Annotated in this window: 95 protein-coding genes, 2 tRNA genes and 3 pseudogenes (2 of these 100 cut by a window edge); 47 read left to right on the top strand and 53 right to left on the bottom strand. The window is 73.3% G+C overall.

The annotated features are described in order from the left end of the window. From ACGFT2_RS04855 to ACGFT2_RS04840, 4 genes are all read right to left on the bottom strand, one after another. Positions 1–623: the 5' portion of an endonuclease gene (locus ACGFT2_RS04855; protein WP_393273501.1), read on the bottom strand. Its footprint begins 25 nt before the window's first position; only the first 623 of its 648 coding nucleotides appear in the window; the start codon lies at positions 621–623; its stop codon lies off the left edge, out of view. A 3-nt stretch (positions 624–626) separates the two neighbouring features. Further along, on the bottom strand, positions 627–971 hold the full coding sequence (locus ACGFT2_RS04850; RefSeq protein WP_393273499.1) for a DUF3140 domain-containing protein: 345 nt from the start codon (positions 969–971) through the stop codon (positions 627–629). 31 nt (positions 972–1,002) lie between these two features. After that, complete coding sequence (locus ACGFT2_RS04845; RefSeq protein WP_393273497.1) at positions 1,003–1,488, bottom strand: DNA starvation/stationary phase protection protein; 486 nt, start codon at positions 1,486–1,488, stop codon at positions 1,003–1,005. Between the two features lie 85 nt (positions 1,489–1,573). Next, entirely contained in the window at positions 1,574–2,383 is an 810-nt protein-coding gene (locus ACGFT2_RS04840; RefSeq protein WP_393273495.1) for an alpha/beta hydrolase, read from the bottom strand. Positions 2,384–2,538: 155 nt separating this feature from the next. On the opposite strand from ACGFT2_RS04840, the gene ACGFT2_RS04835 reads away from it, so the two are divergent. The 3 genes from ACGFT2_RS04835 to ACGFT2_RS04825 all read left to right on the top strand — a co-directional run bounded on the left by ACGFT2_RS04835 (position 2,539) and on the right by ACGFT2_RS04825 (position 6,248). Further along, complete coding sequence (locus tag ACGFT2_RS04835) at positions 2,539–3,726, top strand: thiolase family protein (RefSeq protein ID WP_393273494.1); 1,188 nt, start codon at positions 2,539–2,541, stop codon at positions 3,724–3,726. A gap of 73 nt (positions 3,727–3,799) precedes the next feature. Beyond that, on the top strand, positions 3,800–5,311 hold the full coding sequence (locus ACGFT2_RS04830; protein WP_393273493.1) for a long-chain fatty acid--CoA ligase: 1,512 nt from the start codon (positions 3,800–3,802) through the stop codon (positions 5,309–5,311). A 160-nt stretch (positions 5,312–5,471) separates the two neighbouring features. Next, the gene (locus tag ACGFT2_RS04825; protein ID WP_393273491.1) at positions 5,472–6,248 is read left to right on the top strand and encodes a sulfite exporter TauE/SafE family protein; all 777 of its coding nucleotides are present in this window, start codon (positions 5,472–5,474) and stop codon (positions 6,246–6,248) included. Positions 6,249–6,314: 66 nt separating this feature from the next. On the opposite strand, the gene cobF is transcribed toward ACGFT2_RS04825, so the two are convergent. Both cobF and ACGFT2_RS04815 read right to left on the bottom strand, forming a co-directional pair. Next, the gene (cobF, locus tag ACGFT2_RS04820) at positions 6,315–7,088 is read right to left on the bottom strand and encodes a precorrin-6A synthase (deacetylating) (RefSeq protein WP_393273489.1); all 774 of its coding nucleotides are present in this window, start codon (positions 7,086–7,088) and stop codon (positions 6,315–6,317) included. A gap of 200 nt (positions 7,089–7,288) precedes the next feature. Continuing rightward, a complete protein-coding gene (locus tag ACGFT2_RS04815) occupies positions 7,289–7,936 on the bottom strand; it encodes a DUF309 domain-containing protein (RefSeq protein WP_393273488.1) in 648 nt (215 codons plus the stop codon). Between the two features lie 142 nt (positions 7,937–8,078). Here ACGFT2_RS04815 and ACGFT2_RS04810 point away from each other — a divergent pair. Continuing rightward, a tRNA-Pro gene (locus ACGFT2_RS04810) sits at positions 8,079–8,152 on the top strand. A 55-nt stretch (positions 8,153–8,207) separates the two neighbouring features. On the opposite strand, the pseudogene ACGFT2_RS04805 reads toward ACGFT2_RS04810, so the two are convergent. Then, positions 8,208–8,587 (bottom strand): annotated as a pseudogene (locus ACGFT2_RS04805) (tyrosine-type recombinase/integrase); the annotation flags it as partial. Between the two features lie 139 nt (positions 8,588–8,726). Here ACGFT2_RS04805 and ACGFT2_RS04800 point away from each other — a divergent pair. From ACGFT2_RS04800 to ACGFT2_RS04770, 7 genes and pseudogenes are all read left to right on the top strand, one after another. Then, a pseudogene (locus ACGFT2_RS04800) lies at positions 8,727–8,903 on the top strand (amino acid permease); the annotation flags it as partial. Between the two features lie 246 nt (positions 8,904–9,149). Beyond that, positions 9,150–9,239, top strand: coding sequence for a K(+)-transporting ATPase subunit F (kdpF, locus tag ACGFT2_RS04795; protein ID WP_016434100.1), 90 nt, complete (start codon positions 9,150–9,152; stop codon positions 9,237–9,239). A gap of 6 nt (positions 9,240–9,245) precedes the next feature. Continuing rightward, a complete protein-coding gene (gene kdpA / locus ACGFT2_RS04790; RefSeq protein WP_393273486.1) occupies positions 9,246–10,907 on the top strand; it encodes a potassium-transporting ATPase subunit KdpA in 1,662 nt (553 codons plus the stop codon). Between the two features lie 32 nt (positions 10,908–10,939). Next, on the top strand, positions 10,940–13,042 hold the full coding sequence (gene kdpB, locus ACGFT2_RS04785) for a potassium-transporting ATPase subunit KdpB (protein WP_393273484.1): 2,103 nt from the start codon (positions 10,940–10,942) through the stop codon (positions 13,040–13,042). Positions 13,043–13,047: 5 nt separating this feature from the next. Next, positions 13,048–13,716 (top strand): potassium-transporting ATPase subunit C, encoded by a 669-nt coding sequence (locus ACGFT2_RS04780; RefSeq protein ID WP_393273482.1) that lies wholly within the window; start codon positions 13,048–13,050, stop codon positions 13,714–13,716. 132 nt (positions 13,717–13,848) lie between these two features. Next, positions 13,849–14,532 (top strand): response regulator, encoded by a 684-nt coding sequence (locus ACGFT2_RS04775; RefSeq protein ID WP_393273481.1) that lies wholly within the window; start codon positions 13,849–13,851, stop codon positions 14,530–14,532. 1 nt (position 14,533) lies between these two features. Continuing rightward, complete coding sequence (locus ACGFT2_RS04770) at positions 14,534–17,086, top strand: ATP-binding protein (RefSeq protein WP_393273479.1); 2,553 nt, start codon at positions 14,534–14,536, stop codon at positions 17,084–17,086. A 350-nt stretch (positions 17,087–17,436) separates the two neighbouring features. Here the strand turns inward: ACGFT2_RS04770 and ACGFT2_RS04765 are convergent, their stop codons facing one another. From ACGFT2_RS04765 to ACGFT2_RS04685, 17 genes are all read right to left on the bottom strand, one after another. Further along, entirely contained in the window at positions 17,437–18,138 is a 702-nt protein-coding gene (locus ACGFT2_RS04765) for a zinc ribbon domain-containing protein (protein ID WP_393273477.1), read from the bottom strand. A 713-nt stretch (positions 18,139–18,851) separates the two neighbouring features. Beyond that, positions 18,852–19,415 carry a phage tail protein gene (locus tag ACGFT2_RS04760; protein ID WP_393273475.1) on the bottom strand — a complete coding sequence of 188 codons (564 nt, stop codon included), beginning with the start codon at positions 19,413–19,415 and terminating at the stop codon, positions 18,852–18,854. Further along, positions 19,412–21,370 carry a putative baseplate assembly protein gene (locus ACGFT2_RS04755; protein ID WP_393273473.1) on the bottom strand — a complete coding sequence of 653 codons (1,959 nt, stop codon included), beginning with the start codon at positions 21,368–21,370 and terminating at the stop codon, positions 19,412–19,414. The genes ACGFT2_RS04760 and ACGFT2_RS04755 overlap by 4 nt, the downstream gene beginning before the upstream one ends. Beyond that, a complete protein-coding gene (locus ACGFT2_RS04750) occupies positions 21,370–21,792 on the bottom strand; it encodes a GPW/gp25 family protein (RefSeq protein WP_393273471.1) in 423 nt (140 codons plus the stop codon). Before ACGFT2_RS04750 ends, ACGFT2_RS04755 begins: the two co-directional genes overlap by 1 nt. Next, positions 21,792–22,109 (bottom strand): PAAR domain-containing protein, encoded by a 318-nt coding sequence (locus ACGFT2_RS04745; protein ID WP_393273469.1) that lies wholly within the window; start codon positions 22,107–22,109, stop codon positions 21,792–21,794. Before ACGFT2_RS04745 ends, ACGFT2_RS04750 begins: the two co-directional genes overlap by 1 nt. A 99-nt stretch (positions 22,110–22,208) precedes the next feature. Then, entirely contained in the window at positions 22,209–24,038 is a 1,830-nt protein-coding gene (locus ACGFT2_RS04740; protein ID WP_393273467.1) for a VgrG-related protein, read from the bottom strand. Further along, positions 24,035–24,757, bottom strand: coding sequence for a LysM peptidoglycan-binding domain-containing protein (locus ACGFT2_RS04735; RefSeq protein WP_393273465.1), 723 nt, complete (start codon positions 24,755–24,757; stop codon positions 24,035–24,037). Before ACGFT2_RS04735 ends, ACGFT2_RS04740 begins: the two co-directional genes overlap by 4 nt. Before the next feature lie 77 nt (positions 24,758–24,834). After that, positions 24,835–25,260, bottom strand: coding sequence for a phage tail protein (locus ACGFT2_RS04730; RefSeq protein ID WP_393273464.1), 426 nt, complete (start codon positions 25,258–25,260; stop codon positions 24,835–24,837). A 24-nt stretch (positions 25,261–25,284) separates the two neighbouring features. Next, entirely contained in the window at positions 25,285–25,470 is a 186-nt protein-coding gene (locus tag ACGFT2_RS04725) for a hypothetical protein (RefSeq protein WP_393273463.1), read from the bottom strand. A 3,406-nt stretch (positions 25,471–28,876) separates the two neighbouring features. Beyond that, entirely contained in the window at positions 28,877–29,035 is a 159-nt protein-coding gene (locus ACGFT2_RS04720; protein ID WP_393273462.1) for a DUF6760 family protein, read from the bottom strand. Continuing rightward, on the bottom strand, positions 29,032–29,526 hold the full coding sequence (locus ACGFT2_RS04715; RefSeq protein WP_393273461.1) for a hypothetical protein: 495 nt from the start codon (positions 29,524–29,526) through the stop codon (positions 29,032–29,034). Before ACGFT2_RS04715 ends, ACGFT2_RS04720 begins: the two co-directional genes overlap by 4 nt. Beyond that, positions 29,523–29,963, bottom strand: a complete 441-nt coding sequence (locus tag ACGFT2_RS04710) for a phage tail protein (RefSeq protein ID WP_353602938.1) — start codon at positions 29,961–29,963, stop codon at positions 29,523–29,525. Before ACGFT2_RS04710 ends, ACGFT2_RS04715 begins: the two co-directional genes overlap by 4 nt. A gap of 34 nt (positions 29,964–29,997) precedes the next feature. Then, entirely contained in the window at positions 29,998–31,560 is a 1,563-nt protein-coding gene (locus ACGFT2_RS04705; protein WP_393273459.1) for a phage tail sheath family protein, read from the bottom strand. A 201-nt stretch (positions 31,561–31,761) separates the two neighbouring features. Further along, entirely contained in the window at positions 31,762–33,780 is a 2,019-nt protein-coding gene (locus ACGFT2_RS04700) for an ATP-binding protein (RefSeq protein WP_393273887.1), read from the bottom strand. 602 nt (positions 33,781–34,382) lie between these two features. Continuing rightward, complete coding sequence (locus ACGFT2_RS04695; RefSeq protein ID WP_393273457.1) at positions 34,383–35,087, bottom strand: DUF4255 domain-containing protein; 705 nt, start codon at positions 35,085–35,087, stop codon at positions 34,383–34,385. Next, positions 35,084–38,251, bottom strand: coding sequence for a TolB family protein (locus ACGFT2_RS04690; protein WP_393273455.1), 3,168 nt, complete (start codon positions 38,249–38,251; stop codon positions 35,084–35,086). Before ACGFT2_RS04690 ends, ACGFT2_RS04695 begins: the two co-directional genes overlap by 4 nt. A gap of 141 nt (positions 38,252–38,392) precedes the next feature. After that, positions 38,393–39,136, bottom strand: a complete 744-nt coding sequence (locus ACGFT2_RS04685) for a response regulator transcription factor (RefSeq protein ID WP_393273453.1) — start codon at positions 39,134–39,136, stop codon at positions 38,393–38,395. 178 nt (positions 39,137–39,314) lie between these two features. Between ACGFT2_RS04685 and ACGFT2_RS04680 the strand changes: the two genes are divergently transcribed. Beyond that, positions 39,315–40,664: a hydrolytic protein gene (locus tag ACGFT2_RS04680; protein ID WP_393273451.1), complete on the top strand. Its 1,350-nt coding sequence runs from the start codon at positions 39,315–39,317 to the stop codon at positions 40,662–40,664. Positions 40,665–40,918: 254 nt separating this feature from the next. On the opposite strand, the gene ACGFT2_RS04675 is transcribed toward ACGFT2_RS04680, so the two are convergent. The 5 genes from ACGFT2_RS04675 to ACGFT2_RS04655 all read right to left on the bottom strand — a co-directional run bounded on the left by ACGFT2_RS04675 (position 40,919) and on the right by ACGFT2_RS04655 (position 46,561). Beyond that, on the bottom strand, positions 40,919–42,286 hold the full coding sequence (locus ACGFT2_RS04675; protein WP_393273449.1) for a glycoside hydrolase family 5 protein: 1,368 nt from the start codon (positions 42,284–42,286) through the stop codon (positions 40,919–40,921). Positions 42,287–42,315: 29 nt separating this feature from the next. Then, positions 42,316–43,203, bottom strand: a complete 888-nt coding sequence (locus tag ACGFT2_RS04670; protein WP_393273447.1) for a carbohydrate ABC transporter permease — start codon at positions 43,201–43,203, stop codon at positions 42,316–42,318. Further along, positions 43,200–44,180, bottom strand: coding sequence for a carbohydrate ABC transporter permease (locus ACGFT2_RS04665; protein ID WP_393273445.1), 981 nt, complete (start codon positions 44,178–44,180; stop codon positions 43,200–43,202). The genes ACGFT2_RS04670 and ACGFT2_RS04665 overlap by 4 nt, the downstream gene beginning before the upstream one ends. An 8-nt stretch (positions 44,181–44,188) precedes the next feature. After that, a complete protein-coding gene (locus ACGFT2_RS04660) occupies positions 44,189–45,502 on the bottom strand; it encodes an ABC transporter substrate-binding protein (protein ID WP_393273443.1) in 1,314 nt (437 codons plus the stop codon). A gap of 273 nt (positions 45,503–45,775) precedes the next feature. Beyond that, positions 45,776–46,561, bottom strand: coding sequence for a GntR family transcriptional regulator (locus tag ACGFT2_RS04655; RefSeq protein WP_393273441.1), 786 nt, complete (start codon positions 46,559–46,561; stop codon positions 45,776–45,778). Between the two features lie 328 nt (positions 46,562–46,889). On the opposite strand from ACGFT2_RS04655, the gene ACGFT2_RS04650 reads away from it, so the two are divergent. The 5 genes from ACGFT2_RS04650 (at position 46,890) to ACGFT2_RS04630 (ending at position 51,150) form a co-directional block, all read left to right on the top strand. Beyond that, positions 46,890–47,909 (top strand): sugar ABC transporter substrate-binding protein, encoded by a 1,020-nt coding sequence (locus ACGFT2_RS04650; RefSeq protein WP_393273439.1) that lies wholly within the window; start codon positions 46,890–46,892, stop codon positions 47,907–47,909. Continuing rightward, positions 47,909–48,985, top strand: a complete 1,077-nt coding sequence (locus tag ACGFT2_RS04645) for an ABC transporter permease (protein WP_393273437.1) — start codon at positions 47,909–47,911, stop codon at positions 48,983–48,985. The genes ACGFT2_RS04650 and ACGFT2_RS04645 overlap by 1 nt, the downstream gene beginning before the upstream one ends. Positions 48,986–48,993: 8 nt before the next feature. After that, entirely contained in the window at positions 48,994–49,905 is a 912-nt protein-coding gene (locus tag ACGFT2_RS04640) for an ATP-binding cassette domain-containing protein (RefSeq protein WP_393273435.1), read from the top strand. 1 nt (position 49,906) lies between these two features. Continuing rightward, entirely contained in the window at positions 49,907–50,815 is a 909-nt protein-coding gene (locus tag ACGFT2_RS04635) for a sugar phosphate isomerase/epimerase family protein (protein WP_393273433.1), read from the top strand. Between the two features lie 122 nt (positions 50,816–50,937). Next, positions 50,938–51,150 (top strand): hypothetical protein, encoded by a 213-nt coding sequence (locus ACGFT2_RS04630; protein ID WP_393273909.1) that lies wholly within the window; start codon positions 50,938–50,940, stop codon positions 51,148–51,150. A 79-nt stretch (positions 51,151–51,229) separates the two neighbouring features. Here ACGFT2_RS04630 and ACGFT2_RS04625 read toward each other — a convergent pair whose 3' ends face one another. Both ACGFT2_RS04625 and ACGFT2_RS04620 read right to left on the bottom strand, forming a co-directional pair. Next, the gene (locus ACGFT2_RS04625) at positions 51,230–52,234 is read right to left on the bottom strand and encodes a Gfo/Idh/MocA family oxidoreductase (RefSeq protein WP_393273431.1); all 1,005 of its coding nucleotides are present in this window, start codon (positions 52,232–52,234) and stop codon (positions 51,230–51,232) included. Between the two features lie 138 nt (positions 52,235–52,372). Further along, positions 52,373–53,164: an SDR family oxidoreductase gene (locus ACGFT2_RS04620; protein WP_393273429.1), complete on the bottom strand. Its 792-nt coding sequence runs from the start codon at positions 53,162–53,164 to the stop codon at positions 52,373–52,375. 169 nt (positions 53,165–53,333) lie between these two features. Between ACGFT2_RS04620 and ACGFT2_RS04615 the strand changes: the two genes are divergently transcribed. Both ACGFT2_RS04615 and ACGFT2_RS04610 read left to right on the top strand, forming a co-directional pair. Further along, positions 53,334–54,365 (top strand): LacI family DNA-binding transcriptional regulator, encoded by a 1,032-nt coding sequence (locus ACGFT2_RS04615; protein WP_393273427.1) that lies wholly within the window; start codon positions 53,334–53,336, stop codon positions 54,363–54,365. Between the two features lie 9 nt (positions 54,366–54,374). Continuing rightward, entirely contained in the window at positions 54,375–54,983 is a 609-nt protein-coding gene (locus ACGFT2_RS04610; protein WP_393273425.1) for a poly-gamma-glutamate hydrolase family protein, read from the top strand. Here the strand turns inward: ACGFT2_RS04610 and ACGFT2_RS04605 are convergent. Beyond that, positions 54,947–56,107: a Gfo/Idh/MocA family protein gene (locus ACGFT2_RS04605; protein ID WP_393273423.1), complete on the bottom strand. Its 1,161-nt coding sequence runs from the start codon at positions 56,105–56,107 to the stop codon at positions 54,947–54,949. The genes ACGFT2_RS04610 and ACGFT2_RS04605 overlap by 37 nt on opposite strands. A gap of 144 nt (positions 56,108–56,251) precedes the next feature. Between ACGFT2_RS04605 and ACGFT2_RS04600 the strand changes: the two genes are divergently transcribed. Beyond that, positions 56,252–57,259 carry a LacI family DNA-binding transcriptional regulator gene (locus ACGFT2_RS04600; RefSeq protein ID WP_393273421.1) on the top strand — a complete coding sequence of 336 codons (1,008 nt, stop codon included), beginning with the start codon at positions 56,252–56,254 and terminating at the stop codon, positions 57,257–57,259. Here the strand turns inward: ACGFT2_RS04600 and ACGFT2_RS04595 are convergent. After that, the gene (locus ACGFT2_RS04595; RefSeq protein WP_393273420.1) at positions 57,249–57,593 is read right to left on the bottom strand and encodes a cupin domain-containing protein; all 345 of its coding nucleotides are present in this window, start codon (positions 57,591–57,593) and stop codon (positions 57,249–57,251) included. The two genes, ACGFT2_RS04600 and ACGFT2_RS04595, sit on opposite strands and share 11 nt — an antisense overlap. Positions 57,594–57,722: 129 nt before the next feature. Between ACGFT2_RS04595 and ACGFT2_RS04590 the strand changes: the two genes are divergently transcribed. Next, positions 57,723–58,238 (top strand): hypothetical protein, encoded by a 516-nt coding sequence (locus tag ACGFT2_RS04590; RefSeq protein WP_393273418.1) that lies wholly within the window; start codon positions 57,723–57,725, stop codon positions 58,236–58,238. 130 nt (positions 58,239–58,368) lie between these two features. Here the strand turns inward: ACGFT2_RS04590 and ACGFT2_RS04585 are convergent, their stop codons facing one another. Continuing rightward, positions 58,369–58,947, bottom strand: a complete 579-nt coding sequence (locus ACGFT2_RS04585; protein WP_393273416.1) for a TetR/AcrR family transcriptional regulator — start codon at positions 58,945–58,947, stop codon at positions 58,369–58,371. Positions 58,948–59,177: 230 nt separating this feature from the next. On the opposite strand from ACGFT2_RS04585, the gene ACGFT2_RS04580 reads away from it, so the two are divergent. Together ACGFT2_RS04580 and ACGFT2_RS04575 are read left to right on the top strand one after the other, a co-directional pair. After that, positions 59,178–60,605, top strand: coding sequence for an MFS transporter (locus ACGFT2_RS04580; RefSeq protein WP_393273414.1), 1,428 nt, complete (start codon positions 59,178–59,180; stop codon positions 60,603–60,605). Positions 60,606–60,650: 45 nt separating this feature from the next. Next, positions 60,651–60,724: transfer RNA gene (locus tag ACGFT2_RS04575), tRNA-Pro, on the top strand. Positions 60,725–60,988: 264 nt separating this feature from the next. Here the strand turns inward: ACGFT2_RS04575 and rfbB are convergent. The 8 genes from rfbB to ACGFT2_RS04535 form a co-directional block, all read right to left on the bottom strand. Next, positions 60,989–62,023 carry a dTDP-glucose 4,6-dehydratase gene (gene rfbB, locus ACGFT2_RS04570; RefSeq protein ID WP_393273412.1) on the bottom strand — a complete coding sequence of 345 codons (1,035 nt, stop codon included), beginning with the start codon at positions 62,021–62,023 and terminating at the stop codon, positions 60,989–60,991. A gap of 12 nt (positions 62,024–62,035) precedes the next feature. After that, complete coding sequence (locus ACGFT2_RS04565) at positions 62,036–63,448, bottom strand: amino acid permease (protein ID WP_393273410.1); 1,413 nt, start codon at positions 63,446–63,448, stop codon at positions 62,036–62,038. Between the two features lie 306 nt (positions 63,449–63,754). Then, entirely contained in the window at positions 63,755–64,450 is a 696-nt protein-coding gene (locus tag ACGFT2_RS04560) for a GntR family transcriptional regulator (RefSeq protein WP_393273409.1), read from the bottom strand. A 13-nt stretch (positions 64,451–64,463) separates the two neighbouring features. Beyond that, on the bottom strand, positions 64,464–65,465 hold the full coding sequence (locus ACGFT2_RS04555; protein ID WP_393273407.1) for a proline racemase family protein: 1,002 nt from the start codon (positions 65,463–65,465) through the stop codon (positions 64,464–64,466). 15 nt (positions 65,466–65,480) lie between these two features. Beyond that, a complete protein-coding gene (locus ACGFT2_RS04550) occupies positions 65,481–66,377 on the bottom strand; it encodes a dihydrodipicolinate synthase family protein (RefSeq protein WP_393273406.1) in 897 nt (298 codons plus the stop codon). Positions 66,378–66,447: 70 nt separating this feature from the next. Next, a complete protein-coding gene (locus tag ACGFT2_RS04545) occupies positions 66,448–67,845 on the bottom strand; it encodes an FAD-dependent oxidoreductase (RefSeq protein ID WP_393273404.1) in 1,398 nt (465 codons plus the stop codon). Further along, a complete protein-coding gene (locus ACGFT2_RS04540) occupies positions 67,838–68,140 on the bottom strand; it encodes a (2Fe-2S)-binding protein (protein WP_393273402.1) in 303 nt (100 codons plus the stop codon). Before ACGFT2_RS04540 ends, ACGFT2_RS04545 begins: the two co-directional genes overlap by 8 nt. Beyond that, positions 68,137–69,297, bottom strand: coding sequence for an NAD(P)/FAD-dependent oxidoreductase (locus tag ACGFT2_RS04535; protein WP_393273401.1), 1,161 nt, complete (start codon positions 69,295–69,297; stop codon positions 68,137–68,139). Before ACGFT2_RS04535 ends, ACGFT2_RS04540 begins: the two co-directional genes overlap by 4 nt. A 352-nt stretch (positions 69,298–69,649) precedes the next feature. Here ACGFT2_RS04535 and ACGFT2_RS04530 point away from each other — a divergent pair, with 352 nt between their 5' ends. The 5 genes from ACGFT2_RS04530 (at position 69,650) to ACGFT2_RS04510 (ending at position 74,078) form a co-directional block, all read left to right on the top strand. Next, positions 69,650–69,772, top strand: a complete 123-nt coding sequence (locus ACGFT2_RS04530) for a hypothetical protein (protein ID WP_393273399.1) — start codon at positions 69,650–69,652, stop codon at positions 69,770–69,772. A 192-nt stretch (positions 69,773–69,964) separates the two neighbouring features. Then, entirely contained in the window at positions 69,965–70,855 is an 891-nt protein-coding gene (locus ACGFT2_RS04525) for a glutathione S-transferase C-terminal domain-containing protein (protein ID WP_393273397.1), read from the top strand. A gap of 352 nt (positions 70,856–71,207) precedes the next feature. Further along, positions 71,208–71,327 (top strand): putative leader peptide, encoded by a 120-nt coding sequence (locus tag ACGFT2_RS04520; RefSeq protein WP_393273395.1) that lies wholly within the window; start codon positions 71,208–71,210, stop codon positions 71,325–71,327. Positions 71,328–71,452: 125 nt separating this feature from the next. Further along, the gene (locus ACGFT2_RS04515; protein WP_393273393.1) at positions 71,453–72,718 is read left to right on the top strand and encodes an LLM class flavin-dependent oxidoreductase; all 1,266 of its coding nucleotides are present in this window, start codon (positions 71,453–71,455) and stop codon (positions 72,716–72,718) included. Positions 72,719–72,737: 19 nt separating this feature from the next. Beyond that, positions 72,738–74,078, top strand: coding sequence for an NtaA/DmoA family FMN-dependent monooxygenase (locus ACGFT2_RS04510; protein ID WP_393273391.1), 1,341 nt, complete (start codon positions 72,738–72,740; stop codon positions 74,076–74,078). A 143-nt stretch (positions 74,079–74,221) separates the two neighbouring features. Here the strand turns inward: ACGFT2_RS04510 and ACGFT2_RS04505 are convergent, their stop codons facing one another. After that, a complete protein-coding gene (locus ACGFT2_RS04505) occupies positions 74,222–75,307 on the bottom strand; it encodes a M12 family metallopeptidase (protein ID WP_393273390.1) in 1,086 nt (361 codons plus the stop codon). Between the two features lie 94 nt (positions 75,308–75,401). On the opposite strand from ACGFT2_RS04505, the gene ACGFT2_RS04500 reads away from it, so the two are divergent. Then, complete coding sequence (locus ACGFT2_RS04500) at positions 75,402–77,153, top strand: LuxR C-terminal-related transcriptional regulator (RefSeq protein WP_393273388.1); 1,752 nt, start codon at positions 75,402–75,404, stop codon at positions 77,151–77,153. A gap of 456 nt (positions 77,154–77,609) precedes the next feature. Here the strand turns inward: ACGFT2_RS04500 and ACGFT2_RS04495 are convergent, their stop codons facing one another. Next, positions 77,610–80,222 carry a CHAT domain-containing protein gene (locus ACGFT2_RS04495; RefSeq protein WP_393273386.1) on the bottom strand — a complete coding sequence of 871 codons (2,613 nt, stop codon included), beginning with the start codon at positions 80,220–80,222 and terminating at the stop codon, positions 77,610–77,612. Positions 80,223–80,298: 76 nt separating this feature from the next. On the opposite strand from ACGFT2_RS04495, the gene ACGFT2_RS04490 reads away from it, so the two are divergent. From ACGFT2_RS04490 to ACGFT2_RS04480, 3 genes are all read left to right on the top strand, one after another. Beyond that, the gene (locus tag ACGFT2_RS04490; RefSeq protein ID WP_393273385.1) at positions 80,299–81,723 is read left to right on the top strand and encodes a S8/S53 family peptidase; all 1,425 of its coding nucleotides are present in this window, start codon (positions 80,299–80,301) and stop codon (positions 81,721–81,723) included. Continuing rightward, positions 81,720–82,358 carry an RNA polymerase sigma factor gene (locus ACGFT2_RS04485; RefSeq protein ID WP_393273383.1) on the top strand — a complete coding sequence of 213 codons (639 nt, stop codon included), beginning with the start codon at positions 81,720–81,722 and terminating at the stop codon, positions 82,356–82,358. The genes ACGFT2_RS04490 and ACGFT2_RS04485 overlap by 4 nt, the downstream gene beginning before the upstream one ends. A 242-nt stretch (positions 82,359–82,600) precedes the next feature. Then, positions 82,601–83,065, top strand: a complete 465-nt coding sequence (locus ACGFT2_RS04480) for a hypothetical protein (protein ID WP_393273885.1) — start codon at positions 82,601–82,603, stop codon at positions 83,063–83,065. Positions 83,066–83,343: 278 nt separating this feature from the next. On the opposite strand, the gene ACGFT2_RS04475 is transcribed toward ACGFT2_RS04480, so the two are convergent. The 4 genes from ACGFT2_RS04475 to ACGFT2_RS04460 form a co-directional block, all read right to left on the bottom strand. Next, positions 83,344–84,135 carry an N-formylglutamate amidohydrolase gene (locus tag ACGFT2_RS04475; protein WP_393273883.1) on the bottom strand — a complete coding sequence of 264 codons (792 nt, stop codon included), beginning with the start codon at positions 84,133–84,135 and terminating at the stop codon, positions 83,344–83,346. Positions 84,136–84,335: 200 nt separating this feature from the next. Further along, on the bottom strand, positions 84,336–86,555 hold the full coding sequence (locus ACGFT2_RS04470; protein WP_393273381.1) for an NADP-dependent isocitrate dehydrogenase: 2,220 nt from the start codon (positions 86,553–86,555) through the stop codon (positions 84,336–84,338). 228 nt (positions 86,556–86,783) lie between these two features. Further along, the gene (locus tag ACGFT2_RS04465; RefSeq protein ID WP_393273379.1) at positions 86,784–87,197 is read right to left on the bottom strand and encodes a DUF4186 domain-containing protein; all 414 of its coding nucleotides are present in this window, start codon (positions 87,195–87,197) and stop codon (positions 86,784–86,786) included. A gap of 17 nt (positions 87,198–87,214) precedes the next feature. Beyond that, complete coding sequence (locus ACGFT2_RS04460; RefSeq protein WP_393273377.1) at positions 87,215–87,415, bottom strand: SHOCT domain-containing protein; 201 nt, start codon at positions 87,413–87,415, stop codon at positions 87,215–87,217. Positions 87,416–87,752: 337 nt separating this feature from the next. On the opposite strand from ACGFT2_RS04460, the gene ACGFT2_RS04455 reads away from it, so the two are divergent. Beyond that, positions 87,753–88,685: a YhjD/YihY/BrkB family envelope integrity protein gene (locus tag ACGFT2_RS04455; RefSeq protein WP_393273375.1), complete on the top strand. Its 933-nt coding sequence runs from the start codon at positions 87,753–87,755 to the stop codon at positions 88,683–88,685. Positions 88,686–88,746: 61 nt separating this feature from the next. Here ACGFT2_RS04455 and ACGFT2_RS04450 read toward each other — a convergent pair whose 3' ends face one another. The 3 genes from ACGFT2_RS04450 to ACGFT2_RS04440 all read right to left on the bottom strand — a co-directional run bounded on the left by ACGFT2_RS04450 (position 88,747) and on the right by ACGFT2_RS04440 (position 92,744). Beyond that, positions 88,747–89,838 (bottom strand): mechanosensitive ion channel family protein, encoded by a 1,092-nt coding sequence (locus ACGFT2_RS04450; RefSeq protein WP_393273373.1) that lies wholly within the window; start codon positions 89,836–89,838, stop codon positions 88,747–88,749. A 186-nt stretch (positions 89,839–90,024) separates the two neighbouring features. Next, a complete protein-coding gene (locus ACGFT2_RS04445) occupies positions 90,025–91,557 on the bottom strand; it encodes an amino acid permease (RefSeq protein WP_393273371.1) in 1,533 nt (510 codons plus the stop codon). 194 nt (positions 91,558–91,751) lie between these two features. Further along, a complete protein-coding gene (locus tag ACGFT2_RS04440; protein WP_393273369.1) occupies positions 91,752–92,744 on the bottom strand; it encodes a hypothetical protein in 993 nt (330 codons plus the stop codon). A gap of 259 nt (positions 92,745–93,003) precedes the next feature. On the opposite strand from ACGFT2_RS04440, the gene ACGFT2_RS04435 reads away from it, so the two are divergent. From ACGFT2_RS04435 to ACGFT2_RS04425, 3 genes and pseudogenes are all read left to right on the top strand, one after another. Beyond that, positions 93,004–94,434: an FGGY family carbohydrate kinase gene (locus ACGFT2_RS04435; protein ID WP_393273367.1), complete on the top strand. Its 1,431-nt coding sequence runs from the start codon at positions 93,004–93,006 to the stop codon at positions 94,432–94,434. Next, the gene (locus ACGFT2_RS04430) at positions 94,431–95,849 is read left to right on the top strand and encodes an FAD-dependent oxidoreductase (protein WP_393273366.1); all 1,419 of its coding nucleotides are present in this window, start codon (positions 94,431–94,433) and stop codon (positions 95,847–95,849) included. The genes ACGFT2_RS04435 and ACGFT2_RS04430 overlap by 4 nt, the downstream gene beginning before the upstream one ends. Positions 95,850–95,991: 142 nt before the next feature. Then, positions 95,992–96,990 (top strand): annotated as a pseudogene (locus tag ACGFT2_RS04425) (FAD-dependent oxidoreductase); the annotation flags it as partial. Positions 96,991–97,350: 360 nt separating this feature from the next. Here the strand turns inward: ACGFT2_RS04425 and ACGFT2_RS04420 are convergent. Beyond that, entirely contained in the window at positions 97,351–98,115 is a 765-nt protein-coding gene (locus ACGFT2_RS04420; protein ID WP_393273364.1) for a crotonase/enoyl-CoA hydratase family protein, read from the bottom strand. A 46-nt stretch (positions 98,116–98,161) separates the two neighbouring features. After that, positions 98,162–99,136, bottom strand: a complete 975-nt coding sequence (locus ACGFT2_RS04415) for a YbhN family protein (RefSeq protein ID WP_393273362.1) — start codon at positions 99,134–99,136, stop codon at positions 98,162–98,164. Positions 99,137–99,298: 162 nt separating this feature from the next. Here ACGFT2_RS04415 and ACGFT2_RS04410 point away from each other — a divergent pair, with 162 nt between their 5' ends. The 11 genes from ACGFT2_RS04410 to ACGFT2_RS04360 form a co-directional block, all read left to right on the top strand. Continuing rightward, positions 99,299–101,224 carry an ABC transporter ATP-binding protein gene (locus ACGFT2_RS04410; RefSeq protein ID WP_393273360.1) on the top strand — a complete coding sequence of 642 codons (1,926 nt, stop codon included), beginning with the start codon at positions 99,299–99,301 and terminating at the stop codon, positions 101,222–101,224. A 240-nt stretch (positions 101,225–101,464) separates the two neighbouring features. After that, complete coding sequence (locus tag ACGFT2_RS04405; RefSeq protein ID WP_393273358.1) at positions 101,465–102,823, top strand: lectin; 1,359 nt, start codon at positions 101,465–101,467, stop codon at positions 102,821–102,823. 22 nt (positions 102,824–102,845) lie between these two features. Next, complete coding sequence (locus ACGFT2_RS04400) at positions 102,846–105,026, top strand: RICIN domain-containing protein (protein ID WP_393273356.1); 2,181 nt, start codon at positions 102,846–102,848, stop codon at positions 105,024–105,026. Positions 105,027–105,113: 87 nt separating this feature from the next. After that, the gene (locus tag ACGFT2_RS04395) at positions 105,114–105,974 is read left to right on the top strand and encodes a hypothetical protein (protein ID WP_393273354.1); all 861 of its coding nucleotides are present in this window, start codon (positions 105,114–105,116) and stop codon (positions 105,972–105,974) included. Positions 105,975–106,144: 170 nt separating this feature from the next. Continuing rightward, positions 106,145–106,684 (top strand): 2Fe-2S iron-sulfur cluster-binding protein, encoded by a 540-nt coding sequence (locus ACGFT2_RS04390; RefSeq protein ID WP_393273352.1) that lies wholly within the window; start codon positions 106,145–106,147, stop codon positions 106,682–106,684. Continuing rightward, positions 106,681–107,676, top strand: coding sequence for an FAD binding domain-containing protein (locus ACGFT2_RS04385; protein ID WP_393273350.1), 996 nt, complete (start codon positions 106,681–106,683; stop codon positions 107,674–107,676). The genes ACGFT2_RS04390 and ACGFT2_RS04385 overlap by 4 nt, the downstream gene beginning before the upstream one ends. 29 nt (positions 107,677–107,705) lie before the next feature. Beyond that, complete coding sequence (locus tag ACGFT2_RS04380; RefSeq protein ID WP_393273348.1) at positions 107,706–109,802, top strand: xanthine dehydrogenase family protein molybdopterin-binding subunit; 2,097 nt, start codon at positions 107,706–107,708, stop codon at positions 109,800–109,802. Continuing rightward, a complete protein-coding gene (locus ACGFT2_RS04375) occupies positions 109,799–112,174 on the top strand; it encodes a glycoside hydrolase family 65 protein (RefSeq protein WP_393273346.1) in 2,376 nt (791 codons plus the stop codon). The genes ACGFT2_RS04380 and ACGFT2_RS04375 overlap by 4 nt, the downstream gene beginning before the upstream one ends. A gap of 94 nt (positions 112,175–112,268) precedes the next feature. Then, a complete protein-coding gene (locus ACGFT2_RS04370; RefSeq protein WP_393273345.1) occupies positions 112,269–113,081 on the top strand; it encodes a LytR/AlgR family response regulator transcription factor in 813 nt (270 codons plus the stop codon). Positions 113,082–113,276: 195 nt separating this feature from the next. Next, complete coding sequence (locus tag ACGFT2_RS04365) at positions 113,277–113,663, top strand: hypothetical protein (RefSeq protein ID WP_393273343.1); 387 nt, start codon at positions 113,277–113,279, stop codon at positions 113,661–113,663. A 31-nt stretch (positions 113,664–113,694) separates the two neighbouring features. Beyond that, positions 113,695–114,088, top strand: partial view of a cation acetate symporter gene (locus tag ACGFT2_RS04360; RefSeq protein ID WP_393273341.1) — the 5' portion only. 1,352 nt of this gene lie beyond the right edge of the window; the window shows 394 of its 1,746 coding nt (coding positions 1–394); the start codon lies at positions 113,695–113,697; its stop codon lies off the right edge, out of view.

Here is a 114,088-nt window from a genome sequence, read left to right as displayed (position 1 = left end):
TCGGCCACCTCCTCGTCGAGTGCGGCCCGCACCAACGCGGCGGCCAGGACGGCCGGTTCGGTGTCCCCGGCGAGGCCGGCCAGCTTGTCCGGGTCCTTCGGCAGGCCCAGCCGCCCGGCCCCGGACAGTGCCTTGCCGTCCAGATAGGGCGCGACCTCCGGCCACACGCTCTGCGCCTCGCGCAGGAAGATGTCGGCGCCGGCCGGCCCCATGCCGGGTTCCTCCTGGAGCAGCCGCTTGAGTTCGCCGGTGTCACCGCCGGCCTCCTCGTGCAGCCGCCGCAGGTCCCCGTGCCAGCGCTCCAGCAGCAGCTCGGCGCCGTCGCCGAGCTGGGTGGCCGTGCGCTCGTCGTAGCGGCGGTAACCGCCCCGGCCGAGCGCGTCCACCCGCTGCTGCCAGTCGGCCCCGGCCATGCGGCGCGCACTGTCCAGGTGGTCCTCGTGCAGGGCCCGGGCGGCGGCCACCGCGACGGAGGCCCGGATGCGGGCGCTGAGCAGCAGGGACAGCACCAGCAGCCGGTACAGCGGCTGGGGGGTGTCCTTCAGGCGGATGCCCGCCTCGTCGGCGTACGTCCGCCCGTACTCGGACACCAGCTCCCGCACGACCCGTTCGTCGCGGTTCATGGTCTACGGCTTGAGCGGGTCGTGGCCGAGGGTCATCAGCCGGTGCCGGCGGCGGGTGTCCTCCGGCGTGATCTCGGGCTCGGGCTCGTTCTCCACGTCCACGAGATCGTCGACGGTGTCGACGACCCGGTACATCACCCGGATGTCGGCGTCGGTGAGGTCCGTCCGGCGCTTCTGGAGGATCGCGAGGACATGCCGGCCGGTCGGCGTGCCGGCCTCGTCGGGCAGCGGCTCCGCCTCGTCGTCGGCGTCCCGCACCCTGAGCCAGGCCGCCAGTTCGGCGGAGGTCATGTTCACCACGCGGTGGAAGTCCTCCCACAGCGTGTCGAGTTCGAGGGCGTCGGCCATGGGTTGCCCTTTCCGTGCGGGGGTGGGTGTGCTAACCGGCGTCGCGCGGGTGGTTCTCGGCCTCGAACATCCAGCGCTGCTTCTCCAGGTCGGCCGTGATGGAGATGAGCAGGTCCTGGGTGACCGGGTCGGCCTTCTCCGTCGCGCCGATCCGCTCGCGCAGCCGGCCGACGGCCGTCTCCAGCGCCGACACCATCAGCTCCACGACCTCCGTGTCGCGCAGCCAGCCGTCCTTGACGCCGGGGAGGGAGAAGGCGGCGGCGACGGTCTCCGGGCGTCCGTCCGGCGACACGCCGAGCGCGGCGGCGCGTTCGGCGACCGTGTCGGAGTGGGCACGCGCCGTGTCGACGACCTCGTCCAGCTGGAGGTGGATCGACCGGAACCGCGGGCCCACGATGTTCCAGTGCGCCTGCTTGCCCACCAGTGACAGTCCCAGCAGGTCGATCAGCGTCTCCTGCAGGGCGGTCCCGGTGACACCCAGCGCCTCCGCGGGCAGCGTGCTCTTGATCACGGGCATGGTGGGGATGTCCCCTTTCGCAAATGGAATGCGGTTGTGTCCGTGAGGGCGGGTGCCCCGCGTCCACCGGCGCAAACAGGCCTGATCAGCGGGGCAGTGACGCGTCCAGGAAGCGGATCACCTCGGCGTGGACCCGGTCCCGGTCCGTCTCGTGGAACACCTCGTGCCGGGCCCCGGGGAAGATCCGCTCGGTCAGCCGGTCCCCGCCGAGCCGCTCCACCCCGACCCGGCTGCCGGGCAGCGGCACCAGCCGGTCGTCGTCCCCGTGCAGCCACAGCAGCGGCAGCCGGCCCACGTCCCCGCCCCGGTCGACGGCCTCCAGGGTCCGCACGAACGCCTGGAGCGTCGGCCGCTTCATCGGGCCGTGCCAGACCAGCGGGTCGGCGGCGTAGGCGGCGCCCACGGCCGGGTCCCGGGACAGCGCGGACGGGCTGATCGGGGTGTCCGGGATCTCGTCCAGCGCCAGCAGCCGTCCCGGCAGCTCCCAGGCGCCGATCACCGGCCCGGACAGGATCAGCGCGCTCAGCTCCGCGCCGTACCGCTGGGCGTAGCGGGCCGCGATCAGACCGCCCATGGAGTGGCCCACGAGCACGAGCGGCAGGCCGGGGTGTGCGGCCCGGGCCAGGTCCGCCGCCGCGTGCACGTCGGTGACCACGTCCTCGAAGTCCTCGATCAGCACCCGCTCCCCGGCCGACCTGCCGTGGCCCATGTGGTCGGGGGCCCAGACGGCCGCCCCGTGCCCGGCGAGCACACCGGCGAGCTGCCGGTACCGGCCCGCGTGCTCGCCGTACCCGTGCACGAGGAGAGCCAGGTGGCGGGGGGACGGGTGCGGCCACTCGTGTACGGCGACCGCGCCGCGGGTGCCCTCGATGATGTGCTCGCGGACGTGGGGCATGTCTCCTCCGGCTGCCTCGGTGAAGGTCGGTGAGGATCTTCCCAGTGAGCCGGTCGGAGGTCTATAGTCCAAAACTAGCAGTGCTAATTAACGAGGGGCCGCGGCACACCGTGGCCCCGGCTGATCCACAGCGTCGTAGGTCAGGAGTCCCAGCCGTGCGTCCCGTCCACTTCGCGGCCGCCCGCCGCACCCCCATCGGCAAGCTGCGCGGAGCCCTGTCCGCCGTCCGGCCCGACGACCTGGCGGCGACCGTGATCCGCCGGCTGGTGGCCGGCGTGCCCGCGCTCGACCCCGCCCGGATCGACGACGTCTACTGGGGCGCGGCCAACCAGGCGGGTGAGGACAACCGCAACGTCGCCCGGATGGCCGCCCTGCTCGCGGGTCTCCCCGAGACCGTGCCCGGCGCCACCGTCAACCGGCTGTGCGCCTCCGGCCTGGAAGCGGTCACCACCGCCGCCCGGACGATCGCCGCGGGCGAGGCCGACGTCGTGATCGCGGGCGGCTCGGAGTCGATGAGCCGCGCCCCCTTCGTGCTGCCCCGCCCCGACGAGGCCCTGCCGCACCGGATCGAGACCCACGACACCCGGCTCGGCTGGCGGTTGGTCAACCCCGCCATGAAGGATCTGCACGGCCTGCTGTCCATGGGGGAGACCGCCGAGGAGGTCGCCGCCCGGCACGGCGTCTCCCGCGAACGCCAGGACGAGTTCGCCCTGCGCAGCCACCGGCTGGCCGCGGCCGCCCGCAAGGACGGCCACTTCGACGACGAACTCCTGCCCGTCGAGCGGCCGGACGGCATCGTGGTCGACCGGGACGAGTGCGTCCGCGAGGACACCTCGCTGGAGAAGCTGTCTCGCCTGAAGCCGGTCTTCCGCGCGGGCGGCACGGTCACCGCGGGCAACGCCTCGCCGATGAACGACGGGGCGGCAGGCCTGCTGCTGGTCAGCGAGGAGTCCCTGGAGGAGCTGGGTCTCGAGTCCCTGGGGCGCTATGTCGCCGGGGCCTCCGCCGGGGTCCACCCCGACGTGATGGGCATCGGCCCGGTCCCCGCCACCCGCAAGGCGCTCGCCCGGGCCGGCTGGCGGATCGAGGACCTCCAGGAGGCCGAGTTCAACGAGGCGTTCGCCGCACAGGCCCTCGCGTGCGTCGACCAGCTGGGCATCGACCCCGACCTGGTGAACCCCAGCGGAGGCGCCATCGCCCTCGGTCACCCGCTCGGCTGCTCCGGCGCCCGCATCCTGACCACCCTGCTGCACCGGATGCGGCGCACGAGCGCGGCACGCGGGCTGGCGACGATGTGCGTGGGCGTCGGCCAGGGCAGCGCGGTGCTGGTCGAAAGGCCCTAGCGATCCGCCGACGGGGGCTCCCCGCGAGGGGATTCGAGACACGAGCCGCAGCAAGGAAACGGAGCATCACTCCATGGCAACCCTCTCCGTCGCCGCCATCCTCGCCGAGAACGCCCGGCGCCGCCCCGACAGGACGGCTCTCGTGGAAGGCGATCTGCGCCTCACCTTCGCGGAGGTGTGGGACAAGGCGCTGGAGCAGGCGGGCGCGCTCGCCGGCCTCGGCGTGCGCCCGGGCGACCGGGTCGCGCTGATGGCCCCCAACACCGCCGAATTCCCGGTCGCCTACTACGCGATCGCCGCGGCCGGAGCCGTCGTCGTCCCCGTGCACCTGCTGCTGTCGGCGGGCGAGGTCGAGCACGTCCTGCGGGACAGCGCCGCCACGCTGCTGCTCGTCCACCCGGCCCAGGCGGAGACCGGCCGCACCGCGGCCGCCGCCACCGGGGTCCGCGCGGTGACCCTGGGCGAGGAGTTCGAGAAGCTCGCCGCCGCCGCCGAGCCGCTCCCGTCCTACCTCACCCGGTCCGCCGACGACCCCGCGGTGATCTTCTACACCAGCGGTACCACCGGTGTCCCCAAGGGCGCGGTGCTCAGCCACTTCAACCTGGTGATGAACGCGACCGTCAACGCCTTCGACGCCAACGACATCCGGGCCGACGACATCGCCCTCGGCGCGCTGCCCCTCTTCCACGCCTTCGGCCAGACCGTCTCCCTGAACTCCACCTGGCGGGCGGGGGCCACGCTCGTCCTGCTGCCCCGGTTCGACGCCGCCCGCGCCATCGAGCTGATGGCCGCCGAGGGCGTGAACACCTTCCACGGCGTGCCGACCATGTTCGTCGCCCTCGCGGCGGCGGCCGCGGACGCCACCGCGCTGCCGCGGCTGCGAGTGTGCATCTCGGGCGGCGCCTCGCTCCCGGTCGCCGTACTGGAGCGGTTCGAGGCCGCGTTCGGGGCGAAGATCTACGAGGGGTACGGGCTCTCGGAGACCTCGCCGACGGCCACCGTCAACCAGGCGGCCTTCGGTACCAGGCCCGGCACCATCGGTCACCCGCTGTGGGGCGTCGACGCGGAGATCGCCCGCGCCGAGGTCGAGGGCCGCATCGAACTCCTGCCGGCCGGCGAGCTGGGCGAGGTCGTCATCCGCGGCCACAACGTCTTCTCCGGCTACCTCGGCCGTCCCGAGGCCACCGCCGAGGCACTGGTGGACGGCTGGTTCCGCACCGGCGACCTCGGCACCAAGGACGAGGACGGCTTCCTGCGGATCGTCGACCGCAAGAAGGACGTCATCATCCGCGGCGGCTACAACGTGTACCCGAGGGAGGTCGAGGAGGTGCTGGTGCGCCACCCCGGCATCGCCCAGGCCGCCGTCATCGGCCTGCCCGACGAACTGCACGGCGAGGAGGTGTGCGCCGTCGTCGTGCCGGCGCCGGGCACCGCCCTCGACGCCACCGACCTCACCGAGTGGTCCAAGCAGCATCTGGGCAGGCACAAGTACCCGAGGCGCGTGGAGTTCGCGGAGGCGCTGCCGCTCGGGCCGAGCATGAAGGTGCTCAAGCGGGAACTGCGGGCCCGGTACACGGCCCGCTAGGGACCGGCCGGCGACACGGTCCTCACACGGGCCCGGTTACGGCCCGTCAGGGACCGGGCGAGACGGTCCTACGCGGGCCCGGTACACGGCCCGATAGGGGCCGGGCCGGCGAGACGGTGCTTACGCGGGCCGGGTACGTGCGCATAGCATCGGATCCCGCATGAACACGATGACCCTGTGGCACATCTCCGGCCTCCAGTTCGCCGCGCTCGCCTGCGCCGCCCTGCTCGTCGGCTTCTCCAAGACCGCCGTGAGCGGCGCCAACACGATCAGCCTCGCCGTCTTCGCGGCGGTCCTGCCCGCCCGCGCCTCCACCGGCGTCCTGCTGCCCGTCCTGATCGCCGGCGACGTGCTCGCCGTCCTCACCTACCGGCGGCACGCCCACTGGCCCACGCTGTGGCGGCTGTTTCCCGCCGTCGCGGCGGGCGTGGTGGCCGGCACGCTGTTCCTGGTGTGGGCCGACGACGGGATCGTACGGACCTCGATCGGGGCGATCCTGCTGCTGATGGCCGGCGTCACCCTGTGGCGCCGGCGACGCGAGGACGCGCAGGCGGACGCGCCGGACTCGGTCACCACCCGAGCGGGCCGGATGAAGGCGCGGTCGTACGGCGTGCTCGGCGGCTTCACCACGATGGTCGCCAACGCGGGCGGCCCCGTGATGTCGATGTACCTGCTGTCCGCCGGCTTCCGCAAGCTCGGCTTCCTCGGTACCTCGGCGTTCTTCTTCCTGATCGTCAACGTCTCGAAGGTGCCGTTCAGCGCGGGACTCGGCCTGATCGACGGCCGCTCGCTGCTGCTGGACGCCGCCCTCGTGGTGTTCGTCCTGCCCGGCGCGCTGTTCGGCAGGTGGGCCGTGGACAGGATCGACCAGCGGCTCTTCGAACGACTCGTGATCGCGGCGACGATCGTGGGCGGCGTGCAACTGCTGATCCGATAGCCCCCGCAGCCGCCCCGGGCCCCGCGCGCCACCGGGGTCCCGCCCCGGTGCCGCGCGCGGCGGGGCTCAGTCCTCGCCGGTGTTCCTGCGCAGCAGATACGTGTCCATGATCCAGCCCTTGCGCTCGCGTGCCTCGGCCCGCAGCCGCTCGATGCGCGGTCCGGCCTCGGCGATCGGCCCGGAGGCGAGGATCTCGTCCGGGGTGCCGAGGTAGGCCCCCCAGTAGATGTCCATGTCCTGGTCGGTGTACTGCCGGAAGGCCTGCTGGGCGTCCAGCATCACGACCACGTCGTCCACCCCCGCCGGGAAGCCCTCGGCCAGCCGCCGCCCGGTGGTGATCTGCACCGGGCGCGCCACCCGGTTCAGTCCCGTGCGATGCCTGGCCACCAGCGTGGAGACGCTGGTGATGCCGGGCACGACGTCGTACTCGAACGCCACCGCGCTACGCTCCAGCACCTCCTGGAGGATCCCCAGCGTGCTGTCGTACAGCGCCGGGTCCCCCCACACCAGGAAGGCCCCGGTGCCGTCCTCGGCCAGCTCCTCGACGATCAGCCGCTCGTAGATCGCGGCGCGGGCGCTGCGCCAGTCGTGGACGGCCGGCGAGTACGCCGCGCCGCCCGCCTCGCGGTCCCGTTCCGGGTCCCCGGCCGTCACCACCCGGTAGGACCCCGCCGCCAGATGCGCGTCCAGCATGTCCCGGCGCAACCGGGTCAGATCGCCCTTCACCTCGCCCTTGTCGAGCAGGAAGAACACGTCCGTGCTCCGCAGCGCCTTGACCGCCTGCAGGGTCAGCTGGTCGGGGTCGCCCGCGCCGATACCGATGACATGAATCTTTCGCACGCCCCGAGTCTGCCGCATACCGCCTCCGGCCCGTCCACGGCTCCGGGCTGTCCACGGCTTCCGGGCCGTCCACGGCCTCCGGGCCGTCCACCGCCGCCGCACCCCTCCCGGCCGACACGATGTCCGGCTCGGCGGGGACGGTCATGCGGCTCGGCGGGCGCTGTCGTCCGGACTCGGCCAGCCGGACCCGGCGACCACTTTCATCCCGGCTCACCCGGGCCGAGCCGGGGCGCCTCGGTGCGCGCGTCCACCGGACCCGGCCCGTGGTCCACCCGCCCGGCCAGCTCCCGCGCCCACCGGGCCAGGCCGGGCAGATCCATCCCGTACGGCCGGTCCTCGCCCCGCTGCGCCGCCCACTCCTCGACCGCGCCACCGCCCCGCCGCAGCAGGCGCGCCCCGCCGACCGCGTTCCCGCGGGCCGCGTGGGTGAGTCCCACCGCCAGCTGGGCCAGCCCCCGCCACAGCGCGCGCTCCTCCTGAGGGCCCGACTTCCAGGCGTCCTCGAACACCTCGTGCGCGTGGAACGGTCTCCCCGAGTCCAGCAGCGCCTGCGCCTCGGTGACCGTCTCCCGCGGCGCCCGTACGACGCCCTCGGGCTGCCGCGGGACGCCCTGCGTGCCGTAGGGCAGCGGCCGTCCCAGCCCGTCCCGCGGCCGCGCACTGCGCGCCCGCCCGTCCGCGTCCCGGTCCCGCCGGTCCGCGTCTCGGTCCCATGCGTCCGCGTCCCGCCCGTCCGCGTCTCGGTCCCATGTGTCCGCGTCCCGCCCGTCCGCGTTCCGGTCCCATGCGTCCGCGCCCTGGCCGCCTGCGTCCCGGTCCCGGCCGTCGAATGCGCTTGCCTTCGTCATACGGCCGATTGTCTCCCGCCGTCTCCCACCCGGCCTCGGCTCCCAGCCGGCCGCGCCCCGCACCCGCCCTTTTCGGCGCACCCGTCGACGTGGGGTAAAGTTCTGTCCGCGCGATCGCACGGGTCACCGTGAGTGAGCGCATCGGGACGTGGCGCAGCTTGGTAGCGCACTTGACTGGGGGTCAAGGGGTCGCAGGTTCAAATCCTGTCGTCCCGACTTGTGAAGACGCAGGTCGGAGGCCGTGTCGGAGTGATCCGACACGGCCTCCTGATCATTCTTGGGGACCATTTGGGGACCTGGGCTCGCTCTCAGCCGTCGCTGCTGGCTGCAGGGCCAACGTACGGGGCGCCCGGAGCGCGCTGAGATGCGCCGAGGGTGCTGTGCCTGCTTTGGTGATCTGGTCCATACCCGGGTGCAGGTACCGCTGTGTGGTGACCGGCGATCCGTGGCCGGCGATCTTGCGCAGCACGTGCACCGGTACGCCGGCGTCCGCGAACCAGGTGAGACCGGGGTGCGTAGGTCATGGCGGCGTAGATGCTCGAAGCCGAGTTCGGTGACGGCATCGCCCCAGTGGGTGGCATCACGAAGGACGGCGGTGCTGGTGCGGCCACCCCGGGGCCCGGTGAACAGGCGGGCATCAGGGTTGGGACCGGGTCGCTTTATGCTCGCTCCCGGCCCAAGTGCCGTACCCACGCTGCAAGCCCGGCTGGTCGCCGCCCCGGCGGACCGGACGGGGGCCGCACTGGACACATCGGGACCGGTGCGCGGGTGATGAAACCGGCCGGACGGCATCCGCGAGGTGGCCGCCGCCGAGCCTGTCACGCGGGTCACCGTGCTGATCCCGGAGACCGAGCCGGAGCGGCTGTGGCAGCGCCTCCCGCAGAACCAGCGGGGCGCGGTCGTCGCGCACGCCGTGCGACGGGAGACGGACGCGGTGATCTGCCGACTGCGATTCCGGCTGCTCTGATCCGGCGTCTCTTGTCACCGGCTGGTATGGGGCGTGGCCGTAAGAGTCTCGTCAAAGCCGCGCAGGCGGCCGTAAGAGGGTCGTCAACGAGCGACCGGATCCGGCCAGCCACGCGGTTTCCTCTAACCGTCCTTGTTCTACCCCCGAACCTCTTCAGGAGTTCACGATGGCCGATCTGGCCTTCGTCGTCACCGTCCTCGCGGGTTTCGCGCTGGTGGCCCTCGTCGCCAAGGGGGTGACGAAGCTGTGACCGCCGAGAACATCGTCGGCCTGGTCGTGGCCGTCGCCCTGCTGGGCTATCTCGTCCTCGCCCTGATCTTCCCGGAGAGGTTCTGAGAACAGATGGGTCCCGTACTCGCAGGCGTGCTCCAACTGCTGGCCCTCATAGGCGCGCTGGCGCTCGTCCACGTTCCCGTCGGCAACTACATGGCCCGGGCCTACTCCTCGCCCAAGCACCTCCGGGTGGAGAAGTGGATCTACAAGGCGATCGGTGCCAACCCCGACGCCGAGATGACCTGGCCCGCGTACCTGCGCGGCATCCTCGCCTTCTCGGCTGTGAGCGTCCTCTTCCTCTACCTGCTGCAGCGGCTCCAGGGCGTCCTGCCCGGCTCGCTGCACTTCTCCTCGGTCAACCCGGCGCAGTCGTTCAACACGGCCGTGTCCTTCGTCACCAACACCAACTGGCAGTCGTACTACGGCGAGCAGACCATGGGTCACGTCGTGCAGACCGCCGGTCTGGCCGTGCAGAACTTCGTCTCCGCCGCCGTCGGCATGGCCGTCGCCGTCGCCCTCGTGCGCGGCTTCGCCCGCTCGCGCACCGGTGAACTGGGCAACTTCTGGGCCGACCTGGTGCGCGGCACCCTGCGGATCCTGGTGCCGATGGCGGCCGTCGCCGCGGTGATCCTGGTCGCCTGCGGCGCCATCCAGAACTTCTCCGGCATCCACGAGGTCGGCCAGTTCATGGGCGGCTCGCAGCAGTGGAACGGCGGCGCGGTCGCCTCCCAGGAGGCCATCAAAGAGATCGGCACCAACGGCGGCGGCTACTTCAACGCCAACAGCACCCACCCCTTCGAGAACCCGACGCCGTTCACCAACCTCTTCGAGATCTTCCTGATCCTGGTGATCCCGTTCTCGCTGACCCGCACCTTCGGCGTGCTGGTCGGCAGCGTGAAGCAGGGCTACGCGATCCTCGCCACGATGTTCACCATCTGGCTCGGCTTCACCGCGCTGATGATGTGGACCGAGTTCGCCCACCACGGCCCGGCGCTGCAGGCGGCGGGTGGCGCGATGGAGGGCAAGGAGGTCCGCTTCGGCATCGGCGGCTCCTCGATCTTCGCCGTGTCCACGACCCTGACGTCGACCGGTGCGGTGGACTCCTTCCACTCCTCCTTCACCGGCCTCGGCGGCGGCATCACCCTGCTCAGCATGATGCTGGGCGAGATCACGCCCGGCGGCACCGGCTCCGGCCTGTACGGCATCCTGATCATGGCCGTGATCGCGGTGTTCATCGCCGGTCTGATGGTCGGCCGCACCCCCGAGTACCTGGGCAAGAAGACCGGCGGACGGGAGATGAAGCTCGCCGCCTGCTACATCCTGATCACTCCGGCGCTGGTGCTGGTCCTCACTGCGGCCTCGATGGCGCTGCCGACCCCGCCGCACTCGATGCTCAACTCGGGCGCGCACGGGTTCTCCGAGGTGCTGTACGCCTTCACCTCGGCGGCCAACAACAACGGCTCGGCCTTCGCCGGCCTGAACGCGAACACCGACTGGTTCAACACCATGACCGGACTCGCCATGCTGCTCGGCCGCTTCCTGCCGATGGTGTTCGTCCTGGCCCTGGCGGGCTCTCTGGCAGAGCAGAAGCCGGTGCCGGTCACCGCGGGCACCCTGCGCACCGAGAAGCCGCTGTTCACCGGCCTGCTGGTGGGCGCGATCCTGATCATCACCGGTCTCACGTACTTCCCGGCCCTCGCGCTGGGCCCGCTCGCGGAAGGGCTGGCGTGATGACCACCCGCACAGAGAACCCAGAGGACTCCATGTCCACTGTCACACCCACCCGGGCGCCGCACAGCGACGTCCCCACCGGCCACAAGCCCACCGAGGTCCGTGTCGGAGCCGGCTTCTTCGACCCCAAGGCACTGATCAAGTCGCTGCCGGACGCGTTCCGCAAGCTCGACCCGCGGGTGATGATCAAGTCCCCCGTGATGTTCGTGGTGTGGATCGGCTCCGTGCTCACCACGGTGTTCTCCGTCAAGGACCCGGGCGACTGGTTCGGTTGGGCGATCAGCGCCTGGCTGTGGCTGACGGTCATCTTCGCCAACCTGGCGGAGGCGGTCGCCGAGGGCCGTGGCAAGGCGCAGGCGGAGACCCTGCGCAAGGCCAAGACGGACACAGTGGCCCGTCGGCTGCTGAAGGACGGCTCCGAGGAGCAGGTTCCCGGCACCGCGCTGACCATCGGTGACCTGGTGGTCTGCGAGGCCGGTGACGTCATCCCCGGTGACGGTGACGTCGTCGAGGGTGTCGCCTCGGTCGACGAGTCGGCGATCACGGGTGAGTCCGCGCCGGTGATCCGTGAGTCCGGCGGTGACCGGTCCGCGGTCACGGGCGGTACGAAGGTGCTGTCCGACCGGATCGTCATCAAGATCACGACGAAGCCGGGCGAGACCTTCATCGACCGGATGATCAACCTGGTCGAGGGCGCGGCCCGGCAGAAGACGCCCAACGAGATCGCACTCAACATCCTGCTGGCGTCGCTGACCATCGTCTTCCTGCTGGCCTGCGCCACGCTGCCGCCGTTCGCCACCTACGCGGGCACCCACCTGACGATGGTGGTGCTGGTCGCCCTGCTGGTCTGCCTGATCCCGACGACCATCGGCGCCCTCCTCTCCGCGATCGGCATCGCGGGCATGGACCGGCTGGTCCAGCGCAACGTGCTGGCGATGTCGGGGCGGGCGGTGGAAGCCGCCGGTGACGTCTCCACGCTGCTGCTCGACAAGACCGGCACCATCACCCTCGGCAACCGTCAGGCCGCCGAGTTCCTGCCGGTGCGCGGCACCACCGACGCCGAGGTCGCGGACGCCGCCCAACTGTCGTCGCTGGCCGACGAGACGCCCGAGGGGCGGTCCATCGTCGTCCTGGCCATGGAGAAGTACGGGCTGCGCGAGCGTCACCAGGGCGAGCTGGCGCACGCGGCGTGGATCGAGTTCACCGCCCAGACCCGGATGTCGGGTGTGGACGTCGACGGGCGCAGGATCCGCAAGGGTGCCACCGCCTCGGTGGTCACCTGGGTCGAGGCGCAGGGCGGCGAAGTCGCTGCGGACGCCCAGGCGCTGACCGACCGTATCTCCGAGGCCGGCGGCACCCCGCTGCTCGTCGCGGTCGAGGACGCCGAGGGCGCCCGCGTCCTGGGTGTCATCCACCTGAAGGATGTCGTCAAGGACGGTATGCGGGAGCGGTTCGAGGAGCTGCGTCGCATGGGCATCAATACGGTCATGATCACGGGTGACAACCCGCTGACCGCGAAGGCGATCGCCGAGGAGGCGGGCGTCGACGACTTCCTGGCGGAGGCCACTCCCGAGGACAAGATGGCCCTCATCAAGCGGGAGCAGGCGGGCGGCAAGATGGTCGCGATGACCGGTGACGGCACCAACGACGCGCCCGCGCTCGCGCAGGCCGACGTGGGCGTGGCGATGAACACCGGTACGTCGGCCGCCAAGGAGGCCGGCAACATGGTCGACCTCGACTCCAACCCGACCAAGCTGATCGAGATCGTCGAGATCGGCAAGCAGCTGCTGATCACACGCGGTGCGCTGACCACGTTCTCCATCGCCAACGACGTCGCGAAGTACTTCGCGATCATCCCGGCGCTGTTCGCGGCGGTCTACCCGGGCCTGGACAAGCTGAACATCATGCACCTGTCCTCGCCGAACTCCGCGATCCTGTCCGCGGTCATCTTCAACGCGCTGATCATCATCGCCTTGGTGCCGCTGTCGCTGAAGGGCGTGCACTATCGGCCGATGAGCGCGGACAAGATGCTGCGGCGCAACCTCGGGATCTACGGCATCGGCGGCCTGATCGCGCCGTTCATCGGCATCAAGATCATCGACCTGCTCATCTCCCTCATCCCCGGAATCGGTTGATCGCCATGAACAACTCCGTAACGAACACCGCCCGGTTGCTCGGGGCGGGCCTCAGGGCCCTCCTCGTGCTGACCCTGGTGACCGGGGTCATCTACCCGCTGGTCGTCACCGGCATCGCCCAGGCCCTGTTCCACAACAAGGCGAACGGCTCCGAGATCAGGGCAGACGGCAAGGTCGTCGGCTCGTCACTGATCGGGCAGTCGTACAACCTGCCACTGAAGAAGGGCCAGGAGACGCCGGACGCGGACCTGAAGTGGTTCCAGGGCCGCCCGGCGAACGGGCTCGGTGCCAACAGCGTCAACACGCAGTACAAGCTGATCCTGTCGGGTGCCACCAACCTTTCCGCGGACAGCAAGGTGCTGATCAGGCAGGTCGAGGATGCCAAGGCCGCCGTCGTGAAGGACAACTCGGTGCCCGGGTACACGATCAAGCCCTCCCAGGTGCCCGCCGACGCGGTGACCTCCTCGGGCTCGGGCCTGGACCCGAACATCTCCCCGGACTACGCGGAACTCCAGGTCCACCGGATCGCCGCGAAGAACGGCCTGTCCGTCTCCACGGTGGAGACGCTGGTCAAGGACCACACCGAGGGCCGCACCCTCGGCTTCATGGGTGATCCCCGCGTGAACGTCCTGGAGCTCGACCTCGCGCTCAAGGACCTTGCGGCGAAGCACTGACGGGATTACGCGGCATGCGCGGGAGTTGGCGGCCGGGCGGCATCCTGGGGCCGTCAACTCCCGCAGTCATGAAATCGGTTGCCTCGCGTCAGGCGCTTCCCGGCCCGACGTACGAGAGGAAGGCACACACCCATGACCCGGGTGCTCGTGGTGGAGGACGACCCGCAGCTCGTACGGGCCCTCGTCATCAACCTGCAGGCACGTCACTACGGCGTGGACGCCGCCCCCGACGGTGCCACGGCTCTGCGGCTCGCCGCCGCGTTTCAGCCCGACGTCGTACTGCTGGACCTCGGCCTGCCCGACATGGACGGCGTCGACATCGTCAAGGCACTGCGCGGCTGGTCCCGGATGCCGATCCTGGTCCTCTCGGCCCGCCAGTCCTCCGATGAGAAGGTGGCCGCGCTCGACGCCGGCGCCGACGACTACATCACCAAGCCGTTCGGCATGGACGAGCTGCTCGCCCGGCTGCGCGCGGCGGTCCGCCGTACCGGGTACACCCCGCTCGTCCCCGAGACGACGTTCGTCGAGACGGACGAGTTCACCATCGACCTGCTCGCCAAGAAGGCCGTACGGGAGGGGCGGGACGTACGACTCACCCCGACCGAGTGGCACCTGCTGGAGATCCTGGCGACCAACCCGGGTCGCCTGATCACCCAGAGACAACTGCTCCAGGAGGTTTGGGGCGTCTCGCAGAGCAACAAGACCAACTACCTGCGCGTCTACATGGCCCAGCTCCGCCGCAAACTGGAGACGGACCCTTCCCACCCCCGCTATCTGATCACCGAGCCCGGCATGGGCTACCGCTTCGAAGGATGACATGGCACGCGGCAAGCTTCGGATCTATCTCGGCGCGGCACCCGGCGTCGGCAAGACCTATGCCATGCTGTCGGAGGCGCACCGCCGTATCGAGCGGGGCACCGACTGCGCGGTCGCCTTCGTGGAACACCATCATCGGCCGCGCACCGAGGTGATGTTGCACGGCCTGGAACAGATCCCGCGCAAGGAGATCGAGTACCGGGGCGGCGGCTTCACCGAGATGGACGTGGACGCAGTACTGCGGCGTTCTCCGGCCGTCGCGCTGGTCGACGAGCTCGCCCATACGAACGTGCCCGGCTCCCGCAACGCCAAGCGCTGGCAGGATGTGGAGGAGCTGCTGGCCGCCGGGATCGACGTGGTCTCGACCGTCAACATCCAGCACCTGGAGTCGCTGGGTGATGTGGTGGAGTCGATCACGGGGGTGCGGCAGCGGGAGACCGTCCCGGACGAGGTGGCCCGGCGTGCCGACCAGATCGAGCTGGTCGACATGTCACCGGAGGCGCTGCGCCGTCGTATGGCGCACGGAAACATCTACAAGCCGGACAAGGTCGACGCGGCCCTCTCCAACTACTTCCGGCCGGGCAACCTCACCGCCCTGCGCGAACTGGCGCTGCTGTGGGTGGCCGACCGCGCCGACGCGTATCTCACCGAGTACCGCAGCGAGCATCACGTCTCGACCATCTGGGGTTCGCGCGAGCGTATCGTCGTCGGCCTGACCGGCGGCCCCGAGGGGCGCACCCTGATACGGCGTGCCGCGCGGCTGGCGGAGAAGGGCGCCGGCGGCGGGGTGATGGCCGTCTACATCTCCCGCAGCGACGGCCTCACCGCCGCCTCCCCGAAGGAACTGGCCGACCAGCGCACGCTGGTCGAGGATCTAGGCGGCACGTTCCACCAGGTCGTCGGCGACGACATATCGGCCGCCCTGCTCGACTTCGCCCGGGGCGTGAACGCCACCCAGATCGTGCTGGGCGTCTCCCGGCGCAGAAGCTGGCAGTACATCTTCGGGCCGGGGGTCGGTGCGACGGTCGCCGTCGATTCCGGGCCCGACCTGGACGTCCACCTCATCACGCACGACGAGGCGGGCAAGGGCCGCGGACTGCCAGTGGCGCACGGAGCGCGCCTGGGACGTTCCCGGGTCATCTGGGGCTGGCTGGTCGGCGTGCTCGGTCCCGCCCTTCTGACGTCGCTGCTCACCAACGCCACTCCGGACGTCGGCCTCGCCAACGACATGCTGCTGTTTCTCACCCTGACGGTGGCGTCGGCCCTGCTGGGCGGACTCTTCCCGGCGCTGGCGGCGGCGGTGGTGGGCACTCTGCTGCTCAACTGGTACTTCACCCCACCCATCCATACCCTGACGATCGCCGACCCGAAGAACATCGTCGCCATCGCGATCTTCGTCGGGGTGGCCGTGTCCGTGGCATCGGTGGTGGACCTGGCTGCCAGGCGTACCCACCTTGCGGCGCGGCTGCGCGCCGAGTCGGAGATCCTCTCCTTCCTCTCGGGGAACGTCCTGCGCGGCGAGACCACACTCGAGGCGCTACTGGTACGGATCCGGGAGACCTTCGGCATGGAGTCGGTGGCCCTGCTGGAGCGGACCGGGGAGACGGCCCCCTGGACCTGCGCAGGCAGCGTGGGACCCCAGCCCGCAAAGGTCCCAGAGGACGCGGACGTCGACGTACCGGTGGGCGACCACATGGCTCTCTCCCTCCGGGGCCGGGTGCTGCCCGCCGCCGACCGCCGGGTGCTGGCCGCGTTCGCCGCGCAGGCAGCCGTGGTCCTGGACCGCCAGCGGCTGCAGAGCGAAGCCGACCGGGCCAAGGAACTCGCCGAGGGCAACCGCACAAGGACCGCGCTGCTGGCAGCCGTCAGCCACGACCTGCGCACCCCGCTCGCCGGCATCAAGGCCGCGGTCACGTCGCTGCGTTCGGACGACGTGGAATGGTCCGCGCGGGACCAGGCCGAACTGCTGCAAGCCATCGAAGAGGGCGCCGATCGCCTCGACCATCTCGTGGGCAACCTGCTGGACATGTCCCGCCTGCAGACCGGCACGGTCACACCGATCATCCGCGAGACCGACCTCGACGAGGTCGTGCCCATGGCGCTCGGCGGGGTCCCGAATCCGGAGGAGTGCGTGGACCTGGACATCCCCGAGACCCTGCCGATGGTGTACGTCGACCGAGGATTGCTGGAGCGGGCCGTAGCCAACGTCGTCGAAAACGCGGTCAAGTACAGCCCGCCGGGGGAGAAGGTCCTGGTGTCTGCGAGCGCCCTGGCCGACCGGGTCGAGCTGCGGGTTGTGGACCGCGGGCCCGGCGTACCGGACGAGGCCAAGGACCGTATCTTCGAGCCGTTCCAACGGTACGGTGACGCGCCCCGCGGCGTCGGTGTCGGCCTCGGCCTCGCGGTCGCCCGCGGCTTCGCCGAGGCCATCGGCGGCACGCTCCACGCCGAGGACACCCCGGGCGGCGGCTTCACCATGGTCCTTGCGGTGCCGACGGCGCCGGATCGCGGGTGGCCGGAGCAGCCAGACCTGTCGGCGGCTGCCACTTCCTGACCCCCTCAGGCATCGGGCGGCACGGTGTCGAACTCCCGCTCCGGGTAGCCCTGGACACGAGCGAAGAAGACAGCCACTTCGGCACAGTGGCACTACCGAACCGTGGGACAGCCGAACGCTCCCACCCGTCGAGCTTCCACCACGTCACGCAGCCGCCCGTCCGTCGACTCGCCTGGACCGCGGCGAATGCGCGGCGCTCCTGGTCGAGGACGGCGGCGCAGGTTCGAATCCTGTCGTCCCGACTTGCGAGAGGCGTGATCAGGGACCGTTTCGGAGGAATCCGAAACGGCCCTTCGGCATCGCGGCCGCGGCACCGGTGGCGGCGTCGCCCCCGGTACGTGCCACCGGCGTCAGCTCCGCTGGAAGAACTCCACCTCCGCGACCGCGACGTGACGGCCCGGGGTGAGGCCCGTGACCGACCGCAGTACCAGTCGCACGGTCACCACGTCGCTGATGCCCGTGGGGACGGTCTGCGGCCCCGGCTTGTCGCTCAGCGTCACGGTCTTGCGGTGCACGGAGCCGTCCGCCGCGGTGACCTCCAGCTCCATGCTCAGCGCCCGGGCCTGTGCGGCGTACCGCTCCGGCGACGCCGACGCGCCGTTCGTGACGATGAGGTCGACCAGCCGGAACGGCCTGCCGAAGGTGTACGTCAGCGAGGCACCGGACTTCGGGGCTGCCCAGTAGCGGTTGCTGAGGCCGTCCGTGGTGTTCGACGCCGGGTGCGAGGGCAACTCGGCGCTCGCCCTGACGTCCACCGGCGTGACGGCCTTCGTGCCGCCCAGTTTGTCGCGGGTGTCCTCGAACAGGGCCCGGCCCGCGGGCAGCAGCAGGAGCCCGGCCACGCACAGGGCCACGACCACGGTGAGGATCACCGCGAGGCGTACCCCGCGCCCGGAACCCGCCCGCACCCGGCGGCGGAACGGCCACACGGTCCGCCACCACGGCAGTGCGGCGGGCGCCGGCCCGGCGTCCAGCGGGGCGGCGCAGCGGCGGCAGAACCGGCGGCCCGGCGGATTGGGCGTGCCGCACACGGGGCAGGGCGGCCCGGACACCTCTTGCTCCGCCGCCACGGGACGTACGACGGGGCGCGGAGCGACCGGCTTCGCGGGCCGTACGGGCAGCACCGGCTCGGGCCGCGGCGCGGTCCCGGCCGAACGTGCCCCGGCCGAGCGCCCGGTGCCCGCCGGCGGGGCGTCCACGGGGGGCGGTGGCGTACCCGGCGCCGGGGCCGTCGCAGCCGACTCCGGTACCGACCGCGGTTCCGAATCCGGCGCCGGCTCCGGGGCCGGGTCCGGGGCCGGGTTCGTGCTGGGCCCGGTGCGGGCCGCGGTTCCTCGCACGATTCCCGGCCCGGTGCCTGTCCCGGATCCCGGCCCGGTGCCTGTCCCGGGTCCTGGCTCGGTGCCTGCCGTCCTGCCCCGTCCGGGCTCCCCGGGCAGCCCCGGGCCAAGGCGGACCGCCGGTCCCCGCTCGGGGTTCGCCGCGGTGCCGCGTGCGGGGTTCGCCGCCGCTTCCGGTCCGGGGCTCGCCTGCGCTTCCGCTCCGGGGCGAGCCGTCGGTTCCGGCTGCGGGGCCGCCCCGGGGGATGGTTCGGGGTTCGCCGCCGGCCCCGGTTCGGCGGCTGACGGGGGGTCCGGTTCCGGGGCCGGGGTGCGCGCGGACGTACCGCGGTCGCCGTCGGACCAGCCCAGGTAGGAACCGCAGTTTCCGCAGAAGTCGTCATCGGGGCGGACGGACGAACCACAGACGTGACAGGTGCGCATCCTCAACTCCCTTCGCCGGCCGGCGGTCCGGGCAGGATCTCCACCCGGCACGAGACGTGCACGGGGCACGTGTCCCGCACGATCTCCCTGACCCTGTCCTCGTCGACGTCCCGGTCGCGGCCCGGCCACACCCGGACCACCACCTCGCCGCCCGGCTCCGGCGGCAGGCCGGCGCCGGCGGTGCGGGACCACACGGCCCCGCCGTCCCCCACGACGTCGGCGTTCACCCCCAGCGTGAGCCGCAACCGCTCGACCAGACCGCGCCGGGTGCCACGCCGGCGATGCAGTTCGACCGCACGGACCACCGCCGCGCGACGCAGTTCCGCGGGCCACGCGGGATCGTCGGCGGCGCCCACCCAGGACGCCAGCCAGGCGACGAAGTCGAGCGGCGCCACCCGCGGGTCCAGATAGGCGGGCAGATTGTCGAGGGTCGAGAACACCGGGGCGAGGACCGTGTCGAGGCCGGCCGTGAACCGCTGGGCGAAGTCGTCGTCCGCGTACAGCGCGGGCAGTTGTGCCCCGATCGGGTGCCGGCTCGGCAGGCCCGGAACGGCGGCGCGGCTCACCCCCGCACCTCCGGATCGAGGGGCTGCACGACGACCTGGTGCTGGTAGGAGAACACCAGCGCGCCCGGGGCCACGTCGATCCGGTCCACCGGCGCACCGCGCCGCCCGGTGATGGGGTCGGCGGCGAACAGCCGGATGTCCTCCACCAGCGCGTCACCGGTGGCCCGTTGCAGCACGCCGAACACCTCCCCGTACTGAACGGGCCGCCCGAACGGCCACCCGGTGCCGTCCGGCCCGCCGTACAGCGGATTGAGGTACCGGAACAGCGCGGCGAGCGCCACCTCCCGCACCCGGTCGACGTCGCCGGGCGCCGCCGCGAGCCGGGCCACCGCGGTCACGCCCTGGTAGACCGGCGGCTCCACCACCAGCCGGGTGCCGATCAGCCGCCGCTCGTCCAGGCTCGCGGTGACCGCGGCGAGCACCTGGTCGGAAGGGATGAGCTGCTCGAACCGGAGCCGGTCGCCGTCGTCGGCCACCGCGTCCGGCACCACCAGCACCCGTACCGTGCCGGCCCCGTCCCCCGCGGGCAGGCAGCGCACCCGCCGCACCGAGGGCGCCGCCTGGCGGCTGATGATCTCGTAGTCCTCGGCGGTGACCGCACGCTCCTGCATCCGCAGCGCCTCCGGCGCCCGCAGCTTCGCGTTGGCGAGGGACTCACCCTCCACCCCGCCGCGCGCCGCCTCCCGGTTGGTGACGCGCGCGATGTACGGCACCGAACTGCGCAGCACCGAGATCGCGCCGCGGGCCACATTGCCGGCCGGGCCGCCGCCGGTACGGTAACGGCACACCCGGATCTGCGCGCCCTTCTCCGGTACCGCGCCGCACAGCCGCAGCGTTCCGTCCGGTTCGCGCAGGGCCGGGGCGAAGAGGAACTCTCCGGCGGTCGCGTCCACCCGGACGTGCCGGTCGCCGGGGCCCGAGCGGCCGAAGTGCTCCACCACCTCCCACCGTTGCCAGCCGTCGGCCGACGAGACCTCCACGACAGGCGGTTCGCCGTCCAGCAGCACGGGCGGGCGGCCGAGCCGGAACATCTGCCCGGCCACCCCCTCGGAGGTGCCCAGCGGCACGTCCGTGACGGTCTCGGCGTGCTCGGCGGCGACGGTGCCGCCGACCGTGAACACCGCCGCCTCCCGCACCGTCGGGGACTCCGCGTAGAACGGCTGGCCCGGCTCCGCCTCGGTGACCCGGCAGCGCAGCCAGCCCGCCCGGATCCCGCCGATCACGGACGCCGTGTGCCCGGCGGGCACGTACACGATCACCTCGCCGGGCCGGTTCAGCCCGCCGGTGCTGTCGTCGCCGGTCTCGCAGGCCAGCCAGCGGCCGCCGTCCCACGCCTCCCACACCAGCGGCGGCTGGCGCGGATCCACGCCGACGCCCTCCACCCGGCTGTCCAGGCGCACCGCGACCACACAGCGCGGCACCGCCGTGGGCAGTCCGAACAGCAGGGCGTCACCCGGTTCGGGGGCCGCCTGGAAGCACGGTACGTCGCGGCCCTCGGCGAGGTCCCCGGTCCGGTCGGTCTGGTCACCGGTACGGGGCGCGGTCACCAGCCGGATCAACTCGCTGGGCACGATCCGCAGTTCCTCCATGGTGGCGAACACCACGGGCTCCTCCGTCTCGCCGTCCGCGGTGGTCACCTCGGTGCCGGCGGGCAGCGTCACGGTGTCGGGCTGTGGCGCCGACAGCCACAGGTCGACCTCGGCGCAGGCCGCCGCCGGCGGGAACAGCCGGATGCCCAACAGGTCGAGGAAAGCGGTGTAGTTCTTGTCCGGCACCCGGTTCAGCCGGTACAGCAACTGGTCCACGAGGTAGGCGAACGTCTCGATCAGGGTGACGCCCGGGTCGGAGACGTTGTGGTCGGTCCACTCCGGGGCGCGCTGCTGCACGTACCGTTTCGCCTCGTCGACGAGTTGCTGGAACCGCCGGTCGTCCAGGTTGGGGGAGGGCAGGGCCATCAGTCCGCGACCGCTTCCTCGGCCCCCTCCTCGGAGGGGATCGTGTAGAAGGGAAACACCAGGTTGCGCCGGTCGTTGGTGGACCGCACCGTGTAGCGCACGTCGATGTAGAGGGTGCCGGCGTCGACCGCGTCGAAGGCCACCACCACGTCGTCCACGGCGATCCGCGGCTCCCACCGCTCCAGGGCCTCGCGCACCTGCTGCGCGATCCGGCCCGCGGTGGCGCCGTCCCCCGGCGCGAAGACGTAGTCGTGGATGCCGCAGCCGAACTCGGGCCGCATCGGGCGTTCACCGGGCGCGGTGCCCAGCACCAGCCGGATCGCCTCCTCGATCTCCCGCTCCCGCTCCACCAGGGCGATCCCCCCGGTCGGCCCGACCCGCAGCGGGAACCCCCAGCCGCGACCGATGAACCGCTCGCTCATCACACCCCCCCGATCAGGACGTTCGGGGCGCCCGTCACGATCATCGCGCCGCACGCGGTCTGGTCCCGTGCCCGCGCCGCCGGCAGCCCGCCGATCAGCACCTTGCCCGCGGCGAGCGCGGCGGGGTTCGGCATGATCACGTTGGCGGGTCCGGTGGCCGCGTGCGGCGGTATCGGGCAGGTGTGCAGGCTGCCCACGACGGCGGCGGGCCGGCCGCCGATCAGCACGCGCGCGACCGCCGCGGCGGCGCCGGGCGGCGGGGTGGCGATCACACCGCCGTGGTTGGTGGGGTCGCCGGTACGGGCTGCGGCGGGCATGCCGGGCTCCTCCAGACAAGGTCACGGCCGTCGGCGGCCGAGGGGCTAGGGGGTGATGGGCAGGGACGGGGACGGGGGCCGGCACGCCGGCGGCGCGCTTCAGTTGATGCGTACGAGGTTTGCCTTCAGCACCCCCAGCAGGCCGCCGTCGAGCGTGAGGTTCGCCTGCCCGGTGACCCCCACGGTCCGGCCCCGCACCTTGACGGCCGTGGTGCCGTCGACCTCCACGGCGCCGCCCTTCAGCAGGACCTTGCCCGTCCCCGCGTCGAGCGTGATGCCCCGCTGGTTCAGCACGATCGAGGACAGCGGGCTGCGGCCGCCGGCGGCGGCGAACACCGTCATCTCGATGGTGTTCGTACGGTCGTTGAGCACCACCTCGAGCCGTTCGTCCGCGGTGCGCAGCCGCACCCCCGACGGGCCCGGGGCGCGGGCGTCCAGCAGCTCCACCCGATGACCCGAACGCGACACCACCGAACGGCGGTTGACCTTGCCGCTGGTCGCGTCGACCAGCGGGACGTCGTGCCGCGACGGCTTGTCCACGCCGTTGTAGAGACCGCCGATGACGTACGGGCTGTCCAGCAGGCCCTGTTCGAAGCCGACCAGCACCTCGTCGTTGACCTCCGGGCTCACCACGCCTCCGCCGCCCTTGCCGCCCCACTGCACGGTCCGCACCCAGTCGGTCACATAGGTGTCGTCCAGCCAGGGGAACCTGAGCCTGACCCCACCGCTCTGGGCGCCGCCCGGCTCCCGCACGTCGGTCACCACACCGATCGCCAGGCCCGGGATGCGCGGACCGCGGCCCGGCGCGTTCGCACCGGTCACCAGGCCCGCCAGCGACCGGTCCGGGCTGGCGCTGACCCACACCGTCGTCCGGTAGCCGCCGTGCGGCTCCAGGCTGTGCTGCACCGCCGTAGCCGTGTACCGGCCGGAGAACGCCTGCCCCACGTTGCCGAGCGCGACCGGCAGGCCCGCCCGCAGCCGCGGATTGCCCTCGGCCACCGCCTCCAGCTCGCCGAACCCGGAACTCACCTGCGCCGCCGTGGCCTTCGCGACCGCCGTCGTCTCGGCCTGGGTGCGGTACGGCGTGTCCGTGACGGTCAGCTTGGCCGCCGCCCCGAACCGGGAGGCCAGCGCGGGACTCAGCCCCGGCAGCACCGTCTCGCTGGTCACCGACGGGGCGCGGGCCACCAGCGGCGTCTTGGTGGCGGTGTTCCATCCGCGTACCTCGACGGAGCCGGCGCCGTCCGCGCCCGACAGCGAGGCACGCAGGGCCAGCAGGTTCCGCCCGTACTCCAGCACCATGGGGTTCTGCGTGGCCGGCGTCGACGGTGCCGGCGCACCGGACGCCTTGTCGGGCCGGGTGAACTGCAGCACCCCCTTGTCGTCGACCCGCACCTGCGCACCGCTCTCGCCCGCGAGGTACTGCAGGAAGTCCCAGTCGGAGACGTTCGCCTGCGACAGCTGCCTGTAGGTGACCGGCGCCGCCTCCACCTTCCCGCAGGGCAGGCCCGCCCCGGCGGCCACCTTGCGGACGATGGCGGCGGCCGTCATGTTCCGGTACGCCACCACCTTCCGGCCCCGCTGGAGCCGGTGCGCCTTGGAATAGGCGCGTACGACCGTGAAGGACCCGGTGCCGTCCCGGTCGATCTCCACCCCGGTGACCTCGCCGGCGAACAGCCGCTCGCGCGTCTGCCCGGCGACCGTCACCACCGACACCCGCAGGGGCGTGCCGAGGGTGATTCCGGTCGACTTCAGGAACTCGTGGTCGGGATCGCGGTAGGTGAGCACCGCGGAATCCGGCAGGCCCACGTTCTCGTCCACCACGCAGCCCACCAGCTGCGCGGCCCAGATCTGCGACAGCTCGCCGGGCGCCTCCACGACGGGATCCGCCGCGAACGACCGTCCGCCGCGTGCCTCGGGTGTGGTCACCGCTCCTCCTCACCGCCCGTGTCCCCCAGGGCGGGCACCACCAGTTCGGTGCCCGGCACCAGGGACATCGGGTCGTCGATCCCGTTCGCCTCGGCGATGACCCGCCAGGCGGTCGCGTCGCCGTACTCACGCCAGGCCAGCAGTGCCAGGCTGTCCCCGGCCACCACCGTGTGCGTGCTGCGCGCCGTACGCGCGCCGGAGGTGGGGTTCTGGCCGGGCGGGTCGACGCTCGCCTCCTCCACCGACAGCGCGCAGGTCGCCCGCAGCGGTCTGCCGTCCACGTCGAACAGCGAGTACGTCACCGACAGACTCGACAGCACCCCGTCGAACGACGTGGTCCGGGCGGTGCCCCACTCGAACCGGACCCACGGACTGGCCGGCTTCTTCCGCGCGAGACTCGCAGGCGTCGGCACGCACGCCTTCATCAGCTTCTCGACCGCCTGCTCCACCGAGTTGTCGTGCGTCGAGGTCGCGTCGAGGAACACCTCCAGGCTCAGCTCGCGGGGCCCGCTGCCCACGAACTCGGGCAGCGCCGACTGCCCCGCCATGCGCGACGGACTGCGCCGCCACGCGGTGGTCTTGCGCAGTTCGAGCGTGGTCGGGTTGAACTGCAGGTTCAGCCGCGCGATGGTCCCGCCGGGCTTCGCACCCACCGTGGCCGGCGGTTCCTTCAGGGTCAGCTGGGCCCTGGCCCGGCTGGTGCGGGCGGCAGAGGACATACCGGGGGGCTCCTTCCGTACGGATCGGGTGGGGGGTCACCGGGGGCGGCCGTTCACCGGTGGCGGGCCGCCGGACGTCAGGAGGGGCGCAGCCCCTCGTGGGCGATCTCCAGCGTCTCCACCGCCGGTTCGGAGGAGGACGGGTCGAAGGACGGCCCCTGCCACCTCACCGGCACGATGCCGAGCACCTGCCAGCTGATGATCCGGCTCAGATCCGGTTTCAGCGCCACGATCTCCCCGTCCTTGGGCTCGACGCGGCGAAGCAGCTCGTCGAGCCAGCGGCCGATCTTCGCCGTGTCGGCGGTGACCGGCCGGGTGAGCGTGATGTTCGACCAGGTGACGCGGCCGGGCAGCTGCCAGGTGAAGCCGTTGTTGCCGCCCTCGGCGTAGCTCTCCATCTCCACCTCCGCTCCCATGCCGGAGCAGGTGTGGAAGGCCCCCAGGTCGTTGCCGCCGATCGCGAGCCGGAAGAACACGCTCGTGGCGAAGATGTTGTCCGTCATCCGTTGGTCATCCGTTCCCTGTTCTCAGCGGCGTCCGTCGTAGGGGCGGCCCGCGCGTTCCCTGCCGCGCCGCAGGTCGGCGCGGAGCAGCCGGGACACCGGCTCCAGCAGGCGGCGCGCCAGGTCGTCCAGGTCGATCCCGGGCTCCTGCGGCGCCCCCGGCCGGGCGGTCTCCCTCGCGGGGGCCCTCCCGGGCGGTTTCGCGGCCACGGGCGGTGCGGAGGCCGCCCGCCGCCGCCCGCCCGCTCCGGAGACCTCCCGCTGCACTGCCGGCCTCGGCGCACCGTCGGTACGCCCGGCCGGCGCCGCGGGGACGGCGCGGACCACGGGCACGGGTGGGCCGGATACCCCATGGCCGGGTGTCGCGTGGCCGGGCGTCGCCGGGAGACCCGGGCGGCCGGGGAGCGGAGAGGGCTGCGGATCGGTGACCGGCAGCACGGTCGTACCCGTCACCGCGTCCGCGCCGGCCGCCGTCCGCTGGACCGGCGCGTTCGGCCGTACCACGGGGACCGCCCGGGGCGACGCCGGGCGACGGGCGGCGACCGGCGGCGGGCTGTCCGCGCCCGCCGCCGGACCGGGGGCGGGCGGCCGCGCCCGGGCCGCCTCGGAGAATCCGGGCCCGACAGCGGCCGGTTGCACGGCCGCACCGCCCCCGGGGAACCCGGCGGCCGCGGCCCGCTGCAGGGCGGCACCCGCCGCCGGCGCGTGCCGCGCATCGGTCGTATGGTCCGGTTCACGACGCCAGGACGCGGCTACGACGGGTCGCCCGGCGGCATGGCCGGCCACAGGCGGCGTCATGCCCTCCGGAGCGCGCGTGCCGACGGTGAGCGGGCGCGCGGCGAGCAGCGCGAGCGTACGCGGTGACGCCGGCGCGGAGCGCACCGCGGACCGCTGGACGGTGTCCGGCCCCCGCCCGGCGGCATACGGCTGCGGGCCCGTGACCGCGGGCGGCCGCGGAACAGCGGTGTCCGGTCCACGGCCGGCGTCGGGGACGGCCCGGGCCGCGACGACGGGCCCCGGCGCGGTCGCCCCGCCTAAGACGGCGCCGGCCGCCTGCCCTCCGTACGGGCCGGCCGCCCCGCCAAGTGCCGTACGCCCGTCGGCCACGGGCGCCGGGGACCCCGGAACGAGTGTGCGCTGCACGGGACCGGCCGAGTGCTTCGATACGACCGCGCGCTGCACGGGACCGGCAGAGTCCGCGGGTGCGACCGGGCGTTGTGCGGAATGGGCCGACTGCTCCGGTGCGACCGGGCGTTGTGCGGCATGAGCCGACTGCTCTGGTGCGACCGGGCGTTGTGCGGCATGAGCCGGGTGCCCTGGTGTGACGGCGCGCTGAACGGGGCCGGGAGCGGCGGCGGCCGATGGCGCCTGCCAGGGGCCGCCCGGTGACACCAGTGGCGTGGCGGGAGCCTGGGCGGCGCCGGGGGACGAGGCCGCGATGGCCGCGGCCGAAGGGGAGACGCCGCCCCCGGCGGGAGAGGGACCGGCCGCCGTCGCCCGCTGGGCGGTGTTCGCCCCGCCCAGCAGGGGCGCGCCACCGGCAGGAGACACGGAACCGCCCGTGGACCCGTCCGCGGCGGCACCGGCCGGGCGCACCGGGGCGCGCTGGACGTCCGCCGCGGCGCCTTCCGGACGTGCCGGGGCGCGCTGGACGTCCGGCGCCGCCGGGCGCCCCGCGGCGGGGGAGCCGGCCGCCCCGGCGAGGGGGTGTGCCGTCGTGCCGGGACGGCCGGTCGACCGGCCGGGGGTACCGGAAGGGGCGGCCCGGCCGTCGGTGCTCGCCGGTGGCGGCGGACCGGCGGTCGGTGGCAGCGCACGCAACGGTTCTCCCAGACCGCCCCTGGCACGAGCACCGACGGGCGAATCGGATGCCGAACGGGACGGCGAACCGGATGCCGAGTCGGACGGCGTTCCCGGGCGTGCCGGTGCGCGTCGTGTCGAGGGAGAGGTAGTCGGAGAGGTAGCCGAGGGGGAGGTAGGGGTCGCAGGGGCGGCCGGTCCCGGCGCACCGCTCCGGACCGTCGGGCCAGCGGCACTCCGGCCCGTCTCGATTTCCCCGGCACGGGGGCCCGTCGCGGAGCCGGTGGTGTCCGCCCGGCGCTGCAGGGTCGGCAGCGCCGGGGCCGCCCCGGCCGTCGGCCGGGCGCCGGCAGGGGCGGCCGTGTCCGGTCCGCTCGGATACACCGGCCTTGCGGTGGACGGAAGTTCACTGATCGGCTCGCCCAGGGGCGGGCGAGCGCCGGGGCGCGCCGGAGAGGCGGACCGCTGTACCCGTGACGCGGGCCCCTCGCCGCCTTGAGTCCCGGTGCCGGTGCCGGTGCCGGTGCCGGTGGCGGTGGCGGCCTTCGGCGCCGAGCCGGTGTCCGGCGGCGAGGCCGGCTCAGGAGCCGGGCTCGGCCGGCCGGTGGGCCGCAGTGCCGTGATCCGGCGCAGCGGTCCGGGTGTCCGCCGGGCCGCGGTCAGCGCGGGGCCGAGCGCACGCGGGCGGACGGCGTCGGTGTGCCCGCGTCGGGCGGACTCGCCCGGTGCGGCGGTGCGCTGGACCGCCGCGTCCGACGCGGCCGGTCCCTTCCGCGCGGTGCCCGGCCGGTTGGCGGTTCCGTCCCCGGGCGCCGTACGACGGCCGGCCGTGCCTTCGCCCGTGGCCCCTGACATGCCCGGGGCCACGGGCGCACCGGCGACGGAGCCCGGCACCACGGCGATCCGTCGTACCAGCGGAATCCCGGAACCGGCCGCCGGGTGAGCGGGGCTGTCGGGGTGAACCACCTGGCCGGGCGGATCGGCGGCGTCCCGCCGGACGGCTGCCGCCGGTGCGGTGAGGGACCCGAGGGCGTCGGCGGCCGTGGTGAGCGCCCGGCTGGGCGGGGTCGCCGTGGAGCGCTGGAGCGAGGGGGCGACCGACGTGCGGGCGCGCCCGGCCGGTCCGGAGGGCGTCGCGGCGGCCGGACTCGTCGCATCGGCAACATGGTTGTCGGCAGTGTCGCCCGTACGCCGCGATCGGGTCCCGTGCGAGTCGGACGCCCCTCCCGCATCGGCGGCGGTACCGGTCCCGGCGGTGTCCTGGGCGTCCGGGCGGGGCACCCGCAGCAGCAAGGGTCCGCCGCCGTCGGCACGAGCGGCGCGCGGACCGGCCGGTCGGGTCACTCCATGGACCAGGCCGGGCGGGGCGGAGGGCAGCAGGGCATGGCCGAGGCCCGCGTCGAAGGAGGGGTCCTGCCAGGAGGCGAGGCCCGAGCGGAAGGCGAGTCCGTCGCTGACGCCGAGCGGTGCGCGGGCCACGGTCAGTACCGGTGGCGGGGCGTGGCGCCAGCCGCCGTCCCAGTCTCGCGGCACGGTCGCACGGGCGGCTCCCGGACCGGCCGCACCGGCGGCCCCGGAGCCGGCCCCGGTGCCGGCGAGACCGGAACGGGCCGCACGGGGCCCGGCCGCACCGGACCCGGCCGCGACCGCACCGGATCCGGCCGCACCGGATCCGGCCGCACCGGATCCGACCGCGGCCGCATCGGACCCGGCCGCACCGGTTCCGGCCGCACCGGACCCAGTCGCACGGCCCGCCCCGGACCCGGCCGTGCCCGGGGTGACCCGGCGGCGTCGTACGCCCCACCTTGCCATGAGGTCAACCACCCTCGTTCATACGGGTGTTGATGCGGGCGATCTCGGACACCCACTGCCGGCGTTCGGCGTGGGTGAGGTCGAGGATCTCCTCGCGCTGCCAGTGGAAGTGGTAGGCGACGTACGCGATTTCCTCCCGGAGCCGGGGGAGCGCGTACGTCACGATTCCCCCAGGCGCCCACCCGAGAGATCCACCTCGAAGGCGCCCTCGCAGTGCGGACAGGTCACCGCGGCGCGGGTGTGCCCCTCGCTGTTGACGCGGCGGTAGAAGTCCTGGAGGAACGCCACATCGGTGGCGTACATCCGTTCCACGACCCCGGCGTGCACATCGGTGACGCCGCCGATCCGGGTGATCACCTGGCTCAGCAGCACCACGCTCAGGTACGCGGGATTCTCCTTGACCCGAAGGTCGATCTGCGGCCGCAGTTCGTCCCGGGCGGTGGCGAGGCGCATCGTGCCGTGCCGGTGCACGGTGCCCTCCTCGTCCACGTACCCGCGGGGCAGTTCGAACTCGAACTCCGTGCGCAGCCCGTGCTCCTGACGGGACGCCGGGCGGCCGGCCGCTGCCTGCGCCTGCTGCTCGGGGGCGGGGGCGGGCGCCGTCACCTCGAGGATCTCCTCCAGGCTGCCCGCCGTGACCGTACGGCGCCTCATTCGACCACGATCTCCTCGAACACGATCGTGACGGACTCGGTGGCGGGGGAGGACTCGCCCGCCTTCAGCGACGGGCCCTCCCACTTGGACGCCCAGCCCTGCATCAGCTGGATACGGCGGACCGTGTTGCCCTCGGAGTCCTTGATCTCGATGGTGAGGTTCTGCCGAGCGGAGTTCACGGCGCCGTTGTTCAGCGTCTCCTTGATCCACTTGGTGAACTCGCTGCTCTGGTCGAGCCCCCTGGTGATCGTGATCTCACCGGCCTGCCGGGCGCCGGGCTGCTTGCGGATGATCTGCTTGCCCTCGGCGCTGACCTGCTTGACCTCGACGACCTCCTCCTCGACGGTCAGACCGCTGATCTCCTGGATCGACTCGACGAGGTATCCGCCGAGCTGCACGCCGAAGACGTGGGTGGAAAGCGCATCGCCCGTTGCCATGACTGTCTGTCACCTTTCCTTGCCGACCCGCGGGTCACTCGTCGATGAGGCTGGTGCTGTCGGAGAACTGGGCCAGCCGGAACACCACGAACTCGGCGGGCTTGACCGGCGAGACGCCGATCTCACAGACCACCCGGCCCTGGTCGATGGACGCCTGCGGGTTGTTGTCGCGGTCGCACTTCACGTAGAACGCCTCGTCGGCGGTGCGGCCGAAGAGCGCACCCCGCCGCCACTCCTCGCTGAGGAACGCGGTGACGTTGCGCCGGATGCTCGACCACAGCCGGTCGTCGTTCGGCTCGAAGACCACCCACTGGGTGCCCAGCAGGATGGACTCCTCGAGGTAGTTGAACAGGCGCCGGACGTTCAGATAGCGCCAGGCCGGGTCCGAGGACAGGGTGCGGGCGCCCCACACCCGGATGCCGCGGCCCGGGAAGGCCCGTACGCAGTTCACGCCGATCGGGTTGAGCAGGTCCTGCTCGCCCTTGCTGAGCCGGACCTCCAGGTCCACCGCGCCCCGGATCACCTCGTTGGCGGGTGCCTTGTGCACCCCGCGCTCGGCGTCGCTGCGCGCCCACACGCCCGCGATGTGACCGCTCGGCGGGATCGTGGTGTTGCGGCCGGCCGCGGGGTCGAAGACCCGCACCCACGGGTAGTAGACGGTGGCGTACCGCGAGTCGTAGCCCGCCTCGTCGTTGCGCCAGTTCCGCACCTGCTGCGCGGTGAGGCCGGGCGGAGTGTCCAGGACCGCCACCCGGTCGCCCATCTGCTCGCAGTGGGAGATCACCGCGAGCTGCACGGTGCGCACGCCTTCGGCGTCGATGTCGCCGCGCTGGTAGGCGCCCATCAGGTCCGGGACCGCGACCATGGTGATCTCGTCGATGGCCTCGAGTCCGGAGAACCCCGTGCGGGCCGAGGCGTCGCCGACGTACTCGGCCGGGTCGAGCCGGGCCACCTCGCCGGAGGCGGGCGCCGCGGGCGAAGCCGGTGCGTCGGGTACGGCGACGGTCTGGGCGGCGGGGCGGATCTGGGCGGCCTCGCGCTGCTCGGTGACCTCGATCAGTTTGGAGGCACGGACCTGGCCGACCACGTACCCCTTGACGTTCTTGCGGGTGGAGACGTCGTACGTCTCGGCCACCTGGTCGCCCTGGCGGACCAGCAGCTTGAAGCGGTCCTCCGGCGGGTTCTCGCCGTCGGGGTCGGCGATCTCCACGGACACTCCGGTGGCGCCGGGCCGGGCCGTGATCAGGAACCCGCCGAGCGCCACGGGCTCGACCGCCCGGGCCTCCGGGGAGGGCCGGCCGGTGCCGGCCGCCGGGGCGGCGGAGTCCTCGGCGGACCCGCCGATCCGCACCACGTAGGCCGCGCCACCGCCGTTGGAGAAGTAGCCGTACACGGCGTGCGCCAGATAGGTGCCCTCGGTGAAGCCACCGAACAGCTGGGTGTACTGGTCCCAGTTGGTCACCAGGGTCGGCTCGTGGAACGGCCCGGTCTGGGCGAACCCGACGAACGCGGCGACGGCGGTGCCGACCCCCTCGATCGGGCGGGCACCGGACTGCACCTCCTCCACGTACACGCCCGGGGTGAGGTACGTCGGCATGCTCGCTCCTTCGTGTTCCTTCGGGTCACCTGCGTCGATGCCGAGTCTCCGAGGCCCGTCCGGGGCGGCGACAGGGGCGGGCGGACCTTGCCGGGGGCAATCACGCTGCCTTTCCGGACGCCCGCGAGGACCCTACGGCCGCCCCGCCCGAGCGGGGATGCCGAGCGGGGGTGCCCGCGTGGTGGTGTGCGCGCGGGCTGTTCAGCCCGCGGCCAGTGCCTCCTGCGTCCACGGACCGAACTCGCTCTCCAGGACCAGCCGCCCGAGCTTGCGGTACTCCCGTGCCACCGCCGTCATCAACTGCCGCATGGTGAGCGGCTCGGCGGACTCCGCCGCGAGGTAGGCGGCGGTCACCGCGCAGGCCCGGATCGAGCCGCCGGCCAGTTCGAAGCGGTCCGCACAGAACCCGAGGTCCAGGTCGCCGGCCCGCGGCAGACGCTCACCCAGACACCGGTCCCACAGCGCCAGCCGCTGGGTGGCGTCCGGCACCGGGAAGTCGGCGACCACGTCCAGCCGCCGGGTGAACGCCTCGTCCAGGTTGGCCCGGAGATTGGTCGTCAGCACGGCGATCCCGTCGAAGGACTCCATGCGCTGCAGCAGATAGGCCGACTCGATGTTGGCGTGCCGGTCGTGCGCGTCCTTGACCTCGGAGCGCTTGCCGAAGATCGCGTCGGCCTCGTCGAACAGCAGCACCGCGTTGACCGCGGACGCCTCGGTGAAGATGCGTTCCAGGTTCTTCTCGGTCTCACCGACGTACTTGTCGACGACCGTGGACAGGTCGACCACGTACAGATCCATGCCGAGGTCCGCGGCGACCACCTCGGCGGACATGGTCTTGCCGGTGCCCGACTCGCCCGCGAACAGCGCGATCACCCCGCGCCCCCGGCCGCCGCCCGGGCGCATCCGCCACTGCCCGAGCACCTGCTCGCGATGGCGGGCGCGGACCGCGAGTTCGCGCAGTCTGCGGTGGGTCGGCGGGGACAGCACCAGGTCGTCCCAGCCGACACCCGGCTCCACCCTGCGGGCCAGCCGGGCGAGCCCCGCGCCGTTCTGCGCCCGCACGGCGGACCGCAGATCGTCGGCGGTGACCTGGCGGCCGGCCAGTTCGGCTCCGCGTGCCGCCGCCGTGGCGGCGCGGCGCAGCTGTCCGCCGTCGAGGCGGTGCGCGGCGACCGCCCGGGCGAGCCCGGCCACCGCATCGGGTGCGATGCCGTCGGCGCCGGCCCGGTCGAGGGCGTGCCGCCAGCGCGCGGCCTGCCGGGCGGGCGAGGGCGGGAGCACCGGGAGGACGACCGGGGTGTCGGCAGCCCACGCCGTGTCCCAGCTCTCCGTGCCGTGGACGAACAACGGCGTGCCGCGCAGAGCGGCGCACAACTCGCCGATCCGGTGGGCTCGTTCCGCCGGTTCCGGGGGCAGCGCCTCCAGCGGGCCGAGGATGACGCCGGCTCCGGTCAGCCGGGCCTCCAGCGCCGCCACCCGGGCGAGCGCGGGAACGTCGCCGGAGCGCCGGGCGAGTGCCGCGGCGTCCAGGACCAGCGGGCGCAGTCCGGCCGCGTGCAGGGCGGCGGCGGCGAGGCCCGGGGCGTCACCGCCGCGGGCGAGCAGGTGTACCAGGCCCGTTCCGGAGCGGGCCGCGCCGGCCGCCCGGTGGACGTCCGCGGTCTCGGCGGTGGGGTCCTCGCCGGCCTCGCCGATCACGTGGGCGAGCCGGGCGTCCGGCTCGGCAGCGCCCAGCAGATGCGCGGTGACCCGGTCCGGGACGGCCAGCACCCGCGAAAGAGGTGGCCGGTCCGGTTCGGTCACCTCCACCAGACCGCCCGCGATCAGTGGTGCTCCGGGGGAGAGGCGGAACCGGGCGGCCGACGCCGCCGCGAGCCCGCACAGTTCCAGGGCCAGAGCGACGGTCGGGCGACGGCGGGTCAGGTCGTCGTTCAGATAGCCGTAGAGCCGCTCGAACCGGGGATCCAGATCCGGTGCCAGGGCGACCAGCAGCAGATCCGTGTCCAGTGGCGTCAGGCCGAACCGCTCGGCGAGCGTGCCGAGGACGGAACCGGCGGGCGGCGGCAGCGGCTCGTACCCCGGTACGCCGAGGCCGCCGCGCTCCGCCATGATCCGCTCTGCCGCCTCCGGGGACAGGTACTGGCCCCGGTAGGGATCGTCGGGGTCCGGGTCGACCGCGCGCCGGCCCGCCACCGCGAACCGCACCCGCGCCTCGACCATCCGCAGCCGGGACCACAGGGCATCCACACCGCCCCCCGCGTACGCGCCACCGGCGGCCCCTGCGAGGCCTCCCGGGTCATCGAAGGCGTCGGCGGTGCGGACCCCGCTGCCGCCGCCGCCCTGGCTGTAGTGGGCCGTGCCGAGGGTGTCGGGGCCCCCTGACGCGCCGGAGGTGCCGGTGACGGCGCGGGTGTCGGCGGTTGGTGGCGTGCCGGGGGTGCCGGACGGCCCCGAGGCGTCGGTGGTGTGGACCGCGCTGCCGCTGCCGCCCTGGCTGTAGCGGGCCGTGCCGAGGGTGTCGGAGCCCCCTGACGCGCCGGAGGTGCCGGTGACGGCGCGGGTGTCGGCGGTTGGTGGCGTGCCGGGGGTGCCGGGCAGCCCCGAGGCGTCGGTGGTGCCGGACGGCGCCGAAGTGTCGGTGGTGCCGGACGGTGCCGAAGTGTCGGTGGTGCCGGACGGCGCCGAAGTGTCGGTGGTGCCTGACGGTGCCGAAGTGTCGGTGGTGCCTGACGGTGCCGAAGCGTCGGGGGTGCCGGTGGGTTTCGGCTCGGTGGAGGTGGTCGGGTGGGCGAGGTCCGGGGTGTCGGTTCCGGTGGGGTGGATCATGGTTGTCGGTCTCCTCGGCGACGGCGGGCGGGGGCGGGCCGGCGCTCACGCCGGCCGGCGAAGCCGTCGGGACCCGGGTCGCTCACCCCCTCGTACCGCAGCCGGCGCCCCGGCGCCGGGGCGCCGTCGGGCTGCCGGGCGGCGGAGCGGATCACGAGCCCCTCGGTCACCGGCGGTGCCGCGGCCCTGCTCACGCCGGCCAGCGGCGCGCGCACCCGCACGCCCAGCGACGCCTTCAGCTCGCCGCCGAGCGCCGACCACACATCGGCGGCGGCCGGTGCGTTCAGCGTGGCCCCGGCGGTGTCCAGGGCGACGGTCAGGCCGAGTTCGGCGAGCGTGCCCGTCAGCAGCCGCGCGGGCAGGGTGTCGGCGGCGACCAGCGTCGCCAGCACCTGCGACAGCAGCCGGTGTTCGTCCTGCGGGCGGCTCGCCCACGCCGTGACCAGGTACGTCAACTCGAACCAGCGGGGCGGGGCGCGTCGCGCCACGACATGCCCCTCCGCGTCGTGGACCTCTCCGGCGCCGCTGCCCCGCCGGGTGGCGTCCTCGCGGATGTCGTACAGGAACAGGCAGACCGTGGGGGCGTTGCGGCGCGCCGCCCAGTCGCGGGTGGGGGCATCGAAGGCGACCTCGACGCCGGACGCCTCCAGTCCGGACTCGCCGAGCAGGCCGCGCAGTGCTTCGTCGACCTCGTGGATCACCGGCGGGTCACCTCGTCCGGTGGCTGCACGCTTCCGTTCACCACCAGGAAGTCGGTCTTCACGGGCGAGAACCCCGGGCCGCGCGCGGTGATGGTGCGCGGTCCCGTCTGGTCCTTCGCCAGGATCAGCAACTGGCCGATGAACGTGCCGTCCGGCTTCGGCACGGTCGGTGCCGCCGCCGCGGTGATCCCCGGTTTCCACGCGAGCCGCACCGGCGCCCCCGGCGGGAAGTCCTCGCCGCGCACCGAGGTGACGAAGCCGGGCTTGCCGATCGGCGGTACGGCGACGATCCGCGGCTGGAGGATCCGCAGCCTCGCGCGTGCCGTGTTGTCGCTCCGGTCGGCGTCCGTCCCGGTGGTGGTCAGGACGCCGGTGACCCGTCCGGTCAGCGCCCGGTCGGGGGACAGCACCACCCGTACGACCGTGCCGGCGCCGGGCGCCAGGTCCTCCAGGGCGCACACCCACGAGGCGTCGCAGCCCGCCGGCGGGCCGGCGTTCGGTATGCCGGCGGGCAGTCCGATGCGCAGCCGCAGCCCGGTGGCCAGCGCGTTGCGGCCGTTGCGCACGGTGTAGGTCACCACGACCCGGCCGCCGACGTAGCCGGGTTCGGGCTGGGCGGTCACCCGCACTCCGGGGCCGGCCTTCGGCGCGGGCGGCACCGGCGGGACGGGCGGCGCGGGCACCGTCGGGGTGGGGCGGGGCGTCGGGGGCGACGGGGTGGGGGTCGGCGGGGCGGCCTCGCGCACCGGCACCACGGTGCGGCCGGCGTTGTCGCCGGGCCGCGGGTCGATGACGCTGCCGGAGACGGACCAGTCCACCGGCCGGTCGCCGGGGACGCGGCCGGTCACCGTCACGGTCACCGGCACGGTCGTGCCGGCCGGTACCACCCCGAGGTCGCACTGGAGGGAGGCGGCGTCGCAGGTGCCGCCGGGCCGGCGGATCCCGGTGACGTCCACACCGGCCGGCGGCGCGACGGTCAGCCGGGTGCCCGGCGAGGCGGCCGGTCCGTGGTTGACGACGTCGACGCGGATGTCGGTGGACCTGCCGACGGTGACCGCGGGAACCGTGCCCGGGGCCCGTACCGCGAGGTCGACCGACTGCTGGACGGTGGGCTCCTTCTGCCGCCCCGGCAGTTCGCCGGTGAGCGGCGACAGCCGGCCGCTCGCCACGTCCATGACGCTCAGTTTCTCGGGGGCGTTGGGGGGCAGGCCGTTGCGGGAGCTGAAGACGACGCCCCTGCCGTCCGCCGTCCAGGCCGCGTCCCGCGGCTGGTGCGGGCCGGTGACGGAGGTGTCGGGCAGTTCCCGCCGGCAGGCGTCGGCCGTGCCGCGGGCCGCCTCGGGCAGCAGGACCCGGCAGTCGTCGCCGGACACGGACGTGAGCAGGATGCCGTTGCGTTCGTCGACGCGGCCGGCGCCGTTCTTGCGGTTGAACGCGATGGAGCGGCCGTCCGGGGAGAACGCGGGGCTGTCGTCGATGACGGCGCACGCGCCGGGGCAGATCGCCGCGCTCAGGTCGCGCTGCCGGGCCAGGGCGTTCACGGGCACGGTCCAGATGTGCTTGTTGCCGCCCCCGCCGTCGATCACCGCGTTGCGGGTGAAGGCGAGGGTGGTGCCGTCGGACGACCAGGTGGGCTGGGCGTCACCACCCGCCGGCTGTCCGGCCGGCGGGACGATCTCGTGCAGGACGGCGCCCGTGGCGGCGTCGGCGATCAGGATGCGCCCGCGATCCGAGGCGGAGTCGTCGCCGCCCGGTGAGTTCCGGGTGAAGGCGAGGTACCTGCCGTCGGGGGAGAAGGCCGGGTCGGTGTCCCGGTCGTTCGGCCCGCGTCCGGCGAGCGGCATCGCCGCCCGGTTCGAGCCGTCGGCGTCCACCGTCCAGATCCGTTCGATCCGTCGGGCGGGACCGTCCTCGAACCGGGTGACCACGATACGGCGGCCGTCCGGCGTGTAGTTCTGCCGCTCGGTCCACGGGTCGTACCCGGACGCGGGGCGGAACAGCGGGTCCTTCGCCGGATCGGTGTTGGTGTCGGCCGCCGGATCCTCCTTCAGGATCGGCAGCCCGAGATCGCGCGGGTCCACGCCGTCGGCCCGGGCGTCCTGCAGCGTCACCGTGTGCGGGCCGTCCGCCGAGGTCCGGTCCACCACCACGTAGCCGCCGTCCAGCGGGCCGACCCAGGTGGGCGAGCCGACCGACCGGTCCTCGCTGAGCACCAGAGCCGGGGTCTGCTCCGAGCGCACGGGCACCCGGAACACATGGTCCCAGCCGCCCTCGCACTCACAGGTGCGGTCCGGGCTGAGGAACAGCACGTCCTCCCCGCCGGGCAGCCAGGCCGCCCCGTGGGTACGCCACTGTGCCCGCGCGCCCGTGAGAAGTGGCTGGTCCCCCTGCGGGCCGCCGGTCACCCGCAGCCGGGGTCCCGTCGCCGCGTCGGCGGTGAAGGTGTAGGCGAGGAGATCGCGGTGCGCGGCGTCGTCCACCGGGTTCCAGACGGGTTCCGTCGCCGCGCCGCCGAGTGACCCGGTGACCCGGGTCGCGGCGCCCCCGGCCAGCGGCCGCACATAGATCTGCTCCCCGGCCGAGGGATCACCGTTCCCGGCGTACGCCAGGCGCCGGCCGTCGGCCGACACGGTCGGGCACTCCTCGTCGGACGGCGTGTCGGTGAGCCGGGTCAGGCCGGTGCCGTCGGTGCGCACCAGCCACAGGTCCCGCTGGGTACGGCCGCCGGGCCCGCCCGGCTCCGCCGAGTCGAACACCACCGCCGCGCCGTCCGGGGTCAGCCGGGGGTGGGCCGCGTCCCGTCCGTCGGTCAGTTTGCGCACCGAACCGTCGGCGGCCCGCAGGTAGATCTGCGGGCGCTTGTCATCGCGGCGGCTCGCGAACACCGTGGTCTCGCCCAGCGCCGACGGCTGGACGTCGTAGTGCGCCGGGCCGGCCCCGAACAGTGGTTCGCTGGAGGTGGTGGTGGCGACCCGGCCGAGACTGCGGTGTCCGGTGCCCGCGTAGGCGATCCGGGTGGCGGGAGCGGCGGTGGTCTCCGGCCGGGGTCCGGCGCTGCTCGGCCCGGAGGCGGCCGTCACCGCGAACAGCGGCACCAGCAGGAGCAACGACGCGCCGAATCTCCCCAGCCGACGCTGTCCGCCGGGGCCAGCGGTGCCGTTCACGGTCCACCTCGCAGTCTCGGAACGTCTGGGCGTGCCCCGCCACCGTGCGGCACGCGCGCGGGGTGCGACAACGGCGGCGGGGCCGGGCCGGGGGAAGCGCCGACTGCGCTTTCGGGCAGTGCCCGGGTGACCGGACGGCCCTCAGATCAGTCCGTTGCGCAGCGCGTAGCCGACCGCGTGGGCCCGGTTGCGTAACTGCAGCCGGGTGGTGATCTCGTGCAGCACGTTCTTGACGGTGCGTTCGGAGTAGGCGGTCTTCTGGGCTATCTCCGAGGTGTCGAGGCCCTCCGACACCAGGCGCAGCATGTCCGCCTCACGGGCGGTCAGCGTGGACAGGGACAGGCCGTGCGGGTCGAGCGCGGAGCGCTGCAGGCCGCCGACATGGGTGAGTAACCTGCCCAGCAGATCGCCGGGCAGCACACCCTCGCCGTTGGCGAGCGCCAGCACCAGATGCAGCAGCCGGTCCTGGTCCGCCTCGCTACGCCGCAGCACCGCGGACACCCCGCACTCGATCACCCGCTGGAGCGCGGCGGACTCGAACGTGCCGACCACGAGACCGGTCCGGGTGGCGGGGTTGCGCTGCAACCGCTGCAGCAGGGCCATGACCTCGTCGTCCACGGCGTCGACGACCACGACCGAGGTTCGCGCCCGCTCCGCCTCCGCGTCGGGGAGCAGCTCCAGTTCGGGGCGCTGCCGCAGCTGATGGACCACGCCGATGCGCAGCACCAGGTCCTGCGCGTAGACGGCCACGGTCACCCGCTGCGGACGGGCGGCGGGGGCGGGGGCATGGGTGGGACGGGAGGTGGCGGAGGAACCGGGTGAGCCGAGGCCGAGCACGGCCGGGTTCTCTTCCATGGAGCCGGACATGGCGGATTCCAGTTTCATGAGGGGGCGGAGGGAGGGGCGGGGCGAGCGTCGGCGGGAGGCGCCCGGCCGTGACGGAGGGGCATCAACCCTGCTCCTGGACAACGGAGTTGACGTTGGCCGTTCGGGACACGCCGACTGCCCGGGTGTTGCCCTCGCACCTCTCGTGGCGGCGTGGGCCCGGTTCTACCGTCGTGGCGTGACGCCATCTGCAGCCTCTTCCGGCGCCGGAGCAACCGGACTCGACATCCCGGCCGTGACGGTGACGCCGGGTGGTACCGCCTCGACCAGCCTGACCGTCCGCAACGACAGCGACATCGTCGAGGCGTACACCCTGGAGGTCGTCGGCGACTGTGCCGCCTGGGCCACCGTGGAACCCGAGCGGGTCTCGCTCTATCCCGGCACCTCCGAGACGGTCACCATCCGCCTCGCCCCACCGCGCTCCCCGCACGTCCGGGCGGGCGACGTGCCGCTCGGGGTACGGGTGCTGCCGGCCGAGCACCCCGAATCGGTCACCGTGCCCGAGACCACGGTGCACATCGAGGAGTTCCACGAGCTGCGCGCCGAAGTGCTCCCGCGCCGCCGGCGCGGCTGGCTGCGGGGCCGCTACCGGCTCGCGGTGCGCAACGAGGGAAACCGCCCCGCTCGGGTGAACTTCACTCCGGAACAGGCGGGCGAGGAACTGGGCTTCGGGTTCACCCCCGCCGAACTGAGCCTGGAGCCCGGCGAGTCCGCGGAGACCCGGCTGCGGGTGCGGACCGGCAAACCGGTCTGGTTCGGCAGCCCGTTGGTCTGGCCATTCACTGTGCGGATCAGCGACACGACGGTGGCGGAGGAGCCGGGACGGGTGGACACCGTCGTACGGCCGCCGCTGGAGGCCGAGTTCGTCCAGATCCCGATCTTCCCGAAGTGGCTGCTGGCAGTGCTCGCGGCCCTTCTCGCCCTGCTGCTGGCCTGGTTCACGCTCGTCCGGCCTGCCGTGCGCAGCGCCGCCAAGGAGGCCGCCGACGAGGTGGTCCGGCCACGGCCCACGCCGGCCGCGGGGCAGGAGGGGCAGGCGCCGGGCACCGGGTCCGGCGAGGACACCGGCGCGGGCACGGGCGCCCGGCCGGGCGGACAGGGCACGAACTCCTCGCCGGGTACCGGGGGCGAAGGCACCGGCGGTGACACCGGCGGGGCGGCCGGCGGCGGTCAGCAGAGCTCGGCCACCATCGACGTCCAGACGTCCGGCGGACAGAGCAAGCCCGGCACCTATGTGGTCCCGGAGGGGAAGGTCTTCGGCGTCACGGACATGGTCGTGGCCAACTTCCAGGGCGACGAGGGGGTCATGACCATCACCTTCGGCGACCGGAAGGTCACGACGATCGCGCTCGAGACCTTCCGCAATCAGGACTACCACTGGGTCACTCCCATCAAGATCCCCGAGAAGTCCACCGTCACGGTGCAGGTGAACTGTGCGAAGCCCGGGACACCGGCCACGGGCCGTCAGGCACAGCGGTGCCATGAGGTTCTGAACGTGAGTGGAGTGCTCAGCGACCTCGGCCGGTGACGTGGTCTTTCGAACATCGTTCGCCTGGTGTGGCGTGAGGGGAAGGGGAGACTTCCACTCCGTCCGAAAACCGATCTGCGTCGAATGTCCGCCTCCGGCCGCCCCGTTTGGCACTCAGTGCCTGTGCGGGGAGGCCGGAGCGCACCGGTGCGCAGGTCGCACCGGGGTTCGACGCAGTCGCACGATTGGCCTGTTCGAGACCGGTCCCCGGACACCGGCGTCCGGTACCGGTTCCGCCTCTCGCTGACGCCGCGTCAGGCGCGTTCTGCGGTGACGGTCACGAGGCGGCCCGGGACGGCGAGGACCCGCGCTCCGCCCGTCGCCCCGCGCACGACGACCGCGCCGCCGTCGGCCCCGATCCGCCAGGCGCCGGGCGGCATGGACAGTTCGGTGACCCGGGAGCCGTGGGCTGCCGCGCGGTAGGACAGCCGGTACACGCCCCGCACCGCGTCGTAGGCGGCGGAGCGGACCGTGCCCGCGACGGTCTCCGCGTAGGGTTCGGCGGTCAGCTCCTTGTTGACGCGGAAGGTGCCGGCGTCGTCGACCGCGCAGTACCCGCGGCCGTAGCACCACACATAGCCCGCCCAGCCGGAGGCGTAGCGGCCCAGGGAGGCCATCGCGTCACGGTAGAAGCGGTTCATGTGCGGCAGGGAACTGTCGAGCGGGCCCCACTCGCCGATCACCACCGGGACCCGGTACCGCTCCGGGTACTCGGTGACGGCCCGCTCGTACGCCTCGATCCAGCCGGCCCCGGGGTCGTAGTCGGAGCCGGCCTCCATGGCGGTGTCGTAGAAGTGCGGGGCGTACACCACCCGGGGCCCGCGGATGCGCCCGAGGCCGGTCGGTACGCCCTGGCCTACGATGGGGGTGGGCTCGACGAACACCCAGGCGTCCCGGTCGGCCGAACGCACCACGTCCGCGAGCCGGTTGTACATCGGTGTGAGCTGGTCGCGTTCGATCCGGCGCGCGGCCGCGGCCAGGTCCTCCCCAGCGCGCATCTCACCCATGGGCTCGTTGATCAGGTCGTAGCCGAGCACCGCCGGATGACGGGCGAAGCGGCCGGCGAGCGTTCGCCACATCCGGGCCTGGGCGCGCCGGAGGTCCGGGTCGTCGTAGAGATGGGTGAAGGCGCGCTGCACGGCGGGCTCGAAGTACTCGGCGAACCAGTCGTCCGGATGGGCGGTGAACGGCAGTCCGTCGGTCCTGGTCGCCCATGCGGGTACGCCCCGATGGCCGAACGCGGGGCCGAAGACGTCCTGGTGGGCATCGATGACGACCTTCACGCCGTAGCGTTCGGCCCAGTCCAGGACGCGCTCGATCCTCCGCAGATACCTTCGGCTGTACTGTCCCGGCCGGGGCTCCAGGTCGTCCCAGAAGACCAGCAGCCGGGCGAAGTCGAAGCCCTTGGCCCGCATGTCGCGCAGGTGGCGCTCGGTGACACCGGACAGGGCCTCCGCGCCCCGGTGCTCCTTGTCCTCGATGTTCCAGCCGTGCAGGGTCAGGACTCGCCCCTGGCGGTCGGTGAGCCTCGGTATGTCCGGCCCCTTCTCCTTCGCCTCGGCGGTGCCGGGGGCCAGTAGCGCGGCGACCAGCGCACCCGCCGTCAGGATCGTTCGCAGCACGGCAGAACCTCCGTTCGTGAGCGGACGTCTCAGCCTTTGGCGGAGCCCAGGGTCAGTCCGCTGACGAACTGGCGCTGCAGCGCGAAGTAGACGGCCAGGGTCGGGATCGCGGTCAGCAGGGAGCCCGCCGCGACCAGGTTGGGGTCCGTGAAGTACTGCCCGGAGAGGTTGTTCAGAGCCGAGGTGATCGGCATGTTCTCACCGGTCGAGATCAGCACCAGTGCCCAGAAGAAGTCGTTGTAGATCCAGATCGACAGCAGGGTCGCCAGCGCCGCCATCGCCGGTTTGCACAGCGGCAGCGTGATCTGCCAGTACAGCCGCCAGACCGAGGCGCCGTCCACCAGCGCGGCCTCGGTCAGCTCGTGGGGCAGCGAGCGCATGTAGTTGCTCAGCACGAACGCGCAGAACCCGGACTGGAACGCCACGTGGATCAGGACCAGGCCGAGCGCGGAGTCGTACAGCTTGCCGCTCGCGGTGACGCCCGGCAGGTCGGTCAGCAGGTACAGCCGGTACAGCGGGGTGATGATGACCTGCTGCGGCAGCAGGTTGCCGGCCGTGAAGACCAGCAGCAGCGCGAGGTTGAGGCGGAAGTCGAAGCGGCTGACGTAGAACGCGACGCAGGAGGACAGGAACAGCGTCAGCAGCACCGCCGGGATCGCGATGACCAGCGTGTTGCCGAAGTAGTGCAGCATGTCCGACTGCCGGAACGCGTTCGTGAAGTTGTCGAGGTTCAGCGTGTCCGGCCAGGAGACGTACCCCTTGTCGCTGGTCTCGCGGTACGGGCGCAGGGCCGAGAAGACCGCCCACAGCAGCGGGGCGAGCCAGGCCAGGGCCGTGCCGGCGAGGAAGACGTGCAGCAGGACGCGGGCGGGCCGGACCGGGGCGCGCCGCCTCAGCGGGACGGTGGTGCCGCTCATGCGCGCCGCTCCTTCCGGAAGGTGGCGATCAGATAGGGGATGATCACCGCGAGGGAGATCACCAGCAGCACGACGGCGATGGCCGAGCCGTACCCGATGCGGCTGGACTCGCCGATGATGTTGTTGGTGACCAGGATCGACAGCAACTCGGTGCCCTGGGCGCCCTTGTTGAAGACGAAGACCAGGTCGAAGGCGCGCAGCGCCTCGATGACGGTGACGACGAGGACGATCGTGTTGGTCGGGCGCAGCGTGGGGAAGACGACGTGCCGGAACGTCTGCCACTCGCTCGCGCCGTCCAGTGCGGAGGCCTCCCTGAGCGACGGGTCGACGCTCTTCAGGCCGGCCAGGTAGAGGATCATCATGTAGCCGGTGTGCCGCCAGGACGCGGCGACGAGGACCGCCCACAGATTCAGCTGTGGGTCGCCGATCCAGTCGATGTAGTGGCCGGGTTCGTTGGCGCCGACGATGCTGTTGATCAGGCCGGTGTCCGGGTTGTAGACGAGCTGCCAGACGAAGCCGATGCAGGCCATCGAGATGACGACCGGCAGGAAGAACGCGGTCTGGTAGACCCGGCTGAACCGGATCCGCTTGTCCAGCTGCAGGGCCAGGAACAGGCCGAACGGCGTCGGGACCAGGATCAGCACCACGAACCAGACGACGTTGTGCTGGACGGCCGGCCAGAACTGCGGGTTGTCGCTGAAGAGCTGACGGAAGTTGTCCGCGCCCACCCACCGGATCGAGTCGAAGCCGATGCCGTCCCAGCTGGTGAAGGCGAGGAGGATCGAGGCGATGGCGGTGACCCAGACCAGGGCCACGTGCAGCAGGGTGGGCACGCCCGCCATCACGCCGAGCGTGAGGCGGTCCCGGCGGGTCAGCAGCCGGCGGTGTCCCCGTGCGACCCGTTTCTTCCCGGGCGCGGCGCCCGGAAGCGGCACGGCGGCCGGCTCCGGGCTCTTCGTCGTCGTGTTCGTCGTCATGGGACCGCTCACGACGACGCGAAGATGGTCTTCTTCTGGCGTTCGACGGACGACAACAGGCTGTCCACGCCCTTGGGGTTCTGCAGGAACTTCTGCAGTCCGGGCTGCATCACCGTGGAGGTGAAGTCCGGGCGGCTGTCGCGGTCCATGAACTGGGTGAGGCTCTTGGCGCCGCGGATCATCTCGAAGGCCTTCTTCTGCAGTGCCGAGTAGGAGGAGGTGTCGGCCTTGTCCGAGGCGGCCACCACGCTCGGGTCGGTCCTGAGATACAGCTGCTCGGCCGCCGGACTGCCCAGGTACTCCAGCAGTTTCACCACTCCCGCGTGGTTCTTCGGGGACCTGCTGACCATGAAGCCGTCGGTCGGCGCCTCCACGGTCTCCTGGCCGTGGGCGGGGTCGAGCTCGGGGAAGGGGAAGAAGTCGAGGTCGTCCAGGTCGGCCTTGTCCGTGAACTGCTGGGCCACGAAAGAGCCGAGGAGGTACATGCCGGCCTTCTTGGCCACCAGGGTCTGCGCCGCGTCCTGCCAGGTGCGGCCCATGAAACCGTCCTGGTGGTAGGGGAGGATCTCGGTCCAGTGGTCGAAGACGGCCTTCACCCTGGCGTCGGTCCAGGACGCCTTGCCGGCCATCAGCTGGACGTGGAAGTCGTAGCCGTTCAGGCGGAAGTCGATCTGGTCGAAGGTGCCCATCGCGGGCCAGGCGTCCTTGTCGCCGAAGGCGAGCGGGACCAGCCCGTCCTTCTTCATCCGCTTCAGCAGGGCGACGAAGTCGTCCCAGGTGGTGGGGATCTGATAGCCGTGCCGCTCGAAGACGCTTCTGCGGTAGAAGATCGCCCACGGATACGTCGTCATCGGCACGAAGTAGTACTTGCCGTCCTCGCCCTTGCTGAGCTTCCTCATGGCCTCGGGAAATCCGTCACCGATCTTCGCCCACACGTCGTCGACCGGGGCGGCCAGCTTCTTCGCCGCGAAGAACTGCATGCGGTAGCCGGCGAACCAGTTGAACACGTCGTCCGGCGTGCCCTGCAGATACGAATTGATCTGCTCCTGGAAGGTGTTGTGGTCCTTCGTGTTGACATCGACGGTGAGGCCGGACTGCTTCCGGAAGGCCGCGTAGACGCTCTCGAAGGCCTTTTTCGGCACCGCGTCCGAGGCGTTGGAGCCGACGGTGACGGTCTTCGGGTCGGAGGAGGAACCGCTGCCGCCGCAGGCGGACAGCAAGGGTATGCCGGCACCGGCGAGTACGGCGGCGCCGCCCGCTCCGCGTATCAGCGAACGACGGCCGGGGTCCGGGACCGAACGGCCGGAGGGGGAGAGGCGCATGGCGGCTCCTGAGGAATGCAGGGTTCGGCCAAGGGGGTGAGCCGATCACCGAAAGGTCTCCGAAACCGCTCAGAAATCAACTCGACCGAACATCGTGGCCGTAATGACAGCCCCACTTCCGCTCATGCGTCAATAGGCGTGCTCGCACTGGGGGGCCTCTTGCCCGAAACGTAATCGTCGTCGTCATCTGCGACTTCCCACACGCGGCGGACGGACGAGAGCCCCCGTGGTCGGGGCCGCCGCGGGGGCCGTGCGGAGACGGGTGATTCCGTTTCAGGGTCTGACCAGCAGTTGGAAGTCGAAGGCGTAGTGGGAGGCACGGTAGACGTGGCTGCCGTACTCCACCGGCCGGCCGGACACGTCGTAGGCGGTGCGGCGCATGGTGAGCAGTGCCGCGCCCTCCTCCTCGTCCAGCAGCGCGGCCTCCTCGGTGGTGGCGCCGCGGGCGCCGATCGACTGCCGGGCGCTGTGCAGGGTGACGCCCGCGGAGCGCATCATCCGGTACAGCCCCGTCGACTCCAGGCGCTGCGTGGTGAGTTCGAGCGCGGAGGGCGGCAGGTGGTTGCACAGGAGGGCCACCGGCCGGCCGTGGGTGCAGCGCAGTCGCTCCAGCACGGTGACCTCGGTTCCCTCCGTGAGACCGAGGGCCGCGGCCACGTCGGCGCTCGCCGGGATCGGCTCGTTGCGCAGGACCCGGGTGGCCGGGCCCTGGCCGGCCGATTCCAGGTCGTCGTAGAGGCTGCTCAGTTCCAGCGGCCGCCTGACCCGGCTGTGCACGACCTGCGTGCCGACCCCGCGGCGGCGCACCAGCAGTCCCTTGTCGACCAGGGTCCGGATCGCCTGACGGACGGTGGGCCGGGACAGCCCGAGGCGCGCGGACAGGTCGACCTCGTTGCCGAGGAGGCTTCCCGGGGTCAGTGCTCCCCGCCCGATGGCCGCTTCCAGCTGCTGGGCGAACTGGTGGTACAGCGGGACCGGGCTCGCGCGGTCCAGGGCGAAGGTCAGGGAGGTGAGCGCGGAACCGGCCGCGGGCCGGTGAGGATCGCCGGTCCTCGCCATCGCGGCACCTCCTTCCCGGTGGTCCGGTGGTCCGGTGGTCCGGTGGTCCGGTGGTCCGGTGGCCGCCCGGCCGCCGGTGATCAGCCGGTGCCGTCGGGCGTCGACTGCGGTGTACTGGGCAGACAGGAACCGATCGGGTCGTCGAGGCGACTCCTGCCTCTCAAGATGTAGGTGAGCGCCACGAGGATGTCAATGGTTTGTACTTACATTCGGACCACCGCGTGAAATGATGTCTTGACAAAGTATTGACAGCGGGCCCGACAAGGACTTGTATCCCGTCCCAACGCAACAGCGTCCCTCCCCCGTCGCACAGTGAGGTGCAGGAAAGATGGACCGCTCTTCTCGCTCGCGCTCCCGCAGGCCGGTGCCGCTGGTGGCCGCGGCCGCCGCGGCGGCCCTGATCCTCACCGGCTGCGCGAGCAGCCACGGCGGCAAGAAGGCCGAGGAGGCCGCGGCGAACGCCGCGGTCGGCAAGGCCGACACCCCCCGGATGACGGTCGCGCTGATCACCCACCAGGCACCCGGCGACACCTTCTGGGACACCGTCCGCAAGGGCGCGGAGGCCGCCGCGGCCAAGGACAACGTCAAGCTGGTCTACTCGGCCGACCCGAACGCCGGCAACCAGGCCAACCTGGTGCAGAACGCGATCGACCAGAAGGTCGACGGCATCGCCGTCACCCTGGCCAAGCCGGACGCGATGAAGAACGTGATCGGCAAGGCGGAGCGGGCCGGCATCCCGGTCGTCGGCCTCAACTCCGGCCTCAGCGACTGGAAGGACCTCGGTCTGCTGGAGTTCTTCGGGCAGGACGAGAACGTCGCGGGCGAGGCGCTCGGCAAGAAGCTGAACACCACCGGCGCCAAGAAGATCGCCTGTGTGATCCAGGAGCAGGGCAACGTGGGGCTCACCCAGCGCTGCGACGGAGTGAAGAAGACCTTCGAGGGCACCACCGAGACGCTCTACGTGAACGGCACCGACATGCCGTCCGTGCGGTCGACGATCACGGCGAAGCTGAAGCAGGACGACTCCATCGACACCGTCGTCACCCTCGGCGCCCCGTTCGCGCTCACCGCGGTCCAGTCCGTGGCCGACGCGGGCAGCAAGGCCGAGGTCGCCACCTTCGACCTCAACAAGGAACTGGTCAAGGGCGTCCAGAACGGCAGCATCGAGTTCGCCGTGGACCAGCAGCCCTATCTCCAGGGCTATCTCGCGGTCGACGCCCTGTGGCTCTACAAGAACAACGGCAACTACAGCGGCGGCGGCGAGCAGCCGGTGCTCACCGGGCCGGCCTTCGTCGACAAGTCCAACGTCGGCAAGGTCGCCGAGTACGCCGCGAAGGGCACCCGGTGATGCGCATGGCCCCGCAGGCAGAGCCGGCGGTGGGCGAGCCGCCGGCGTCCGGTCCGAAGAACGCCGGCGGCCGCACCGCCCGGCGCCCGCTGGCGCTCCGGCTGCTGGCCCGGCCCGAGGTGGGCGTCTTCCTCGGCGCCGCCGCCGTACTGGTCTTCTTCCTCATCGTCGCCCCCTCGGTCCGCCAGGGCAGCTCGATGGCCACGATCCTCTACCAGTCCTCGACGATCGGGATCATGGCACTGCCGGTGGCCCTGCTGATGATCGGCGGCGAGTTCGACCTGTCCGCCGGCGTCGCGGTGATCACCTCGGCGCTCACCGCGAGCATGGTGAGCTACCAGCTGACCCTGAACGTGTGGACCGGTGTGATCGTCGCCCTGGTCGTCTCCCTCGCGATCGGCGCCTTCAACGGCTGGATGGTGATGAGGACCGGGCTGCCCAGCTTCCTGGTGACCCTCGGCACCTTCCTGATCCTGCAGGGCGTGAACCTCGCCGTGACCAAGTCGATCACCGGCAACGTCGCCACCGACGACATCAGCGACATGGACGGCTTCGACCAGGCCAAGAAGATCTTCGCCTCCTCCTTCGACGTCGGCGGCGTCCAGGTGAAGATCACCGTGATCTGGTGGCTGGTCTTCGCCGCCCTCGCCACCTGGGTGCTGCTGCGCACCAGGTACGGCAACTGGATCTTCGCCGTCGGGGGCAGCAAGGACAGCGCCCGCGCCGTCGGCGTCCCCGTGAGGTTCACCAAGATCTCGCTGTTCATGCTGGTCGGCTTCGGCGCCTGGTTCGTCGGCATGCACAACCTGTTCTCGTTCAACACCGTGCAGTCCGGCGAGGGCGTCGGGCAGGAACTGATCTACATCGCCGCGGCCGTCATCGGCGGCTGTCTGCTCACCGGCGGCTACGGCTCCGCGATCGGCCCGGTCTTCGGCGCCTTCATGTTCGGCATGGTGCAGCAGGGCATCGTCTACGCCGGCTGGAACCCCGACTGGTTCAAGGCCTTCCTCGGCGTCATGCTGCTCGGCGCCGTCCTGATCAATCTATGGGTCCAGCGCACGGCGACCCGGAGGTGAGCGAACCGATGACCGACAACGGAACCGGAACGCACGGCGCCGTCCTGGAGGACACCCCGCCCGCAGCCGGCGGCCCCCTGGTCGAACTGCGCGGCGCGGGCAAGTCCTACGGCAACATCCGCGCCCTGCACGGCGTCGACCTCACGGTCCACGCCAGCCGCGTGACCTGCGTACTCGGCGACAACGGCGCCGGCAAGTCCACCCTCATCAAAATCATCTCGGGGCTGCACCAGCACACCGAGGGCGAGTTCCTCGTGGACGGCCGGCCGGTGCGCTTCTCCAGCCCCCGCGACGCCCTCGGACGCGGCATCGCCACCGTCTACCAGGACCTGGCGACCGTCCCGCTCATGCCGGTGTGGCGGAACTTCTTCCTCGGCTCCGAGCTGACCCGGGGCCCCTGGCCCGTCCGCCGCCTGGACATCGCCCGGATGAAGGCGACCGCCGACCAGGAACTGCGCAACATGGGCATCGTCCTGCACGACCTGGAACAGCCCATCGGCACCCTGTCCGGCGGTCAGCGCCAGTGCGTGGCGATCGCCCGCGCCGTCCACTTCGGCGCCCGCGTCCTCATCCTCGACGAGCCGACCGCGGCCCTCGGCGTCAAGCAGTCCGGCGTGGTGCTCAAGTACATCGCCGCCGCCCGCGACCGCGGCCTCGGCGTCATCTTCATCACCCACAACCCCCACCACGCCTACATGGTCGGCGACCACTTCAGCGTGCTGCGCCTCGGCACCCTGGAGCTGAGCGCGGACCGCAGCGAGGTGAGCCTTGAGGAGCTGACCAACCACATGGCGGGCGGCACCGAACTCGCCGCGCTCAAGCACGAGCTGGCCCAGGTTCGCGGCGTCGACGTGCAGGAACTGCCGGAGGAGGGCGACCTCACCGCACCGGTGGCCAACTCTCCCGAAGGGACCGGCTGACATGGCGCACCCATCCGCTCTCGACCGCATCCGGGTCGGCTCGGCCCCCGACTCCTGGGGCGTCTGGTTCCCCGACGACCCCCGGCAGGTCCCCTGGGAACGCTTCCTCGACGAGGTCTGTGAGGCGGGCTACGACTGGATCGAACTCGGCCCCTACGGCTACCTCCCCACCGATCCGGCGCGGCTCACCGACGAGGTGGCCCGGCGGAACCTGAAGGTGTCGGCGGGCACGGTCTTCACCGGCCTGCACCGCGGCCCGTCGGTCTGGGAGGACACCTGGGCGCACGTCGCCCGGGTGGCCGCGCTCACCCAGGCGATGGGCGCCCGGCACCTGGTGGTGATCCCCTCCTTCTGGCGCGACGACAAGACCGCCGAGATCCTCGAGCCGCCGGAGCTGACCACCGAGCAGTGGGCGCACCTGAGCAAGGGCATGGAGCGACTCGGCCACGAGGTGCGGGAGACCTACGGCCTGGACATCGTGGTCCACCCGCACGCCGACACCCACATCGACACCGAGCACCACGTCGAGCGGTTGCTCGACTCCACCGACCCCGGTCTGGTCAACCTCTGCCTGGACACCGGGCACTACGCCTACTGCGGCGGGGACAGCGTCAAGCTGATCGAGACCTACGGCGAGCGGATCGGCTATCTGCACCTCAAGCAGGTCGACCCGGACGTCCTCGCCGAGGTGGTCGCGCACGAGGTGCCGTTCGGGCCCGCGGTGCAACGGGGGGTGATGTGCGAACCGCCCGCCGGCGTTCCCGAGCTGGGGCCGGTGCTGGAGGCGGCACAGCGGCTCGGCGTGGAGCTGTTCGCGATCGTCGAGCAGGACATGTACCCGTGCGAGCCGGACAGGCCGCTGCCGATCGCGGTGCGCACCCGCCGCTTCCTGCGCTCCTGCGGCGCCTGAGGGGTGCCGCCGTCCTCTGCCGCCGGGGAGGGACCGCGCCCTCGGCGCCCGCGCTCGCAACCGAAATCCTCTGGGGAACGTCCAAGACGGGTACGGGTCGCGACAACCCCGGGGAGGCCGAGTTGACACACCAGGCGAACACCGAGCACGAGCGGCATGTGAGGGACCCGGAAGCGGCGCCGGACACCGCCGAGAGCGCCCGCCGCGCCCGGTTCGGGTCACTGCCGGAGCGGGTGCGGCCCGAGGACGTGGTGGAGACGCGCACCGCCCTGCCGAGGGACCCGGCGCGCGACGCCTACAACCCCGACGAGTGGCTGGTCCGCTACTGCCTCTGAGCCGCGCCGAGCTGGACCGCGCCGCGAGCGAGCAGGCTCCCTGCGCGGTCCGGCACCGTCCGTGGGGCGGACCCGGGGGTCAGGCCCCGCGTGCCTCCGTGAGCGTCACCGGCCGGTGCTCGTGCAGCGAAAGGGTGCAGGCCTCGGCGATCCAGCCCGCCTCCAGGGCGTCCCCGATCGTGCAGGGGGAGGGGCGGGTGCCCGCCACGACCTCGGTGAACGCGGTGAGTTCGGCCCGGTAGGCCTCGGCGAAGCGGTCCATGAAGAAGTCGTGCGGGGTGCCGGCCGGGAAGCTCACACCGGGCTCCACCGAGCGCAGCGGCAGCTTGTCGTCCAGTCCGACGGCGATCGAGTCGGCGAAGCCGTGCAGTTCCATGCGCACGTCGTAACCACGGGCGTTGTGGCGGGAGTTGGAGACCACCGCGATGGTGCCGTCGTCCAGGGTGAGGACCGCGCCGGTGGTGTCGGCGTCGCCCGCCGCCGCGATGTGGTCGGCGCCCCGGTTGCCGCCCACCGCGTACACCTCGGTCACCTCCCGGCCCGTGACCCAGCGGATGATGTCGAAGTCGTGCACGGAACAGTCGCGGAAGATCCCGCCGGACGCGGCGACGTAAGCGGCCGGCGGCGGCGCCGGGTCCAGGGTCGTGCAGCGGACCGTGTGCAGCTCGCCCAGCTCACCGGCCCGCACCGCGGCCCGTGCGGCGGCGAAGCCCGCGTCGAAGCGGCGGTTGTAGCCGACCTGGACCGGGACGTCGTAACCGCGCACGGCCCGCAGCACCTCGACGCCCTCGGCCATGGTGCGGGCCACCGGCTTCTCGCAGAAGACCGGCACGCCTGCCGCCACCCCGGCCCGGATCAGTGCCGGGTGGGCGTCGGTGGCCGCCGCGATCACGAGGCCGTCCACCCCGGCCGCCAGCAGCGCCTGAGGGGAGTCGGCGACCTCGGCCCCGAACCGCTCCGCGGCCGCCTTGGCGGCGTCCGCGAACGGATCGGCGACGACGAGCGACTCGACGGCGTCCAGTCCGGTGAGGGTCTCGGCATGGAAGGCGCCGATGCGGCCGAGGCCGAGGATTCCGATGCGCATACTGCTCCTAGGGTGCGGAAGGGCTTGTGGGGAGGTCTGTTTCCGGGGTGCGGAAGGGGCGGGGAAGGTCGGTTCTCGGGGTGCGGAGGGTTCGCGGGGCCGGCCGGTTTCCGGAGTGCGAGGGGTTCGCGGGGCCGGTCAGTCGAGTCCACCGAGTACGTTCTGGTCCCAGTCGATCACCGAACCGGTGACCACGCCGGAGCGGTCGGACAGCAGGAGGACCACGAAGTCCGCGATCTCGTCCGGCTCCCCGAGCCTGCCCATCGGCAGCCGGGCCGCGGCCCGCTCGCGCCAGTCGTCGCCGGCGCCGTGGAAGGCGCGCTGGGTGGCGTCCTCGCCCTCGGTCGCGGTCCAGCCGATGTTCACGCCGTTGATCCGGATCCGGTCCCAGCGATGTGCGTGCGCGGCGTTCCGGGTCAGGCCCATCAGGCCCGCCTTCGCGGCCACGTACGGTGCGAGGAAGGGCTGCCCGCCGTGCGCCGACGAGGTGATGATGTTGACGATCGTGCCGGGCGCCCCGCGGGCCGTCATGTCGGCGACCGCCGCCTGCATGGCGAAGAACGGCGCCCTGAGGTTGACCGCGATGTGCGCGTCGAACAGCTCCGGCGTGGTGTCCAGCAGCGTGCCCCGGGAGGTCAGCCCGGCCGAGTTCACCAGGCAGTCGATCCGGCCGTAAGCGTCCACGACCTCGGCCACCGAGGCCTTCGCCCGCTCGGCGTCCGCCAGATCGGCCCGCACGAACAGCGCCGTGCCCCCGGCGGCCGTCAGCTCCGCCACCAGGGCCTCGCCCGGCTCGGCCCGGCGCCCCGTCACGGCCACCGCGGCACCCTCGCGGACGGCGGCCCGCGCGATCGCGGCCCCCACCCCCTGGCTGCCGCCGTTGACCAGGACGGCCTTGTCCCGGAGCAGAGGCCCGTCGGGAAGTCGCATGCTCGTCCTCAGCTCTCCCGGCGTTCGCCGCCGGCTCGCAGTTCCGCGCGCAGCCGTCCCGGCGTCCTTCTTTCGGGCACGGGAGCGGCACGGCCCTGCCATTCTTGTCAGTACAAACCCGTCGAACAACCAGCAGACAGCCGTCAAAAACCCCTCAAGGAGCCGGTCCATGGGACACCCGTTCCCGATCCGGGAGATCGCCCGCCAGGCAGGTCTCAGCGAGGCCACCGTGGACCGTGTGCTGAACGGCAGGGGAGGGGTGCGCCGGAGCACGGCGCAGGAGGTCCACCGGGCCATCGCCGACCTGGACCGGCAGCGCACCCAGGTCCGGCTGGTGGGCCGTACGTTCATGGTCGACATCGTGGTGCGGGCGCCCGAGCGGTTCACCACCGCCGTGCGCGGCGCCCTGGAGGCCGAACTGCCCTCCCTGCACCCGGCGGTGGTCCGCTCCCGCTTCCACTTCCGCGAGACCGGACCGGTGCGGGAACAGGTCGCCACGCTGGACCGGATCGCCCGGCGCGGATCGCAGGGGGTGATCCTCAAGGCGCCGGACGTCCCCGAGGTCACCGCGGCCGTCGGACGCCTCACGGCCGCCGGCGTCCCGGTCGTCACCCTCGTCACCGATCTGCCCGCCAGCGGCCGCCTCGCCTACGTCGGCATAGACAACCGGGCGGCCGGCGCGACCGCCGCCTATCTGACCGGCCAGTGGCTCGGCGACCGGCCGGGCAACGTCCTCACCAGCCTCAGCAGCGGCTTCTTCCGCAACGAGGAGGAGCGCGAGATGGGGTTCCGGAGCGTGCTGAGGGCCCGGCAGCCCGCACGCACCCTGGTCGAGATCGGCGAGGGGCAGGGTCTGGACGCCACGCAGTACGACCTCGTCCGCGACGCCCTCGTCCGCGACCCGGACATCCGGGCCGTGTACTCCATCGGCGGCGGCAACGACGCGACCCTGCGGGCCTTCGCCGACCTCGGCCGCGAATGCGCGGTGTTCATCGCCCACGACCTCGACCACGACAACACCCGTCTGCTGAACGAGCACCGGCTGTCCGCCGTGCTCCACCACGATCTGCGCCAGGACCTGCGCGAGGCCTGCCGCCTGGTGATGCGCGCGCACGGCGCGCTGCCCCCGGCCGGCCCGGCGCTGCCGTCCGCGATCCAGGTCGTCACGCCGTACAACCTGCCCGTGCAGCCGGCCGAATGAAGGGACGCGATGATCCGCACCGAACGCGTGGAGATCGAGGGCGTACCGCTGGTCGCGACCCTCGTGCCGGGCAACGGCATCGGGCTGCTGGCACTGCACGGCAGCAACGAAGGGGGCACGGCCGAACTCGCGGACCTCGTGGCGCGCCGCTGCCGGGCCACCAGCCTGGTCTTCACCCAGCCCGGGGCGCGGCGGCCCGTGCACATCCCGTCCCCGCTCATGGCGGCGGACCACTGCGCGCTGCTGCGCAGGTTCCTGGACCGGGTGTCCCTCACGGTGTCCCTGCACGGCCATATGCGCCCCCAAGCCCCGCACAGCCTCTTCCTGGGTGGCCGCAACCGCGCTGCGGCGCTGGTCCTGGCCGAGGAACTGCACGCCCTGGCCCCCCGGTTCCGGGTGGTCACGGATCTGGCGCAGGTCCCGGCCGGCCTGCGCGGCCTGCATCCGAGGAACCCCGTCAACCTCACCCGGCTGGGCGGGGTACAGGTGGAACTGCCGCTGCCGGCCCGGACCACCGGCACGGCCGACACGCCCCCGCAGCCGGTGGTGGACGCCCTCGCCGCCGGTGTCCTGCGGCTCGCTCAGCCGCCGGCGACGTCCACCCAGGAGCCGAGCTGAGCGGACCGCGCCATCGCGTCCAGCACGGCCGCGCTGTGGACGGCGTCCGTCAGCGTCGCGCCGTACGCCGTGCCCTCGGCGACCGAGCGGACGAAGCGGTAGGCCTCGACGACCTTCAGATCGTCGTAGCCCATCGCGTTGGCCGCGCCCGGCTGGAACGCGGCGAACTCGCCGGCGCCCGGGCCGACGTACACCGTGCTGACCGGCTGGTCCTGGTACGTCGTGCCGCGGCTCACCCGTAGTTCGTTCATCCGGCGGAAGTCCCAGAACACCGCCCCCCGGGTGCCGTGCACCTCGAAGCCGTAGTTGTTCTGCTCGCCCACCGAGACCCGGCAGGCCTCCAGCACCCCCCGCGCGCCGGAGGCGAAGCGCAGCAGGCAGTTGACGTAGTCCTCGTTCTCGACCGGGCCCGGCTCGCCGCCGGAGGCGAGGGCGTGACCGGCGGTGGCGCCGGCCGGACGGGCCCGTTCCGGCACGAAGATCGCGGTGTCGGCGGTGACGGAGACGATGTCGCCGAGCAGGAAGCGGGCCAGGTCGGCGCCGTGCGAGGCCAGATCGCCGAGCACTCCGCTGCCGCCGCGCTCCCGCTCGTACCGCCAGGTCAGGGCGCCGTCCGGGTGCGCCGCGTAGTCACTGAACAGGCGGAGGCGGACGTGCGTGACGGTGCCGATCTCACCGGCGGCGATCAGCTCGCGGGCGGCCTCGACGGCGGGCGCGTTGCGGTAGTTGAAGCCGACCGTGCCCTGCACGCCGGCCCCCGCGACCGCGTCCGCGACCGCGCGGGCGTCCCCGGCGGTCAGCCCCACCGGCTTCTCGATCCACAGGTGCTTGCCGGCCTCGGCCATCGTCACACCGATCTCCCGGTGCAGGAAGTTCGGCGCGGTGACGCTGACGGCCCGCACGCGCGGATCGGCGGCCACCTCGCGCCAGTCGCGGGTGGCGCAGGCGAACCCGAACTGCTCGGCGGCCTCCGCGGCCCGCCCGGGCACCTCCTCGGCGACCGTGACCAGCCGCGGGCGGAGCGGGAGCCGGGGGTAGTGGTGCGGAAGCCGGGCGTACGCCTGGGTGTGCACCCGGCCCATCCAGCCGAACCCGACGACCGCGACACCGAGCGCATCCACCATGACAGCACCTCTTTGGACCGGTCCATCTCCTGTCCGGGTCACCATGTCCGGACATGAAGGCGGTGTCAAGCGGTCCAGCCAGGTGCGAGCGCATCAGCCGGGCCCCCTTTGACAGCCCGGCCCGAGCATGGAACGGTCCAACCCATGAGCCGTCCGACGATCCGGGACGTCGCCGAGCGGGCCGGGGTGTCGAAGTCACTGGTCTCCCTGGTGCTGCGCGGCACGGGCCCGGTGCGCGAGCAGAAGCGGGACGCGGTGCTGCGCGCGGTGCGCGAGCTGGGCTACCGGCCCAACGCCGCCGCCCGCAGCCTGAGCGAACAGCGCACGCGAACGGTCGGCGTCCTCCTCGACGACCTGCGCAACCCCTGGTTCGTGGAGCTGCTGGACGGCCTGAACTCCCTGCTCCACACGGCCGGCCTGCACATGCTCCTCGCCGACGCCCGGCTCAACCGGCGGATGGGCCACGATCTCGCCGAACCGTTCCTGGACCTCGGCGTCGACGGTCTCGTGGTGGTCGGCACGGTCCCCGACGCGCACGGGCTCGGCGCGCTCGCGCTGCGGATGCCCGTGGTCGTGGCGGGTGCCCGCGAGCCCCGGCCCCCGGGTGTGGACGTGGTCGCCGGGGACGACGAGCTGGGGGCCCGGCTCGCCACGGAGCACCTGCTCGGCCTCGGTCACCGCCGGATCGCCCATCTCGCGGGCCAGGGCGCCGTCGGAGCGCTGCGCCGGCGCGGCTACGAGGCGGCCATGCGGGCCCACGGTGCCGAACCGCTGGTCGAGCCCGGCGACCTGACCGAGGAGGGCGGCTACCGCGGGACCGTACGGCTGCTCGGCCGAACCGAGCGGCCCACCGCCGTCTTCGCCGTCAACGACATGGCCTCGGTCGGCGCGCTCTCGGCGGCCGGGGAACTGGGCCTGCGAGTGCCGGGCGACCTGTCGGTGGCCGGCTACGACAACACCGGCATCTCCCGGCTGCGGCACGTCTGGCTGACCACCGTCGACACCGCCCCGTACGAGGCGGGGCGGCGCACCGCCCGCTGTCTGCTGGACCGCTTCGAGCGGCCGGAGGGCGAGGGGCGAGTGCACCTGGCCGTACCGACGCTCGAGGTCCGGGGTACGACGGGGCCGCCCGGGGACGGACTCAGAGGTTGATCGCGTAGGCCTTGCGCAGCGTCTCGTGCACGGTCCACGTCGTACGGTCGCCCGCGCGCAGCACCGCCATGTCGCCGGGCCCCACCGTGAGCTTCGGCCCGTCCTCGACCTCGATCGTCGCCGAGCCGCTGATCACCACGAACAGCTCGTCCGCCTCCGTGTCGGTGACCACGCCCGGGGTGATCTGCCAGATCCCGCGGATCTGCCGCCCGTCCGGCGACTCCCAGACGACCTTGCCGGTCACCTCCGGACTGCCGGAGACGATCTGCGCAGGGTCGAGCGGTTCGGGTTCCAGGTCGGCGTCCGGGATGTGGAGTGCGAAGCTGTGCGTCATACGGCCGACCCTAGCGAGGTCCGCCGCCGTGCCGCCGTCGACAGTGTGTGCGGCATCCGGCCTGGTCGGAGGACACTTCGTCGGGCTCCCGGACTGGCGGGGACGCGGGCCGCGGGTGATCGTGGGGACATGGCTGACTCCACGGCCGCCCGCACGGCACCGGCCCGGCACCTCGAAGCGCGCGAGATGGTCCTGTTCGGAGGGGTGTACGGCGCCGTCCTCGCCAGCTCGATGGTCGCGGCGCTCACCCAGTACGGGCACACCTCCGCCGAGGTCCGCGGCTACGACGCCGCGTGGGTGCTGGTGACCGCGTGCGCGTCCGCCCTCGCCCACGGGTACGCCCACTACATCGCCGAGCGTGTCCCGCATCGCCGCTGGGACATCCTGCCCGCCCTGCGCAACGAGTGGCCGCTCGTCGCAGTCGTGCTGCCCACGGCCCTGCTGCTCGCGGGCGCACGGTGGAGGTGGTGGTCCGCGAACGGCGTGGAATACGTGGCGTTCGCGCTCAACATCCTGATCCTGTTCGTGCTCGGCGTCATCACCGCCCGCTGGTCGGCCCGACGCTGGCCGGCCGCCGTGCTCGTCGGCCTGGGCGACGCCCTGCTCGGCGTGATCGTGGTGGTGGCGAACGCACTCATCAAGTAGGGCGGCGACGCGTGCCGGACGGGCGGTGCGTGCCGGACGGGCGGTGCGTGTTGGACAGGCGGTGCGTGCCGGGCGCCGGCGGAGAAACGACCGGAGGCGGGACGCGCGGCGCGGCGGGCCGGCGCGGTGGTCAGCGGCTCGTGCGCACCCCGTCCAGTGCGATCGCGAGGACCCGGTCGCGCTGGGCGTCGTCGTCGAAGACCGTCGCCGTGATGCCGGCGACCATCCGGAGCAGATCACCGAAGTCCATGTCGGCCCGTGCCACGCCCGCCCGCTGGGCGCGCTCCAGCAACGGGCCCCCGGCGGCGTACATGGAGTCGCGGCAGGCCGTGAAGATGTCCGACTCGTTGTCGAGGGCCTCGCGTACGGCCCGCTTGGTGACCATGTAGCCGGCGAACCGGTCCAGCCAGGCGGTCAGCGCCGCCCAGGGCTCGTGCCCGGCCAGTTCCACGGCCGTCCGGCACAGGGCGTTCACCTCGTCCGCGTAGACGGTCTCGAAGAGGTCGCGGCGCGTGGGGAAGTTGCGGTACAGGGTGCCGATGCCCACGCCCGCGCGGCGGGCGATGTCCTCCAGGGAGGCGTCGGAGCCGTGCTCGGCGAACGCCTCGCGGGCGGCGACGAGCAGGGCGTCGTAGTTGCGGGCGGCGTCCCTGCGATGCGGGCGGCGGGTCACCACGATCTCGCCGACGGGGAACGGCGTGGCCGTCACTGCTGCCTCCTGGAAGAGGATGAACGAAGCGGATGCGAGCCTCCGCTCCTTGAACCGGAGGTGTACCTCCGTTACAGTGGAGGGGTTCCTCCACTTTAGCAGTGCGGAGGTGGCTGCGCCGTGGACGGACGCGTCCGGGCGCCTGCCACCGCACCCTGCCGAACGGGCCGCACGGCCCTGCCCACCCTCGCGCACACCCTCCGCGTCACGGATTCCGGAGAGGCTTCTTCATGCCCCGCACGTCCACGCGCCTCACCTTCGCGGTCCTCGCGACCGGTGCGGGCGTGTTCTCCATGCTGCAGTCGCTGATCGCACCGGCCCTGCCGACCGTCCAGCACGCCCTGCACACCTCCCAGTCCACCGCGACCTGGGTGATGACGGCCTATCTGCTGTCCGCCTCGGTCTTCACCCCCATACTCGGCCGCGTCGGCGACCTCGCCGGCAAGAAACGGACCCTCGTCGGCGTCCTGGTGACCGTCCTGGCCGGCTGCCTCGTCGCCGCTCTGGCCCCGAACATCGGCGTGCTCATCGTCGCCCGCGTCGTCCAGGGCGTCGGCGGCGCCCTCTTCCCGCTCTCCTTCGGCATCATCCGCGACGAGTTCGCCGCGGCCCGGGTCAGCGGCAGCATCAGCAACCTCTCCGCGGTGATCGCCGCGGGCGGCGGCGTCGGCATGGTTGCGGCGGGGCCGATCGTCTCCGCGCTCGACTACCGCTGGCTGTTCTGGATCCCGGTCGCCATCGTCGCCGTGACCGTGCTGATCGCCCTGCGCTACGTCCCCGAGTCGCCCAAGAGGGCTCAGGGCAAGGTGAGTTGGTCCGGTGCCGCGCTGCTCTCCGCCTGGCTGGTGGCACTCCTGCTGCCGCTGAGCCAGGCCGGGCAGTGGGGCTGGACCTCGGCGAAGGTGCTCGGCCTGTTCACCGCCGCCGTCGTGCTGTTCGCCCTGTGGCTCACGGCCGAGGCCCGCTCCGCCCGCCCGCTGATCGACCTGCGTGTGATGCGGCAGCCCGCGGTGTGGACGACCAACGCGGCCGCCCTGCTCTTCGGCGCGGGCATGTACGCGATCTGGTCCTTCCTGCCCGGCTTCGTCCAGACACCGTCCGAGGCGGGCTACGGCTTCGGCGCCAGCGTCACCGCCTCCGGCCTGCTCATGCTGCCGATGCTCCTCGCCATGTTCGTCTCCGGAGTCCTCTCCGGCCGGCTGGAACCCCGCGTCGGCGCCAAGGCCCTGCTCACCACGGGCGCCGCCCTGGGCTCCCTGGCCTGCGGCTTCCTCACCCTCTGGCACGACGAGCGGTGGCAGATCGCCGTGGTCGCGGGCCTGTTCGGGCTCGGTATCGGACTGGCCTTCGCCTCGATGGCCAACCTCATCGTGGGCAGCGTCCCGCCCGAGCAGACCGGCGCCGCGACCGGTATGAACGCCAACATCCGCACCATCGGCGGTTCCGTCGGCGCCGCGCTCACCAGCGTCCTGGTCACCGGCCGGCTCCAGCCCTCCGGCCTGCCCTACGCCTCCGGATACACCCACGGCTGGGCCCTGCTGGCGCTCCTCTGCCTGGGCGCGGCCGGCGCCGCACTCCTCGTACCGGTCCGCCGCCCCGCCCGCGTCCTGGACCCCGCTCCCACGGGGGCGGCACGCACACCGGCCCGGGTGCGGTAGTGTTGACCTGCGTGATCACACGGGGCACCCCGGGTGAGACCGCAGCGGGACGTGGCGCAGCTTGGTAGCGCACTTGACTGGGGGTCAAGGGGTCGCAGGTTCAAATCCTGTCGTCCCGACTCGAGAGAGTCGCAGTTGAGGGCCGGTTTCGGAGACATCCGAAACCGGCCCTGAGCATTTTACGGGGAACCGGTCGGGGCGGTTCTCCAGCTGACGCCCGCACCCGGCCGAGTCGACCAGCCGGCCGTTGCCCCACTCCGGTGGGGTGGTGAGCGCCGCACTCCGGTGGGGTGGTGAGCCGGCAGCCCCGCTCACGGACGGCCGGGCCCGGTTCGGCTTGGGACGCGCAGGCCACACTTGCCGCACCGGGACGTGCCGTGCGCCTACGGAGCGGGAGGGCCCGATGGAAGGAAGTCTTCACGGCGGGGTTCATCACCCGGTTCCGCCCTCTCCAGCAGCGGCTCCCACCAGCCGGGATGGTCCCGGTACCAGCGGACGGTGTCGGCGAGTCCGTCCGTGAAGGAGACCGCGGGCCGATAGCCCAGCTCCTCCTGGATCTTGGTGATGTCCAGGGCGTACCGCCGGTCGTGCCCCTTGCGGTCGGGGACGTGCACCACGTTCTGCCAGCCCGCCCCGCAGGCGTCCAGGAGCAGTCCCGTCAGCTCCTTGTTGGCCAGCTCGACGCCGCCGCCGATGTGGTAGACCTCGCCGGCACGTCCGTGGTGCAGCACCAGGTCGACGCCCACGCAGTGGTCGGACACGTGCAGCCAGTCGCGGACGTTGCCGCCGTCGCCGTAGAGCGGCACCGTGCGGCCGCGCAGCAGCCGGGTGACGAACAGCGGGATCATCTTCTCGGGGAAGTGGTAGCGGCCGTAGTTGTTCGAGCAGCGGGTGACGACGACGTCCATGCCGTGGCTGCGGTGCTGGGCCAGCGCGAGCAGGTCGGAGCCCGCCTTGCTCGCCGCGTAGGGGGAGTTGGGCGCCAGCGGGGTGTCCTCCCGCCACGCGCCCCGCTCGATCGAGCCGTACACCTCGTCCGTGGAGACGTGCACGAACCGGCCGATCCGGTGCCGGCGCGCCGCGTCCAGCAGCGTCTGCGTGCCGAGCACGTTGGAGACGACGAAGTCGCGGGCCCCCACGAGCGAGCGGTCCACGTGCGACTCGGCGGCGAAGTGGACCACGGCGTCGTGGCCCGTCATCAGGGAGTCGACCAGGCAGGCGTCGGTGATGTCGCCCCGCACGAAGGTCAGCCGCGGATCGCCGGAGACGGGGGAGAGGTTCGCCAGGTTGCCCGCGTAGGTGAGTTTGTCGAGGACGGTGACCCGGACGTCCGGCGGCGAGAGCAACGTGCCGGCCAGCGTGGCGCGGACGAACTGCGAGCCGATGAACCCGGCGCCACCGGTGACAAGAATTCTCATGGCCCGGGGAGCTTAGTCCAGCTCCGGATCCGCCTCGCGCCGCTGCCGCCGCGCCGCCATCACCGCGTACACGAGGATGCCGACGAAGAGGAACAGCACGCCCTGGTACACCGCCGCGTAACCGGCGCCCGCCATCAGCCAGACCGAGAAGCCGGCCGCCACCGCTGTGATCACCGAGTCCCGCACCAGTCGCGCCCGGTCGACCGGCCCGCGGCCCGCGACGAGGTGGAAGATCTGGGCGGCGGCGGCCAGCAGGTACGGCACGGTCGCGGTGAACGTGGTGACGAGCACCAGTACCTCGAAGACCTTCCCCGAGCCCGACAGGTAGTTGTACGCGGTGAGGAGGGAGGACAGCACCACGGTCACGCCGACGCCGACGGTCGGCACACCCCGGCGGCGGCGCGCGAAGGCCGCCGGGAACAGGCCGTCCTTCGCCGCGGCGTACGGGGTCTGGGCGCTCAGCAGCGTCCAGCCGTTGAGGCAGCCGGTCATCGACACCAGCGCGGCCAGCGCCACCGCCGTGCCGCCCCAGCTCCCGCCGAACATCGTGTTCACGGCGTCCGAGAACGGCGCCGTGGAGGTGACCAGGCGGTCGTGCGCGACCGTGCCGAAGACGGACAGCGTGCCCAGCAGGTAGACGAGCGCCGCGCCGGCGGTGCCGATGACGGTGGCGCGCCCCACGTTGCGGCGGGCGTCCCTGACCTCCCCGGCGCTCACCGCGGCCGACTCCACGCCGAGGTAGGAGAAGAGGAGCAGGGCCGCCGCGGCGGACACCGCGCCGGTCGCGCTCTGGCCGCTGGAGTTGAAGGGCCCGAGCCGGGACGGGTCGAAGAAGAACAGTCCGCCCACCGCGACGAGCAGCAGCGGCACGAACTTCAGCACCGTGGACACCAGTTGGACGGCACCCACGTAGCGGCTGCCGGCGAAGTTGGCCAGTGCGGGCAGCCACTGCAGCGCCAGGGCCGCCAGGCACGCCGTCCAGCGATGGCCGCCCACCGGGATCAGTACGTCGAGATAGCCGACGGCGGCGACGGCGAGCGCGGCGTTCGACACCCAGGTGGTGATCCAGTACGCCCAGGCCGCGAGGAAACCGGCGAAGTCGCCGAAGGCCTCACGGGCGTAGACGTACGGGCCGCCGGTACGGGGGTCGCGCGCGGCGAGTCGGCCGAAGACCAGGGCCAGGGCGATGGCGCCGACGGTCAGGACGCCGAAGGCGACCAGACTGACCGTGCCGTAGGGGGCGATGGAGGCGGGGAGCAGGAAGATGCCGCCGCCGATGATGTTGCCCATGACCAGAGCGGTGGCCACGGGCAGGCCGAACCGGCGGGCATGCCTGCCGGCGTCGCCGTGCGGGTCCTCGACGGGGGCCGCGCCGCTCTCCGCCGGGGCCGGAGCCGACTGAGGGACGGTTCCGGTGCTGTGCATGGGTGGTGCGCCTCTCATGGAACTCGCGTTCCCGGGATCGCCGGGACGGGCCCATGGTCGGGGATCCTTCGAGGCGGCTCAAAATCGCCGCTTCTTGTCCCGTCAGACCCGCCCGGTCGCGCAAAAAGCGTCGCGTGACGGCCTTCGCGCCGCGAGATGTTCTGCCTCCGGGGGTGTGGGGGTGCGGGGGCTGGGGGCGTGGGGATGGGGTGGGAGGCAGTGCAGGTGCAGGTGGTGCAGACAGTGCAAGGAGTGCAGGGAGTGAAGCCGGCGGAGCGCAGGCGGGCGGGGCTGACGTACGCGCGGTCAGTCCGCCGCGGCCCACAGGCCGCGGACGTGCCCGATATGCCGGGTCATGATCTCCCGTACGGCCGTCTCGTCCTGCTCCAGCAGGGCGTCGAGCAGCTCCAGGTGCTCCTGGGCCGAGGACAGCAGCCGGTCCGCCTCCACCAGCGCGGTGAGCCCGTAGAGACGGGAGCGCTTGCGCAGGTCGGCCACCACCTCGACCAGGTGGGCGTTGCCCGCGAGGGCCAGCAGACCGAGGTGGAAGCGGGTGTCGGCCTCGACGTAGGCGATGAGGTCCCCCGCCACCGCGGCGGTGACGATCTCGCGGGCGGCCGGCCGCAGCGCCTCCAGCGAGACACGGTCGGCCGTGCGGGCCAGGCCGGCCACGGTGGGGATCTCGACGAGCGCGCGGATGTGCGTGTACTCGTCCAGCTGCTGATCGGAGACGGCGGTGACCCGGAAGCCCTTGTTGGGCACCGTGTCGACCAGCCCCTCCTTGGCCAGATCCAGCATCGCCTCGCGTACCGGCGTCGCCGAGACCCCGAAGCGTGCCGCGAGCGACGGCGCCGAGTAGACCTCGCCGGGCCGCAGCTCGCCCGCGATCAGCGCGGCCCGCAGCGCGTCCGCCACCCGCTCGCGGAAACTGCTGCGGCGGCCGCCCAGCCGGGGGAGGGCGGGGACGGTGCTGTCCTGCGAGGTCTGTGCCATGTCACGCATCACCGGCTTGAGTCTAGAGGACGAACCCCTCGGGGAACGGATCGGTGGGGTCCAGCAGATACTGCGCGGTCCCGGTGACCCACGCCCGGCCGGTGAACTCGGGCACCACCGCCGGGACCCCGGCGACCTCCGTGGTCGCCAGCAGCCGCCCGGTGAACCGGGTGCCGATGAACGACTCGTTCACGAACTCGGTGTGCAGGGGGAGTTCGCCGCGCGCGTGCAACTGCGCCATGCGCGCGCTCGTGCCCGTACCGCACGGGGAGCGGTCGAACCAGCCCGGATGGATGACCATCGCGTGCCGGGAGCGCCGGGCGGTGGCACCGGGCGCGTACAGGTGGACGTGGTGACAGCCGCGGATCGACGGGTCCTCGGGATGCACCGGCTCCGACTCCGCGTCGATGGCGCGCATCAGGTCCAGGCCGGCCCTGAGGATGTCGTCCTTGCGGGAGCGCTCGAAGGGCAGGCCCAGGGCGTCGAGAGGGAGGATGGCGTAGAAATTGCCCCCGTAGGCGAGGTCATAGGTCACCGTACGGCCGCCGGGGAGGGTGACCGTGCGGTCCAGGGCGACGGCGAACGACGGGACGTTCCGCAGGGTCACGTGCCGCGCGGCGCCGTCCTCCACCGCCACCTCGGCGACCACCACGCCGGCCGGGGTGTCGAGCCGGATCGTCGTCATCGGCTCCACGACCTCCACCATGCCGGTCTCGACCAGCACGGTGGCGACCCCGATCGTGCCGTGCCCGCACATCGGCAGGTATCCGGAGACCTCGATGTAGATGACGCCCCAGTCGCAGTCGGGGCGGCTCGGCGGCTGCAGGATCGCGCCGCTCATCGCGGAGTGGCCGCGCGGTTCGTTCATCAGCAGCCGCTTGATGTGATCGTGGTGGGCACGGAAGTGCAACCGCCGCTCGTTCATCGTGGCGCCCGGTACCGGGCCGATCCCGCCGGTGACGACGCGGGTCGGCATGCCCTCGGTGTGCGAGTCGACGGCGTGCAGGACGAGCTTGCTGCGCATGTTCCGGCCTCCTGGTCAGACGAGCCCTGCGGCCACGGCCTTCTCGGTGTCCGCACGGACGGCCGCCGCCTGTTCGGGCGGCAGCGGTCCGCGCGGCGGGCGCACCGGGCCACCGTGCCGCCCGACGACGTCCATGGACAGCTTGATCGCCTGCACGAACTCCACCGCCGAGTCCCGGCGCAGCAGCGGGTGCAGTCGCCGGTAGAGGGGGAGCGCGGTGGTGAGGTCCTGGGCCACGGCCGCACGGTACAGCTCGGCCGAGGCCCGGGGCAGTGCGTTGGGGTAGCCGGCCACCCAGCCCTTGGCGCCGGCCACGGCCAGCTCCAGCAGCACGTCGTCCGCCCCGGCCAGCAGATCCAGCTCCGGGGCGAGTTCGGCGATCCGGTAGGCGCGGCGGACGTCCCCGGAGAACTCCTTGACGCCGTGGATGTGGCCCTCGCCGTGCAGCCGGGCGAGGACTTCGGGCACCAGGTCGACCTTGGTGTCGACCGGGTTGTTGTACGCCACCACCGGCAGGCCCGTCCGCGCGACCTCGGCGTAGTGGGCGAGGACGGACCGCTCGTCGGCGCGGTAGGCGTTGGGCGGCAGCAGCATCACCGACGCGCAGCCGGCCTCGCCCGCCTGCTCGGCCCAGCGGCGGGCCTCGGCGGAGCCGTACGCGGCGACGCCCGGCATCACCCGTTCGCCCCCGACCGCGGCCACGGCCGTCCGCACGACCCGGGCGCGCTCCTCGTGGGTGAGGACCTGGTACTCGCCGAGCGAGCCGTTGGGTACGACGCCGTCGCAGCCGTTGCCGACCAGCCAGGCGCAGTGCTCGGCATACCGGTCGAAGTCGACCGAGAGGTCCTCGCGGAGCGGGAGGGCGGTGGCGACGAGGATGCCGTGCCAGGGGCGGGGCCGCGCGAGCGTCATGATGAATCCCAATCGGTAGGGTGTGACATATTACTGCGACTTGGTGGTCGGGCAGGAGACGAGCGACCGGTCAGTCCGGTTCGGGCAGGGCGGCCAGTACCCCGAGCGGCACCGGCCGCGCGAAGGGCCGGCGCCCCTCGGTGAGCGGGCAGCCGGTCAGGCCCGCCACGGCGGGTGCGCACATCCGGCCCTGGCACCAGCCCATCCCGGCCCGGGTGAGCAGCTTCACGGTGCGCAGATCGCGGGCGCCGAGCGTGCCCGCGGCGCTACGGACCTCGCCGGCGGTGACCTCCTCGCAGCGGCACACCAGCGTGTCGTCGGTGACCTGTTCGGCCCAGCCGGCCGGCGGTGCGCAGACCGCGTCGAGTGCCGAGTAGAAGTGCCGCAGCCGGGTCCTGGCCCGGGCGGCGGCCACCCAGCGACGGGGGTCGGGGGCGGTGCCCCGCAGCCGGGCGGCGATCGAGCGGCCGGCGATGTGGCCCTCGGCCAGGGCGAGGGCCGCGCCGCCGATGCCGGTGGTCTCCCCGGCGGCCCACACGCCGGGCACATCCGTGCGCTGCTCGTCGTCGACCCGTACGCCGCTGCCGGACAGCGCGCAGCCGAGCGTCTCGGCGAGGTCGGTGTGCGGCAGCATGCCCTGGCCGACGGCGAGGGTGTCGCACCGGATCAGCCGTGAACCGCCGGGCCTGATCCGCCCGTTCCGGTCGAGCGCCGCCACGGTGACCGCCGTCAGCCGCTCGGTGCCGTGCGCCTCCACCACGGTGTGCCGGGGCAGTGCGCGCACACCGTGACGCAGCAGCCGGGCGGCGTATCCGGCGCCCTCGGCGAGCTTGTCCGGCCGCGCGGCCAGGGCCGGGATCCGGCGCGGCACCCCCGCGGGATCCGCGGACTCGACCAGCGCGGCCACGCGGGCCCCGGCCGCCGCGAGCCCGGTGGCCACGGGCAGTAGCAGCGGCCCGGTACCGGCGACGACGGCCGTCCGCCCGGGCAGCACCAGGCCGCCCTTGAGCATGGCCTGCGCGCCGCCCGCCGTGACGACGCCGGGCAGCGTCCAGCCCGGGAACGGCAGGACGCGCTCGTAGCCGCCGGTGGCGAGCAGCACGGCGTCCGCGTGGACGTCGATCCCCTCCTCCTGCGTGGGGCCGTGCAGGGCGTGCACGGTGACCGGACGGCTTCCGGACCGCCGCTCGACGCACCAGACGTGATGGTCGGTCAGGTGCCTGATCAGCCCCGTGGCGCAGTAGCGGTCGAGCCCGTCCCGCAGCCGCTTCCAGGCGCGCCACTGGTGGTGCAGGGCCTGTGGCCGGCGGGCCCCCAGGGCGGCGGCGGGCTGCCGGTAGAACTGCCCGCCCGCCTGGTCGGCCGCGTCGACGAGGGTCACGCCGATGCCCCGGGCGGCTGCCGCCAGGGCGCCGGCCAGTCCGGCCGGGCCCGCGCCGACGACGACGAGATGCGGTCGGTCAGTCATCGTCCCGGCCCGTCCCCCGCTGGGTGCGGATCACATCGCCCGCCTGCACCGGAACCAGGCAAGCCCGTTGGTTCGGGAGGCCGTTGACCGTCACCAGGCAGTCGAAGCACACGCCGGTCCCGCAGAAGACCCCACGGGGCCGGCCCGTGCCGCGGGTACTGCGCCAGGCCGTCACGCCCGCCGCCCACAGGACCGCCGCGACGGTGCGGCCCGGCCGTGCCTCCAGGGGCAGGCCGTCGAAGGTGACGGTAAGGGTCTCGCCGGGTCCGGCCCCGGCCAACTCCTCGGGATTCACGGTGTGTCGCCTCCCTCGTTGTCGAACCGCTCCGGCCGGAACGGTGTGAGGTCCAGATCCGGCGCCTTCCCGGCGAGCGTCCGCGCGATCAACCGCCCGGTGCCGGTGGCCAGTCCGATGCCGGCCCCCTCGTGGCCACAGGCGTGGAACAGCCCGGGCGCCCGGGGGTCGGGGCCGATCGCCGGGAGGTGGTCGGGCAGGTACGGCCGGAAGCCCGCGTAGGTCCGCAGGGCGCGCACCCGCTCCAGGAACGGGAACAGCCCGATCGCGCCGGCCGCCAGCGCCCGTACCGCCGCGAGCGACAACGAGCGGTCGTAGCCGACCCGTTCGCGGGTCGCGCCGATCAGGACCGGCCCGGCGGCCGTGCCCTCCACGACCGGCGAGGTGCGCAGGGCCGCCGAGTCGCTCGCCACGTCGGCCACGTAGTCCGCCGCGTACACCTTGTGCCGGACCAGCCGGGGCAGCGGCTCGGTGACCAGCACGAACCCGCGCCTGGGGTGTACCGGCAGCCGGACACCCGCGAGGGCCGCCAGGTCACCGCCCCAGGTGCCGGCCGCGTTCACCACCGCCGGCGCGTGGAGGTCGCCCCGGTCGGTGCGGACACCGCGCACGGCGCCGTCCGCCGCGCGCAGCACGCCCGTCACCGTTCGGCCGGTGTGCAACGGGGCGCCGGAGGCGCGCAGCAGGTGAGCCGCGGCGAGCGCGGGCATGACCTGGGCGTCCTGGGGATAGTGCACCCCGCCGGCCATGCCGGGTGCCAGGTGGGGTTCGAGTCCGGGCAGATCGTCGGCCCGCACCGGCTCGGCGGTGACGCCGGCGGCCCGTTGACCCGCGGCGAACTCCGCCAGCGCGGCGAGCGAGCGGGGCGTCGAGGCCACCACGAGGCCGCCCTTGGGCTCGTACTCGATCACCGGGCCGAGTTCCGCCGCGAGGTCCGCCCACAACCGGGCCGACAGTGCGGCCAGTTCGAGCTCGGGGCCCGGTTCCTTGTCGGAGACGAGGAGGTTGCCCTCGCCCGCGCCGGTGGTGCCGCCGGCCACCGGGCCCCGGTCCACCACCCTCACGTCGAGACCGGTCCGTGCGGCGTACAGCGCGCAGGCTGCGCCCACCATTCCGGCTCCGACGACCACGACATCGCAGGTCAGTCGCTTCGCCACGGCAGTACTATGTCACATGTCGCTGCTCCTGGGGAGGCCTCGTGCTCCTCGTGCTCCTTCCGGTGTTCACCTCGTCACGGGTCGGACGGTGGTCATGTGCCGCGCTCGGCCGGTGGTCGTCCGTCCGCGCTGGGCCGGCGGTCGTCCGTCCGTGCTCGGCCGGTGGCGAAGTGCCGGGCGGCGGCCTGCCGGGCGGCGGAGCGCCGCGCCCGAATCCCCGGCGGGCCGGTCGCGGCCCGTCGGCGCCGGCCTGCGACCGCACCCCGAGTCCCAGGCGTGGACGCCCCCTTGACGCCGTGCGGAGCCCGGTCGACACTCCAGGGAGGGAATCCTAGTGAACGGGTAGGGAAACATGACGCGCCACGAGACGGTCGCCGGCCGAGCGGGCCGGACGCCGTTGTGCGCCCCTCTGCTCACCTCCCGGCTGCACATCGACCTGCTGCGCGTCTGCAGCGCGCTCGGCGGCCGGTACTGATTCCGGGCCCTCGCCCGCATCGCCCGACGGACCCGGCCGGCGCGCCCGTCCTTCCGCCCGTCCACGACCGGGTGTTCCACACCCCGATCGCCCGGGTCCGCGCCCTGATCACCAACGGGTCCGCGCGCCGATCGCCGGGGGAGCCGCGCCCCGGCCACCCAGGGATCGCACGCCCACCACCAGGGGAGACGCATGTCCATCAGCCCGCTCGCCGCCGACTCGAACGTCCACCGCACGGCTCCCCTCTTCCGGGGACGGCTCGGGCGGGACGCGCGCAGCGGCCACCACGCCGTGCCGCACCGCTACCGGCTCCATCTGTCGACCGCCTGCCCCGACGGGCTGCGGCTCGCGGTCGGGCACGGCCTCCTCGGCCTGGCCGGCAGCTGTCCGGTCACCTTCCTGCCCGCCGTCCCCGACCGTCCCGGCGGTGGCCACGCGGCGCTGCGACCGCTGTACGAGGCGAGCGCCCACCACTACACCGGCCCGGCCCTCGCCCCGGTCCTCAGTGACGACTGGTCCGGGCGCATCGTCAGCACCCATGCCCCCGACATCCTGCGCGACCTCGACCGCTTCCCGCGTGACGGCCGCCGGCCCTCTCTGTACCCGTCGGGAACGCACTCCGTGATCGAAGCGGTGGAACGGATGTGCGCCGAAGGCATCGAGGACGCCGCCCAGCGCGCCGGACGGGCCGACGCCGGCCCCGCCGAGCGGGCCGCCGCCCTCGACGTGCTGCTCGACACCCTGGGCCGGCTGGAACGGCGGCTGAGCGGTGAGGAGTACCTGGTCGGCGACCGCCTCACCGCCGCGGACGTCGAACTGTGGGTGACCCTGGTGCAGCTGGACACCGTCCACCGCTGCCACCTCGACGCCTCCGCCGTACACCGGATCGCCGGCCGGGGCGCGCTGTGGGCCTACGCCCGCCGCCTGGCCGGCCGTCCCGCCTTCGGCCGCCACCTGGACCTCGACGGCATCGCCCGCCGCCACCACGGCCGTTGCCGGGGCCTGGAGGCCGCCGGAGCGGCCGTCCAGATCCTGGACTGGGCCGGCCACGCCGCGGCAGCCCCCGACACCTTCCCCAGGTGACGGGCCGTGAGGTGAAGTGCGGCAGCTCCGTGCCGCCCGCCCGCGTCCACGGGAGGGGCACGACCGTGATCGGCGCCGAGGCCCCGCCCGCCGGCCGCCGCTCCAGCGAGTGGCCTGGGGCAGGAAGACCCTTCTGAAGGCCCTCCTCCTGAAGACTCTCCTCCTGAAGAAGACCCGGATCCGCCCGGCCTGCCGCCGGACATGCCCTGACCACCCGTCACCGCACGGGCGGGGCGGCCGGATCCGTACGCCGGGAACACCGCGGGGCGGGCACACGTTGTACGTCATGACGAGACGCACCGGGCGGCCGCAGGCCGGCCCCGCCTGCGCACGACGGAGGGAGGTGACGGACATGACGGATGTGACCCGCGGACTGCCCCCGCGCGTCCCGCACCCGTACCGCTCCGTCCGCCTGCACTCCCGGCCGCACATAGACCTCCAGCGCGTGTCCGCCGCGCTCTGTCGTCACTGACCTCCTTTCCGGCCCCGCTCCGGTCCCCGGCCCGGGTCTCCTCCCGGCGCGCCCCGCACCGCCCCGCGCCGACGCCCCGCACCGTGAGCCGGTGTTCTCGTACGGACATCAAGGAAGGCACCGACGTGTCCTCGACTCCCGCTTCCCCGCTCCATCTCGCCGTCGCCCTGGACGGCACCGGCTGGCACCCCGCCTCCTGGCGGGAACCGGTCGCCCGCCCCCAGGATCTGTTCACCGCCCGCTACTGGGCCGATCTGGTCGCCGAGGCCGAACACGGCCTGCTGGACTTCGTCACCGTCGAGGACGGCCTCGGCCCCCAGTCCTCACACGCCCTGGAGCCCGACGAGCGCACCGACCAGGTCCGCGGGCGGCTCGACGCCGTCCTCATCGCCTCCCGAGTCGCACCGCTCACCCGGCACATAGGTCTCGTCCCGACCGTGGTGGCCACACACACCGAGCCGTTCCACATCTCCAAGGCGATCGCCACCCTCGACTACGTCAGCACCGGACGCGCGGGCCTGCGCGTGCAGGTCACCGCCCGGGCGGACGAGGCCGCGCACTTCGGCCGCCGCACCGTCGAGCGGATCGACGCCCTCGACGGCCCGGCCGCACGACGCGTGGCCACCGAGCTGTTCGAGGAGGCCGGCGACCACGTGGAGGTCGTGCGCCGGCTCTGGGACAGCTGGGAGGACGACGCCGAGATCCGGGACGCGGCCACCGGCCGCTTCGTCGACCGGGACAAGCTGCACCACATCGACTTCGAGGGCCGCTTCTTCCACGTCAAGGGGCCCTCCATCACGCCGCGGCCCCCACAGGGGCAGCCGCCGGTCAGCGCCCTCGCCCACCAGAGCGTCGCGTACCGGCTCGTGGCCCGCCAGGCCGACATCGGCTACGTCACCCCGCACGACGCGCGGCAGGCCCGCGCGATCGTCGCCGAGATCCGGTCCGAGCAGGAGGCCGCGGGCCGCGCCGACGAGACGCTGCACGTCTTCGGCGACCTCGTCGTCCTCCTCGACGACGCCCCGGGCGAGGCGAACGCCCGGCGGGAACGCCTCGACACGCTCGCGGGCGAGCCGTACACGAGCGACGCCCCGGTCTTCGCGGGAACGGCGGCCCAACTGGCGGATCTGCTGGAGGAGCTGGCGGGGGAGGGGCTGACCGGCTTCCGGCTGCGGCCCGCCGTCGCCGGCCACGATCTGCCCCGCGTCAGCCGGGAGCTGGTGCCCGAGCTGCAGCGCCGCCACCGTTTCCGGGACGCCTACGAGGCCGGCACCCTGCGCGGCCTCCTCGGGCTCGCCCGCCCCGCCGGCCGCTACTCCTCCGGGCACCCGGTATCACCCGAGCCCGCCGCCACCCCCGTCCCCGCGCCCGCCCCCACCGCCGTCGCCTGAGCCGGAGGAAGGCATCACCATGAGCAAGCCGCTGAAGCGGATACACCTGGCCGCGCACTTCCCCGGCGTCAACAACACCACCGTGTGGAGTGACCCGGCCGCCGGCAGCCACATCGAGTTCAGCTCCTTCGCGCACTTCGCCCGCACCGCCGAACGCGCCAAGTTCGACTTCCTGTTCCTCGCCGAGGGGCTCCGGCTCCGGGAGCAGGGCGGGAAGATCTACGACCTGGACGTCGTCGGCCGCCCCGACACCTTCACCGTGCTGGCCGCGCTGGCCGCCGTCACCGACCGGCTCGGCCTGACCGGCACCATCAACTCCACGTTCAACGAGCCGTACGAGGTGGCCCGCCAGTTCGCCAGTCTCGACCACCTCTCCGCGGGCCGCTCCGCCTGGAACGTGGTCACCTCCTGGGACGCCTTCACCGGGGAGAACTTCCGCCGCGGCGGCTTCCTGCCGCAGGAGGAGCGGTACTCCCGCGCCAGGGAGTTCCTCGCCACGGCGAACGAGCTGTTCGACTCCTGGCGCGGCGACGAGATCCTCGCCGACCGGGCCACCGGCACCTTCCTGCGGGACGCCGAGGCCGGCGCGTTCGAGCACCGGGGACAGCACTTCGACATCCACGGCCGCTTCAACGTCCCGCGCTCACCGCAGGGCCGCCCGGTGATCTTCCAGGCCGGTGACTCCGACGAGGGACGCGAGTTCGCCGCCGAGAGCGCGGACGCGATCTTCAGCCGGTACGCCACGCTGGAAGAGGGCCAGGCCTTCTACACGGACGTCAAGTCCCGCCTCGCCAGGTACGGCCGCCGCTCCGACCAGCTGCTCATCCTGCCCGCCGCGACGTTCGTCCTGGGCGAAACCGACCAGGAGGCCGCCGAACTGGCGCGCGAGGTGCGCCGTCGGCAGGTCAGCGGCGCCACCGCCGTCAAACACCTGGAGTTCGTCTGGAACCGCGACCTGTCGGCGTACGACCCGGAGGGTCCACTGCCGGACGTCGACCCGGTGGTGAGCGAGGAGCACATCTCCCGGGGCCGCGCCCAGGTGCGGATGTACCGCGACCCGATCGCCGTCGCCCGCGAGTGGCGGCAACTCGCCGAGGCCAACAAGTGGTCCATCCGCGACCTGGTCATCAACACCGGCAACCGGCAGACCTTCATCGGCTCCCCGGACACCGTCGCGTGGACCATCGACGACTTCGTGCAGGCGGACGCCTCGGACGGCTTCATCCTCGTCCCGCACATCACCCCCGGCGGCCTCGATCCGTTCGCCGACAAGGTGGTGCCGCTGCTACAGGAACGGGGCGTCTTCCGCACCGACTACGAGGGCACGACCCTGCGCGACCACCTGGGTCTGGCCCACTAGGGCGCCCGCCGCGTCCCGGCGGATGCGCCGGCCGCGGGCCCTGACCCCGGAACCGGCGTGGCCGCGGACGTCACCTCCCCCGTGGGTGACGTCCGCGACCGGTCCCCCGGCGCCGGTCCCTGGTCCTCCCCGCCCGCGTGCCGTCACCAGCACATGAGCGCCGTCTCCCCCGAACCCCATGTGGAGCAGCGGCGTACGCGGACGAAGTAGCGGCGGCCCCTGACGAGCCGTACCCCGACAACGGCGTTGCCCGGGCCGCCGCCGTCGTCGCGGCCCGCGAGGAAGCGCGGTTCCCCGTCGCGCTCCTCGAAGACCACGAGCACGGTGTCGGCGTCGCCGAAGGTGCCCACGCGGTAGTCGCGGGTCTCCGGCGGTTCGACGGTGAAGTCGGCCTGCTCCGCCGGGCCCAGTCCCAGCGTCACCGACCGCAACGGCACCAGCTCGGCCGGCCGCACGGAACCGGCCGGCGGGTACCAGCGGAGCATGAACTCCTTGTCGGCCGGGGACGGTGCCCCGGACGGACGCAGCCCCCCGCGGTACCGCTCCGGCTCCAGCACCAGCCCCGGCCCGACCGGCAGCACCATGACCGACTGCGGATCCCACACCGAGCAGCTGGCCTCGCCCGCGTCCAGCGTGCGCAGCACGTTGGTGTACGCCGTCTCCCGGCTCCAGAAGTTCGGCGGGCCCGCCAGTTCGGCGTAGACGGCCTCGTCGTCCCAGTGGATCCCGGCGAACGGGCTCTGGTGCTCGTGCACCATGCCGAGTGCGTGCCCGATCTGGTGCAGGACGGTCCCGCGCTCCCCGGGCGCGGTCACGTCCCAGCCGAGGTTCATGGTCCGCTCGCCCCGGCCGGCCGACAGCGCCTCCCGGCCCACCGTGGACCAGGAACCGCCGCCGGCCTGGAAGCCGATCCGCAGCTCGGCCTCACCGCGGTCACCGACCTCCGCGAACACGACACCGATGCCGAGGCTCTGCCACTCGCGGAAGCACTCGCGCACCACCTCCCGCTGTTCCTCGCCCCCGTTCCACGGCACCCGGCGCAGTTCGGCGGTCCCGGGAACCGGGATCACCGAGGCGTCGGAGCCGGCGCCGAGGAAGCAGTAGTGCAGGACGGTGCCGTTGACCCACATGCGCCGCCCCGCGAGCAGGGCACCCAGCCGCTCGGCCGTCAGCCCCGCCGGGAAGGACGGGGCCGGCTGCCGCGGTAGCGAGCAGAGGCGTCGGGTCATGCGGCCAGCGTGCCCGCCCCCCGGTGCGGGCGCCTGAGTCGGGGGCTACTCAAGTCCGCCTGTATCAAACCTGAGTACCCGCGCTCCGGAAGGAGTGAGGACTTTCCGGCAGGACGTGAAGACGCTTCCGACGACCTGGCCGTTCACCGGCCGGGAGGACGAACTGGACCTGGTGACCGGATCGTCGGCCACCGGACGGCACGGCCTCGTCGTGACCGGCCCAGCCGGCCGGGGCAAGACCCGGCTGATCACGCACGCGCTCCAGGGCACGGAGCACACCCGCGTGACCGGCACTCCCGAGGCCCGGGGGCTGCCCTTCGCGGCGTTCGCCCATCTGCTCCCCGACACCGTCTCGCTGCACCGCGCGGTCCGGCTCCTGTCCGGCGTACGGCTGCTCGTCGTGGACGACGCCCATCTGCTGGACGAGGCCTCGGCCGCCCTGGTCCACCAGCTCGCCGCGCACGGGCGCACCCGCCTGCTCGTGGCAGCGGCGGACGAGGGGCCCGCGCCCGGGGCGGTGTCCCGGCTGTGGACCGGTGAGCTGCTGCCCCGGCTGGCCCTGGCCCCGCTGCCCCGCGAGGACACCGCCCGGCTGCTCGCGGCGGCGGGCCTGGAGCCCCTGACGGCCGCCCGGCTGCACCACGTGTGCCGGGGCGACCTGCGGCTGCTGCGCGACCTGGTGACCGCGCTCGACGCGTCCGGGCGGCTGGCCCCCGTGCCGGGCACCGGCGAGCGTGCCTGGCGCGGCCCGCTGCCGGTCACCCCGGCCGTCCGCGAGCGCTTCGCGCCGGCCGTGGAGCGCTGCGGCCCCGGCGCACGCGACACCCTCGAACGCCTCGCCTTCGCCGAGCCCCTGCCGGCGTACCCGGAGGACTTCGACCTCGACGTCCTCGAACGGCTGGAGACGGACGGTCTGGTCCAGGTCGACGACCGGGGCGCCGTCACCCTCGCCGATCCACTGCTCGGCCCGGTGCTGCGCGCCACGACCGGCCGCCTGCGCGGCCGCCGGCTGGCCGCCGGTGCCGACGCGTGCGGCGCCGCGCTCGACGCCGAACAGCGCATGCTGGCCGAACGGATCGAGCGGCTGGACGTCCGTCCGGTGCCCACGCCGGTGGGGGAGTGGCTGGTGGCGGAGGGCGCGCCGCTGCCGCCCGGCTACGCCGCCGTACGGGCCCGGTACGCGCGTCTGCGCGGCGAGGTGCGGGACGCGGCGGCCTGGGCCCGGGAAGGGCTGCGCCGGACGCCGGACGACCCCGGCTGCCGGGGCGAACTGGAGCGTGCCCAGGACCGTTCGGCGGAGACGGGCGGGGGGCGGCCGCGGGCCGCGGTGGCGGCCGGTGACGACGTCCACGCCCTCTACGAAGCCGTACGCCTGGGTACCCCGCAAACCGCTGCCGGGCGGCTGCCGGCCGGCAGCGTCCTCGCCCGGCACGCCGAAGCGCTCGCCCACGGCGACGGGCCCGCCCTCGACCGGGTGGCCGAGGCCCTGCAGGAGCGCGGCCTGCTGCTGTTCGCGGCGGAGGCCCACGCACAGGCCGTACGGGCACACCGCGATCCGCGTGCCGCACGGCTCTCCCGCACCCGCGCGCTCGCGCTGGCCGGACGCTGCCAGGGTGCTCGCACGCCGGCCCTGGCCGGACTCACTCTGGGCGAACTGACCGCACGGCAACGGCAGATCGTCACGCTCGCGGCGGCCGGGCTCAGCAACCGGGAGATCGCGGAGCAGCTGACTCTGTCGGTGCGTACGGTGGGGAACCATCTGTACAGCGCCTACACGAGACTCGGGACGGGGGACCGGGAGGCGCTGCCGTGGCTGGTGGAGCGGCGGGTCGCGAGTTCGGCGTAGGCGTAGGGGCAGGGCAGCGCAGGGCAGGACACGGGGACGGCGGAGGGGAGGGAGGGGGAGCCGGGCACACATGCCAGAGCTGCACACGTGCCAGAGCGGGCCGGCCGTAAGAGCGGTCCGGGCGTCGGGGGGCCGTACACGCCGGTCCGGGTGCCCGAGGGGATCCCCGGGGCCCAGCACCGTGTGGCGGCAGCCCCGGAACGCGTCCGCCCACCGCTCGGTGAGGAACGCTGGCCGGTCCGCGCCCAGTGTCTGGCTGTCGGCGCGGGCCCAGTGTCACAGCGCGCCGGCTGTGAGAGCAGACCGGATGTCGGAGCGGGCCGAGCGTCGTCGGTGCGTGTGGCGGAACGGTGCACGGGACGACTCCGAGCAGGTGAGGAAGGGGCGCGGGGAACTGCGCGAGCAGCCACCACACACCCGCACCGGGCCACCGACCGGCAGCCCCGCACCGCGCGCTCACGCAGCGCCGAACGCCGCGAACGCCCAGCCCGTCACCTGATGCACGGCGTCGCCGGGCAGGGTCGTGCGGGCGTCGCGCAGGGCCTCGGCCAGGGACAGGCCCGCACCCAGGCCCTTGTGCAGCGCCAGCATGAGCGGCACCACCGCCTCGTCGTTGACCGGCGCACTGCTCGCCACCACGCCGGCCGTGCCCAGCGGCAGCAACGCGGTGACCAGACCGAGAAGTTCGTCGGCGCCGACCGAGGCGAGGCGGGCGGTGTCGCAGCTGGACAGGATGATCCGGTACGGGCTGCGGGCCAGCCGCTCGAAGTCGTGCACGATCAGAGGGCCGTCGGCCATCCGCAGCGCGGAGAACAGCGGGCTGTCCGCGCGGAACGTACCGTGCGCCGCCAGGTGCGCGAGGCCCGCGCCGTCGAGTTCCGCCAGCACCCGCGGCACCTGGGCCTCGGCACCCTCCAGGACCGTCGCCGTGCCGTACCGGCCCGCCAGTTCCAGTACTTCGGCACCGCCGGTCGCGAGGCCGGGCCCGCGCACCAGCACCGCCCGGCCGTCCGGCGGCGGCTCCGTCTCCCGGGCGCGCAGCCAGCTGCCCGCCGACGGGCACACGCTGAGCACCCGGTCCCGCAGGGCGGGCAGCAACGCCCACGGCACCCGGTGCAGTGCCCCCGGCGGCACGATCACCACGGGGCCCGGGCCGAGCTGCGCCGCCGCGCCGCCCAGCAGCAGCTCCTGCAGCCGCCGCCCCGCCGCCTCCACCAGCGGCAGCCGCGCCTCCGCGCCGGGATGGGCGAGCCGCCGCAGCCCGGCCTGGACGTACTCCGCCTCGGCCACCGCCTCAGCCAGCGCCCCGCCGTCGAACCGCCGCACCTTCCCCTGCCCGCACAGCAGGACGTGCACCCGCCCGTCCACCACGGCCAGTTCCACCAGCCGGCCCGCGCCGAGCCGGTCCAGCAGCCGGGCCACGTCCAGCCGGTCCCCGGTGCCGGGCGCGGCCCCACGCATGTGGCGGGTGCGGGAGCGGATCTCCCTTTCCAGACGCCGCCGTTCGCGTTCCAGCGCGGGCACCGGGCGGCCCTCCATCCGGGCACCCTCGGCACGGGCGGCGATCTCCCGGTAGGCGGTCAGGCTGCTCAGCAACGCCGGATCGTCCGGCGGCCGGGTCGGCGGCGCGGACAGCACGGTCGCCCGCCAGCGCTCGCTCCACACCAGCAGCCGCCGCGGATCACCCTGACTGTGACTCACCTCCTGTGCCAGCGCGGCCAGTTCGGCTCCCTGGGCGGTCACATGGGCGCGCAGTTCCGAGGCGCCCAGGGTCATCCGGTGGTCGTCCAGCACGTCCAGACCGCGCCGGCAGGCCTCCAGCACACCGCGCCGGGAGCCGGCCGCGCGCGCCCTGAGCGCCTGCGCCGCCCAGCCGGTCATCCGGACCGTCGGCGGGCCGGCGTGCCGGCTGCGCGCGGCCACCGACAAGTGCCTTTCCGCGTCCGCCGTCCAGCCGAGGCCCAGCGCGATCCGGCCGGCCAGCAGCGATGCCTCGGGCGCGGCGGGCGAGCCGAAGGACGCCAGCCGCTCGGCGACCGCCGCCGCGTCCGCGACCAGTCGCCCCGACCGGCGCCCGGCCGCTACCCGCGCCTGGATCAGCACCAGTTGGGCGTGCGTATGCCACCAGGTCCGCCGCTGCGCCGCGAACAGCCGTACGGCGACGGCGGCGCGGGCGATCGCGGTGTGCGGGTCCCCGGCCGAGCGGGCCGCCCGCGCGGCGGCGAGCAGCAGCTCGGCCTTGCGCGTGGACTGCCCGCCGATCCGGTCCAGCAGCGCCGTCGCCCCGTCGGCCTCGGCCAGCGCCTCGGGGGCCAGCCCGGCCGCCATCAGCACCTCACAGCGCCGGACGGACAGCATGTAGGTGGGCGTGCCGAGCCTGGCGTACCGCTCCTCGGCCGCGTCCAGCAGCCGCAGCGCCGCCGGGATGTCCCCGGACCGGAACGCGGCGAGCCCCCGGCTCTCCACGGCGTCCGCCTTGTCGTGCTCCTGGCCGGTGGTGTCCCACAGCCGTTCCGCCGCCGTGAAGTCCGCGTCCGCCCGGTCCACCGCGCCGAGCGCCAGGTGCACGGTGGCCCGCAGGGTCAGTGCCCGCGCGGTCCAGATGTCGTCGGCGGCCTGCCGCAGCACCGGCAGCGCCCGCCGTACGTCGTCCAGCGCCTCCCGGTGGTGGCCCAGCACCCACCACACATACGCACGCCGGTACAGCACCCGGGCCCGGGTGTGCCCGGTACCCCGCGCGACACCCCGCTCGAACGACGCGAGCCCCTGCCGCGTGCGCCCCGCGTGCACCAGTGCGACCCCCAGGGTGGCGAGCACATCGGCCTCCCGGTCGGCCGACTCGGCCCGCGCGGCGAGGTCCCGGGCCCGGCGCAGATGCCGCAGCGCGATCCGCAGATCGCCGAAGTCCCGCTGCCAGATGCCGAGCACCTGGTGCGCGACGCTGGCGTGCAACGGCGGTGCGGCGGCGTGCAGGACCCGCTCCGCGCGCGCCCGGGCCTCGCCGGGGTCGGCGAACACCAGGGGCAGCAGTTCGAGGACCGACTCGCTTCCCGCCGTCACGTCTCGCATGGTAGTGGCCTGGTGTATCAGACGGTGGCCTCGCGACTCCCACTGTCGAACACCGCCTCGAGGGGGATGACACGACATGGCGCCACAGCGGTTCCACGAGCAGTTCGACCACATTCAGCGTTCGATGCCCCATGTCCCACTGGCCATGGGGCCGGACGACGACGCCCACTTCCTGTACGAGAAGGGCGTCGTACTCGCCCGGGACGGCGAGGAGGCCCGGGTCGTCGAGGACACCGTGCGCGCCCACTTCACCGAGACCCGGGGCCTGTTCCCCGAACACGTACGCCGTACCGGCCCGGAGAGCAACCGCACCGGCGTCACGCGCATCCGGGTCGCCGACCCGGCCGCGGGCGACGACGGCGTGCCGCACGCCCTGCGCGCCCTGCGGGCCGCCGAGGACCGCGGGGGCCGCCGGCTGGTCAGCCGCAACCACGTGGTGCACATCGCGGTCAACGCCTGCCCCGGTGACGAGCCGGTGCCGGCCGCGCGCACCGCGGCGGCCAACCCGGCCGCCGCGGCGGCCGGTCCGCACCCGGACCACGCCGTCCGCGTCCTCGTCGTGGACAACGGCCTGACGCACGACCACCGTTCCTACCCGCTCCTGGCCCGCACCACCGGCGACCCCCAGTCGTCCGAGACCGACGGCGACGGCATGCTCCACCAGTACGTCGGCCACGGCACGTTCATCGCCGGGATCCTGGCGGCGGTCGCACCCGACGCCGCCATCACCGTGCGCGGCACCCTGAACGACGCCGGTGCCGTCCTGGAGTCGGAGTTCGGCGGCAAGCTGTTCGAGGCCGTCGACCGGGACGGCTGGCCCGACGTCATCAGCCTCTCCGCCGGCACGCCCACCGAGAGCACCGGCGGCCTGCTCGGCCTGGACGCCTTCATGCGGGAACTGCGGTCCCGGCGGACCCTGCTGGTCGCCGCCGCGGGCAACAACGGCAGCGACACCCCGTTCTGGCCCGCCGCCTACGCCGCCCTGCCCGAGTACGCGGAGAGCGTGCTGTCGGTGGGCGCCCTGCGCGGGGACGGCGACGCCGCGGCCTGCTTCAGCAATCACGGCCCCTGGGTCCGGGTCTACGCCCCCGGTGAGCGCCTGACCAGCGCCCTCACCGGATTCGACACCCCCGTGCCGTACCTCTACCAGCACTCCACCTACGAGACCTGCCGGTTCGGTTCCGGCTACGCCTGCACCTGCCAGTTCCCGCGCCACACGGGGGTGTTGAGCGAGGGCAGGCAGAGCACCGGGGCCAAGCCGGACCAGGTGATGTTCGACGGCCTCGCGCAGTGGAGTGGCACGTCCTTCGCGACCCCGGTGGTGGCGGGGCTCGTCGCCGCTCATATGACGGCGCATCGGGAGCGGGATGCGCGCAGGGCCGGCGCCCGGCTGCTGGCGCGGTCGGCCGATCGGACCGAGGTGCGCGGGGCGCACGTCACGGCACTCCGGCCACCCAGCTGGCGCCCGGTCCCGGCGGCGATCCCGGCGCTGCCCGTATGAGGTCCGGAACCCTCCGCTCCACGGCGTACGATGACGTCCCGTACACGAGGGGTGCAGCCGTGGACCGAGCAGAGGTCGGGGAGTTGGTCCAGTCCGCCGTCGACGGGGACGCCGCGGCCTGGAAGGCGCTGGTGGAGGGCATGAGTCCGCTGGTGTGGGCCGTCGTACGCGCGCACCGGCTCTCCGACGCCGACGGACACGAGGTCTACCAGACCGTGTGGTTCCGCTTCGCCCAGCACCTGGGCCGGATCCGCGAGCCCGACAAGGCCGGTTCCTGGCTCGCCAGTACGGCGCGTCACGAGTGCCTGAAGGTGCTCAAGGGCCTGACCCGGCTGACCGTGACCGACGATCCGCAGGTACTGGACCGGGCCAGCGAGAGCCGGACGCCGGAGGAGACGCTCATCGAGTCCGAGGAGGCGGCGGACCGGGCGGAGCGGGTCCGCCGGCTGTGGCAGGAACTGGACGGACTGGGCGACCGGTGCCGCCAGTTGCTGCGCGTGCTGATGGCGTCCCCGCCACCCAGCTATGTGGAGATCTCGGCCGCGCTCGGCATCGCGGTCGGCAGCATCGGGCCACTGCGCCAGCGCTGCCTGCGCCGGCTCCGGGCCCGGATGGAAGCACGAGGTGCGGCGTGAACGGGCACGACGAGATCGGGCGAGGCGGGGAAGGGCACGGCGGCAACGGGCCGGGCGGCAACGGGCCGGCCGGGGACGGGCACGGCCGCCAAGGACGCGACGAGGTCGGACGCGACGAGATCGGGCGCGACGAGGTCGGGCCGGGTGCGGTCGGGCACGGCGGCGGGCTCATGGACGACGAGAGCCTCGCGGACGGCGAGAGGCTCATGGACGACGAGAGCCTCGCGGACGGCGAGAGGCTCATGGACGACGAGAGCCTCGCGGACGGCGAAGGGCTCGGGGACGCCTTGCTTGAGGAGGAGCTGCGGCAGGCCGCCGCGGTCCTCGACCCGGTCCCCGAGGCCCTGCGCCAACTCGCCCTCGACGCCTACGCGCTGCACGACCTGGACGCCCGGATCGCCGAGCTGACCTTCGACTCGCTCGTGGACGCCCTGCCGGTCAGGGGCGTCACCGACGCGCCGCGGATGCTGACGTTCCGCGCCGGCGAGGTGACCGTCGACGTCGAGGTCACCGACGACGGGCTGATCGGTCAGGTGCTGCCGCCGCGGTCGGCGCGCATCGAGGTGCTCTGCGGCCCGCAGACCGCCGTCCCGGTCGCCCTCGACACCCTCGGCCGATTCACCAGCGACACCCCGCCGGCCGGCCCGTTCGCCCTGCGGCTGCGAGCCGGCGCGGAGGTGATCGTCACGGAGTGGCTGCGGGCCTGAGGCCGCTCACCGGGTGACCGGAAGCGTCCGCGACCCGCGGATCATCGTCCGGGTGCCGCCGCCGGACCCGCTCCGGCGGCACGGCGAGCCGCAGCACCGGCAGCGGGTGCAGCGGCGACTCCACGAGCAGTTCGGGCCGCGGCCGCGCCATCACCGCGCCGCGCCATCACCGCGCCGCGCCATCACTGCGCCGCGCCACCACCACGCCGCGCCACCACCGCGCCGCGCCACCACCGCGCCGGCGCGATGGTGGCGCGGGCGGGTCGCCCGACGCCGGGTCACACGGTGTCGACCAGCGTGGCCAGCGCCGAGGCCAGCCGGCCGAGGCCCGGACCGGCCGGCCCGCCCGGCTCCGTCATGTACGTGTCCCGGCGGATCTCCACCATGAGCGCGCCGACCCGCACGTCGCGCCCGTAGAACTCCAGCGGCACGTACGTGCCGGCGAACGGGCTGTCCAGGCCCGTACCCCCGCACCCCGCGAAGGCCTTGCCGGCCGCCTCGGCCAGCTCCGGCGCGGTGTGGAAGGCGTCCGTTCCCAGGCACACCGGCGGCCGCGGACCCGCCGCGTGCAGCTCGTAGGGCAACGGCTCGGCCGGATACGAGTGCACGTCGATGATCACGGCCCGGCCGGTCGCGGCCAGCCGCCCCGCCACCGCCTCGGTCATGGCCCGGGCGTACGGCCGGAAGTAGCGCTCCACCAGCGGCCGCGGATCGGTGCCCGCCGGCCGCAGCTCGCCCCGGTGGGTGGTCCGTGTGTACACCGCGCCCATCCCCACGGCGAGCATCTCCTCCCGCTCGTCCGGGAACCGCTCCGGATCCACCACGAGCCGGGACAGCCGGTTCACGAACCGCCAGGGCGTCAACCCGGCCAGGGCGGCGGCCCGTTCGGCGATCTCGGCGGTGTGCGCGTCCGTGATGTGGTCCAGCTCGCGCTCCAGGTCCGGGTCGCCGAGCACGATTCCGGCGCGCACCTCCTCGGGGATCGTCCGCGCCGAGTGCGGCACGTGCAGCAGCACGGGCGAGTCGTCGGCCCCGGGCAGGAGTTCGAAGGAGGGGACGGATCCGGTCACGGGCTGCTCCTGGGTGCTGTCGGCGGTGGCGAGCGTGTGCTGCGGGACCACGGTGCCACACGGCACCGGCACCCGGCTCCCGGGCACCGGCCGGCTGCGGGAGCCGGGGGCCGGTGCCCCGGTCACAACGGCTCCGCCCCGGCCGGGCAGTGCCGACCGGGGCGGAGTTCAGGGGCCGTTCAGGCCCGCGGACGAGGGTGTCAGCTCAGCGAGGCCAGCGTCTCGTTCCAGGTGGCCGACGGGCGCATGACGGCGTCCGCCTTGGCCTTGTCGACCTGGAAGTAGCCGCCGATGTCGGCCGCGGAGCCCTGGACGGCGTTCAGCTCGTCCACGATCCGCTCCTCAGCCGCCGCGAGGGCCTCCGCGAACGGGGCGAACGCCTTGGCCAGGTCGGCGTCGTCGGTCTGCCGGGCCAGCTCCTGCGCCCAGTACAGGGAGAGGTAGAAGTGGCTGCCGCGGTTGTCGATGCCGCCGACGCGGCGGGTCGGGGACTTGTCCTCGTTGAGGAAGGTCGCCGTGGCGCGGTCGAGGGTGTCGGCGAGGACCTTGGCCCGGGTGTTGCCGGTGGCCTCGGCGTACTGCTCGAAGGACGGCACCAGGGCGAAGAACTCACCCAGCGAGTCCCAGCGCAGGTAGTTCTCCTTGACCAGCTGCTGGACGTGCTTCGGCGCGGAGCCGCCGGCACCCGTCTCGAACAGGCCGCCGCCCGCCATCAGCGGGACGACCGACAGCATCTTGGCGCTGGTGCCCAGCTCCAGGATCGGGAACAGGTCGGTCAGGTAGTCACGCAGCACGTTGCCGGTGACCGAGATGGTGTTCTCGCCGCGGCGGATGCGCTCCACCGACAGCTTGGTGGCCTCGACCGGGGACAGGACCTTGATGTCCAGGCCCTCGGTGTCGTGCTCGGCCAGGTACTGCTCGACCTTGGCGATCAGGTTGGCGTCGTGGGCACGGCCCTCGTCGAGCCAGAACACGGCCGGGTCACCGGTCGCGCGGGCGCGGGTGACGGCCAGCTTGACCCAGTCGCGGATCGGGGCGTCCTTGGTCTGGCAGGCGCGGAAGATGTCGCCCGCGGAGACCGCCTGCTCGATCAGGGCCTCACCGGACGCGTCGACCACGCGGACGGTGCCGGTCACCGGGATCTCGAAGGTCTTGTCGTGGGAGCCGTACTCCTCGGCCTTCTGCGCCATCAGGCCGACGTTCGGGACGGTGCCCATCGTCGACGGGTCGAAGGCGCCGTTGGCCCGGCAGTCGTCGATGACGGCCTGGTAGACACCGGCGTAGGAGGAGTCCGGGATGACGGCGAGGGCGTCGTGCTCCTGGCCGTCCGGGCCCCACATGTGGCCGGAGGTGCGGATCATCGCCGGCATGGAGGCGTCGATGATCACGTCCGACGGCACGTGCAGGTTGGTGATGCCCTTGTCCGAGTCGACCATGGCGAGGGCCGGGCCCTCGGCGATCTCGGCGTCGAAGGAGGCCTTGATCTCGGCGCCCTCGGGCAGGTTCTCCAGGCCCTTCAGGATGCCGCCCAGGCCGTCGTTCGGGGTCAGGCCGGCCGAGGCGAAGGTCTCGGCGTACTTCGCGAACGTCTTCGGGAAGAAGGCACGCACCACGTGACCGAAGATGATCGGGTCGGAGACCTTCATCATCGTGGCCTTCAGGTGCACGGAGAACAGGACGCCCTCCTGCTTGGCCCGGGCGACCTGCGCGGTCAGGAACTCGCGCAGCGCGGCGGTGCGCAGCACGGAGGCGTCGACGACCTCGCCGGCCAGGACCGGTACCGACTCGCGCAGCACGGTCGTGGAGCCGTCGTCACCGACCAGCTCGATACGGAGCGAGCCGTCCTCGGAGATCACCACGGACTTCTCCGTGGAGCGGAAGTCGTCCACGCCCATGGTCGCCACGTCGGTCTTGGAGTCGGAGCTCCAGGCGCCCATGCGGTGCGGGTGGGTCTTGGCGTAGTTCTTCACCGAGGCCGGGGCACGGCGGTCGGAGTTGCCCTCGCGCAGCACCGGGTTGACGGCGGAGCCCTTGATCTTGTCGTAACGGGCGCGGATCTCCCGCTCCTCGTCGCTCTTCGGGTCGTCCGGGTAGTCCGGCAGCGCGTAGCCCTTGCCCTGCAGCTCGGCCACGGCGGCCTTCAGCTGCGGGATGGACGCCGAGATGTTCGGCAGCTTGATGATGTTGGCCTCGGGGGTCTTGGCCAGTTCGCCCAGCTCGGTCAGCGCGTCGGGGATGCGCTGGTCCTCGTTCAGGTACTCCGGGAAGACGGCGATGATGCGCCCGGCCAGCGAGATGTCGCGGGTCGCGACGGACACACCGGCCTGCGAGGCGTACGCCTGGATCACCGGCAGGAACGAATGCGTCGCCAGGGCCGGGGCCTCGTCTGTGTAGGTGTAGATGATGGTCGAGTCAGTCACCGGGTGCTCCGCTCCACGTCTGCAACATTGCTCGACATCAAGATATCTCGTACGCGGGGCCGGATCGACAGGGGTCCGGCCGGATCGGCTGGGAGCTGAATCGGCTCGGCTGTGAGCTGCTCGGCCCGGATCCGCCGCCGGGTGCCCGGCCGGATCCGCCGCGGGGTGTCGGTCCGGAGAGGCTGCCGGGTGCCCCGGCCCCGTCGAGCCGCGGGGTGCCCGGCCGGATCAGCCGTGGCGGCCGGGGCTCGCGCCGGGTCCGCCCACCATCTCGCGCTCGATCCACCGGCAGATCACGTCCACCACGTACGCGTGCTCCGCGCCGGTCAGCCGCCGGCCCTCGGGAATCCCGTGCCAGCGCCGAAGACAGCCGCGGCAGCAGGTCGCGGTCGCGTGCTGGGCCACGAAGACCGGATGGCCACGGTACGGCGTCTGCTTGCCGTCCTTGTACGGCTCGGCCGGCGCCAGCCGCTTGCCGATCAGCTCGTACGCGTGCCGGCGAACCGTGGCCGGGCCCTTCAGCTCGGCGGTCGCCCGGTCCCGCCCGCGCAGGTGGAACCGGGCCCGGAACGGCTGCCGGGCTAGGGCGTCGAGCCGCTGGTCCAGGAAGCGGAGCGCACGGCGCTGATCCTCGTCGGTCACCGCCCGCCCTCCCCGCCTCAGCCCAGCAGCCGGCGCTTCCGGGCCTCGAACTCCTCGCCCGTCAGGACTCCCTCGGCCTTCAAGTCGGACAGCTGCTTGAGCTGATCGATCTTCCGGGTCATGTCGTCGGGGCCCGCGGACGGCGGAACCGGACCCTGCTGGCCGGCGGCCTGCGATGCTTCCTGCCTCTGTCCGTGACTCTGCGATTGTCCGGGCATGTCGGTCATCTCCCACGTGTCGACGCACCGGGCCGGCCGGACAGAGGGCGGACCGTTGGTCCGTCCGGCCGTCCCGCCTCTCCGGCGGCGCACCCACGGCCACCGGCGGAGGACAGCCCCCGCCTGTCATTCCAGCACGTGGCGCGGGGCCCCGCACGTTCGCCCGGGTACCGGACATCCGGTGACCGCGGCGGTTTCCGGTCCGCCGGCGCGGCCCTGCCCTCGGCCGGCCCGGCGGGGTGCTCCGGGGTGCCGTCACCGGCCGCGCCCTCCACTCTGGACGGAGCGAAGGGAGCGACGCCATGCCGACCACGGGGCCGGTGCCGTCGGCGGACGGGTGCCGTACGGGCCGCCGCAGCGCGCCGCCGGAGCGCTGATGGCGGCGGGCGGGCGCACCGGGAAGCTGATCGCCCGGGCGAAGACGGCGCACCGGCGGGCGGAGAGCCGCTATCCGGTGGTCACGCATTTCGCGGACCGCATGGTGTCGGTGAACATCTTCGACTCCGCCACTCGCCTGGCGGCGCAGTGCTTCCTCACCGCGGTCCCGCTGCTGTTCGTGGTCGGGGCGTACGCGCCGGCGGCGGTCCGCAGCCGGCTGGCCGCTTCCCTGCGGGCGATGTTCGGTCTGACGAGCCCGGTGAACGCCGAGCTGGAGCAGGTCCTGCAGCCCACGGCGGACAGCCTCCGGCAGACGACCGGCATCGTGGGAGTGCTGATGGTGCTGCTGTCGGCCACCGCCGTCAGCCGGGCGTTGCAGCGCCTGTGCAAACGGGCCTGGGAGATCCCCAGAGCGGGCACCCGGGTCGCCCTGTGGCGGTGGCCGGCCTGGCTCTTCCTGTGGCTCGGCTTCCTGGTCCTGCAGGCGCCCGTGCGCGACGGCTTCGGGGCGGGCGCCTGGCTGGGCGTCCCCCTCACGCTCGCCGGCCAGACCGGCCTGTGGTGGTGGACGCAGCATCTGCTGCTCGGCGGCCGGATCGGCTGGAAGCCCCTGCTGCCGGCGGCCCTGATCACGGCGATCGCCCTCTCCGCGCTGACGCTGACCGCGCGTCTCTACATGCCGCGGGCGCTCGACCGGGCCCTGGCCGAGTACGGATCCCTCGGCACCGTGTTCGTGCTGCTCTCCTGGCTGATCGTGGTCTGCGTCACGGCCGCCGTCAGCGTCAGCGCGGGCGCCGTGATCGCGCAGGAACCCTTCCTGGCGGACCGCCTCGGCAGCCCGCCGTCCCTGCGGGACCGCACGGAACCGGCCCCGCAGCAGCAGGCCCCCTGACCGTGCCCCGGCCGGCCGGTGCGACCGGGCGGCGCACCTGCTCCGCCCCGGCGCGTTCGGTCTACTCCGCCCGGGCCGGGCCGGCTGTCAGGTCCCCGCCGCTGCGCTGCTGCGGGATCACCGGCGCGCCCTGCTGCAGGGCCACCGTGCGGGCCGGGGCCGGGATGCGGATGCCCTCCTCGCGGTAGCGGCGGTGCAGGCGCTTGATGAACTCGTGCTTGATCCGGTACTGGTCGCTGAACTCGCCGACACCGAGGATCACCGTGAAGCCGATGCGGGAGTCGCCGAAGGTGTGGAAGCGGATGGCGGGCTCGTGGTCCGGGACGGCGCCGGTGACGTCCGCCATGACCTCGGCGACGACCTCCGCCGTCACGCGCTCCACGTGCTCGAGGTCGGAGTCGTAGCCCACCCCGACCTGCACCAGCACGGTCAGTTGCTGCTCGGGCCGGGTGAAGTTGGTCATGTTCTCCTTGGCGAGCTGGCCGTTGGGGATGACCACCAGGTTGTTGGAGAGCTGGCGGACCGTCGTCTGGCGCCAGTTGATGTCCACGACGTAGCCCTCCTCGCCGCTGCTGAGCCGGATGTAGTCGCCCGGCTGGACGGTCTTGGAGGCGAGGATGTGGACGCCCGCGAACAGGTTGGCCAGCGTGTCCTGCAGGGCCAGCGCCACGGCCAGACCGCCGACGCCCAGGGCGGTCAGCAGGGGCGCTATCGAGATGCCGAGCGTCTGGAGCACGACCAGGAAACCGATCGCCAGCACCAGTACACGCGTGATGTTGACGAAGATGGTCGCCGAACCCGCCACACCCGAACGGGACTGGGTGACGCTGCGGACCAGGCCGGCGACGACGCGGGCGGCGGACACGGTCACCACGAAGATCAGCCAGACCTGGAGGACCTGGTCGACCTGGTGCTGGACGGTCCTGGTCAGCGGCAGCACCGCCGCCGCCGAGGCCGCTCCGCCCGCGATCGCCGCCCAGGGGACGACCGAACGCAGCGCGTCGACGATGACGTCGTCGCCGGACCAGCGGGTCCGCTTGGCGTGCTTGGCCAGCCAGCGCAGCAGCGTGCGGGAGACGAAGGCCAGCAACAGCCCCGCGCCCAGGGCGATTCCGGCGAGGACGAGGTCGTCCACGGTCAGCGCGCGGTTCACCGGTCACCTCCCGGGCGCAAAGCCGCTGCGCGAGGACTGATGTGAGATCTCGTCACGTTGTCACCTGCTCGATGTCCGGGATGTGCGATCGCGCGGGGCGGCCGTCGGCCGGTGATCCGCGCGCACGCTCATCCTGCCGTATCCGGCACACCGGTTCGCACCCGGACCGGCGCCCCGGACGATCGCTCAGACGATGCCCTCCGCGAGTTCGGCCTGGTCACGGTCGCTGCCGTACGCCGCGGTGGTGGGCGTGCCGTACGACCGGCGTGCGACGTACCACCAGACGCTGGCGAGGACCAGGACCACCGCAAGGGCGATCGAGGCGTAGTTCATCGTGGCGACCGTCACCGGCGAGGCCTGCGGCAGGCAGAACAGCACGGTCACGCAGGCCACCCAGATCACGGCGATCCAGCCGATCGGCCTGCTCCAGCGGCCCAGGTGCCACGGCCCCGGCCGGAAGCGGTCCCCGGCGCGCAGCCGCAGGAACACGGGGATGGCGTAGGCCGGCGTGATGCCGATGACGTTGATGGCCGTCACCGCGTTGTAGGCCGTCGCCGAGTACAGCGACGGCAGGGCGAGGACGCCGGCGACGACGACCGACAGCCAGACGGCGGCCACCGGGGTCTGGGTGCGGCTGCTCACCTTGCGCCACAGGTGTGAACCGGGCAGGGCACCGTCCCGGCTGAACGCGAACACCATCCGGCTGGCCGCGGCCACCTCGGCGTTCCCGCAGAACAACTGGGCGATGATCACGACCAGGAGCAGCGCGCTGGCGCCGTCGGTGCCGAGCCCGTCCAAGAGGATCTGCGCGGGCGGCACCCCGGTGTCGGTGGTGCGGGTGGCGTCGTAGTCCTGGATGGCGAAGGTCAGCCCGGCCAGCAGCACGAAGCCCGCGAGCCAGGACACCCAGATGGCGCGGACGATGCCGCGGGAGGCGGCCACCGAGGCGTGCGAGGTCTCCTCCGACAGGTGGGCGGAGGCGTCGTAGCCGGAGAAGGTGTACTGCGCGAGGAGCAGGCCGATCGCGGCCACGTACAGCGGATTGTGCCAGCCGGTCTCGTCGACGAACTTCGTGAACACGAAGGACGCCGACCGGTGGTGGTCGGGGAAGATCGCCAGCGCGCCGACGATCAGCGCGACGCCCGCCAGGTGCCACCACACGCTGATCGAGTTGAGCACGCTGACCAGGCGGACGCCGAAGAGGTTCAGCGTCGCGTGCAGCAGCAGGATGACGCAGAAGATCAGCATGGTTCCGCCCGGCGTCGGCTCGAAGCCCCACTGCAGGTTCGCGAAGGCCCCGGTGAAGAGGGCGGCGCCGTAGTCGATGCCGGCGATCGCGCCGAGCAGCCCGAGCAGGTTCAGCCAGCCGGTGTACCAGCCCCAGCGGCGGCCGCCGAGCCGGTCGGCCATGTAGTACAGGGCGCCGGAGGTCGGGTAGGCGCTGGTCACCTCGGCGAGGGCGAGACCGACGCAGAGCACGAAGAGGCCGACGCCCGCCCAGCCCCACAGCATCACGGCGGGACCGCCGGTGTTCAGGCCGAAGCCGTACAGCGTCATGCAGCCGGACAGGATCGAGATCACCGAGAAGCTGATCGCGAAGTTGCCGAACCCGCCCATGCGGCGGGCCAGCACCGGCCGGTAGCCCAGCTCGCGCAGGCGCTGCTCCTCGTCCTGCTGCGGCAGGCCCGGGGAAGGCGCTGGATCGGGGGTGCGGGACATGCGGAACCTCCGGGGGGATCGGATGGATCGGGGGAATTCGGGGGAGCGGGGGAGTCGGGAGGAGACACGGAGAACAGCGGGAACCACGGAGAACCAGGGGGACCGGGGGACCGGGGCGATGTCGAAGCGGGGGGAGTTCTCGAAGCCGGCGGTGCGTCCGGTGGGCGGTGGCGCGCTCGGTGGCGGGGATCCGCTCAGCGGGGCTCGGGCGAGCCGTCCGCGGCCGCCCGGCAGCGGTTCCTGGCCTGTACGAACACCTCCAGGGCGCGGTCGCGTCCAGGGGCGCGGTACATCCAGGGTGGGGGCGTGAAGTACGGGCCGATCGCGTCGAAAACCCGGGCCGCGTCCGGGAACTGCAGCGAGCCCCACAGGGCGTGCGCGAGGTGGTTGAGGTCGAGCAGCGAGCGTTCCGCGTGGTGGGTGTGCTCGAACCAGCGGTGCAGGGCGCGCCGCGCCTCGCGGGCCGCGTCCTCCGCCACCCAGTGCAGGTCCAGTGCCGCGTCGTGTCCGCTCTCCCGGCGGTAACGCTCGACGCGGACGTACAGCGGCAGCACGTGCAGCGCGGAGCCGGCCGGGGCCCGTCCGGCGGCCCACTGCGCGTAGCCGGCGGCCTCCGCGAGCCGGCCCGAGCCGCCACGCGCGTAGAGGAACTGCAGCATGCGGTGGTGGGCCTCGCGGTTGTACGGGTCCCGCTTGCCGGCCTCCGCCAGCAGCTCCCAGGGCGCCGGCGGCAGCAGCGGCTCCGGCGCGGCGGCCCGGTGCTCCTCCCAGCGCTGCTCCGGATCCAGTTGGGCCAGCGCCAGCAGGCACACCCAGGGCACCGGGTCCTGCGGGGCGGCCCGGGACGCGGACTGGGCGGAGTCCCAGGCCTCGATCCACAACTCGTGGGTACGGCGATGCCGTTCCCGCTGCGCGCGCAGCGCACGCTCCACGCCGACCCGGGCGTGCATCACCGCCGCATGGACGTTGCCCGGCTCCTCCGCGAGCCAGGCCCGCACCACGTCGGTGCCGGCAGCGGCCGCCGCGAGGACCTGGGTGCGCTGGGTCCACAGCCACCACTCGGTGGTGTCCGCGAGGAGGGTGCGCATGGCCATCCAGCGTCCGGTGCGCAGATCCTGGAGTGCGCCGCGCAGGGCGCGGTCGGGGCCGGCGGGGTCGTAGGAGGGGCGGGCTCCTTCTCTGGCCATCAGCCGTCGGCCCCCTGCCACTGGCGCGTGGGCGAGGTGGCGGGGTGACGTAGCAACAGCCCTCCCCTGGGCGGTGATCGAAGTGTTGCGCAGCGGTCGGCGGTCACTATAGAGGCGGAGGTTGCACCCTTTCCATTGTTGCCAAGTCAACAATGCGGCCGGGGGAGTTGACCGCGGGCCGACGGCTCTTGACGCCGGGTGCGACGCGCGGGCAGGCTGACGCGGTGATCTTCGGGGCCGGAGGGGCGGGAGGGGTGCGATGACCGGGCCGGTGCTCGCCGTCGACCAGGGCACTTCCGGGACGAAGGCGATCGTGGTCTGTCCCGAACGCGGCGTGCTCGGCAGCGGGTTCGCCGAGGTGCGCCCGCGCCATCTGCCCGGCGGCCTGGTCGAGGTGGATCCCGCGCGGCTCTACGACTCGGTGGTGGACGCCGGCAGGCGCGCACTCGCCGAGGCCGGCGAGGAGGTCGTGGCGCTGGGCCTGGCCAACCAGGGCGAGACCGTCCTCGCCTGGGACCCGGCCACCGGACGCCCGCTGACCGACGCCCTGGTCTGGCAGGACCGGCGTGCCGAGACCGTCTGCGCCGAACTCGCCGAACACGGCGAAGAGTTGCGGCACCTGACCGGCCTGCCCCTGGACCCGTACTTCGCCGCCCCCAAAATGGCCTGGATCCGCCGCCACCTCACCCGCGACGGCGTCGTCACCACCTCCGATGCCTGGCTGGTGCACCGGCTCACCGGCGCCTACGTCACCGACGCCGCCACCGCCGGCCGCACCCAGCTCCTCGATCTGGACCGGGCCGAGTGGTCCCCGCGCGCCCTGGACCTCTACGGCCTGTCCGGCGAACGCCTCCCGGAGGTCACCGACGCGGCCCGGCCGGTCGGCACGACCACGGCGTTCGGCGCGGAGATCCCCCTCACCGGCCTGATCGTCGACCAGCAGGCCGCCCTGTTCGCCCAGCGCGTCACCGGGCCCGGCACCGCCAAGTGCACCTACGGCACCGGGGCGTTCCTCCTCGCGCACACCGGCGAGCGGCCCCGGCGCGGTACCTCCGGGCTGGTCAGCTGTGTGGCCTGGCGGCTCGCCGGAGCCACCAGCTACTGCCTGGACGGCCAGGTCTACACGGCCGCCTCGGCCGTCCGCTGGCTCACCGGCCTCGGCGTCATCTCCTCGGCCGCCGACCTCGACCCCGTCGGCGGCACGGTCCCCGACAGCGGCGGGGTCACCTTCGTCCCCGCCCTCGCCGGCCTGGCCGCCCCCTGGTGGCGCGGCGACCTGCGCGGCTCCCTCACCGGACTCGGCCTCGACACCACCCCCGGGCATCTGGTGCGCGCCCTGTGCGAGGGGATCGCCGCCCAGGTCGCCGAACTCGCCGAGGCCGCCGTCACCGACCTCGGCGCCCCGCTGGACCTGCTCCGCGTCGACGGCGGCCTGACCCGCTCGGCCCTGCTCATGCAGACCCAGGCCGACCTCCTGCAACGCCCCGTCGAGGTCTCCGCGCTGCCCGACGCCACCGCACTCGGCGCCGCCGCCCTCGCCCGGCTCGGCACAGACCCCGCCCTCGGCATCGATGACGCCCTGCCCGTCGTGGAACCCGCCGCCGTGTACGAACCGCGCATCCCGGCCGACCAGGCCGCCGAACGCCGGGCGGGCTTCCGTACCGCCGTCGCGGCCCTGCTCGCCACATGACCGTCAGGGCCGAGGGGCCGCTGCCCCGGGTGGCGTACGACGTGACGGTCGTGGGCGCCGGCGTCGTCGGCTGTGCCATCGCCCGCGAACTCGCCCGCCACCCCCGGCTGCGCGTCGCCCTGGTGGAGGCCCAGGACGATGTGGGCCAGGGCACCTCCAAGGCCAACACCGCCATCCTGCACACGGGTTTCGACGCCACCCCCGGCACCCTGGAGGCCCGGCTGGTCCGGGACGGCCACGGCCGGCTGAGCGCCTTCGCCGCCGAGTCGGGCATTGCCGTGGAACGCGTCGGGGCCCTCCTCGTCGCCTGGGACGAGGAGCAACTGGCCGCTCTGCATGGGCTGGTGCGGAAGGCCGAGCGCAACGGCCACACCGACACCCGCACGATGGGCGCCGGCGAGCTGTACGCCCGCGAACCCCACCTGGGCCCCGGCGCGCTCGGCGCCCTGCACGTCCCCGGCGAGAGCATCGTCTGCCCCTGGACGACGACGCTGGCCTACGCCACCCAGGCGGTACGCGCCGGAGTCGACCTGTATCTCGGCACCGGCGTCCAGGACATCGCCCGGGAGGCCCACGGCCACCGCCTCACCACCACGCGCGGCGCCCTGGCCACGCGGTACCTGGTCAACGCGGCCGGGCTGCACGCCGACACCCTGGACCGGCGGCTCGGCCACCGGGACTTCACCGTCTCCCCGCGCCGCGGCCAGCTCCTCGTCCTCGACAAGCCGGCCCGCCAGCTCGTCCGGCACATCCTGCTGCCCGTGCCGACCGCCCTCGGCAAGGGCGTCCTGGTCGCCCCCACCGTCCACGGCAACGTGCTGCTCGGCCCCACCGCCGAGGACCTGCACGACAAGCGGTCCACGCAGTCCACCGCCGAAGGGCTCGCCCTGCTCCGGCGCAAGGGCCGCCGTATCCTGCCCGCCCTGCTCGACGAGGAGGTCACCGCCGTCTACGCCGGACTGCGCGCGGCCACCGAACACGACGACTACCGCATCACCGCCCACCCCGGGCAGGCGTACGTCACGGTAGGCGGCATCCGCTCCACCGGCCTGACCGCGTCCATGGCCATCGCCGCCCACGTCACCGACCTGCTGGCCGGCACCGGTCTCGACCTCGGTCCGGTGCGCGAACCGGAGCCCGTCACCATGCCGAACCTCGGCGCGACGGCGCCCAGGCCCCACCAGCGGCCCGAACTCGTCGCCGCCGACCCGGAGTACGCCGCCCTGGTCTGCCACTGCGAGCGCGTCTCCCGCGGCGAGATCCGCGACGCCCTCACCAGTACGATCCCACCCCGCACCCTGGAGGGCCTGCGCCGCCGCACCAGAGCACGAGCGGGCCGCTGCCAGGGCACCTACTGCGGCGCCGCCGTACGGGAGTTGCTCGAACGGGGACCCGGCGATCGCGGCCGCGCATGACGGACGAGGGGCGGCCGGTCCATGCGGGACGGGTGGGTGCGGCGGGCGGCGGCCGAGACCGTTTCGGCGCGCGGATGACGCGGGCGGCTGGGCCGGGAGGGGCGAGAGCGTGCGGTTCATGAGGGACGAGGGTGTGCGGGGCATGGCCGGTGAGAGCGTGGGGCCCGGGACGGCGGCGCGGTGTGTCGACGTGCTCGTCGTCGGAGCCGGGCCCGCCGGGCTCGCCGCTGCCGCCCGGCTGGCCGCGGCCGGTGCCGGGCGCGTCGAGGTGCTGGAGCGCGAGGCGCGGGCCGGTGGAGTCCCACGGCACTGCGTGCACGGCGGTTTCGGCACGTGGTCGCAACGGCTGACCGGGCCCGAGTACGCGAGGCTCGCGGTCGAGGCCGCGGACCGCGCGGGAGCGGTGATCCGGACCGGCGTGAGCGTCCTCGACTGGGCGACCGCGGAGCCGCGGGGGGCGGCCGGATCCGGCTCGGGTCGTGGCGGCCCCGTGCTAGCCACCGTCGGCGCCGGAGGGCCCGGGACGATCGAGGCGCGGGCCGTCGTCCTGGCCACCGGTGCCCGCGAACGCTCCCGGGCGGCCCGGCTGGTGCCCGGCACGCGGCCCGCCGGCGTCTACACCACCGGTGAACTCCAGCAGGCCGTCCACCTGTTCGGCCAGCACGTCGGCACCCGGGCGGTGGTGGCCGGCGCGGAGGACGTGTCGTACGCGGCGGCCGGCACCCTCCGCGCGGCCGGTGCCGAGGTCGTGGCCCTGGTGACGGAGGACCCACGCGCCCGGACGAGCCGCGCCCGTGCCCAGGCCGTCCGCCTGCGCCACCGCATCCCGCTGCTCACCGGCACCACGGTCGCCGAACTCCTCGGCCGTGGGCGCCTGTCCGGTGTCCGCGTCCGCCACCACGACGGTCGCACGGCCGTACTGCCCTGCGACACGATCGTCTTCACCGGAGACTTCGTCGCCGAGGACGAACTCGCCCGCCGGGGCGGCATCACGCTCGGCGCGGGTCCGCACACCTCACGGCCGGGTGTCTTCGCGGCGGGCGGCGTCAGCCGGCCCGGACAGCGGGCCCGGGCCGTCACCCGGGACGGCGTCCTCACCGCCGGGGCCGTGCTGACGTGGCTGGCCGAAGGGGTGTGGCCGTGACCGGTCCCGACGTCACACCGGAGTGGACCGGCGACCGCCGCGGACGCCGGCGTGGCACGGCCCACGCCGTCGTCGCCGGGACCTGAGGCAACGGGCAGAACGGCCCCCTCCGCAACCCTCACCCTGCCGAGCCCTGCCGAGCCCTGCCGAGCGTGCGAACCGGGCCTTGTCGTGCCGTGCCGGAGTGTGTGGAACCGGGCCGTGCCGTGCCTTGCCGGGGCGGGTGGAACCGGGCCGTGCCGTGCCGTGCCGTGCCGGAGTGTGTGGAACCGGGCCCTGCCGTGCCGTGCCGGGGCGGGTGGAACCCGAGTCGTGCCGAGCCCTGCCGCCGCCATGGCCGGTGTCGCCGCGGCGCGCTCAGAGATCGGCCGGGGACCCGTGCCGCCCCTCGCCGGCCGTGAACCGTGCCGCACCTTTCATCGCCTCCGCCAGCACGTCGGCGCCGTAGCGGAGTTCCCGCCGCAGCGCCGTTTCCTCGTCGTGGCCCTCCTGGTCCAGGACCGACGCGCGGTCGCTGCGCAGACAGGCCTGCGGCAGGCGGGCGATGTCCGCCGCGAGCGCCTCGGCCTCCGCGCGGGCGCGCCCCACCGGCACCAGGCGGTCGGCCAGGCCCATCCCGTACGCCTCGCGGGCCGGTACCGGGCGGCCGGTGAGGATCATGTCCATGGCCCGGCCGGTACCGATCAGCCGGGGCAGCCGCACCGTGCCGCCGTCGATCAGCGGCACCCCCCAGCGGCGGCAGAACACGCCGAACACGGCGTCCTCCTCGGCGACCCGCAGATCGCACCAGAGGGCGAGTTCGAGGCCGCCCGCGACCGCGTGCCCCGCCACCGCCGCGATCACCGGCTTCGACAGCCGCAACCGGGTCGGCCCCATCGGACCGTCGCCGTCCTCCGCCACCCGGTTGCCGCGCCCGGTGCCCATCGCCTTCAGGTCCGCGCCCGCGCAGAAGGTGCCGCCCTCGCCCCACAGCACGGCCACGCGGGCGTCCTCGTCCTCCTCGAACGCCCGGAAGGCGGCGGCGAGTTCGGCGGCCGTCGGGCCGTCCACCGCGTTGCGGGCCGCCGGCCGGGAGAGGACGACCGTGGTGACATGCTCCTTGCGCTCCACACGGACCGACACGAGTGACCCCCTGCTGTGCTGCCGCGGCTCGGAGGGCCACTCTGCCTCAGATGACCTTCAGCCGCACCAGCGCCCCCAGCGTCAGCGCCCCGGGGACGAGCGGCACCCACACGGTGATGATCCGGTAGGCCAGCACCACCGCCGTGGCCACCGCGGCCGGGCCGCCCACCGCGACCAGCGCCACGATGAGCGCCGCCTCGACGGAGCCCAGCCCGCCCGGTGTGGGCACCAGGGCGACCGCCGCCGTCGCCGCGAGGTACGCCAGTGCCATGTGCGCGGGCGGCACCGGGAGCCGCAGCGCCTGGCCGACGGCGGCGAGACCGGCCGCCTGCAGGGCCGGGAAGGCCAGCGAGCCGCCCCACAGGGCCAGCGCACGGGCCGGCCGGGTGTGCACCGAGCGCGCCTCTTCGAGGGCGTCCCGCGCGAACGCGAACACCCGCGCGCGCAGCCCTCGTACGAGCGCCAGGACGGCCGCAGCGGCGGCCGGCAGGGCGGCCGTGCCCACCAGCAGCGGCAGCGCCGAGCCGTCGGGCAGCAGGGTGCCGAGCCGCAGCGCGCCGGGAAACGCGGCCAGCAGCGCGGCCAGCAGGCCGAGCCGGCCCACGCACTCGGCCAGCAGATACAGGGCGAGCGCGGCCGAGGAACGGGCCAGCGGCACCCCGCACACGGTCATGAAGCGCAGGTTCACCGCCCCCGCGCCGAGGCCGGTGGGCAGCAGATGGTTGGCGGCGCCGGCCGCGAACTGGGTGGCCAGCAGCCGGCCCTTGGGCAGCGGCTGCACCACCGCACCCTGCCGGGTGAACGCGGCGGCCACCCAGGTCAGGCAGGTCGCGGCGGCGGCAGCCAGCAGCCACGGCCAGGAGGCGGTGCGCAGCTGGCCGAAGCCCTCGGCGAGCACCGAGCGGTGCCGCACGGCGGCCACGGCGACGAGGACGAGCGGGACCAGGCACAGCACCTGGCGGACGGGGACGCGACGGGGGAGTCGCCCCCGGGGGAGCGGGGAGAGCGGGAGGGCGGTCACATCACCTGAGGTTTTCCGCGCCGCCCCAACGGCGGATGGCGGGATCGGGGACGGCGGCTTACAGACTGCGGTCATCGGTGCCTTCGGTCGGGGGGACGCCGGTGGGGGTGAAAATGCGCGGACATTGACCTCAACGAAGCTTGAGGTTCTACGTTCTCTTGCATGAGCATGGAAACCACCGCATGGACGCAGCTGCACAGCGTGATGACCGCACAGTCGGAGCGCCGTCCCTTCGCCGCCGCCACGCTGCGCCGCATCGCCGCCTTCGCCCGTCCGCACCGGACCGGCATCATCCGGTTCGTCCTGCTGGGGGTGGTCACGGCACTGCTCGCCGTGGCCACCCCCGTACTGGCCGGCCATGTCGTCGACGCGATCGTGGCGGGGCACGACTCCGGCACGGTGGTCCGGCTGTCCCTTCTCATCGCGCTCGTCGCGCTCGCGGAGGCGGGACTCGGCATCCTCGGCCGGCGCCTGTCGGCGGCGCTCGGGGAGGGTCTCATCCTCGATCTGAGAACGGCTGTGTTCGATCATGTGCAGCGCATGCCCGTGGCGTTCTTCACACGTACGCGTACGGGGGCGCTCGTCAGTCGTCTCAACAACGACGTGATCGGCGCCCAGCGGGCCTTCGCCAACACCCTCTCCGGCGTCGTCAGCAATCTGGTCACCCTGCTGCTCACCCTCGCGGTGATGCTCACCCTGTCCTGGCAGATCACCCTGCTCGCGCTCGTCCTGCTGCCGGTGTTCGTGCTGCCCGCCCGCCGCATGGGCAGCCGGATGGCCCGGATGCAGCGCGAGGCCGCGGCGCTGAACGCGGCCATGGGCACCCGCATGACCGAGCGTTTCTCCGCCCCCGGCGCCACCCTGGTCAAACTGTTCGGCCGGCCGGAGGAGGAGTCGGCGGAGTTCGCGGCGCGCGCCGCACTGGTGCGGGACGTCGGGGTGCGCACGGCCACGGCCCAGTCGGTCTTCATCACCTCCCTCACCCTCGTCTCCGCGCTCGCGCTGGCCCTCGTCTACGGCCTCGGCGGCTGGTTCGCGCTGCGGGGCACCCTGGAGACGGGCGCGGTCGTCTCCCTCGCGCTGCTGCTGACCCGGCTGTACGCCCCGCTGACCGCGCTGGCCGGGGCCCGGGTCGAGGTGATGAGCGCCCTCGTCAGCTTCGAGCGGGTCTTCGAGGTGCTGGACCTGAAGCCGCTCATCGAGGAGAAGCCGGACGCCCGTGAGGTGCCCGAGGGCCCGGTCGCCGTCGAGTTCGACGAGGTCCGCTTCGCCTACCCGGCAGCCGACCAGGTCTCCCTGGCCTCCCTGGAGGAGGTCGCGGCCCTGGACCCCCGTGGTGGCTCCGAGGTCCTGCACGGCATCTCCTTCCGCGCCGAACCGGGGCAGACCATCGCCCTGGTCGGCTCCTCCGGCGCCGGGAAGTCGACCGTCGCGCAGCTCCTGCCACGGCTCTACGACGTGGACGCGGGTGCCGTCCGGGTCGGCGGGGTGGACGTGCGCGACCTGACCGCCGCGTCCCTGCGGGCCACCCTCGGCATGGTCACCCAGGACGGACACCTCTTCCACGACACCGTGCGCGCCAACCTGCTGCTGGCCCGCCCCGACGCCCCGGACGAGGAGCTGTGGGACGCCCTCGGCCGCGCCCGCCTCGCCGACGTCGTACGCTCCCTGCCCGACGGTCTGGGCACGGTGGTCGGCGAGCGCGGCTACCGGCTCTCCGGCGGCGAGCGCCAGCGCATGACCATCGCCCGGCTGCTGCTGGCCCGCCAGCGGGTGGTCATCCTCGACGAGGCCACCGCCCACCTGGACAACACCTCGGAGGCGGCCGTCCAGGAGGCGCTCACCGAGGCCCTGGCGGGCCGCACCGCGGTGGTGATCGCACACCGTCTGTCCACGGTCCGGGCCGCCGACCAGATCCTCGTCGTGGAGTCCGGCCGGATCGCGGAACGGGGCACGCACGAGGAGCTGCTGGCGGCGGACGGGCGCTACGCCGAGCTGTACCGCACGCAGTTCGCACGCCGGGAGGGCGAGGCGCCGGCGGCCCGGGACACGGGGGTCCGAGCGTTGCCGGCGGCGCATGACGTGTAGGGACGAGCGCTGCCGGCGGCCTCGGGCATGCGGGTCCGGGCGGCGCCGGCGGCCTCGGGCATGCGGGACCGGGCGCCGCCGGCGGCGTCCAGGTCCTTGACCGCTGTCCAGCCTCTTGACTCCAGTGGTCCGGACCTTTAACTTCACGCCTTAAACAAAGACGTCGGCTGCTCCCGACCCCTGGACCGCTTCGCGGTGTTGGGCGCACTCCGGCACCCCCCACCGAAAGGCCGCCCCCGCATGGCCAGAACCCTCCCCGCCGCCGTCTCCCTCGCGGTGCTCTCCCTCGCCACCGGCCTGCTCACCGCCGCCCCCGCACACGCCGCCACCGGCACCATCACCGGCCTGGCCGGCAAGTGTCTCGACGTGGCCGCGGCCGGCACCGCCGACGGCACCGCCGTCCAGCTCTACGACTGCAACGGCACGAGCGCCCAGCAGTGGACGGTCGGCAGCGACGGCACCATCCGCGCCCTCGGCAAGTGCCTGGACGTGACCGGCAATTCGACCGCCGACGGTGCCAAGGCGCAGCTGTGGACCTGTACCGGCGCCGCGAACCAGAAGTGGACCGTCACGGCCGCCCACGACATCGTCAACCCGCAGGCGAACAAGTGCCTGGACGTCAGCGACGACAACTCCGCCAACGGCACCCGGATACAGATCTGGAGCTGCGGCGGCGGCGCCAACCAGAAGTGGAACGCCCCCGGTTCGGGCGGCACCACACCGCCGGCCGGCTCGATGGCCGTGGCGCCGTACCTGTACAACGGCTGGGGCAGCCCGCCGAACCCGAGCACCATCACCCAGGCCACGGGCGTGAAGTGGTTCACCCTCGCCTTCGTGCTCAGCAACGGGTACTGCAACCCGCAGTGGGACGGCAGCCGCGGGCTCACCGGCGGCGTCGACCAGCAGACCGTCAACACCGTGCGGGCGAACGGCGGTGACATCATCCCCTCCTTCGGCGGCTACAGCGGCAACAAGCTGGAGAGCTCCTGCTCCAGCGCGGGCGAACTGGCCGGCGCCTACCAGAAGGTGATCAACGCCTACGGCCTGAAGGCCATCGACATCGACATCGAGGCCGACGCCTACGGCAACCCGACGGTCCAGCAGCGCACGGTGGACGCGCTGAAGACGGTCAAGGCCGGCAACCCGGGCCTGAAGGTGTACATCACCATCGGCACCGGGCAGAGCGGCCCCGACACCAGCCTCATCAACCGGGCCGCCTCCTCCGGGCTGACCGTGGACGCCTGGGCCATCATGCCGTTCGACTTCGGCGGCGCCGGAAAGAACATGGGCAACCTCACCACACAGGCGGCCGAGGGCCTGAAGAACGCGCTCAAGTCCGCGTACCACTACAGCGACGACCAGGCCTACCGGGACATGGGCATCTCGTCGATGAACGGCGTCACCGACAACAACGAGACCGTCACGGTGAACGACTTCCGGACCATCCTCGGCTACGCCCAGCAGCACCACCTGGCCCGGCTCACCTTCTGGTCCGCCAACCGCGACCGGCCCTGCACCGGCGGCCCCGCCGACAGCTGCTCCGGCGTCGCCCAGTCCGCCTGGGACTACACCCGTGTCTTCGCCGGCTACACCGGCTGACCTACGTCCACCAGGAGAATCCGTGCCTCGCCTCACCCGCCGCCGCGGCTCGGCCGCGGCCGCGCTGATCGCCGTGGCGGCCGCGTCCCTGCTCACCGCCGCCCCCACCCCCGCCCAGGCCGCGGCCCTGCCCACCGGCTTCGCCACCGTCGTCAACGCCGCGAGCGGCAAGTGCCTGGACGCCAAGGCCGCCGCCACCGTCGACGGCACCGCCGTGCAGCAGTACGCCTGCAACAACACCACCGCCCAGCAGTGGAGTTTCACCGACGCCGGCAACGGCTACGTCCGCATCAACAACCGCAACGACACCGACCAGGTCGCCGACGTCGCCGACGTGTCCACGGCCGACAACGCCGTGGTCCACCTGTGGACCTACGGCGGCGGCGCCAACCAGCAGTGGCTGCCCGTGGACGACGGCGGCGGCGCCTTCCACTTCGTGAACCGGAACAGCGGCAAGTGCCTGGACGATCCCGCCGCCTCGACCGCCGACGGCGTGCAGCTCGTGCAGTACACCTGTAACGGCACCGCCGCCCAGCGCTTCCAGGTGGTCCCCGTGAACCAGTCGGTCGACCCCGATCTCGGGCCCAACGTCGCCGTCTTCGACCCGTCGATGCCCGCCGCCACGATCCAGAGCCGACTGGACTCGATCTTCCACCGGCAGGAGACCAACCAGTTCGGCTCCCAGCGCTACGCCGTCATGTTCAAGCCCGGCACCTACAGTGCGGACGTCAACGTCGGCTTCTACACCCAGGTGCTCGGCCTCGGTCTGACCCCGGACGCCGTCTCCGTCAACGGGGCCGTGCACGCCGAGGCCGACTGGTTCCAGGGCAACGCCACGCAGAACTTCTGGCGCGGCGCGGAGAACCTCTCCGTCACCCCCACCGGCGGCGGCGACCGCTGGGCGGTCTCGCAGGCGGCGGCGTACCGCCGGATGCACCTGCGCGGCAACCTCGCCCTCGACGACGGCGGCTGGTCCTCCGGCGGCTACCTCGCCGACAGCAAGATCGACGGGCGGGTCGACTCCGGCAGCCAGCAGCAGTGGCTGACCCGCAACTCCCAGCTCGGCGGCTGGACCGGATCCAACTGGAACATGGTCTTCGTCGGCAGCCAGGGCGTCCCGGCCACCGGCTTCCCCAAACCGCCGTACACGACCGTCGCGCAGAGCCCGGTCACCCGGGAGAAACCGTTCCTGTACGTCGACGGCTCCGGGAAGTACCAGGTGTTCGTGCCATCGGTGCGCACCGACTCCACGGCGACCAGCTGGGCCGGCGGCAACCCGGCGGGCGGCTCGCTGTCCCTGGACACCTTCTACGTCGTCAAGCCCGGCGCCACCGCCGCCCAGATCGACTCGGCGCTCGCCGCGGGCAAGAACCTCCTCGTCACCCCGGGCGTCTACCACCTCGACCGGACACTGAGGGTGACCCGCCCCGACACGGTCGTCCTCGGCCTCGGGCTCGCCACCTTCGTCCCGGACAACGGCATCACCGCGATGACCGTCGCCGACGTCGACGGAGTCAAGGTCGCGGGCCTGCTCTTCGACGCCGGCACCACCAGCTCGAAGACCCTCGTCGAGGTCGGGCCGGCCGGCTCCACCGCCTCCCACGCGGCCGACCCGACCTCCCTGCACGACGTGTACTTCCGCGTCGGCGGCGCGGGCGTCGGCAAGGCGGCCACCAGCCTCGTCGTCAACAGCGACAACGTCGTCGGCGACCACATGTGGATCTGGCGCGCCGACCACGGCAGCGGCGTCGGCTGGACCAGCAACACCGCCGACACCGGACTCGTCGTCAACGGCGACGACGTGACGATGTACGGGCTGTTCGTCGAGCACTTCCAGAAGTACCAGACGATCTGGAACGGCAACGGCGGCCGCACCTACTTCTTCCAGAACGAGATGCCCTACGACCCGCCGAACCAGTCGGCCTGGATGAACGGCTCCACCCAGGGTTACGCGGCCTACAAGGTCGCCGACTCCGTCACCAGCCACCAGGCGTACGGACTCGGCAGCTACTGCTACTTCAACGTCGACCCGGCCGTCACCGCGGCCCACGCCATCGAGGCACCGAACAGCCCGAACGTCCGCTTCACCAGCATGGTGACCGTCTCCCTCGGCGGCACCGGCACCATCAGCCACGTCGTCAACAACACGGGAGGACCCTCCAACTCCGGCACGAACGTGGCGAACCTGGTCCGCTACCCGTGACCCCGCGGGCGTGAGCGGCACCGGAGCGGGAAACCGGCATCGGGTCAAGTTCTCGCAGAGCAACCCGACTTGCAAGGAGACCGCACCGTGTCGAAAGCCCGCACCGGAAGCGCCCTCGCCGTCCTCGTCCTCGCCGCCGGGCTGACCGGCTGCGGCAGCGAGGACGGCACCGGGAAGGGCGGGGACGCACAGGCCCGGCCGAGTGCGACCCCGCCCGCCCGCGCCGTCCAGGACGCCTACGACAGGACGGTGGCCGCGGGCACCGCGAAGATGGCCGTCACCACCAAGGCCGTCGCCGACGGCCAGACCCTCACCGCCCACGGCAGCGGTGTGGCCGACCTGAAGAACGGCACCAGCCGGGTGACGCTGACCTCGCAGGGCGCCACCGTCGAGCAGCGCGTCGTCGACGGCGTGGTGTACCAGAAGCCGTCCGGAGGGCAGGGCGGCACCGTCCCCGGCGGCAAGACCTGGATGAAGATCGACCTCGCCCGGCTCACGAAGAAGGGATCGGCCGGACGGTCCCAGGTCACCGACCCCGCCGAGCCGGTGCGCTACCTCAAGGGCGTCGGCTCCGCGCACGTCACCCGGCTCGGCACCCAGACCCTCGACGGCACCCCCACCACCCGCTACCGCGTGTCCGTCCCCGTCTCCGCGCTCACCTCCGGCGACGCCGGACAGGAACGGGAGCTGCGGCGGCAGCTGGGCGGCTCCTCGCTGCCCGTGGAGCTGTGGCTGGACGAGCAGGGCCGGCTGCGCCAGGAGAGCGTCCGGCTCACCCTGCACCCGCTGAAGGGCACGACACCCGGCCAGGCGAACGCCGCGGTGACGAGCACGACCGTGCTGCGCCTGTCGGACTACGGCACCGGCGCAACGGTCACGGCCCCGCCCGCCGGGGACACCGCGGACGTCACCGACAAGATGACCCGGACCCGCGCGGGGGACAGCTGACACGACGGAGCAGGGGGGCAGCTGACACGGGGAGCAGACGCGGGAGGCGGCCGACCCGCGGGGAGCAGGCGGCACGGCCGCCACGCGGGTCAGCCGTTACGTGTGAGCCGCGCAGGCCTGGATACGCGTCCTGCACGGCAGCACCGCCCGTACGGAAGGTCGACCGTGCCATGACCAGCGCATACCAGCCAGGCCACCACTCGGAGGTCACCCTCCGGGTGAACGGCAAACCCCACACCCTGCTCGTCGACCACCGGCGCGTCCTGCTGGACCTGCTGCGCGAGGACCTGGACCTCACCGGTTCCAAGAAGGGCTGCGACCACGGTCAGTGCGGTGCCTGCACCGTCCTGGTCGACGGGCGCCGCATGAACAGCTGCCTGCTCCTCGCCGTCACCCTGAACGGCAGCGAGGTCACCACCGTCGAGGGCCTCGGCGGCGACGGCGAGGAGCCCCACCCGCTGCAGCGGGCCTTCCTGGACCGCGACGCGTTCCAGTGCGGCTACTGCACGCCCGGGCAGCTCTGCTCCGCCGTGGGCATGATCGCCGAGGCCGAGGCGGGCCACCCCTCCCACGTCACCGACCCCGCGGCCCCCTCCGGCCGCCCCGTGGCACTGGACCGGCCCGAGATCCGCGAGCGCATGAGCGGCAACCTGTGCCGCTGCGGCGCCTATCCGCGCATCGTCGAGGCGGTGGAGGACGTGATCCGGTGAACGGCTTCGGATACCTCAGGCCAGGCAGCGTCCAGGAGGCCGTCGAGGCCTTCTCCGCCCATCCGGGCGCGTACTACCTGGCCGGCGGCACCAACCTGGTCGACCTGCTCAAACTCGGCGTGGAACGCCCCACGACCCTCATCGACGTCGGCCGGCTGCCGCTGGACACCGTCGAGGAGCTGCCCGACGGCTCCGTGCGGGTCGGCGCCACCGTCCGCAACAGCGACCTGGCCGCCGACCCACGCGTGCGCGACCGCTACCCGGCGTTGTCCCAGGCCCTCCTCTCCGGCGCCTCCGGGCAGCTGCGCAACGCCGCCACCACCGGCGGCAACCTGCTCCAGCGCACCCGCTGCCCCTACTTCCAGGACCTGGACAAACCCTGCAACAAGCGGGCCCCGGGCAGCGGCTGCGGCGCCCGGGACGGCGTCCACCGCGACCACGCGGTCCTCGGCCACTCCGAGCACTGCATCGCCACCAACCCCTCCGACATGGCCGTGGCCCTCGCCGCCCTCGACGCCCAGGTCGAGCTGTACGGCACCGAGGGCACCCGGCGCCTGCCGGTCGCCGACTTCTACCGGCTGCCGGGCGAGCATCCCGAGCGTGACACCTGGATCCGCCCCGGCGAGCTGATCACCGGCGTGCTGCTCCCGGCCGCCACCGCCGGCGTTCCGTCCGCCTACCGCAAGGCCCGCGACCGGGCGTCGTACGCCTTCGCCCTCGCCTCCGTGGCCGTCATGCTGCGCGTCGCGAACGGAGTCGTCGACCAGGTCGGCGTCGCCTTCGGCGGGCTCGCCCACCGGCCCTGGCGGGCCCGGCACACCGAGCTGGCCCTGCTGGGCGCCCCCGCCACGCCCGCGGCCTTCGAAGGCGCCGTGGCGCTCGAACTCGCGCACGCCGAACCACTGCGGGACAACGAGTACAAGATCCCCCTCGCCCGCAACCTCGCCCTGGACGTCCTGGGCCGGCTCGCCCCGGCGCCCGCGGGGGTCTGAGCCGACCGGCAAGGCATTGGAGGTCTCCCATGACCGGCACCGCCCTGGGCGCACCCGCCGAGCGCCGGGAAGGACGGCAGAAGGTCGCCGGCGCCGCCCGCTACGCCGCCGAGTACGCCCTGCCCGGCCGCGCCCACGCCTGGCCCGTGCCCGCCGCGATCGCCCGCGGCCGGGTCACCGGCGTCGACACCTCCGCCGCCCTCGCCCTGCCCGGCGTCCTCGCCGTCCTCACCCCCGGAGACGCGCCCCGCCTCGCCGAACCCGAGGACCCCGCCCTCGCCGTCCTGCAGAGCCCGCACGTGCCGCATCGCGGCTGGTGCGTGGCCCTCGCCGTCGCCGACACCCCGGAGGCGGCCCGCGCCGCCGCCCGCGCCGTCCGCGTCACCTACGCCGGCCGGCCCCACGACGCCGGCCTCACCGAAGACCACCGGGACGCCTACGAGCCGGACGACGTCGCCGGCCGGGCCGCCCGCGTCGAGTACGGCGACCCGGAAGCCGCCTTCGCCACCGCCGACGTCCGCGTCGACACCGTCTACCGGGTGCCGCCGCTGCACAACCACCCCATGGAGCCGCACGCGAGCACCGCCCACTGGGACGGGGACCGGCTCACCGTGTACACCTCCAGCCAGGGCGGCACGACCGTCCGGTCCGTACTCGCCCAGTTGTTCGACCTGCCCGAGGAGCGGATCACCGTCGTCGCCGAGCACGTCGGCGGCGGCTTCGGCTCCAAGGGCACCCCGCGCCCGGACGTCGTCCTCGCCGCAATGGCCGCACGGCACACCGGCCGCCCCGTCACCCTGGCCTACCCCCGCCGGCAGCTGCCCACCGTCGTCGGCCACCGCGCCCCCACGGTGCAGCGGATGCGGCTCGGCGCGAGCGCGGACGGCCGGCTCACCGCCCTGCTGCACGAGGTGACCACGTACACCTGCCACGTGAAGGGGTACGTGGAGCACGCGGCCTTCGTCTCCCGCGTCATGTACGCCACCCCCGCCCTGCGCAGCAGCCACCGGGTGGTCCCGCTGGACGTGCCCAGCCCGTCCTGGATGCGGGCCCCCGGCGAGGCGCCCGGCATGTACGCCCTGGAGTCCGCCGTGGACGAACTCGCCGACGCGCTCCGCATGGACCCGGTGGACCTGCGCATCCGCAACGAACCGGACCGCGAGCCCGAAAGCGGCAAGCCGTTCAGCAGCCGGCACGTCGTGGAGTGCCTGCGCGAGGGCGCCCGCCGCTTCGGCTGGGCCGGGCGCGACCCGCGACCCCGCTCCCGCCCCGAGGGCCCGCTGCTGATCGGCACCGGCGTGGCCGCCGCCACCTACCCCGTGCGGGTCGCCCCCTCCACGGCCACTGCCCAGGCCCTGCCCGACGGCGGCTTCGTCGTCCGGGTCAACGCCGCCGACATCGGCACCGGGGCCCGTACCGTGCTCGCCCAGGTGGCCGCCGACGCCCTCGGCGTGCCCCTGGACCGGGTCCGCACCGAGGTCGGCCACAGCGACCTGCCCCCCGCCCCGCTGGCCGGCGACTCCTGCGGCACCGCATCCTGGGGCTGGGCCGTGCACGACGCGTGCGCCGAACTGGCGGCCCGGCTGGCCGGGCACACCGGGCCGCTGCCCACCGAAGGGATCGAGGTCCGCGCCGACACCACCGGCAAGGCCGACGCCGACAGCCCCTACGCACGCCACGCGTTCGGCGCCCACTTCGCCGAGGTCGCCGTCGACACCGTCACCGGCGAGACCCGGGTGCGCCGGCTGCTCGGCGTCTTCGCCGCCGGACACATCCTCAACGCCCGCACCGCACGCTCCCAGTTCGTCGGCGCCATGGCCATGGGGCTCGGCATGGCCCTCACCGAACACAGCACGCTGGACCGCGCGTTCGGCGACTTCACCGAGGCCGACCTGGCCGCCTACCACGTACCCGCCCACGCCGACGTCCCCGACATCGAGGCCGGCTGGATCGACGAGGACGACCCCCACCTCAACCCCATGGGCAGCAAGGGCATCGGCGAGATCGGCATCGTCGGCACCGCGGCCGCCATCGGCAACGCCGTCCACCACGCCACCGGACTCCGGCTGCGCGAACTTCCCCTCACCCCCGACCGGGTCCTCACCGCCCTGCTGACCGGGGGATGACGGTGCCCGGGCCGACCTGGGAGTACGACGGCTACCAGCCCGCGCAGGAGCGGCTGCGGGAGTCCCTGTGCACCCTCGGCAACGGCTACTTCGCCACCCGCGGCGCACTGCCCGAGTGCACCGCTGACGACGTGCACTACCCCGGCACCTACGCGGCCGGCTGCTACAACCGGCTCACCTCCGAGGTCGCCGGACGCCGGGTCGACAACGAGGACATGGTCAACCTGCCCAACTGGCTGCCGCTGCGCTTCCGGCCCGCCGGCGCGGACTGGCTCACCCCGGACACCGCCCCCGTCACGGAGCACCACCAGATGCTCCACCTCGACCCCGGCCTGCTGGAACGCCGTACCCGTTACACCCTCGCCGCCGGTGGCACCCTCCTCGTACGGCAAGTGCGCCTGGTCCACCTGGCCGACCCCCATCTCGCCGCCCTGCGCACCGAGTTCACCGCCGAGGGCCACACCGTCGACCTGGAGGTCGAGGCCGCGCTCGACGGCCGCGTCAGCAACTCCGGTGTGGCCCGCTACCGGGAGCTGGACGGCCGGCACCTCACCCACGTCCGCACCGGCACCACCGCACCCGGCACGGTGTGGCTGCGCTGCCGCACCCGTACCTCCGACATCGGCCTGGGACTGGCCGGCCGGCTCACCGCCGAGGTGCCCGTCCGGCACGCCACCGAAGCCCGGCGTGCCGTACAGCACATACGGCTGCGCCTGCCGCCCGGCCGTACCGCCACCGTCGACAAGACCGTCGCCCTGCACACCTCCCACGACCCCGCGATCAGCGACCCGCTGTGCGCGGCCGTCGACCGGGTCCGCGCCGCGCCCGGCTTCGGCGAACTGCTGCAGACCCACGCCTCGGCCTGGGAGCAGCTGTGGCGGCGCACCGCGCTCGAGGTCCCCGGGGAACCGGGCAGCATCCTGCGGCTGCACCTGTTCCACCTGCTGCAGACCCTCTCCCCGCACACCGCCGACCTCGACGTCGGCGTCCCCGCGCGCGGACTGCACGGCGAGGCCTACCGCGGGCACGTCTTCTGGGACGAACTCTTCGTCCTGCCCTACCTCAACCTCCACCTGCCCGAGGTCTCCCGCGCCCTGCTCCGCTACCGCCACCGCCGCCTGGACGCCGCCTGCCAGGCGGCCGGCGAACTGGGCCGGCGCGGCGCGCTGTACCCCTGGCAGAGCGGCAGCGACGGCCGCGAGGAGACCCAGCAGCTCCACCTCAACCCTCGCTCCGGCCGCTGGCTGCCCGACCACTCCCGGCTCCAGCACCACGTCGGCTCGGCGGTGGCCTACAACGTCTGGCAGTACTGGGAGGCGACCGGCGACCTCGAATTCCTGCAGGGCGAGGGCGCCGAGATGCTGCTGCGGATCGCCCGGTTCTGGGCGGACTCGGCCGGCTACGACGACCACCTCGGCCGCTACCGCATCCGCGGCGTGGTCGGCCCCGACGAATACCACGACGCCTACCCCGACGCGACCCGGCCCGGCCTGGACGACAACGCCTACACCAACGTCACCGCCGCCTGGGTCCTCGTCCGCACCCTGGAGCTGCTGCGCGCGCTGCCCGGCCCGCGCCGGCGCGAACTCGTCGAGGGCGCCGGACTCGAGCCGGACGAACCCGACCGCTGGGAAGAGGTCTCGCGCTCCCTCCACGTCCCCTTCCACGACGGTGTGATCAGCCAGTTCGAGGGCTACGGCGATCTCGCCGAACTGGACTGGGACGGCTACCGCAAGCGGTACGACGACATCCGCCGCCTGGACCGGATCCTGGAGGCCGAAGGGGACACCGTCAACCGCTACAAGGCGTCCAAGCAGGCCGACGTCCTCATGCTCGGCTACCTGTTCGCACCGCTCGAACTGCGCGCCCTCTTCGGCCGCCTGGGCTACCGGCTCGACGAGCGGACCTGGACCGCGACCGTGGACCACTATCTGCACCGCACCAGCCACGGCTCCACCCTCAGCGGCCTGGTGCACGGCTGGATCCTGGCGCGGGCCCGCCGCGCGGACGCCTGGGCCTTCGTCCAGGAGGCCCTGCGCGGCGACATCGCCGACCTCCAGGGCGGCACCACCGGTGAGGGCATCCACCTCGGCGCGATGGCCGGCACCCTCGACCTCGTCCAGCGCGGCCTGACCGGCCTGGAGACCCGGGGCGGCGCCCTGTGCCTCGACCCGGTCCCGCTGCCCGAACTCTCCTCCTACGGCTTCCCGCTGCGCTACCACGGCCACTGGGGCGTCCACCTGCGCCTGCGCAGCGGCCTGCTGGAGATCGCCGTACCGGTCTCCGGCCGCTCACCCATCGACCTCCGCCTGCGGGACCGGGCGATCCCGGTACGTCCGGGGGAGACGGCACGGCTGGTGCTGCCCGAGTGAGGTCCGTTCCGCCGTCCGCGATCTCGACGGCGGCGGCCCGGGGGACCACGATGGGGCAGGGAAACGGATCCAGGACGACGAGGAGCCGCCGGACATGAGCGTGAGCGACGCCCCGTTGCGCGTCCTGGCGGTGGACGACGAGGAACCCGCGCTCGCGGAGCTGCTCTACCTCCTCGGCGAAGACCCCCGGGTCGGCCAGGTGGTGCCCGCGCCGGCGGCGACCGAGGCGCTGCGCCGGCTGAGCCGGTCCGTCGAGGCGGGTCCTGACGGCCCGCAGGGCTTCGACGTCGTCTTCCTCGACATCGACATGCCCGGCCTCAACGGCCTCGAACTGGCCAGGCTGCTCGGCGGGTTCGTCACGCCGCCACTGATCGTCTTCGTCACCGCCCACGAGGACTTCGCGGTCCGCGCCTTCGACCTCAAGGCCGTCGACTACCTGCTCAAACCGCTGCGCGAAGAACGGTTCGCCGAGGCCGTACGCCGTGTCACCGAGCTGGTCCGGGCCGGACAGGGGCCGCGTGCGGCCGCCCCGCCCGCGACCACGCCCGGCCCGGTGTCCGCCCTGGACGACCAGGTCCCGGTGGAACTGGGCGGGGTGACCCGCTTCGTGCCCGTCGCCGACATCACCTATGTGGAGGCCCACGGCGACTACGCGCGGCTGCACACCGGCGACGGCAGCCACCTGGTCCGCATCCCCCTGTCCGCCCTGGAGGAGCAGTGGCGGCCCCGCGGCTTCGTACGGATCCACCGCAGCCGTCTGGTCGCCCTCGGCCGGATCGAGGAACTCCGGCTCGACGGGGGCAACCTGACGGTCCGCATCGGCGACCGCCTGCTCGCCGTGAGCCGCCGCAACGCCCGGGAACTGCGGGACCTGCTGGCGGGACACGCGGCGGCCCGGGCGCGGTGAACCGGGGGCCCGAGACGGGGTCCGGGCGGGACGCCGGGTCGGGGGCGCCGGTGACGGCGGGACCGGGCGCGGCTGCGGGGCCGGGTCCCGGCGTGACGGAGCTGTGGTGAATCTCGTCCGGCGGCTGTCTCCCCACCGGCCCGCTGCGTACACTCGCCGCACACAGGTGATCACCGCGGCGTCGGGGAGTGCGTCATGGGTGCCAGGTCCGTCCCTCGCAGAGAGGTGGTCACCGGACGGCCGCAGGCCTCCGGCGGCACGGCCGTGCCCCGCTCGGCGCCTCCGCCGCAGACGCCCTCCACGGCCCGACAGGACGGTGACGTACGCGAGGTGATGCGCCTTCAGTTGCGTGCCGCTCTCGTCGCCACGGCCCTCCTCGCGGCCCTCCTCGGACTGCTCCCCGTCCTCCTGCGGGTCCTGCCGTTCCCCGACGTGGCGGCCTCCCGCGTCCCGCCGGCCGTCTGGCTGCTCCTGGGCGTGGCACCGTACCCGGCTCTGCTGGCCATCGGCGCCTGGTACGTCCGCCGTGCCGAACGCAACGAGACCGGCACGTCCGCTCCCGCCCCCGGGGAACGCCCCTGACCATGCGCCGAGCACCCGCCGGGACCGCCCGGTGAACCAGACGTACGGCATCGTGGGCGTGACGGCCGTGGTCCTCGCCACGGTCCTCGTCGGCGCGCTCGGCCTGCGCGTCTCCCGGACCACCTCCGACTTCTACGTGGCCTCCCGCACCGTCGCCCCACGGCTGAACGCCTTCGCCGTCAGCGGCGAGTACCTGTCCGCCGCGTCCTTCCTCGGCGTCGCCGGACTGGTCCTCGCCGAGGGCGCCGACATGCTGTGGTTCCCCATCGGCTACACCGCCGGATTCCTGGTCCTGCTGGCCTTCGTCGCCGCCCCGCTGCGCCGCTCCGGCGCCTACACGCTGCCCGACTTCGCCGAGGCCCGGCTCGAGTCTCGCGCGGTACGCGGGATCGCCGGCGTGCTCGTCGTCGGCATCGGCTGGCTCT

The organism is Streptomyces sp. NPDC048514, from assembly GCF_043199955.1.
Lineage (GTDB): Bacteria > Actinomycetota > Actinomycetes > Streptomycetales > Streptomycetaceae > Streptomyces.
Note: the sequence above shows the minus strand (reverse complement) of the source record. Positions and strands in the feature narration are given on the sequence as shown.

Excerpts from the sequence above, each read along its gene's own strand:
- ACGFT2_RS04750 (WP_393273471.1), bottom strand. The coding sequence starts at position 21,792 with ATGAGCGAGCGGTTCATCGGTCGCGGCTGGGGGTTCCCGCTGCGGGTC.
- rfbB (WP_393273412.1), bottom strand. The coding sequence starts at position 62,023 with ATGAGAATTCTTGTCACCGGTGGCGCCGGGTTCATCGGCTCGCAGTTC.
- ACGFT2_RS04410 (WP_393273360.1), top strand. The coding sequence starts at position 99,299 with ATGAGCATGGAAACCACCGCATGGACGCAGCTGCACAGCGTGATGACC.
- ACGFT2_RS04620 (WP_393273429.1), bottom strand. The coding sequence starts at position 53,164 with ATGCGACTTCCCGACGGGCCTCTGCTCCGGGACAAGGCCGTCCTGGTC.
- ACGFT2_RS04655 (WP_393273441.1), bottom strand. The coding sequence starts at position 46,561 with ATGGCGAGGACCGGCGATCCTCACCGGCCCGCGGCCGGTTCCGCGCTC.
- ACGFT2_RS04490 (WP_393273385.1), top strand. The coding sequence starts at position 80,299 with ATGGCGCCACAGCGGTTCCACGAGCAGTTCGACCACATTCAGCGTTCG.
- ACGFT2_RS04830 (WP_393273493.1), top strand. The coding sequence starts at position 3,800 with ATGGCAACCCTCTCCGTCGCCGCCATCCTCGCCGAGAACGCCCGGCGC.
- ACGFT2_RS04645 (WP_393273437.1), top strand. The coding sequence starts at position 47,909 with ATGCGCATGGCCCCGCAGGCAGAGCCGGCGGTGGGCGAGCCGCCGGCG.
- ACGFT2_RS04555 (WP_393273407.1), bottom strand. The coding sequence starts at position 65,465 with ATGCGCAGCAAGCTCGTCCTGCACGCCGTCGACTCGCACACCGAGGGC.
- ACGFT2_RS04505 (WP_393273390.1), bottom strand. The coding sequence starts at position 75,307 with ATGACCCGACGCCTCTGCTCGCTACCGCGGCAGCCGGCCCCGTCCTTC.
- ACGFT2_RS04670 (WP_393273447.1), bottom strand. The coding sequence starts at position 43,203 with ATGAGCGGCACCACCGTCCCGCTGAGGCGGCGCGCCCCGGTCCGGCCC.
- ACGFT2_RS04840 (WP_393273495.1), bottom strand. The coding sequence starts at position 2,383 with ATGCCCCACGTCCGCGAGCACATCATCGAGGGCACCCGCGGCGCGGTC.
- ACGFT2_RS04685 (WP_393273453.1), bottom strand. The coding sequence starts at position 39,136 with ATGAAACTGGAATCCGCCATGTCCGGCTCCATGGAAGAGAACCCGGCC.
- ACGFT2_RS04370 (WP_393273345.1), top strand. The coding sequence starts at position 112,269 with ATGAGCGTGAGCGACGCCCCGTTGCGCGTCCTGGCGGTGGACGACGAG.
- ACGFT2_RS04365 (WP_393273343.1), top strand. The coding sequence starts at position 113,277 with ATGGGTGCCAGGTCCGTCCCTCGCAGAGAGGTGGTCACCGGACGGCCG.
- ACGFT2_RS04435 (WP_393273367.1), top strand. The coding sequence starts at position 93,004 with ATGACCGGGCCGGTGCTCGCCGTCGACCAGGGCACTTCCGGGACGAAG.
- ACGFT2_RS04560 (WP_393273409.1), bottom strand. The coding sequence starts at position 64,450 with ATGCGTGACATGGCACAGACCTCGCAGGACAGCACCGTCCCCGCCCTC.
- ACGFT2_RS04615 (WP_393273427.1), top strand. The coding sequence starts at position 53,334 with ATGGGACACCCGTTCCCGATCCGGGAGATCGCCCGCCAGGCAGGTCTC.
- ACGFT2_RS04590 (WP_393273418.1), top strand. The coding sequence starts at position 57,723 with ATGGCTGACTCCACGGCCGCCCGCACGGCACCGGCCCGGCACCTCGAA.
- ACGFT2_RS04545 (WP_393273404.1), bottom strand. The coding sequence starts at position 67,845 with ATGACTGACCGACCGCATCTCGTCGTCGTCGGCGCGGGCCCGGCCGGA.
- ACGFT2_RS04825 (WP_393273491.1), top strand. The coding sequence starts at position 5,472 with ATGAACACGATGACCCTGTGGCACATCTCCGGCCTCCAGTTCGCCGCG.
- ACGFT2_RS04640 (WP_393273435.1), top strand. The coding sequence starts at position 48,994 with ATGACCGACAACGGAACCGGAACGCACGGCGCCGTCCTGGAGGACACC.
- ACGFT2_RS04510 (WP_393273391.1), top strand. The coding sequence starts at position 72,738 with ATGAGCAAGCCGCTGAAGCGGATACACCTGGCCGCGCACTTCCCCGGC.
- ACGFT2_RS04610 (WP_393273425.1), top strand. The coding sequence starts at position 54,375 with ATGATCCGCACCGAACGCGTGGAGATCGAGGGCGTACCGCTGGTCGCG.
- ACGFT2_RS04665 (WP_393273445.1), bottom strand. The coding sequence starts at position 44,180 with ATGACGACGAACACGACGACGAAGAGCCCGGAGCCGGCCGCCGTGCCG.
- ACGFT2_RS04405 (WP_393273358.1), top strand. The coding sequence starts at position 101,465 with ATGGCCAGAACCCTCCCCGCCGCCGTCTCCCTCGCGGTGCTCTCCCTC.
- ACGFT2_RS04445 (WP_393273371.1), bottom strand. The coding sequence starts at position 91,557 with ATGTCCCGCACCCCCGATCCAGCGCCTTCCCCGGGCCTGCCGCAGCAG.
- ACGFT2_RS04600 (WP_393273421.1), top strand. The coding sequence starts at position 56,252 with ATGAGCCGTCCGACGATCCGGGACGTCGCCGAGCGGGCCGGGGTGTCG.
- ACGFT2_RS04550 (WP_393273406.1), bottom strand. The coding sequence starts at position 66,377 with ATGACGCTCGCGCGGCCCCGCCCCTGGCACGGCATCCTCGTCGCCACC.
- ACGFT2_RS04460 (WP_393273377.1), bottom strand. The coding sequence starts at position 87,415 with ATGCCCGGACAATCGCAGAGTCACGGACAGAGGCAGGAAGCATCGCAG.
- ACGFT2_RS04745 (WP_393273469.1), bottom strand. The coding sequence starts at position 22,109 with ATGCCCGCCGCAGCCCGTACCGGCGACCCCACCAACCACGGCGGTGTG.
- ACGFT2_RS04635 (WP_393273433.1), top strand. The coding sequence starts at position 49,907 with ATGGCGCACCCATCCGCTCTCGACCGCATCCGGGTCGGCTCGGCCCCC.
- ACGFT2_RS04595 (WP_393273420.1), bottom strand. The coding sequence starts at position 57,593 with ATGACGCACAGCTTCGCACTCCACATCCCGGACGCCGACCTGGAACCC.
- ACGFT2_RS04715 (WP_393273461.1), bottom strand. The coding sequence starts at position 29,526 with ATGAGGCGCCGTACGGTCACGGCGGGCAGCCTGGAGGAGATCCTCGAG.
- ACGFT2_RS04850 (WP_393273499.1), bottom strand. The coding sequence starts at position 971 with ATGGCCGACGCCCTCGAACTCGACACGCTGTGGGAGGACTTCCACCGC.
- ACGFT2_RS04845 (WP_393273497.1), bottom strand. The coding sequence starts at position 1,488 with ATGCCCGTGATCAAGAGCACGCTGCCCGCGGAGGCGCTGGGTGTCACC.
- ACGFT2_RS04520 (WP_393273395.1), top strand. The coding sequence starts at position 71,208 with ATGACGGATGTGACCCGCGGACTGCCCCCGCGCGTCCCGCACCCGTAC.
- ACGFT2_RS04775 (WP_393273481.1), top strand. The coding sequence starts at position 13,849 with ATGACCCGGGTGCTCGTGGTGGAGGACGACCCGCAGCTCGTACGGGCC.
- ACGFT2_RS04485 (WP_393273383.1), top strand. The coding sequence starts at position 81,720 with ATGAGGTCCGGAACCCTCCGCTCCACGGCGTACGATGACGTCCCGTAC.
- ACGFT2_RS04565 (WP_393273410.1), bottom strand. The coding sequence starts at position 63,448 with ATGCACAGCACCGGAACCGTCCCTCAGTCGGCTCCGGCCCCGGCGGAG.
- ACGFT2_RS04755 (WP_393273473.1), bottom strand. The coding sequence starts at position 21,370 with ATGGCCCTGCCCTCCCCCAACCTGGACGACCGGCGGTTCCAGCAACTC.
- ACGFT2_RS04580 (WP_393273414.1), top strand. The coding sequence starts at position 59,178 with ATGCCCCGCACGTCCACGCGCCTCACCTTCGCGGTCCTCGCGACCGGT.
- ACGFT2_RS04375 (WP_393273346.1), top strand. The coding sequence starts at position 109,799 with ATGACGGTGCCCGGGCCGACCTGGGAGTACGACGGCTACCAGCCCGCG.
- ACGFT2_RS04780 (WP_393273482.1), top strand. The coding sequence starts at position 13,048 with ATGAACAACTCCGTAACGAACACCGCCCGGTTGCTCGGGGCGGGCCTC.
- ACGFT2_RS04530 (WP_393273399.1), top strand. The coding sequence starts at position 69,650 with ATGACGCGCCACGAGACGGTCGCCGGCCGAGCGGGCCGGACGCCGTTG.
- ACGFT2_RS04495 (WP_393273386.1), bottom strand. The coding sequence starts at position 80,222 with ATGCGAGACGTGACGGCGGGAAGCGAGTCGGTCCTCGAACTGCTGCCC.
- kdpB (WP_393273484.1), top strand. The coding sequence starts at position 10,940 with ATGTCCACTGTCACACCCACCCGGGCGCCGCACAGCGACGTCCCCACC.
- ACGFT2_RS04605 (WP_393273423.1), bottom strand. The coding sequence starts at position 56,107 with ATGGTGGATGCGCTCGGTGTCGCGGTCGTCGGGTTCGGCTGGATGGGC.
- ACGFT2_RS04660 (WP_393273443.1), bottom strand. The coding sequence starts at position 45,502 with ATGCGCCTCTCCCCCTCCGGCCGTTCGGTCCCGGACCCCGGCCGTCGT.
- ACGFT2_RS04390 (WP_393273352.1), top strand. The coding sequence starts at position 106,145 with ATGACCAGCGCATACCAGCCAGGCCACCACTCGGAGGTCACCCTCCGG.
- ACGFT2_RS04480 (WP_393273885.1), top strand. The coding sequence starts at position 82,601 with ATGGACGACGAGAGCCTCGCGGACGGCGAAGGGCTCGGGGACGCCTTG.
- ACGFT2_RS04730 (WP_393273464.1), bottom strand. The coding sequence starts at position 25,260 with ATGACGGACAACATCTTCGCCACGAGCGTGTTCTTCCGGCTCGCGATC.
- kdpA (WP_393273486.1), top strand. The coding sequence starts at position 9,246 with ATGGGTCCCGTACTCGCAGGCGTGCTCCAACTGCTGGCCCTCATAGGC.
- ACGFT2_RS04735 (WP_393273465.1), bottom strand. The coding sequence starts at position 24,757 with ATGTCCTCTGCCGCCCGCACCAGCCGGGCCAGGGCCCAGCTGACCCTG.
- ACGFT2_RS04710 (WP_353602938.1), bottom strand. The coding sequence starts at position 29,963 with ATGGCAACGGGCGATGCGCTTTCCACCCACGTCTTCGGCGTGCAGCTC.
- ACGFT2_RS04625 (WP_393273431.1), bottom strand. The coding sequence starts at position 52,234 with ATGCGCATCGGAATCCTCGGCCTCGGCCGCATCGGCGCCTTCCATGCC.
- ACGFT2_RS04650 (WP_393273439.1), top strand. The coding sequence starts at position 46,890 with ATGGACCGCTCTTCTCGCTCGCGCTCCCGCAGGCCGGTGCCGCTGGTG.
- ACGFT2_RS04705 (WP_393273459.1), bottom strand. The coding sequence starts at position 31,560 with ATGCCGACGTACCTCACCCCGGGCGTGTACGTGGAGGAGGTGCAGTCC.
- ACGFT2_RS04525 (WP_393273397.1), top strand. The coding sequence starts at position 69,965 with ATGTCCATCAGCCCGCTCGCCGCCGACTCGAACGTCCACCGCACGGCT.
- ACGFT2_RS04770 (WP_393273479.1), top strand. The coding sequence starts at position 14,534 with ATGGCACGCGGCAAGCTTCGGATCTATCTCGGCGCGGCACCCGGCGTC.
- ACGFT2_RS04430 (WP_393273366.1), top strand. The coding sequence starts at position 94,431 with ATGACCGTCAGGGCCGAGGGGCCGCTGCCCCGGGTGGCGTACGACGTG.
- ACGFT2_RS04380 (WP_393273348.1), top strand. The coding sequence starts at position 107,706 with ATGACCGGCACCGCCCTGGGCGCACCCGCCGAGCGCCGGGAAGGACGG.
- ACGFT2_RS04815 (WP_393273488.1), bottom strand. The coding sequence starts at position 7,936 with ATGACGAAGGCAAGCGCATTCGACGGCCGGGACCGGGACGCAGGCGGC.
- ACGFT2_RS04440 (WP_393273369.1), bottom strand. The coding sequence starts at position 92,744 with ATGGCCAGAGAAGGAGCCCGCCCCTCCTACGACCCCGCCGGCCCCGAC.
- ACGFT2_RS04700 (WP_393273887.1), bottom strand. The coding sequence starts at position 33,780 with ATGGTCGAGGCGCGGGTGCGGTTCGCGGTGGCGGGCCGGCGCGCGGTC.